This is a genomic window from Sphingopyxis sp. Root1497, assembly GCF_001427085.1.
Taxonomy (GTDB): Bacteria; Pseudomonadota; Alphaproteobacteria; order Sphingomonadales; family Sphingomonadaceae; genus Sphingopyxis.
In genome coordinates, this window is the sequence record NZ_LMGF01000003.1 from 1,647,461 (window position 1) to 1,736,652 (window position 89,192).

The 89,192-nt window shown below is 65.5% G+C and carries 84 protein-coding genes, 1 tRNA gene and 2 riboswitches (1 of these 87 cut by a window edge); of the genes, 60 read left to right on the plus strand and 25 right to left on the minus strand.

All coding sequences use genetic code 11. From position 1 onward, the window contains the following. Positions 1-509: the 3' portion of a GTP cyclohydrolase I FolE gene (gene folE / locus ASD67_RS11205; RefSeq protein WP_056346841.1), read on the plus strand. It extends 88 nt beyond the left edge of the window; 509 of the gene's 597 nt are visible here — the last part of the coding sequence; its start codon lies off the left edge, out of view; its stop codon occupies positions 507-509. Between the two features lie 294 nt (positions 510-803). After that, positions 804-1,427: a hypothetical protein gene (locus ASD67_RS23075; RefSeq protein WP_156377667.1), complete on the plus strand. Its 624-nt coding sequence runs from the start codon at positions 804-806 to the stop codon at positions 1,425-1,427. Between the two features lie 39 nt (positions 1,428-1,466). Here the strand turns inward: ASD67_RS23075 and ASD67_RS11210 are convergent, their stop codons facing one another. From ASD67_RS11210 to ASD67_RS11240, 7 genes are all read right to left on the minus strand, one after another. Continuing rightward, positions 1,467-2,195: a class I SAM-dependent methyltransferase gene (locus ASD67_RS11210; protein ID WP_162248567.1), complete on the minus strand. Its 729-nt coding sequence runs from the start codon at positions 2,193-2,195 to the stop codon at positions 1,467-1,469. A 5-nt stretch (positions 2,196-2,200) separates the two neighbouring features. Further along, positions 2,201-2,857: a Fe2+-dependent dioxygenase gene (locus ASD67_RS11215; protein ID WP_056346846.1), complete on the minus strand. Its 657-nt coding sequence runs from the start codon at positions 2,855-2,857 to the stop codon at positions 2,201-2,203. A gap of 8 nt (positions 2,858-2,865) precedes the next feature. Beyond that, positions 2,866-3,903: a hypothetical protein gene (locus ASD67_RS11220; RefSeq protein ID WP_056346848.1), complete on the minus strand. Its 1,038-nt coding sequence runs from the start codon at positions 3,901-3,903 to the stop codon at positions 2,866-2,868. Positions 3,904-4,165: 262 nt separating this feature from the next. After that, positions 4,166-4,789 carry a 50S ribosomal protein L9 gene (gene rplI / locus ASD67_RS11225; protein ID WP_056346850.1) on the minus strand — a complete coding sequence of 208 codons (624 nt, stop codon included), beginning with the start codon at positions 4,787-4,789 and terminating at the stop codon, positions 4,166-4,168. Between the two features lie 14 nt (positions 4,790-4,803). Next, the gene (gene rpsR, locus ASD67_RS11230) at positions 4,804-5,028 is read right to left on the minus strand and encodes a 30S ribosomal protein S18 (RefSeq protein ID WP_056346852.1); all 225 of its coding nucleotides are present in this window, start codon (positions 5,026-5,028) and stop codon (positions 4,804-4,806) included. 11 nt (positions 5,029-5,039) lie between these two features. Further along, a complete protein-coding gene (rpsF, locus tag ASD67_RS11235) occupies positions 5,040-5,408 on the minus strand; it encodes a 30S ribosomal protein S6 (protein WP_056346855.1) in 369 nt (122 codons plus the stop codon). A gap of 347 nt (positions 5,409-5,755) precedes the next feature. Continuing rightward, a complete protein-coding gene (locus tag ASD67_RS11240; RefSeq protein ID WP_056346858.1) occupies positions 5,756-7,135 on the minus strand; it encodes a Mur ligase family protein in 1,380 nt (459 codons plus the stop codon). Positions 7,136-7,190: 55 nt separating this feature from the next. On the opposite strand from ASD67_RS11240, the gene ASD67_RS11245 reads away from it, so the two are divergent. The 5 genes from ASD67_RS11245 to ASD67_RS11265 all read left to right on the plus strand — a co-directional run bounded on the left by ASD67_RS11245 (position 7,191) and on the right by ASD67_RS11265 (position 12,418). Next, positions 7,191-8,018: an LD-carboxypeptidase gene (locus tag ASD67_RS11245; RefSeq protein ID WP_056346860.1), complete on the plus strand. Its 828-nt coding sequence runs from the start codon at positions 7,191-7,193 to the stop codon at positions 8,016-8,018. A gap of 110 nt (positions 8,019-8,128) precedes the next feature. Beyond that, positions 8,129-9,067, plus strand: a complete 939-nt coding sequence (gene fabD, locus ASD67_RS11250) for an ACP S-malonyltransferase (RefSeq protein ID WP_056346862.1) — start codon at positions 8,129-8,131, stop codon at positions 9,065-9,067. A 72-nt stretch (positions 9,068-9,139) separates the two neighbouring features. Then, positions 9,140-11,071, plus strand: a complete 1,932-nt coding sequence (locus tag ASD67_RS11255; protein ID WP_056346864.1) for a beta-propeller domain-containing protein — start codon at positions 9,140-9,142, stop codon at positions 11,069-11,071. A gap of 19 nt (positions 11,072-11,090) precedes the next feature. Next, complete coding sequence (gene fabG / locus ASD67_RS11260; protein ID WP_056346866.1) at positions 11,091-11,834, plus strand: 3-oxoacyl-[acyl-carrier-protein] reductase; 744 nt, start codon at positions 11,091-11,093, stop codon at positions 11,832-11,834. A gap of 44 nt (positions 11,835-11,878) precedes the next feature. Beyond that, positions 11,879-12,418: a hypothetical protein gene (locus ASD67_RS11265; protein ID WP_056346868.1), complete on the plus strand. Its 540-nt coding sequence runs from the start codon at positions 11,879-11,881 to the stop codon at positions 12,416-12,418. Positions 12,419-12,479: 61 nt separating this feature from the next. Here ASD67_RS11265 and ASD67_RS11270 read toward each other — a convergent pair whose 3' ends face one another. After that, positions 12,480-14,519: a TonB-dependent receptor gene (locus ASD67_RS11270; protein ID WP_235535636.1), complete on the minus strand. Its 2,040-nt coding sequence runs from the start codon at positions 14,517-14,519 to the stop codon at positions 12,480-12,482. Between the two features lie 224 nt (positions 14,520-14,743). Between ASD67_RS11270 and ASD67_RS11275 the strand changes: the two genes are divergently transcribed. The 30 genes from ASD67_RS11275 (at position 14,744) to ASD67_RS11420 (ending at position 46,830) form a co-directional block, all read left to right on the plus strand. Further along, positions 14,744-15,715 (plus strand): cysteine synthase A, encoded by a 972-nt coding sequence (locus ASD67_RS11275; RefSeq protein ID WP_056346873.1) that lies wholly within the window; start codon positions 14,744-14,746, stop codon positions 15,713-15,715. 2 nt (positions 15,716-15,717) lie between these two features. Beyond that, positions 15,718-16,098: a hypothetical protein gene (locus ASD67_RS11280; RefSeq protein WP_056346875.1), complete on the plus strand. Its 381-nt coding sequence runs from the start codon at positions 15,718-15,720 to the stop codon at positions 16,096-16,098. After that, positions 16,095-17,258, plus strand: a complete 1,164-nt coding sequence (locus ASD67_RS11285) for a hypothetical protein (RefSeq protein ID WP_056346877.1) — start codon at positions 16,095-16,097, stop codon at positions 17,256-17,258. The genes ASD67_RS11280 and ASD67_RS11285 overlap by 4 nt, the downstream gene beginning before the upstream one ends. A 285-nt stretch (positions 17,259-17,543) precedes the next feature. Then, entirely contained in the window at positions 17,544-18,065 is a 522-nt protein-coding gene (locus ASD67_RS11290) for a division/cell wall cluster transcriptional repressor MraZ (protein ID WP_056346878.1), read from the plus strand. Beyond that, positions 18,062-19,054, plus strand: a complete 993-nt coding sequence (rsmH, locus tag ASD67_RS11295) for a 16S rRNA (cytosine(1402)-N(4))-methyltransferase RsmH (RefSeq protein ID WP_056346880.1) — start codon at positions 18,062-18,064, stop codon at positions 19,052-19,054. Before ASD67_RS11290 ends, rsmH begins: the two co-directional genes overlap by 4 nt. Next, on the plus strand, positions 19,048-19,650 hold the full coding sequence (locus tag ASD67_RS11300) for a hypothetical protein (protein WP_056346882.1): 603 nt from the start codon (positions 19,048-19,050) through the stop codon (positions 19,648-19,650). The genes rsmH and ASD67_RS11300 overlap by 7 nt, the downstream gene beginning before the upstream one ends. Further along, positions 19,647-21,338, plus strand: a complete 1,692-nt coding sequence (locus tag ASD67_RS11305) for a peptidoglycan D,D-transpeptidase FtsI family protein (RefSeq protein WP_056346884.1) — start codon at positions 19,647-19,649, stop codon at positions 21,336-21,338. Before ASD67_RS11300 ends, ASD67_RS11305 begins: the two co-directional genes overlap by 4 nt. Then, positions 21,338-22,777, plus strand: coding sequence for a UDP-N-acetylmuramoyl-L-alanyl-D-glutamate--2,6-diaminopimelate ligase (locus ASD67_RS11310; RefSeq protein WP_056346886.1), 1,440 nt, complete (start codon positions 21,338-21,340; stop codon positions 22,775-22,777). Before ASD67_RS11305 ends, ASD67_RS11310 begins: the two co-directional genes overlap by 1 nt. Next, a complete protein-coding gene (locus tag ASD67_RS11315; protein ID WP_056346887.1) occupies positions 22,774-24,153 on the plus strand; it encodes a UDP-N-acetylmuramoyl-tripeptide--D-alanyl-D-alanine ligase in 1,380 nt (459 codons plus the stop codon). Before ASD67_RS11310 ends, ASD67_RS11315 begins: the two co-directional genes overlap by 4 nt. Beyond that, positions 24,153-25,223 (plus strand): phospho-N-acetylmuramoyl-pentapeptide-transferase, encoded by a 1,071-nt coding sequence (mraY, locus tag ASD67_RS11320; RefSeq protein WP_056346889.1) that lies wholly within the window; start codon positions 24,153-24,155, stop codon positions 25,221-25,223. The genes ASD67_RS11315 and mraY overlap by 1 nt, the downstream gene beginning before the upstream one ends. Beyond that, positions 25,220-26,536: a UDP-N-acetylmuramoyl-L-alanine--D-glutamate ligase gene (gene murD, locus ASD67_RS11325; RefSeq protein ID WP_056346890.1), complete on the plus strand. Its 1,317-nt coding sequence runs from the start codon at positions 25,220-25,222 to the stop codon at positions 26,534-26,536. The genes mraY and murD overlap by 4 nt, the downstream gene beginning before the upstream one ends. Further along, positions 26,533-27,771 (plus strand): FtsW/RodA/SpoVE family cell cycle protein, encoded by a 1,239-nt coding sequence (locus ASD67_RS11330; protein ID WP_200938008.1) that lies wholly within the window; start codon positions 26,533-26,535, stop codon positions 27,769-27,771. Before murD ends, ASD67_RS11330 begins: the two co-directional genes overlap by 4 nt. 10 nt (positions 27,772-27,781) lie before the next feature. After that, a complete protein-coding gene (gene murG, locus ASD67_RS11335; RefSeq protein ID WP_056346892.1) occupies positions 27,782-28,966 on the plus strand; it encodes an undecaprenyldiphospho-muramoylpentapeptide beta-N-acetylglucosaminyltransferase in 1,185 nt (394 codons plus the stop codon). Continuing rightward, a complete protein-coding gene (murC, locus tag ASD67_RS11340) occupies positions 28,966-30,396 on the plus strand; it encodes a UDP-N-acetylmuramate--L-alanine ligase (RefSeq protein ID WP_056346894.1) in 1,431 nt (476 codons plus the stop codon). The genes murG and murC overlap by 1 nt, the downstream gene beginning before the upstream one ends. Next, positions 30,393-31,292, plus strand: a complete 900-nt coding sequence (murB, locus tag ASD67_RS11345) for a UDP-N-acetylmuramate dehydrogenase (RefSeq protein WP_056346896.1) — start codon at positions 30,393-30,395, stop codon at positions 31,290-31,292. Before murC ends, murB begins: the two co-directional genes overlap by 4 nt. Beyond that, on the plus strand, positions 31,289-31,777 hold the full coding sequence (locus ASD67_RS11350) for a DUF4262 domain-containing protein (protein ID WP_235535637.1): 489 nt from the start codon (positions 31,289-31,291) through the stop codon (positions 31,775-31,777). Before murB ends, ASD67_RS11350 begins: the two co-directional genes overlap by 4 nt. Next, the gene (locus ASD67_RS11355; protein WP_056346900.1) at positions 31,774-32,697 is read left to right on the plus strand and encodes a D-alanine--D-alanine ligase; all 924 of its coding nucleotides are present in this window, start codon (positions 31,774-31,776) and stop codon (positions 32,695-32,697) included. The genes ASD67_RS11350 and ASD67_RS11355 overlap by 4 nt, the downstream gene beginning before the upstream one ends. Then, positions 32,694-33,632: a cell division protein FtsQ/DivIB gene (locus ASD67_RS11360; RefSeq protein ID WP_056346902.1), complete on the plus strand. Its 939-nt coding sequence runs from the start codon at positions 32,694-32,696 to the stop codon at positions 33,630-33,632. The genes ASD67_RS11355 and ASD67_RS11360 overlap by 4 nt, the downstream gene beginning before the upstream one ends. A gap of 4 nt (positions 33,633-33,636) precedes the next feature. Continuing rightward, positions 33,637-34,893: a cell division protein FtsA gene (ftsA, locus tag ASD67_RS11365; RefSeq protein WP_056346903.1), complete on the plus strand. Its 1,257-nt coding sequence runs from the start codon at positions 33,637-33,639 to the stop codon at positions 34,891-34,893. A gap of 150 nt (positions 34,894-35,043) precedes the next feature. Beyond that, positions 35,044-36,492: a cell division protein FtsZ gene (gene ftsZ, locus ASD67_RS11370; protein WP_056346905.1), complete on the plus strand. Its 1,449-nt coding sequence runs from the start codon at positions 35,044-35,046 to the stop codon at positions 36,490-36,492. A 53-nt stretch (positions 36,493-36,545) separates the two neighbouring features. Continuing rightward, positions 36,546-38,480, plus strand: coding sequence for a tetratricopeptide repeat protein (locus tag ASD67_RS23445; RefSeq protein WP_235535638.1), 1,935 nt, complete (start codon positions 36,546-36,548; stop codon positions 38,478-38,480). Positions 38,481-38,639: 159 nt separating this feature from the next. Further along, a complete protein-coding gene (locus ASD67_RS11380; protein WP_056346907.1) occupies positions 38,640-39,815 on the plus strand; it encodes a deoxyguanosinetriphosphate triphosphohydrolase in 1,176 nt (391 codons plus the stop codon). Next, positions 39,808-40,455: an NAD-dependent dehydratase gene (locus ASD67_RS11385; RefSeq protein WP_056347329.1), complete on the plus strand. Its 648-nt coding sequence runs from the start codon at positions 39,808-39,810 to the stop codon at positions 40,453-40,455. Before ASD67_RS11380 ends, ASD67_RS11385 begins: the two co-directional genes overlap by 8 nt. Positions 40,456-40,512: 57 nt before the next feature. Next, a riboswitch (glycine riboswitch) is annotated at positions 40,513-40,614 on the plus strand. Continuing rightward, positions 40,615-40,721: riboswitch (glycine riboswitch) on the plus strand. 56 nt (positions 40,722-40,777) lie between these two features. Beyond that, the gene (gene gcvT / locus ASD67_RS11390; protein ID WP_056346909.1) at positions 40,778-41,923 is read left to right on the plus strand and encodes a glycine cleavage system aminomethyltransferase GcvT; all 1,146 of its coding nucleotides are present in this window, start codon (positions 40,778-40,780) and stop codon (positions 41,921-41,923) included. A gap of 3 nt (positions 41,924-41,926) precedes the next feature. Further along, a complete protein-coding gene (gcvH, locus tag ASD67_RS11395; protein WP_056346911.1) occupies positions 41,927-42,298 on the plus strand; it encodes a glycine cleavage system protein GcvH in 372 nt (123 codons plus the stop codon). 118 nt (positions 42,299-42,416) lie between these two features. After that, entirely contained in the window at positions 42,417-43,775 is a 1,359-nt protein-coding gene (gene gcvPA / locus ASD67_RS11400) for an aminomethyl-transferring glycine dehydrogenase subunit GcvPA (RefSeq protein ID WP_056346913.1), read from the plus strand. Beyond that, positions 43,772-45,364 (plus strand): aminomethyl-transferring glycine dehydrogenase subunit GcvPB, encoded by a 1,593-nt coding sequence (gcvPB, locus tag ASD67_RS11405; RefSeq protein WP_056346914.1) that lies wholly within the window; start codon positions 43,772-43,774, stop codon positions 45,362-45,364. Before gcvPA ends, gcvPB begins: the two co-directional genes overlap by 4 nt. Then, positions 45,361-45,699, plus strand: a complete 339-nt coding sequence (locus ASD67_RS11410; RefSeq protein ID WP_056346916.1) for a hypothetical protein — start codon at positions 45,361-45,363, stop codon at positions 45,697-45,699. The genes gcvPB and ASD67_RS11410 overlap by 4 nt, the downstream gene beginning before the upstream one ends. Before the next feature lie 43 nt (positions 45,700-45,742). Then, entirely contained in the window at positions 45,743-46,198 is a 456-nt protein-coding gene (locus tag ASD67_RS11415) for an ABA4-like family protein (RefSeq protein WP_056346918.1), read from the plus strand. 14 nt (positions 46,199-46,212) lie between these two features. Further along, positions 46,213-46,830 carry a DUF938 domain-containing protein gene (locus tag ASD67_RS11420; protein WP_056346920.1) on the plus strand — a complete coding sequence of 206 codons (618 nt, stop codon included), beginning with the start codon at positions 46,213-46,215 and terminating at the stop codon, positions 46,828-46,830. Here ASD67_RS11420 and ASD67_RS11425 read toward each other — a convergent pair. Continuing rightward, positions 46,827-48,098, minus strand: a complete 1,272-nt coding sequence (locus ASD67_RS11425; RefSeq protein ID WP_056346922.1) for a hypothetical protein — start codon at positions 48,096-48,098, stop codon at positions 46,827-46,829. The genes ASD67_RS11420 and ASD67_RS11425 overlap by 4 nt on opposite strands. Before the next feature lie 70 nt (positions 48,099-48,168). Continuing rightward, positions 48,169-49,389 (minus strand): hypothetical protein, encoded by a 1,221-nt coding sequence (locus ASD67_RS11430; RefSeq protein ID WP_056346924.1) that lies wholly within the window; start codon positions 49,387-49,389, stop codon positions 48,169-48,171. Positions 49,390-49,670: 281 nt separating this feature from the next. Here ASD67_RS11430 and ASD67_RS11435 point away from each other — a divergent pair, with 281 nt between their 5' ends. The 3 genes from ASD67_RS11435 (at position 49,671) to ASD67_RS11445 (ending at position 53,360) form a co-directional block, all read left to right on the plus strand. Further along, on the plus strand, positions 49,671-51,227 hold the full coding sequence (locus tag ASD67_RS11435) for a fatty acid--CoA ligase (protein ID WP_056346926.1): 1,557 nt from the start codon (positions 49,671-49,673) through the stop codon (positions 51,225-51,227). Beyond that, on the plus strand, positions 51,224-51,643 hold the full coding sequence (locus ASD67_RS11440) for a GFA family protein (protein ID WP_056346928.1): 420 nt from the start codon (positions 51,224-51,226) through the stop codon (positions 51,641-51,643). The genes ASD67_RS11435 and ASD67_RS11440 overlap by 4 nt, the downstream gene beginning before the upstream one ends. Before the next feature lie 94 nt (positions 51,644-51,737). Further along, positions 51,738-53,360 carry an energy transducer TonB gene (locus tag ASD67_RS11445; RefSeq protein ID WP_056346930.1) on the plus strand — a complete coding sequence of 541 codons (1,623 nt, stop codon included), beginning with the start codon at positions 51,738-51,740 and terminating at the stop codon, positions 53,358-53,360. On the opposite strand, the gene ASD67_RS11450 is transcribed toward ASD67_RS11445, so the two are convergent. From ASD67_RS11450 to ASD67_RS11460, 3 genes are read right to left on the minus strand one after another with little or no spacing between them, the layout of a single operon-like run. After that, positions 53,292-54,092, minus strand: coding sequence for an SDR family NAD(P)-dependent oxidoreductase (locus ASD67_RS11450; protein ID WP_056346932.1), 801 nt, complete (start codon positions 54,090-54,092; stop codon positions 53,292-53,294). The genes ASD67_RS11445 and ASD67_RS11450 overlap by 69 nt on opposite strands. A gap of 13 nt (positions 54,093-54,105) precedes the next feature. Then, positions 54,106-54,726, minus strand: a complete 621-nt coding sequence (locus tag ASD67_RS11455; RefSeq protein WP_056346934.1) for a glutathione S-transferase family protein — start codon at positions 54,724-54,726, stop codon at positions 54,106-54,108. After that, positions 54,723-55,655 carry a DMT family transporter gene (locus tag ASD67_RS11460; RefSeq protein ID WP_056347331.1) on the minus strand — a complete coding sequence of 311 codons (933 nt, stop codon included), beginning with the start codon at positions 55,653-55,655 and terminating at the stop codon, positions 54,723-54,725. The genes ASD67_RS11455 and ASD67_RS11460 overlap by 4 nt, the downstream gene beginning before the upstream one ends. Before the next feature lie 97 nt (positions 55,656-55,752). Here ASD67_RS11460 and ASD67_RS11465 point away from each other — a divergent pair. Next, positions 55,753-55,828, plus strand: a tRNA-Trp gene (locus ASD67_RS11465). Positions 55,829-56,277: 449 nt separating this feature from the next. Here ASD67_RS11465 and ASD67_RS11470 read toward each other — a convergent pair. From ASD67_RS11470 to ASD67_RS11480, 3 genes are all read right to left on the minus strand, one after another. Continuing rightward, the gene (locus ASD67_RS11470) at positions 56,278-56,487 is read right to left on the minus strand and encodes a hypothetical protein (RefSeq protein WP_056346936.1); all 210 of its coding nucleotides are present in this window, start codon (positions 56,485-56,487) and stop codon (positions 56,278-56,280) included. 70 nt (positions 56,488-56,557) lie between these two features. Further along, positions 56,558-57,766, minus strand: a complete 1,209-nt coding sequence (locus tag ASD67_RS11475; RefSeq protein WP_056346938.1) for an NAD(P)/FAD-dependent oxidoreductase — start codon at positions 57,764-57,766, stop codon at positions 56,558-56,560. A gap of 157 nt (positions 57,767-57,923) precedes the next feature. Continuing rightward, positions 57,924-58,466, minus strand: a complete 543-nt coding sequence (locus tag ASD67_RS11480) for an RrF2 family transcriptional regulator (RefSeq protein ID WP_056346939.1) — start codon at positions 58,464-58,466, stop codon at positions 57,924-57,926. A gap of 100 nt (positions 58,467-58,566) precedes the next feature. Between ASD67_RS11480 and ASD67_RS23085 the strand changes: the two genes are divergently transcribed. The 9 genes from ASD67_RS23085 (at position 58,567) to ASD67_RS11520 (ending at position 67,249) form a co-directional block, all read left to right on the plus strand. Beyond that, complete coding sequence (locus tag ASD67_RS23085; protein WP_162248568.1) at positions 58,567-58,746, plus strand: hypothetical protein; 180 nt, start codon at positions 58,567-58,569, stop codon at positions 58,744-58,746. A 30-nt stretch (positions 58,747-58,776) separates the two neighbouring features. After that, the gene (locus ASD67_RS11485; protein WP_056346941.1) at positions 58,777-59,448 is read left to right on the plus strand and encodes a TetR/AcrR family transcriptional regulator; all 672 of its coding nucleotides are present in this window, start codon (positions 58,777-58,779) and stop codon (positions 59,446-59,448) included. Between the two features lie 83 nt (positions 59,449-59,531). Next, a complete protein-coding gene (locus ASD67_RS11490; protein WP_056346943.1) occupies positions 59,532-61,853 on the plus strand; it encodes a TonB-dependent receptor in 2,322 nt (773 codons plus the stop codon). Next, the gene (locus tag ASD67_RS11495; RefSeq protein WP_235535639.1) at positions 61,850-62,836 is read left to right on the plus strand and encodes an alpha/beta fold hydrolase; all 987 of its coding nucleotides are present in this window, start codon (positions 61,850-61,852) and stop codon (positions 62,834-62,836) included. The genes ASD67_RS11490 and ASD67_RS11495 overlap by 4 nt, the downstream gene beginning before the upstream one ends. Further along, positions 62,833-63,624, plus strand: a complete 792-nt coding sequence (locus ASD67_RS11500; RefSeq protein WP_056346945.1) for an SDR family NAD(P)-dependent oxidoreductase — start codon at positions 62,833-62,835, stop codon at positions 63,622-63,624. The genes ASD67_RS11495 and ASD67_RS11500 overlap by 4 nt, the downstream gene beginning before the upstream one ends. A 13-nt stretch (positions 63,625-63,637) precedes the next feature. Continuing rightward, positions 63,638-64,156, plus strand: a complete 519-nt coding sequence (locus tag ASD67_RS11505) for a cupin domain-containing protein (protein ID WP_056346947.1) — start codon at positions 63,638-63,640, stop codon at positions 64,154-64,156. After that, entirely contained in the window at positions 64,153-65,244 is a 1,092-nt protein-coding gene (locus ASD67_RS11510) for a zinc-binding dehydrogenase (RefSeq protein WP_235535640.1), read from the plus strand. Before ASD67_RS11505 ends, ASD67_RS11510 begins: the two co-directional genes overlap by 4 nt. Then, positions 65,241-65,744, plus strand: a complete 504-nt coding sequence (locus tag ASD67_RS11515) for a hypothetical protein (protein ID WP_056346949.1) — start codon at positions 65,241-65,243, stop codon at positions 65,742-65,744. Before ASD67_RS11510 ends, ASD67_RS11515 begins: the two co-directional genes overlap by 4 nt. Further along, on the plus strand, positions 65,741-67,249 hold the full coding sequence (locus tag ASD67_RS11520; RefSeq protein ID WP_056346951.1) for an acyl-CoA synthetase: 1,509 nt from the start codon (positions 65,741-65,743) through the stop codon (positions 67,247-67,249). Before ASD67_RS11515 ends, ASD67_RS11520 begins: the two co-directional genes overlap by 4 nt. 143 nt (positions 67,250-67,392) lie before the next feature. On the opposite strand, the gene ASD67_RS11525 is transcribed toward ASD67_RS11520, so the two are convergent. Beyond that, on the minus strand, positions 67,393-68,304 hold the full coding sequence (locus ASD67_RS11525; protein WP_056346953.1) for a LysR family transcriptional regulator: 912 nt from the start codon (positions 68,302-68,304) through the stop codon (positions 67,393-67,395). A gap of 98 nt (positions 68,305-68,402) precedes the next feature. Here ASD67_RS11525 and ASD67_RS11530 point away from each other — a divergent pair, with 98 nt between their 5' ends. Both ASD67_RS11530 and ASD67_RS11535 read left to right on the plus strand, forming a co-directional pair. Continuing rightward, entirely contained in the window at positions 68,403-68,780 is a 378-nt protein-coding gene (locus ASD67_RS11530; RefSeq protein ID WP_056346955.1) for a nuclear transport factor 2 family protein, read from the plus strand. After that, positions 68,777-69,565, plus strand: a complete 789-nt coding sequence (locus tag ASD67_RS11535; RefSeq protein ID WP_056346957.1) for an SDR family oxidoreductase — start codon at positions 68,777-68,779, stop codon at positions 69,563-69,565. Before ASD67_RS11530 ends, ASD67_RS11535 begins: the two co-directional genes overlap by 4 nt. An 84-nt stretch (positions 69,566-69,649) precedes the next feature. Here the strand turns inward: ASD67_RS11535 and ASD67_RS11540 are convergent, their stop codons facing one another. From ASD67_RS11540 to ASD67_RS11555, 4 genes are read right to left on the minus strand one after another with little or no spacing between them, the layout of a single operon-like run. Next, positions 69,650-70,474, minus strand: coding sequence for an oxidoreductase (locus ASD67_RS11540; RefSeq protein WP_056346958.1), 825 nt, complete (start codon positions 70,472-70,474; stop codon positions 69,650-69,652). Positions 70,475-70,518: 44 nt separating this feature from the next. After that, positions 70,519-71,478 (minus strand): SDR family NAD(P)-dependent oxidoreductase, encoded by a 960-nt coding sequence (locus ASD67_RS11545; RefSeq protein ID WP_200938009.1) that lies wholly within the window; start codon positions 71,476-71,478, stop codon positions 70,519-70,521. Between the two features lie 27 nt (positions 71,479-71,505). Next, positions 71,506-72,024, minus strand: coding sequence for a nuclear transport factor 2 family protein (locus tag ASD67_RS11550; RefSeq protein WP_235535641.1), 519 nt, complete (start codon positions 72,022-72,024; stop codon positions 71,506-71,508). Between the two features lie 41 nt (positions 72,025-72,065). Then, on the minus strand, positions 72,066-72,527 hold the full coding sequence (locus ASD67_RS11555) for a VOC family protein (RefSeq protein WP_056346960.1): 462 nt from the start codon (positions 72,525-72,527) through the stop codon (positions 72,066-72,068). A gap of 116 nt (positions 72,528-72,643) precedes the next feature. Here ASD67_RS11555 and ASD67_RS11560 point away from each other — a divergent pair, with 116 nt between their 5' ends. Beyond that, positions 72,644-73,528 carry a LysR family transcriptional regulator gene (locus tag ASD67_RS11560; RefSeq protein ID WP_056346962.1) on the plus strand — a complete coding sequence of 295 codons (885 nt, stop codon included), beginning with the start codon at positions 72,644-72,646 and terminating at the stop codon, positions 73,526-73,528. Positions 73,529-73,653: 125 nt separating this feature from the next. On the opposite strand, the gene acuI is transcribed toward ASD67_RS11560, so the two are convergent. The 3 genes from acuI to ASD67_RS11575 form a co-directional block, all read right to left on the minus strand. After that, on the minus strand, positions 73,654-74,640 hold the full coding sequence (gene acuI, locus ASD67_RS11565; RefSeq protein ID WP_056346964.1) for an acrylyl-CoA reductase (NADPH): 987 nt from the start codon (positions 74,638-74,640) through the stop codon (positions 73,654-73,656). A 144-nt stretch (positions 74,641-74,784) separates the two neighbouring features. Then, the gene (locus tag ASD67_RS11570) at positions 74,785-75,558 is read right to left on the minus strand and encodes a glucose 1-dehydrogenase (protein ID WP_056346966.1); all 774 of its coding nucleotides are present in this window, start codon (positions 75,556-75,558) and stop codon (positions 74,785-74,787) included. Positions 75,559-75,621: 63 nt separating this feature from the next. Next, positions 75,622-76,230, minus strand: coding sequence for a glutathione S-transferase family protein (locus tag ASD67_RS11575; protein ID WP_056346967.1), 609 nt, complete (start codon positions 76,228-76,230; stop codon positions 75,622-75,624). A gap of 494 nt (positions 76,231-76,724) precedes the next feature. On the opposite strand from ASD67_RS11575, the gene ASD67_RS11580 reads away from it, so the two are divergent. From ASD67_RS11580 to ASD67_RS11595, 4 genes are all read left to right on the plus strand, one after another. After that, complete coding sequence (locus ASD67_RS11580; RefSeq protein ID WP_235535642.1) at positions 76,725-78,233, plus strand: flavin-containing monooxygenase; 1,509 nt, start codon at positions 76,725-76,727, stop codon at positions 78,231-78,233. Between the two features lie 169 nt (positions 78,234-78,402). Further along, positions 78,403-80,490, plus strand: a complete 2,088-nt coding sequence (locus ASD67_RS11585) for a PQQ-dependent dehydrogenase, methanol/ethanol family (RefSeq protein ID WP_082545020.1) — start codon at positions 78,403-78,405, stop codon at positions 80,488-80,490. After that, positions 80,487-81,443: an alpha/beta hydrolase gene (locus ASD67_RS11590; RefSeq protein WP_056346970.1), complete on the plus strand. Its 957-nt coding sequence runs from the start codon at positions 80,487-80,489 to the stop codon at positions 81,441-81,443. The genes ASD67_RS11585 and ASD67_RS11590 overlap by 4 nt, the downstream gene beginning before the upstream one ends. After that, positions 81,440-82,867 (plus strand): aldehyde dehydrogenase family protein, encoded by a 1,428-nt coding sequence (locus ASD67_RS11595; RefSeq protein ID WP_056346972.1) that lies wholly within the window; start codon positions 81,440-81,442, stop codon positions 82,865-82,867. Before ASD67_RS11590 ends, ASD67_RS11595 begins: the two co-directional genes overlap by 4 nt. Before the next feature lie 56 nt (positions 82,868-82,923). Here ASD67_RS11595 and ASD67_RS11600 read toward each other — a convergent pair whose 3' ends face one another. Beyond that, complete coding sequence (locus ASD67_RS11600) at positions 82,924-83,952, minus strand: helix-turn-helix domain-containing protein (RefSeq protein WP_056346974.1); 1,029 nt, start codon at positions 83,950-83,952, stop codon at positions 82,924-82,926. Positions 83,953-84,057: 105 nt separating this feature from the next. Here ASD67_RS11600 and ASD67_RS11605 point away from each other — a divergent pair, with 105 nt between their 5' ends. From ASD67_RS11605 to ASD67_RS11615, 3 genes are all read left to right on the plus strand, one after another. Beyond that, the gene (locus ASD67_RS11605; RefSeq protein ID WP_268798557.1) at positions 84,058-86,556 is read left to right on the plus strand and encodes a TonB-dependent receptor; all 2,499 of its coding nucleotides are present in this window, start codon (positions 84,058-84,060) and stop codon (positions 86,554-86,556) included. After that, positions 86,556-88,163, plus strand: coding sequence for a fatty acyl-CoA synthetase (locus tag ASD67_RS11610; protein WP_056346977.1), 1,608 nt, complete (start codon positions 86,556-86,558; stop codon positions 88,161-88,163). The genes ASD67_RS11605 and ASD67_RS11610 overlap by 1 nt, the downstream gene beginning before the upstream one ends. A gap of 72 nt (positions 88,164-88,235) precedes the next feature. Further along, a complete protein-coding gene (locus tag ASD67_RS11615) occupies positions 88,236-89,000 on the plus strand; it encodes an SDR family NAD(P)-dependent oxidoreductase (RefSeq protein ID WP_056346979.1) in 765 nt (254 codons plus the stop codon). The last annotated feature ends 192 nt before the right edge of the window (positions 89,001-89,192 follow it).

The following is an 89,192-nucleotide window of genomic DNA, read 5'->3' on the forward strand; positions in this document are numbered from 1 at the left end:
GCGACGACGTGTCGCGCGAGGGCCTGCTCGACACGCCGAAACGTGTCGCGCGCGCCTGGCTCGAATATTGCCAGGGCTATGCCGAGGACCCGGCGATCCACCTGTCGCGCACCTTCGAAGAGGTCGGCGGGTACGACGAGATCGTCCTGCTGCGCGACATCCCGTTCCAGTCGCACTGCGAACATCATATGGCGCCGATCACCGGCAAGGCGTCGATCGCCTATCTGCCCAAGGACCGCGTCGTCGGCATCTCGAAACTGGCGCGCGTGCTCAACGGTTACGCGCGCCGCCTGCAGGTGCAGGAGCGGCTGACCGCCGAGGTCGCGAAATGCATCTGGGACAATCTCCAGCCGCATGGCGTCGCGGTCGTCATCGACGCCCAGCATGGCTGCATGACCGGACGCGGCGTGCGCACCCCGGGCGTCGGCATGGTGACCAGCCGGCTGCTCGGCTGCTTCCTCGAGGATGAACGCAGCCGCAAGGAAGTGCTCAGCCTGATGGGCTATTAAGGACTCGCAAGTGTTGAACGTTGCCGTGCAGCGATGAGCGATCCTCGGCGGAAATCATGCATCTACTGCGGCCGACAAAATAATTTGTCGGGAGAGCATGTCATAGCTGAAACGCTCCTTAGGAGTATCAGCGAGTTGAATGTGAAATCAACTCAGCGGCAGTTAAATTTCCTTAACGTAGAAAAATTGATGTCGTCGGAGGAAATCGTCGATGACGACAGCACGCGCTATCCTCAGCAGGTAATAGGTCAAATTAAGATATCTGGAGTGTGTCGAGTTTGCAATTCCGGATGGATGAGCGGGATCGTCGAAAATGCGAAGGATGATATCCTAAATTTGTACTCAGGGGTGTGGAATATAAATGATCTTAATGCGTATAATTTGGCTAGATGGTCGCTTCTAACTTCGATGAATATTGACGAACTTTATGAAGATAATAAATCAATAGATGACGAAACTAGGAAAAAATTCGGACAGGATTTAGATATTCCGAGATTCTTCTATATTTTTCTTGGACGAAAAACGGGTGCCTTTGATCGAATATATGCGAAGAGAACTTTGAGGCGTTCTTTGAGTCCAAAGGACCGTGGTGATTTCTATAGCCGAGAGTCGGCTACGACTATCATTCTTGGGCAAGCCGTTTTTCACGTCTTGCAATCTGATGGCTCATTTGACGATGAGGTAATCAAAGAATATGCTCAGAGTTTGGGAGTTTTTCCAATATTTCCGTACAATAGTGATGATTTTAGTTGGAGATTCCTGCCTTATCTTAGGAAAGATGATCTAGAAAAACTGATAGACTACTATTTCATATTAAGTTCTGAAGCAGGAAGGGCGTCAGCGCGTTGGGCTATTGGTAAGATGATGATCAATCAACGTGAAGGGCTATATTTTAGAGGGGCACATCGTTGGTTGTGAACTCCTGCCGCAGAAACGCACATAATAGCCTCTAGGGTATCAATCCATGGCCCGCGGGGTGCAATAAAAACCGATGCTGGGCGATACCGCGCGGGGGACCCAGCCATAGGGCGAACGGTGCACCGCCTGGATGTCGAGATGCGCCGCGATCACCCGTTGCAGCGCGCGCCAGTCGAAGCCCTTGTGTCCGGTCCGGTGCGGCGCGACCTTGTCGAGGCGGTAGGTCGCCGAGTGGAAGGTGTCCTGCCAGCTATATTCGCGGTGCCGCCGATATCCGATCATCGCCGACCCCAGGTTCTTGACCGCGATGGCGGGGCCGATCTCGTTCGGCACGGTGCAATAGAATCCGTCGATCTCGGCGCGACCGATATGCTCGACCAGCACCGCGACCTGGTCTGCGGGAATATGTTCGAGGGTTTCGAGCGCGATGACCAGGTCGACCTGGTCGATCAGGTCGAGCCGGTTGCCGATGATGTTCCGCACGGCCCGAAAATTGGGGCGGTCGCCGAAACGGTCGCGGGCGACTGCGCATAGCTTCTGACGCATTTCGACACCGACATAGTCGATGGCGAACCGGGGATCGAGCAGGCCGAAGGCGCGCGCGCTGCCGCAGCCGATGTCGAGGATTCGGATCGGCTTGCCGCCGCGGAAACCCGATAGCGCTTCGACGACGCCGAGCAGGTTCTTGTAGCGGACCGAATGGAGGAAGCGGGTGACCGCGCTGTGGTTGAGCCGGGCTTCGTAGCGGGTTTCTTCGTGGCCACTCACCGGCCCTAGCGCCGCCACATCCGCAGGAGCTGATATTGCACCGCCTGCAGCCGCGTATAATTTTCGGGATCCATCTTGCCGCCCTCGAGCGCTGCGACCTCGTTGAGTTCGTACATCAGATTGCGGTGCGCGACGTCGGGGATCAGGCTCTGGATGAAGGTGATCGCGACCAGCCGTTCGCCGCGGGTCACCGGCTCGACCTCGTGCAGCGTGTGCGAGGGATAGACGATCGCGACCCCGGGTGCTTCCTTGAAGCGCAGGTCGGCATTGCCGAGCTGCACGTGCAGCGCGCCGCCGTCATAATCGGCGGGATCGCCCAGGAACACCGTGCAGCTGACGTCGGTGCGCAGCTGGCCATCGGGCAGCGGGATATAGGCGGCATCGGGGTGCAGCCCGTAATGCATGCCCGGGGTGTAGCGCGTCAGCAGCGGCGGCGCGATCCGCGCGGGAAAGCTGAACTCCATGAAATCGGGATTGCGCACCATCGCGTCGAGCAGGATCTTCGACGAGCGTTCATAGGCCTGCGCATCGTGGAGCTGGAGGTTGTTCTTGATCGTCGAATGCGGGTTGCTGATCTTGCCGTCGACGAACTGGCCGGCCGCGGCGATGTCGCGCAGCGCGCGCACTTCCGCATCGTCGAGCAACTGGACAAGCTTGAACATCGTCGTTCCTATCCGCCGTGGATCGGCAGGTCGCCGACTGTCTTATCGCGTGCGGCGAGCGCTTCAACCCAGGCGATGGCCTCGGCGATCGCCGGAGCGTGCTCGGCGGCGGCCTGCGCCTGCAATTGCCGCCGCAGGTCGGGGCTGTAGCCATGCTCGGGCGCCTTCGAATATTGGCGCATGATCGGCCCGGCGAGCGCGGTCTCGATCCGCGCCGCGTCGGGGGCGAGGCCGAAATGCCGCGCCTGTGCGGTCAGGCTGGCGGCGGGATCGGCGAGCATCGCCTCGAAATCGACCCACAGGTGGCGCGGATCGGCGGCGGGCAGGGTGCGGGCTGCGGTTGCCATTTCGCAAAGCCAGCTCATCGCGACGCGGGTGACCGGGGGCAGCTGCCAGAGCGCGAAGGGCAGGTCGGGCAACAGCGCCGCGAGCCGCGCCATGCGGGCGGGCGCTTGCGCCAGTGTTTCGGCAAGCGACGCCTCGCCCGCCAGAATGGTTTCGATGTAGCGCGCGACCGGGGCGTAGAGAAACAGCGCGCGGCCGTCGGCGCCGGTCAGGTCGTCGGCGATCGCGGTGATGACGCTCGACGCCTTGACCATCGCGACCTGTCCGGCGGCGAAACCGCGGCCGAACCAGCCCGACACCTGCGCAAGCCGCTGGCGATACAGATCGGGCGACCAGACCGACTCCGGCCGATCGATGCGCTCGGCGACCTGCGCCAGCGTGCGCAGCAGCATCGGCTCGCGCAGCGGCAGGACGTCGGCCGTCTCGGCGAGCAGCCGCGAGACCAGGGTCGAGCCGACATGGCCGATGTGGAAGATATGGTGCGGGCGCGGTGCCGCCGGGCCAAGGTCGGGCAGCGCATCCCACGCCATCCATTCGCGCCCGATCCGGTCGGTGAGCAGCCGCTGGTCGAGGAAGCTCGCGGCGCGATAATCGGCCTCGGTCAGCAGCGCGATCAGGACGCGATCGTTCGCAAGGTCCGCCATATGCGGCAACAGGCTCGCGTCACCGGCGAAGCGATGCTGGAAGGGATCGTCTGCCATCAGTTGCGGCCATAGGAAAGGCGAGGGGGATTGGCCAGCCCGGCGCTTCGGCTTTGGGGTGGGTTTCAGGCCATCCTCTCATTTCCGTTCGTGTCGAGCGAAGTCGAGACACCCCGAAGGCGCGCGCTACCAATGGGTGTCTCGACTTCGCTCGACACGAACGGGATTTGGGGGGCGGCTTTTCCGCTAACGTCCGAAACGAGAAAGGGCCGCGTTCCCTTTCGGAAACGCGGCCCTCTCAAATGGCTTAGGCTGAAAAAGCTCAGGCTTCTTCGGCGTCGTCCGCAACCGCTTCGACGGCGGTTTCCGAAGGCGGCGTGCCTTCTTCGAACTCGTCTTCGCTGTCGGGTTCCAGCGCCGTGGCAGCAGCCTCGGCCTGTTCTTCCTCGAACATCGCGGCGATGACGTCGATGCCCTGCTTCTGCATTTCGGCTTCGTCGGGCGAGCGCGCGACGTTTACGCCGACGGTCACGACGACCTCGGGGTGCAGCTTGACCTTGACGTCGACCAGGCCGAGCGCCTTGATCGGGCGTTCGAGTTCGACCATCGACTTGCCGATGCCGGTGATGCCGTCTTCGGCCAGCGCATCGACGATGTCGCGCACCGAAACCGAACCATAGAGCTGGCCGGTGTTCGACGCCTGGCGGATCAGGACGATCTGCTTGCCGTCGAAATCCTTGGCGCGGCCTTCGGCCTCGCCACGACGTTCGGCGTTGTCAGCCTCGATCTTGCCGCGGTTGGCTTCGAACAGCTTGCGGTTGGTGTCGTTCGCGCGCAGCGCCTTGTTGTTGGGCAACAGGTAATTGCGGGCAAAGCCGTTCTTGACGGTGACGACATCGCCGATACCGCCAAGCTTTTCGATACGTTCGAGCAGGATGATTTCCATCGGACCAGCCCTCCTTACTTAACGATATAGGGGAGCAGGCCGATGTGGCGCGAGCGCTTGATCGCCTTCGCCAGCTCACGCTGCTTCTTGGTGGACACCGCGGTGATGCGCGACGGGACGATCTTGCCACGCTCCGACAGGTAACCCTGGAGCAGGCGGACGTCCTTGTAATCGATGACCGGTGCGTCCTTCGCGGTGAAGGGGCAGGTCTTGCGGCGGCGGAAAAAGGGTCGTGCCATGTCTTTGTTCCTTATTCTTCGCCGTCGCGGTCACGGCCGCCACGGCCGCCCCGACGTTCCTGCTTGCGCATCATGACCGAGGGACCCTTTTCGAGTTCGTCGACCTTGATGGTCATCCAGCGAATGATATCTTCGTTGATCGCAGCCTGACGCTCGATCTCGGCAACGGCTTCGCCCGACACTTCGGCCGACAACATCACATAATGACCCTTGCGGTTCTTCTGGATCTTGTAGGCGAGCTGCTTCAGGCCCCAGGTTTCGGTCTTGTGGACCTCGCCCTTATATTCGCCGATGACGTTGGTGACGGTTTCCGCCAGCGCGTCGACCTGAGCCTGGCTCAGGTCCTGACGCGCGATAAAAACATGCTCGTAGAACGGCATGGTGCGCTTCCTTCGATTTGGCCGATCGCTGGTTCCGCGCCAATCGCGAACCCCCTCCGGCTGTCGTCTCGCTTTGCGAATCGGTGCAAAGCAAACGGGGCGATGGCTCAAAGCCTCGCCCCGATGGCCGCGCCTATACAGATTTGCGCGAGGGAATCAAGCATGCCGCCCCTCTCCCCTTGAGGGAGAGGGTTGCGAAGACTTACCGCCTTGGCGGTTAGTCGAAGCTGGGTGAGGGGTTGCGGTCCGCAGGGCCGCGCGCGCCTCTAGCGCGCAACCCTCATCCAACTGCGCCGAGCGCCTTCGGCGCAAGGCTTCGTATCCTTCTCCCTCAAGGGGAGAAGGAACTATGCGAGCTTCGCCAGCAATTCGCGCCCGAACTCGGTCAGCGTATCGTCGCGCGCGCCGAGGATGAGGATGCGGTCGCCCGCTTTCGCCTCATCGAGCATCGCCGCGCCGCAATTGGCGCGCGTCGTCAGGTGGACCGCATCGCCGCCGCCGGCGACGATGTCGGCGACCAGCGCCTCGCTGCCGATGCTGCGGTCGACGGTGCCGCCGAAATAGACGGGATCGCAGACGAACAATTTGTCGCCGTCGCGCATGCCGGCCGCGAAACTGGCGGCGAGTTCCTTGCCCATCTGGCGCAGCGGGCCATAGCCGTGCGGCTGGAAAAACAGCAGCGCGCGGCCCGGCAATTCGGCTACCGCCGCGAGGGTCGCGGCGACCTTGTCGGGATTATGCGCGAAATCGTCGATCATGGTGACGCCGCCGGCTTGTCCCAGCACCTCATAGCGCCGGGCAAGGCCGGTGAAATCGGCGAGCGCGGCTGCCGACTCCCGGATCGAAATGCCCAGCGCGCGCGCCGCCGCCATCGCTGCCAGCGCATTGGACGCATTGTGGCGCCCCGGCATCCGCAGCCGCACCTCGCATTGCGTCACGTTGAAGTGCGCGGTGAAGCGGCACCCGTCGGGCAGTGCCTCGAAATCGCTGCCGCGCATTCCGGCGAGCGGGCTGAAGCCGAAACGCATGACATTCTCGCCGCTCATCAGCGGGCGCGATTCGGGGTCGTCGACATTGACCACCGCGATCCGCGCCTTGGCGACGAAATCGCCGAACAGCATGTGCAACTCGTCGAGGCTCTTATGGTCGAGGCTGATGTTGGTGACCACCGCGACGTCGGGGCGGTAGAGGGCGATCGATCCGTCGCTCTCGTCGACCTCGCTCACATAAGTGGCCGCATCGCCGACCAGCGCGCTGGCGAAGGGTGTTTCGTCGCTGGCGAAATTGCGCATCACCGCGCCGTTCATCACGGTCGGCTTGTGTCCGACACGCGCGAGGATCCAGCCGATCATCCCGGTGACGGTCGACTTGCCGCTGGTCCCGCCGACGCCGACAGCTTGCGCCGCTTCGTTGAACAGCGCCGCGTTGAGATCGGCGCGCGTCATGCGGGGGAGGCCCAGCTTGTTGGCGGCTGCGATGTCGGGAACGCTGTCCTCGACCGCCGCCGAGGCGACGAGGGTCTGGCCGGCGGCGACGCCGCTGCCGTCCTGCGGGACCAGCGCGATGCCCTGGCCCTCGATCCACGCGAATTTATCGGGCGAACGCCCCTGGTCGCGGCTGCGATCCGAGCCCGAAACCTGCGCGCCGCGCGCCGCCACGATCATCGCCAGCGGCAACATGCCCGACCCGCCGATGCCGCAAAAGAAATAGGATTTGTTTTCGGTCATGGCGGGGCGTTATGGCGTTGGCGAGGGCTTGGCAAGGGAAGGGGAGGCGAACGCTATGCGCATCGGGATCGTCGCCCCCAGCACCCCCATATTGCCCGACGATGCCGAGGCGGTGCGCGCGCTGGCGAGCCTCGGCTACCCCGAGGTCGAGCTTATCTTCGACCCGCAATGTTTCGCGGTGCATGGCCATTTTGCGGGCGAGGAAGGGCATCGCTTCGCGGCGCTGGTCGAGATGGCGAACCGTCCCGACATCGACGCGATCTGGTTCGCGCGCGGCGGTTATGGTGCCTGCCGGATCGCCGAGGACGCGGTCGCGGCGATGACCGACGTCGCGCGCGGCAAGGCGTATCTCGGCTATTCGGACCAGGGCAATCTGCTCGGCGCGCTCTATCGCGACGGCTTCGACCATGTCGCGCATGGCCCGATGGTCGCCGATATCCGCCGCGCGGATGGCGATGCCGCGGTGCTGCGTGCGCTCGACTGGCTCGTCGCGCGCGATCCTGCGGTGTGCGAGCCGGGGCTTCAGCATGGCGCGCGCCACGCGGCGTTCAACCTGATGACGCTGTCGATGCTGCTCGGCACCCCGCTCGAACCCGACCTTGGTGGTCATATATTGCTGGTCGAGGAGGTGAGCGAATATCTCTACGCCTTCGATCGCGCCTTCTTCCATGTCGCCAGCTATCTCGGCCCGCGCGGGCTGGCCGGGCTGCGGCTCGGCCGCGTCAGCGACATCCCCGAAAACGACCGGCCCTTCGGCGCCGACGCCGAGGATATCGCGCGCCACTGGTGTGCGCGCTGCGACATTCCGTATCTTGGCCGCGCCGATATCGGCCATGATGCGGGCAACAAGGTCGTCCCCTTCGGCTTGCATCGCGCGGGGTGAGGGAATAGGCGCCTGACCCTATTGCGTCGCCCCCGCGAAGGCGGGGGCCGCTAGAGTTCAAACGCCAACGGTCCCCGCCTGCGCGGGGGCGACGATATAAGGACAGGGTCATGCGCGCATTCATCTTTCCGGGTCAGGGCAGCCAGGCGGTCGGCATGGGCAAGGCCTTGTCCGACGCGTCGCCGGTCGCGCGCGAGGTGTTTCAGGAGGTCGACGACGCGCTCGGTCAGAAACTGTTCCAGCTGATGACCGAAGGCCCCGAGGACCAGCTGGTCCTCACCGAAAATGCCCAGCCCGCGATCATGGCGAACGCCATCGCGACGCTGCGGGTGCTCGAAAAGGAAGGCGGCGTGACGCTGTCGGCCAAGGCCGATTATGTCGCGGGCCACAGCCTCGGCGAATATAGCGCGCTCTGCGCCGCCGGCGCTTTCGACCTCGCGACCACCGCGCGGCTGCTCAAGACGCGCGGGCAGGCGATGCAGGCGGCGGTGCCCGTCGGCATCGGCGCGATGGCGGCGCTGCTCGGCGCCGACATCGACACCGCGCAGAAGCTCGCCGACGCCGCCGCCGAGGGCGAAATCTGCACCGTCGCCAACGACAACGACCCGTCGCAGGTCGTGATTTCGGGCCACAGGGGCGCGGTCGAGCGCGCGGTCGCGCTGGTCAAGGATTATGGCATCAAGCGCGGCGTGCTGCTGCCCGTGTCGGCGCCCTTCCACTGCCCGCTGATGCAGCCCGCCGCCGACGCGATGGCCGAGGCGCTCGGCGCCAATCCGCCCGCCGCGCCGCTCGTTCCGGTGGTCGCCAACGTCACCGCCAGCCCGGTGGGTGACGCCGACACGATCCGCGACCTGCTCGTCCAGCAGGTCACCGGCCGCGTCCGCTGGCGCGAGAGCGTCGCCGCGATGGAGGCTATCGGCGTGGGCCATTTCGTCGAATTCGGCGGCAAGGTGCTCGGCCCGATGGTCAAGCGCAGCGCGTCGGGTGAAGTCGAGGTGACGAGCGTGATCTCGATGGACGATATCGAGGCGCTGCTCAAAACGCTGTGAGCGAATATCGCTTTTCTCAACTAAAGAGATAATGTATCATTGCTCCCATGGTTCAAGCCAAGGGAGAGGGTGATGAACGGTTTAATCCAACTGCGAATCCCGCGATCGCGCGCGCTGGTTGCGGCAATCGGTGCGGCGTTGCTGGCGTCCTGTGCGGCAAGCGAGGGCGATGGCAGCGCCATGCGAGCCTTTGCCAGCGAGGCCGAGTTGAAGGCGTTCCTCGCGAAACGAAACGCGGTCCAGCGGCTCGATGTTGCCGAACCGGCCGCCGCTGACGCCGCGGCGGCCCCCGTGCTCGAATCGGTTCCGCTGCCCTCGGTCGCCGTCGCCCCCGAAGAACCCGCGGCAAAAGCGGCGCCGGGCGAAGGCATCACCAATGTCCAGACCGCCGGGGTCGACGAGGGTGGCATCGTCAAGAAACAGGGCGATTTGCTGATCGTGCTGCGGCGCGGGCGGCTGTTCACGATCGACGCCTCGGGCGGCGGCATGCGACCGATCGCGGCGGTCGATGTCTTTCCGGGCAAGAGCGATGCCGACGGCGCCTGGTATGACGAGATGCTGGTTAGCGACGATACCGTCGTCGTGCTCGGCTATAGCTATGCGCGCAGCGGCACCGAGGTGAACCGCTTCCACCTCTCCGCCGACGGCAAGCTTAAATGGCGCGACACCCATTATCTGCGTTCGGGCGATTATTATTCGTCGCGCAACTATGCCTCGCGGCTGATCGGCGACAGGCTGATCTTCTATGCGCCGCTGCCGACCTATGAGGGGATCGTCGACAGCCTGCCCGCGCTTGCGACTTGGCAGAAGGGCAAGGTCGGCGCCTTCAAGCCGTTCACCGGCGCGCGCGACATTTATATGCCGCAGCCGGCATGGGCCGACGACAGGCTCGCCGGCGATGTGCTGCACAGCGTGATGATCTGTGACCTCGGCAGCGACGATATGGATTGCGATGCGACCAACGTGCTCGGCAGCTGGTCACGCAGCTTCTATGTCTCGCAGAACGCGGTCTATGTCTGGGCCGGCATGGGGTCCGAATGGAGCAGCGACCCGGCGGACAATCGCGCCATGCTCTATCGCATCCCGCTGGACGGCGGCGCACCGCAGGCAGTCGAGGTCGCCGGTATGCCGCTCGACCAGTTTTCCTTTCGCGAAGAGGGGGACGGATCGCTCAATGTGCTCACCATGGACGAGGGCGGCGGCGATGCGATGTGGCAGGCCGAGGCGAATGACAAGGGCGACATGGCGCTGCTCCACCTTGCGGCATCGCGCTTTGGCGACGGCGGGGCCAAGGTAAAGCCCGCCGACTTCCGCGCGCTGCCGGGCGTCGAGGGGTGGGAGCGGCAGAACCGCTTCGTCGGCGACTGGTTGCTCTATGCGGGCGGCCAGATACGTCGCGACCTGCGCAAGGAAGGCGGCGAGCAGGCCGCGCTCTACGCCGTCCCGGTGAAGGGCGGCGAGGTCGTCCCGCTCGATCCGGGTAATCAGGTCGGGCGGATCGACATCATGGGCCGCGACGCGATTATCGTCGGCTCGGGCGGCGACGGCGCGTTGACCTTCACGACGGTGGCGCTCGACGGCACGCCGAAGCTCGCGAGCCGCTATGCCTTCCCGGCCGCGGCGGAGGGCGAGAATCGCAGCCACGCCTTTTTCTATCGCCCCGACCCGGACGGCAACGGCGACGATGGGTTGCTCGGCCTGCCGGTGATGCGCGGCAGCGACGACGGGACGAAGTTCCTCGGCAGCGCGGCGTCGATCCTCTACCTCCGCCGCGCCGCGCGCGACCTGTCGCTCGCGGGCACGCTCGACGCCCGCCCGGGGCAGGGCGACGATCATTGTCTCGCCTCGTGCGTCGACTGGTACGGCAACGCGCGTCCGGTGTTTTTTGGCGGTCGCATCTTCGCGTTGATGGGCTATGAACTTGTCGAAGGCCGCTGGCAGGACGGGAAGATACGCGAAACGGCGCGCATCGACTTTACTCCGCGTCGCCAGCCGGGTCGCTGACAAGGAGATTAGGGGAAATATGTTCGATCTTTCAGGGATGACCGCGCTGGTGACGGGTGCCAGCGGGGGGATCGGTTCGGCCATTGCGCAGGCGCTCGCTGCCCAAGGCGCGCGGCTCGCGGTTTCGGGGTCCAATGCCGACAAGCTGAGCGCCTTTCGCGACACCCTCGGCGGCGACCATGTCGCGCTGCCGTGCAACCTTGGCGACAGCGCCGCGGTCGACGCGCTGGTACCCGCGGCGGTCGAGGCGCTCGGCGGCAAGCTCGACATTCTCGTCAACAACGCAGGGGTGACGCGCGACAATCTGATCATGCGGATGAAGGACGAGGAATGGATGGACGTCATCCGCATCAACCTCGAAGCCAATTTCCGCCTCGCGCGTGCGGCGGCCAAGCCGATGATGAAGGCGCGCTTCGGGCGCATCATCTCGATCACCAGCGTCGTCGGCGCCACCGGCAATCCGGGGCAGGCCAATTATGCGGCGTCGAAGGCCGGCGTCACCGGCATGACCAAGGCGCTGGCGCAGGAACTGGCGAGCCGCGGGGTCACAGCGAATTGCGTCGCGCCGGGCTTCATCGCCACCGCGATGACCGCCGAGCTGCCCGACGCGCAGAAGGACGCGCTCAACACCCGCATCCCGGCGGGGCGCATGGGCGAGGGCAGCGACATCGCCGCGGCGGTGGTCTATCTGGCGTCGAAAGAGGCGGGCTATGTCACCGGCCAGACGTTGCATGTTAACGGCGGCATGGCCATGCTGTCCTAGGGGACTGTGTTGCCGAGGGAAATTCGGGTGGAAGGGACGATCCTATGTTGAAGGGAATCATGGCGGGCGCCTTGCTGGCATGGACCGCCATGCCTGGCGCCGCAATGGCGCAGGAAGGCGCCAAGTTCGACTGTGTGACGAAGGACGCCAATGCGACGCTGAAGGCGTCGATCGGGGCGGCGATGACCGGCGTCGGCGACGATGTGTCGCGCGACGCGCTGTTCAAGCAATTGGCGACGATCACCGACACCTGCGTCGCGCGCCACGCAATCGACGAGGCGAACAAGGCCGACTATTTCGATTACGGCCTCGCGCGGATTTCGCGCGAATGGCTGATCGGCGACCTTGCGCGCAACAGCCTGTCGAACGCGCCGGTCGACAAGGCGCTCGATTTCGGTCCGAGCGGCACGAATCCGGACCTGTCGGCCGACATGACCGACGACCAGATCATGTCGATCGTCCAGGCCTATATCGACACCGGCGTTGACATCGAAAAGGTCGATTCGGGGGTGTGGGAAAAGGTCGGCGCATACGCCGCGGCGACCTCGATCTACTGGAACAAACGCAAGCTGCTGCCGTTCTGATGGCGGCGATCGAGCCTGGTCCAGCGGCGCTGGACCAGGCTTTGCCCCGCGAGCCCGGGATCTAGAAGCTCGCGCGGGCGGTAATCCGGATATCGCGGCCGGCGAGCGGCACATAATCCTTGGTGAAGCTGGCGTGACGCCGCGCATCGACGTCGAAGATATTGTTCGCCGCCAGCGTCAGCGACAGATTCTTCGTTTCGGGCAGCGGACGCCAGGTCAGCGACGCGTTGACCAGCGTAAAGCCCTTGGTCGGGGTTTCGAAGGTCGCGATGCGGTTCTGGTCGTCGGTCCATTCGACCTCGGCGCGCGCGTCGATCCGATCGCCCTGCGCTTCCAGCCCGCCGAGCACGCGCAGTGGCGGGATGCGCGGGACGTTTCCATCGACGCCGGCGCCCTTGATCTTGGCGCGCGTCATGTCGGCGGTGACGTCGCCGACGATGTTGAAACCGGCGATCTGTGCGATCGGCGCCGCCGCTTCGAACTCGAAGCCGTAGGTGCGCGCCTTGTCCTGCAGGAACTGGAACAGCGGCAGGTCGTCTTCGATCAGCCCGGTATCGCTTTCATAGATGAAGCCGTCGAACCAGCTCGCATAGCCGGTGAGCGCGACCGAATAGCCGTCGCGGTTGAACTTCAGCGAGGCTTCACCGCCCCAACTCGTTTCCTTGTCGAAATCGGGGTTGCCGCGCTCGAAGGTTTGGGTCGCGGCGTGCGGACCGTCGGACAGCAGCTCTTCGGCCGAGGGCGCGCGTTCGCTGTGCGAGACCGAGATGCTCGCCTTAATCCCGTCGGCGAGGGCATAGCTGAAACCGCCCGCACCCGAAAAAGCGTTGAACGACCGGTCGTAACCGATGCTGCTCGCCTTGATATTGCTCTTTTCGAACCGCAGCGCGCCCTCGAGCGTCAGCGGACCCATTTCCTTTTCCTGCAGCGTGAAGGCGGCAAGGCGGGTGGTTTCGTTGGGCGGCAAAAAGGCTTCGTCGCCGATCGCGGCGAAGTCGCGGAAGCTGTACTGCAACCCGCTCGCGCCGCGCCAGCCGCCGCGGTCGTTCTGCGCCAGCTCGGTGCGGAACTCGATGCCCTTGTTGAGGAAGGTCGTGCCGGGGACGCCGTCGTCGAATTCGGTGTGGGCGTAATCGCCATAGGCGCCGCGCACGCGCAGTTTCTCGAACAGGCCGTCGCCCAGTTCGACCTCGCCGCGCAGGTCGACGCGGTACTGGCGCGACGAGATCGTCGGTTCCTCGCCCAGGTCGGCGCGCGGCGGGATGCCATAGTCGGTTTCGAGATAGCCGAACGACAGGCCGAGCATGCCGCCGTCGTTGATATAGGCGGCGCCGACGCCGGCGCTGGTGCTGGTGCTTGCGCTGTTCGGGATGCGGCCGCGGCTGTTCGCGGCGCCGGTCAGCCGCGCGGCTTCATCGGCATCGCCGTCGGCGGTCGCATCGGCGGCGAGGCCGAGCAGGCGCTGGCGCAAAGGCTCGGCATAGATCAGCCCGCCGGCGCGGACATCGTTCGAATCGCGATAATTGCCATCGACGTGGAAGACGAGCTGTTTGGTCAGGGCGACGTCGACCGAGGCGCCGACGCTCTTGTCGTCGGCGGCGCTGCCATAGCTGGCGAGGGCGTCGACGTGGAAGGGCGCTTCGGGGATGCCGCGCGGGATACGGCGGTCGAAGACGTTGACCGCGCCGCCGATCGCCTGGCTCGAAAAGAGCAGCACCGACGGGCCGCGCAGGATCTCGATGCGTTCGGCGGTCAGCGGGTCGATGCTGACGCCATGGTCGGCCGAGGTCGATGACGCATCGATCGCGCCGAGGCCGTCGACGAGCACGCTGACGCGCTCACCCGAAAAACCGCGCAGCACGGGACGCGAGGCGCCGGGGGAGAAGCTGCTCGCCGACACGCCGGGCTGGCTGGTCAGGCTGTCGCCGATCTGGCCGCGAATATCCTGCGCCAGCTTTTCGCCCTCCATCACCGACACATTGCCCAATATGTCGAGGCTGCGCACATAAGGCGCGGTGACGATGATCGGCTGGTCGGTGTGATAATCGTCGTCGCCCGTCTGCGGTGCGGTGTCCTGCGCAAAGGCGGGCGCGGTCAGCATCAGGGCGAGGGTCGAAGCGGCGGAGCAAAGCAAGCGCATGGAGAGGAAATCCTGTTTTCGTTGGCGACTGTGGCGGCGTCAGTAATGATATATTGTTACAGAGGCAAGGGCCAGTTCCCGCCGTTCGTCGGGACCACGGCGCCGTCCGTCGATGAAGGCCGACCTTTGCCCGGACAAAAGAAGCTGTCTTGCGGGCCGCGGGGCGGCGCCCTAGATCAACGGCCATGACCATTGCGCACACCAGCCTCGAGCTGATCGGCAACACCCCGCTCGTCCTTCTGAAAGGCCCCAGCGCCGCCACTGGCTGCGAAATCTGGGGCAAATGCGAATATGCCAATCCCGGCGGATCGGTGAAGGATCGCGCCGCGCTGTATATAGTTCGCGATGCCGAGGCGAACGGCAGCCTGAAGCCCGGCGGCACGATCGTCGAGGGGACGGCGGGTAACACCGGGATCGGCCTCGCGCTCGTCGCCAATGCGCTCGGGTACCGGACGATCATCGTCATGCCCGACAATCAGAGCGCCGAGAAGATGGACACCATCCGCGCGCTCGGTGCCGAATTGGTGCTCGTGCCGCCGGCGCCCTTCGCCAATCCGGGCCATTTCGTCCACACCTCGCGCCGCATCGCCGAGGAAACCGACAATGCGATCTGGGCGAACCAGTTCGACAATATCGCCAATCGCAAATCGCACATCTTCGGCACGGCCGAGGAAATCTGGGCGCAGATGGACGGCCGGATCGACGGTTTCACTTGTGCCGCGGGGACGGGGGGCACGATCGCGGGAACGGGGCTCGGCCTGAAAGCCAAGGACGAGAAGATCACCATCGCGCTGACCGACCCGCACGGCGCGGGCCTCTATAATTATTACCAGTGCGGCGAACTCAAGCCCGAAGGATCGAGCGTCGCCGAGGGGATCGGCCAGAACCGGATCACCGCCAACCTCGACGGCGCGCCCATCGACACGCAATTTCGCATCTCGGATGCCGAGGGGCTCGCGGTGGTGCGCCAGTTGCTCGACGAGGAGGGGCTGTGCCTCGGCCTGTCGTCGGGGATCAACGTCGCGGGCGCGATGGCGCTGGCGCGCCAACTCGGCCCCAGCAAGCGCATTGCAACCATCCTGTGCGACAGCGGGTTTCGCTATCTCTCGACGCTCTACAACCCCGAGTGGCTGGTGAGCAAAGGATTGGCGGCGTGAACATGAAAAAGCCCAGGGCCTCGCCCGTATCGCCCGAACCGTTGGGTCCCAATGATTCGATGCGCCGGCTGCAGATCGGCATCGCCGGGGTGATGGCGGTGCTGCTGCTCGTCGGTCTCGCCGGGCTGATAGGGGATCGGGCGCGCGAACAGGTCGCGAACGATGCCGTGACCGCAAATCCCGCCGCGACCGGCACGCCCGAAAAGGGCAGCGGCGCCCCGCTCGAAGAACTGGGCGTCCAGCCGGTGACGCCGACGGCCGACGCCGCAAAGGCGGCCTCGTCTGCGGCCAAGGCCGCACCCTTGCCGCCTGCGACGGCAAAGGTTCCCGACCTCGAACCCGATCCCGAACTGCAGCGCGCACGGAACAAATCGGCGCAGTGACGCGCGCGCGTTTTGCCGGGCTGGCGCCGACGCTCCGACTGTCCGCCGCCTATGTCCTGCCGGCGCTGGCGCTGGCCTGGATCTGCGGTGGCCAGATGCTGCTCGCAAGGGTCGACGCGGCGCTGGCAATCCCTTTGCTCATGCCGGGCGCGCTGCTCCTTGCATGGCTCATCCGGGGCGAGAGCTTGCTGGCGCGCGCCCGGACCTTTGCGGCGGCGTTGCTGATTTTGGCCATGACGCAGTTGGCGCTGCACTATGGACTGGCCGAACGAATGGGTGGCCTCCAACTCGTCGCCACCTTGCTATGTGGTGGCGTAGGATGCGGCATTGCGGCAATCCTCATCGGGCGCACCGGTAATTGGCATGCGGCGCTGCGTTGGCCGGCAATGCTTCTCACGCTGATTTTGTGGTTTGTCGCCGGGCAGGCGTTGATCGGCCCAGCCTATGCAACATGGACCAAGCCGCTTTCGCAGCCCGTTGCCATGATAACGGGCCTGCCGCTGCGCTGGGCCGGGCAGGGCGGCGATTTTGCGGCGATGCTGGAGGCGGGGCCTTCCGAGGCGCAGGCGCTTTCAGAATTATACCGGAGGCTGGACGTTCGTGTCGTCGATAGTCTCGCGGATGTCCGCGATGAAGACGCCTTGCTCGTCGCTCATCCACGCGCGCTTGCGCCAGAGGAACTGGTGCGGCTTGATGCGCTGACGGCGCGCCCGCGCGACATCGTCATCCTTGCCGATGCGCTGTCGACCTGGCCGCCCGCCTATCCGCTCGGCGATCCGCGCAATCCGCCGGTGACCAGCCTGCTGACCCCGCTGCTCGACCATTGGGGGATCGCGCTCGCGGCGGTCGACCCTGAGCGGGCAGGCGATGTCGATGTCTTCCTCGACCCGGCGGGGCAGAAGCTCCGGCTCCATTCGGCGGGCCGCTTTACGCGCCTGCCAGCCGGCTGTGCGACCTGGGGCGACCGCCGCGTCGCGCGCTGTCCGATCGGTCGGGCGACCGTCTGGCTCGTCGGGGACGCCGACCTGCTCCACGAAAGCCTGTGGCAGTCGCCGATCCCCGATGCGCTATGGCTCCGCCGGTCCGACAATATGAAATGGCTGGTCTCCGCCTTGGGCGGCCCTTCCAGGACCTATTTCGAGCCGATCTGGATCCGCTGACCGCCGGAACCGGCGTTTTTCCGTCCCTTGATGCTTATCCACAGCGGCCTGCGGCGTGCGCGTCGCGGGCCATTGCCGCTCATTTGCGCTCCTTTCGCCCCGATCTGCCCTAGAAATGTGGTGAATTGACCCGGTCAGGCCCTAATTTACCCCTTTCCACCCCGACCGAGACTTGGTAGGCAGGAAGCGGAGAGGGGCAATCTCCACCTGAGTCACTGGATTCGGAATTTTTGGATTCCGGGATCGGGGAAGTTTTGCCCGGGGTGCTAGGCTGGGGGCAAATCGATGGCGGTTATCACGCCCGGCAGCTATTCCGGCACCGAATTCGCCGCGATCGATGGCAAGGGACGCATCGCCGTCCCCTCCGAATTCCGCAACAATGTGCCCCTCAATGCGGATGGCCAGCGCGTGCTCTGGGTCGGCTTTCACGAAAAGCTGCCCTGTCTGGTCGCTTATGGCCAGGACCAGTTCGATCGCCTCAACGACGAAATCGCCCGCGATCGCGACATCGCGCGCGACCGCGACCGCGATTATGACGAAGACGCCGAATATAAGAAGCGCTTCGACTTCACGAAGAACTACACGCTCGATGAAAGCGGTCGCTTCCTGCCGACCTTCTCGCACCGCGACAATCCTTACGATCCCGACGTGCTGGCGTTCGACGGCAGCGCCTGCGCCTTCGTCGGTGCGGGGCGCCGCTTCGAAATCTGGTGGCTGCCGCTGCTCGCCGCCTGTGAAGAGGCCGACCCGCGCCTGCGCCGCGTCGCCACCGCATGGGAAGCCAGCAAGGCGAGGGGGCGGAAATGACCGACCTTGCCCCCAATGTCTTCAGGGATCCGCGCCATGACCCCGTGCTCCGCGACGAGATTGTCGCCGCGCTCGCGATCGCGCCCGGCGAATGCCATGTCGATGCCACCTTCGGCGCCGGCGGCTATACCCGCGCGCTGCTCGCGGCGGGCGCTCAGGTCGTCGCCTGCGACCGCGATCCCGATGCGATCGCCGAGGGCCAGGCACTCGTCGCCGAAGCCGCCGGCCGGCTGACGCTGGTCCACGGTCGCTTCGGCGAAATCGACCGGCTGCTCGCCGAGCGCGGCATCGAGGCGGTTGACGGCATCGTCTTCGACATCGGCGTCTCATCGATGCAGCTCGACCGCGCCGAACGCGGCTTTTCGTTCCAGAACGATGGCCCGCTGAACATGACGATGGCGCAGGACGGCGAGACCGCGGCCGACTGGCTGAACAGCGCCGACGAAGGCGCGATCGCCGATGTCCTCTTTCACTATGGCGACGAACGCCAGTCGCGCCGCGTCGCGCGCGCGATCGTCGCGGCGCGCCCGCTCACCCGCACCGGCGAACTCGCGACGGTGATCCGCAAGGCGCTGCGCCATCCGCCCGGGGCCCCCAAGGACCCGGCGACGCGCAGTTTTCAGGCGATCCGCATCCACATCAACGGCGAACTCGACGAGCTCAAGGCCGGGCTCGACGCCGCCGAACGGCTGCTGCGTCCCGGCGGCCGGCTCGCAGTGGTGTCGTTCCACAGCACCGAGGATCGCATCGTGAAGAATTTCCTGCGCGAACGGAGCGGAGGCGATGCCGCCGGTTCGCGCCACCGGCCCGCGCTAGCCCCTCCGGCGCGGGCCGCAACTTTCCTGCCCCCGGCGCGCCGGGTGCGCCCGGGCAAGGATGAAGAAGCCCGCAACCCCCGCGCCCGTTCGGCGACGCTGCGCAGCGCGGTGCGCACCGATGCGGCGGCATGGTCCGCGGGTTCGACGACACAGGAGGCGATCTCATGCTGATGGCGGCGCGCAAATTGCAGGGTATCGGGCTGGTATTGCTCGTGCTGGTGTTCGCGATGATGCTCTATCCGGTGTCGCTGAAGGTAGCGGCGACACGCAGCGAACTCGCGCAGATCAACCAGCAGATCAATCGCACCCGCGACAATATCCGCTACCTCGAATCCGAACTCGCGGTGCGCGCGTCGATGCGCCAGCTCGAGCAATGGAACGCCGAAACCTTCGGCTATTCGGCGCCGTCGGCGAGCCAGTATCTCGCCAACGAGCGCCAGCTTGCCTCGGTCGGCCGCCTGCCGCGCGCGCGCGGCGCCAATGACGTCGCGCCGGTGCTGATGGCGATGGTGTCGCCGGTCGCGCTGCCCGAAAAGGCCAAGCCCGCCGCCGCCACGGCGCCGGACGCCCCCGCCGCCCCGGCCGCGGCGGTGAAGCCGGCGGCGATCAAGCTTGCCGCGGTCCAGTCGGACACGCCGCCGCGCATGGCGCCGACCCGCCGCCGCGAACAATTGAAGATGATCGAGGACCAGCTCCTCGCCGAATCGACGCTCGCCGATCTCAAGCGGGCGGCCGCCGCCGAAGCAGGGGAAGCCAGGGGCCGATGAACACGCTGGTCGTCCGTCCGACACGCGTCCGTACCGCCGGGGTGCGGCAGCAACTGCTGCTCACCGCACAGCAGCGGCTGATGATCCTGATGCTGCTGTTCACGGCGGCGATCTTTTTTGTGTCGCTGCGTCTGCTCTATTTCGCGGCGTTCGACACGACGCCGCAGCGCGGCGCCGCCGCGGCGTTCGTTCCGGCCCGCGCCGACATCGTCGACCGCAACGGCGTGCCGCTGGCGCGCACCATCGACGGCTATTCGATCCGCGTCGTGCCGTCGAAGCTGCTCAACAACCGTGCCTATCTCGCCGACGAACTGGTCAAGATCTTCCCCGACACCCCGCGCGAGGAATTTCTCGCCAAGCTGACCGGCCCGCGCGCCACCTACATTCGCCGCCGCGCGCTGCCCGACCAGGTCGCGGCGGTGAACGCGATCGGTGAAATCGGTTTCGACTTTCCGCGCGAAAAGGAACGCCTCTACCCGCAGCTCAGCCTCGCCGCGCACACGCTGGGTTTCATCAACGCCGAGGGGCAGGGCGTCACCGGGATCGAGGGCGCCTATGACAAGCGCCTGACCGACGCCGCGACGCGCGGCCAGCCGCTCGCGCTGTCGATCGACGCGCGGGTGCAGGGCGTGCTCGAAAGCGAACTCGGGAGCGCGGTGACGAACCTCGAGGCGATCGGCGGCGCGGGGATCATCCTCGACGTCCACACCGGCGAAGTTCTGGCGATGTCGTCGCTCCCGACCTTCAACCCGAACAAGCTGACCGGCAGCGACCCCGCGACGCGCCGCAACGCGGTGACCTATAATCTTTACGAACTCGGCTCGACCTTCAAGCCGCTGACCGTTGCGGCGGCGATCGATGCCGGCACGGTGACCAGCATGGCGCGGCGCTACGATGCGACCCAGCCGCTCGCCATCGCGGGTTTCCGGATCCGCGACAGCCATCCCGCCGGGCGCTGGTACAATGTGCCCGAAACGCTGATCCACAGCTCGAACATCGTCACCGCGCAGATCGCCGACGAACTGGGCCGCGAAAAGATGGAGGCGATGTTCCGCAGCGTCGATTTCGACAAACGGCCGGGCATCGAGCTGAAAGAGCGGGCGTTTCCGTTATGGCCCAAAAACTGGGGCCGTCTGACCACGATGACCACCGGCTATGGTCACGGGATCGCGGTCACCCCGCTGCACCTCGCCAGCGCCTATGCCGCGTTGGTCAACGGCGGCATCTACCGCCCGGCGACGATGCTCAAGCTGGGCGACAAGGCGCCGCCGCAGGGCCGCCGCGTCTTCAAGGCGTCGACCAGCGCGCGGATGCGCCAGTTGCTCCGTCTGATCGTGTCCGACGGCACCGGCAAGCAGGCCGAGGCGCCCGGCTTCCGCGTCGGCGGGAAAACCGGCAGTGCCGAAAAGCCCGGCATCGGCGGATACAACCGGACGTCGGTCGTCGCGACCTTTGCCGCGGCATTTCCGATGGATAACCCGCGTTACGTGGTTATCGCGATGATCGACCAGCCCAAGGGCAATGCCTATAGTTCGGGCCAGCGCACCGCGGGCTGGACCGCGGCGCCTGTGGTCAAAAAAGTCGTGATGCGCGCGGGTCCGATGCTCGGCGTCTTCCCCGACGAAAGCCGCGACGTCGACGTGTCCGAACTGACCCCGCTGCTCTGGAGAAACGGGGAAGCCGAGTAATGCGTCTCGCGGCGCTGATCGAAAATCAGGCTTTGTCGGGCGCCGACCCTGTCGTCACCGGGCTCGCGATCGACCATCGCAAGGTTGCGCCGGGGACGATCTTCGGCGCCTTCGTCGGCGAAAAGTTCAACGGCGAGGATTTTATCGCCGCCGCGATCGAGGCGGGCGCCATCGCCATCGTCGCGCGGCCCGAGGCGAGGGTCGACGGCGCGGTCCATATCGCCGACGCCAATCCGCGCCGCGCCTTCGCGCATATCGCCGCGCGCTTTTTCCACAAATTTCCCGCGACCTGCGTCGCGGTCACCGGCACCAACGGCAAGACCTCGACCGTCGAGATGACCCGCCAGCTGTGGCGCATGGCGGGGTTCCACGCCGCCTCGATCGGCACGCTCGGCGTTACCGCCGGCGACGACCGCGTCGTCACCGGGCTGACCACCCCCGATATCGTCACCTTCCTGTCGAACATGGCGGGCCTTGCTGCCGAGGGGGTGACCCACGCGGCGTTCGAGGCATCGAGCCACGGGCTCGACCAGTATCGGACCGAGGGCCTGCCGGTGAAGGCCGCCGCCTTCACCAACCTCAGCCACGATCATCTCGATTATCATGGCGACATGGAGACCTATATGGCCGCAAAGATGCGGCTGTTCCGCGAGGTCGTCGACCCGAACGGCACGGTGGTGATCTGGAACGACGACATGTGGTCGCCGGCCGCCGAATATGAAGCAAAACAGCGCGGCGTCCGCATCCTGACCGTCGGCCAGCATGGCGAAGACCTGCGTCTCGTCTCGCGCGAGCCGACCCAACTCGGGCAATCGCTGGTGATCGCGGCGGGTCCGGTGGTGCAGAAAGTCACGCTGCCGCTGATCGGCGCCTATCAGGTCGCCAATGCGCTGGTTTCGGCGGGCCTCGTTATCGCGACAGGCGGCGACGTGGCGCAGACGCTCGGCAATCTGGCGCGGCTCCAGCCGGTGCGCGGGCGCCTCGAACGCGCCGCGATTACCAAAACGGGCGCGCCGGTCTATGTCGATTATGCCCACACCCCTGACGCGATCGAGGCCGCGCTCGACGCGCTGCGCCCGCACGCGACCGGCCGCCTGATTCTCGTCTTCGGCGCCGGTGGCGACCGCGACAAGGACAAGCGCCCCGAAATGGGCCGGGTCGCCGCCGCGAAGGCCGACATCGCGATCATCACCGACGACAATCCGCGCGGCGAGGATGCCGCGACGATCCGCGCCGCCATCGCCGCCGGCGCGCCGGGGGCGCAGGTCATCGGCGACCGCCGCGCCGCCATCGCCGCCGCCATTGCCGAGGCGCGCGCCGACGACATCGTCTGCATCGCGGGCAAGGGGCATGAACAGGGCCAGATCGTCGGCCGGGGCGACGCGATGCGCGTCATTCCCTTCGACGATGTGACCGTCGCGCGCGAGGAGGCGGCATGAACCCGCTGTGGACCGCGCGCGCCATCGCCGCTGCGACCGGCGGCACCGCCAGCGCCGACTTCACCGTGCACGGCGTCGCCTTCGATTCGCGCGAGGTGGGGAAGGGCGACCTGTTCGTCGCGATGAAGGGCGAGGCGACCGACGGCCACAAGTTCATCGACAAGGCGATCGCCGCGGGCGCGGCAGGGATCGTCTGCGAAACCGCCATCGACCATCCGCATGTCCGCGTCGCCGACAGCGCCCTCGCGCTGAACGCGCTGGGTATCGCGTCGCGCGCGCGCTGCCATGGCCGGATCATCGGGGTCACCGGCTCGGCGGGCAAGACGGGGACGAAAGAGGCGCTGTTCGCGGCGCTCGACCGCTTCCGTCCTGGCAAGGCGCATCGCTCGGTCAAAAGCTACAACAACCATGTCGGCGTGCCCTTGAGCCTGTCGCGCATGCCCTCGACCGCCGATTATGGCGTGTTCGAAATGGGCATGAACCACGCCGGCGAACTCGCCGCGCTGACCCGGATGGTGCGCCCGCACGTCGCCATCGTCACCACCATCGCGCCGGCGCATATGGAATTTTTCGGCAGCGAAGCGGCGATCGCCGACGCCAAGGGCGAAATTTTCGAAGGCCTCGAACCCGGCGGTACCGCGATCGTGCCCTTCGACAGCCCGCATTATGCACGCCTCCGGACCAAGGCCGAACAGCATGCGGCCCATGTCGTCAGCTTCGGCCTCGGCGCCGGCGCCGATGTGCGCGCGGTCGACTGGCTGCCCGACGGGCAGGGCGGTTCGCTCGTCACCGCGCAGGTTCAGGAAGCCCTGCTCTGCTTCAACATCGCGCAGGCGGGCGCGCATTGGGTGTCGAACGCGCTCGCGGTGCTCGCCGCGGTGAAAGCCGTCGGCGGCGACCTGCCCGCCGCAGGCCTCGCCTTTGCCGAAATGGCCGGCCTCGCCGGACGCGGCGCGCGGCATCGCCTGCCGGTTGCGGGCGGCGGCCATATCCTGCTGATCGACGAAAGCTACAACGCCAACCCCGCCTCGATGGTCGCCACGATCGACCAGCTCGGCAGCGAATCCGCCGATCGCCGCGTCGCGATTCTCGGCGCGATGAAGGAACTCGGCCCGGGCGGTGAGGCGTATCACGCAGGTCTCGCGGCTCCGCTCGTCGCAGCGGGCGTGCAGTTCGCCTTGCTCGTCGGCGAAGAGATGGCGCCGCTCGCCAAAGCGCTTGAGGGGCGTATCGATTTCGCGCATGTGCCCGACCATCGGGCCGCCAAAGAGCGGCTGAAAGACTTGATCCGCGCCGGCGATGCCGTGCTGGTCAAGGGGTCGAACAGCGTTGGCCTGTCGCATCTGGTGACGGCGCTGACCAACGGGGAATATTGATGCTGTACTGGCTGGCGGAATGGCTTGGCTTTCCGGGGGTCCTCAACCTCATTCGTTATCTGAGCTTCCGCTCGGGCGCCGCGGTCGCGACCGCGCTGATCATCGGCCTGTGGATCGGCCCGCGCTTCATCCTGATGCTGCGCATGCGGCAGGGCAAGGGCCAGCCGATCCGCGACGATGGCCCGCAGACGCATCTCGCGAAAAAGGGCACGCCGACGATGGGCGGGCTGATGATCCTGATTTCGCTGATGATTTCGGCGCTGCTCTGGATGGATTTGTCGAACCGTTTTGTCTGGGCCTGCCTGTTCGTCACCGGCGGTTTCGCGGTCGTCGGCTTCCTCGACGATCTCGACAAGGTGACCAAGGCCAGCCACCGCGGCATCCCCGGCCGCGTGCGGTTGCTCATCGAGTTCATCATCGCGGGCGTCGCGGTGTTCCTGATCGTGTCGCGCACCGGTACCGACCTCTATCTGCCCTTTTTCAGCGGTATCGTGCTCGAACTCGGGCCCTTCTATTATCTCTTCGCGATGGTGATGATCGTCGGCTTCGGCAATGCGGTGAACCTGACCGACGGGCTCGACGGGCTCGCGACCTTCCCGGTGATCATCGCCAGCCTCGCCTTCCTCGTCATCGTCTATTTGTCGGGCAACGTGAAATTCGCCGAATATCTCGGCATCCCGCACGTCCCCGGCGCGGGCGAACTGGCGATCTTCGCCGCCGCGATCATCGGCGCGTGCCTCGCCTTCCTGTGGTTCAACGCGCCCCCTGCGGCGGTGTTCATGGGCGACACCGGCAGCCTTGCCTTGGGCGGCGCGCTCGCGACGATCGCGGTGACCGCCCAGCATGAACTGGTGCTCGTCATCATCGGCGGCTTGTTCGTCGTCGAGGCACTGTCGGTGATCATCCAGGTCGCCTGGTACAAACGCACCGGCAAGCGCGTCTTCCGCATGGCGCCGATCCACCATCATTTCGAACAGCTCGGCTGGCCCGAATCGACCGTCGTGATCCGTTTCTGGATCGTGTCGATCGTTCTCGCGCTGGCAGGGCTTGCGACGCTCAAGCTCCGGTGATCACCAGCCGCGCCTTTGCCGGTCGCCGCTACGCGGTGCTGGGGCTGGCGCGCTCGGGGCTCGCGACGGTCGAGGCGCTCGTCGCCAGCGGTGCCGGCGTCACCGCGTGGGACGACCGTGAGGAAGCGCGCGACGAGGCGATGGCGCTCGGCGCCGACATCGGCAATCCGCTGGAGATCGACCTGATCGGTTTCGCGGGCGTCGTCGTGTCGCCCGGCGTCCCGCTCAACCGCCACCCGATCGCCGCCCACGCGCGCGAGGCGCATGTCCCGGTGATCGGCGATGTCGAGCTGTTCGCCGAAGCGCGCGCGGAGCTGCCGCCGCACAAGGTCGTCGGCATCACCGGCACCAACGGCAAGTCGACGGTTACCGCGCTGGTCACCCATATGTTCGAAAGCGCGGGCATCCCGACGCTGATGGGCGGCAATATCGGCCTGCCGATCCTCAGCCGCGATCCGCTCGCCCCCAATGAAAACGGCGTCGGGGTCTATGTCCTCGAACTGTCGAGCTACCAGATCGACCTGTCGCACAGCCTCGCCTGCGATGTCGCGCTGCTCACCAACCTCACCCCCGACCATCTCGACCGCTACGACGGTTTCGCGGGCTATGCCGCGTCGAAGGCGCGGCTCTTCTCGCTCCAGCACCGGGATCAGGTCGCGATCGTCGCGGTCGACGACGACCCGTCGAAGATCATCGCGGGGCGGATCAATCACCGCCTGTTTCGCGTCTCGGGCAAGGATGTCGACCCCGTCGACCAGATGCGCTGGCCGGCGCTGCAGGGCCCGCACAATGCGCAGAACGCGGTCTGCGCGATCGCGGTGTGCCGGGTGCTCGGGTTGAACGACGAACAGATCGAAGCCGGCCTCGCCACCTACAAGGCGTTGCCGCATCGCATGGAACTGGTCGGCGAAGTCGCTGGCGTCCGCTGGTACAATGACAGCAAGGCGACCAACGCGGCTTCCGCTGCACCGGCGCTGGCGGCCTTTCCGCCGGCGCCGGACCAGCGTCTGCACTGGATCGCCGGCGGGCAGGCCAAGGGCGACGGGTTGTCGGCCTGCCGTCCCTGGTTCGGACACGTCAAGCGTGCCTATCTGATCGGCGAGGCGATGGACGGTTTCGCGGCCGAGATCGGCGATGCGATTCCCGTCGACCGCTCGGGCGACCTCGCGACCGCGGTCGCGCGTGCGGCGGCGGTCGCCGAGCCGGGCGACATCGTGTTGCTGTCGCCGGCCTGCGCGTCGTTCGACCAATTCAAGAGTTTTGAGGAGCGCGGCGACCGCTTTCGCGCCATCGTCAAGGCATTCGGGGCATGAGCGGGGGGTTCGACAATATGGACGCGACCAACGAACGGCCGATCATCGCCACGACGCGCAGCAGCAAGCGGCGCGGCCCGCGGCTCAGCCGCGCCGACCGCACCCCGCTCGGGCTGTGGTTCTGGGAAATCGACCGCGTGCTGCTGCTGCTCGTGTCGATGCTGATCGCGGTCGGCCTCGTCGCCGTCACCGCCGCCTCTCCGGTCGCGGCGCAGAAGCTCTCGACCTCGACCGCCAGCCTCGACCCGCTCTATTATTTCTATCGCCAGCTGATGTGGGTGCTCGTCGGCGTGCCCGTGATGCTCGCGGTGTCGATGCTGCCCAAACAGCAGGCACGGCGTTTTGCGATCTACGGCACCATCACCTTCATGGGGCTGCTCTTCCTCGTGCCGCTGATCGGCACCGAAGTGAACGGCGCGCAGCGCTGGCTCGGCAGCGGCATGTTCCGCCTCCAGCCGTCGGAGTTTCTCAAGCCCTTCTTCGCGGTCGCGCTCGCGTGGGTGCTGTCGCTGCGGTTGCAGGACCAGAGCCTGCCCGTCGTGCCGCTCAGCTTCGTGCTCACCGGCATCATCGCGATGCTGCTGATGGGCCAGCCCGACCTTGGTCAGACGATCATCTTCATCGCGACCTGGCTCGTCCTCGTCCTCGTCGCCGGCCTGTCGATGCGGATCATGGGCATGCTCGCGGGTGGCGGCCTTGCCGGTATCGTCCTCGCCTATTTCTTCTATCCGGTGGCGCAGCAGCGCATCAACATCTGGCTGTTCGCCGAGGGCGACAGCTTCCAGGTCGACAAGGCGCACGCGACGCTCACCGCCGGCGGGCTGATCGGCACCGGCCCCGGCGCGGGCCTCGCCAAATTCCAGCTGCCCGAGGCGCATACCGACTATATCTTCTCGGTGATCGGCGAGGAGTTCGGGATGATCGCGTGCATGGCGATCGCGATCCTCTATCTCGCGATCATCGTTCGCGTCCTCGTCCGCCTGCTCGACGAAGAGGACAGCTTCCTGATCCTCGCGGTCGCCGGCCTGATCGCGCAGTTCGGCGGACAGGCGATCATCAACATGGCGGTGAACACCCAGCTTTTCCCGTCGAAGGGGATGACCTTGCCCTTCATCAGCTACGGCGGCTCGTCGATGATCGCGCTGTCGATCGGCATGGGTTTGCTCTTGTCGCTGACCCGGCGGAACCCCTATGCCGCAAGGGTGTCGATGACCCGAAACTGGAACAAAAAATGACGGCCCGCAAATGACCGCAACGCGCCATTATCTTCTCGCCGCCGGGGGAACTGGCGGCCACATGCTTCCCGCTTATGCGCTGGCGGGCGAGCTGATTTCGCGCGGCCACCGCGTCGCGCTGGTCAGCGACGACCGCGGCCTCAAGATTCCCGGCGCCCCCGCCGAGCTCGAAACCCATGTGCTGCCCGCCGGGCGCGTCGCGGGCGGCCCGATCGGCTGGGTCAAGGCGGCGCTGGCGATCCGCAAGGGGCGGCGCCTCGGCATCGAGTTGATCAATGAATTCGACCCCGCGGTCGTCGTCGGCTTCGGCGGCTATCCCTCGCTTCCCAGCCTGCTCGCCGCCAAGGCGACCAGGCGTCCGAGCGTGATCCATGAGCAGAACGCCGTGCTCGGCCGCACCAACCGGTTGATGGCATCGCGCGTCGACGCGATCGCGGTCGCCTATCGCAACATCCATCGTTTCCCCGAAGCGCTGGCGCTCAAGCGCCACCTGACCGGCAACCCGGTGCGCGAGGAGGTCATCGCGATCCGCGAGGAAGGCTATCCGCCGCTTCCCGAAGACGGCATCCTGCGGCTGCTCGTCGTCGGCGGCAGCCTCGGCGCGACGGTGCTCAGCGAAGTCGTCCCCGCGGCGATCGCGATGCTGCCGCGCGCGCTGCTCGACCGGTTGCAGATCGTCCAGCAGGCGCGCGAGGCCGACATAGAGGGCGTGCGCGCCAAATATGCCGAGCTGGGCGTTGCCGCCGAATGCGCGCCCTATTTCGCCGATATCCCCGACCGCATGCGCTGGGCGCATCTGGTGATCGCGCGCGCGGGCGCCTCGACCGTGTCCGAACTCGCCTGCGCCGGTCGCCCCGCGGTGTTCGTGCCTTATCCGCACGCGATGGACGACCATCAAACCTACAACGTCGCCGATCTCGTCGAGGCGGGCGGCGCAGTGTCCTTCGCCCAGCCCGATTTCACCGCCGCGGCGCTTGCCAAGCAGATCCAGCGCATGGCGCTCGAACCCGGCGCGCTCGAAGAAGCGGCGGCACGCGCCGCGAGCTGCGGCCTGCCCGACGCGACGCGCGACCTCGCCGACCTCGTCGAATCGCTCGCCGCGCCGCCGATGATGGATGTCATCCGCGTCGGTGCGCCGTCGCGCTCGGCGGCGGTCGCGGGCGGCGTCGCCGCGACGCGTTCGGGGGACCGCTGATGCGCGGCGTCGCGACCGATATCGGCACCATCCACTTCATCGGCATCGGCGGCATCGGCATGTCGGGCATCGCCGAGGTGATGCACAACCTCGGCTATCAGGTGCAGGGCAGCGATATCGCCGACGGCTATGTGATCGAAGGCCTGCGCAAGCGTGGCATCAAGGTCGCGATCGGCCATGAGGCCTCGAATGTCGACGGCGTCGCGGTCGTCGTGACCTCGACCGCGGTCAAGCGCGGCAATCCTGAGGTCGAGGCGGCCCTGGCCGGCCGCATCCCGATCGTCCGCCGCGCCGAAATGCTCGCCGAGCTGATGCGGCTGAAATCGACCGTCGCCATCGCGGGGACGCACGGCAAGACGACGACGACCAGCCTCGTCGCGGCATTGCTCGACGCGGGCGGGATCGACCCGACCGTGATCAACGGCGGTATCATCAACAATTATGGCTCGAACGCGCGGCTTGGCGCGTCGGACTGGATGGTGGTGGAGGCCGACGAAAGCGACGGCAGCTTCCTGCGCCTCGACGGAACGATCGCGGTCGTCACCAACATCGACCCCGAACATCTCGACCATTATGGCAGCTTCGACGCGATCAAGGACGCCTTCGTCGAGTTTATCGAAAATGTGCCCTTCTATGGCGCCGCGATGCTCTGCCTCGACCATCCCGAGGTGCAGGCGATCATCCCGCGCATCCGCGACCGCCGCATTATCACCTATGGTTTCTCGGCGCAGGCCGATGTGCGCGGCACCAACGTGACGCCCGGCGCCGACGGCAATCGCTTCGACGTCGTCGTGCGCGACCGCGACGGCAACAGCCGGACGATCGAGGGCATCCATTTGCCGATGTCGGGGCGCCACAATGTCCAGAACGCGCTCGCCGCGATCGCGGTGGCGCTGCACATGGGGGTGTCGGACGAGAAGGTCGCCTCGGGCTTCAACGGTTTCGCCGGGGTCAAGCGCCGCTTCACCAAGGTTGGCGAGATCGCGGTGGGTGAAGGCGTGGTGACCGTCATCGACGATTACGCCCACCACCCCGTCGAAATCCGCGCCGTGCTCTCGGCCGCGCGCGAGGGTGTCGGGGCAGGGCGCGTCGTCGCGGTCGTCCAGCCGCACCGTTTCACCCGGCTTCGCGACCATATGGACGATTTCCAGCAGGCGTTTAACGACGCCGACATCGTGCTGGCTCTGCCCGTCTACACCGCCGGCGAAAGCCCGATCGAGGGTGTGTCGTCGGACACGCTCGTGGCGGGTCTGCGCGATCGCGGGCATCGCCAGGCGTCAACCGTCGCCGACGCCGATGCGCTGGCGGCCGCCATCGCCCGGTCGATCGTCGCGGGTGACCTCGGTGCAGGCGACAAGATCATCTGCCTCGGCGCGGGCGACATCACCAAGATGGCGGCGGGTTTGGCCGCGGCGGTGGAGCGCGCGTGACCGCGACCGCCACCCTCCCGGTCGTGCGCGGCAAGCTGACGGAAAAGGCGCCGCTCGCCCCGCTCGTATGGTTCAAATCGGGCGGCCCCGCCGACTGGCTGTTCGAGCCGAAAGACGCTGACGATCTTTCCGATTTCCTCCGCGACCTCGACCCCGCAACGCCCGTCATGGCGCTTGGCCTAGGCTCGAACCTCATCGTCCGCGACGGCGGCTTCCCCGGCGTCGTCGTCCGTCTCGGCAAGGCCTTCGCCAAGGTCGAAGCCATCGACGCAACCACGCTGCGCTGCGGCGGCGGCGCCTCGGGCATTCTCGTTTCCTCGACCGCGCGCGACGCGGGCATCGCCGGCATGGAATTCCTGCGCTCGATCCCCGGCACCGTTGGCGGCTTCGTGCGCATGAACGGCGGTGCCTATGGCGGCGAGGTCAAGGATATATTGATCGACGCTGACGTCGTGCTGCGCTCGGGCGAGCGTCGGACGCTGCCGCTCGCCGACCTCGGCTACACCTATCGCCACAGCGAACTCCCCGAGGGCGCGGTCGTCGTCGGCGCGACCTTCCGCGGCCACCCCGGCGAACCCGCCGCGATCCAGGCCGAAATGGACCGCATCTCGGCAAGCCGCGAGGCGTCACAGCCGCTGCGGTCGAAAACCGGCGGTTCGACCTTCAAAAATCCCGACGGCCACAAGGCCTGGCAACTCGTCGACGAAGCCGGTTGTCGCGGCTTCGCGGTCGGCGGCGCGCAGGTCAGCGAGAAGCACACCAATTTCCTCATCAACACCGGCGACGCGACGAGCGCCGATATCGAAGCACTCGGTGACGAAGTGCGCCGACGCGTGAAGGCGAAGAGCGGCGTCGAACTGCAATGGGAAATACAGCGCGTGGGAGTGAAGAAGTGACCAGCCATCTCGACGCGTCCGAACAAAAGGTCGTCGACGACATTCGTGATTACGGGTGCAGCGTCATGCATGTCTTTGACGCCGACGGCGACTTGCCAGAGTTCAGCTACTCGATCGGCTTCCCCGAAACGGTCGAGCAGCCCGAAGTCATCGTCTTTGGCGTCAAACGAGAAGTGCGTCACTTTATGATCAATGAAATTCAACGCCAATGCGTGGAGGGATTGAAGCTGCAGGACGGCTTGCGAATATCCGGCCTGATCGAGGGTTGGAACTGCGTGGCCAAATACGTCACCGACGCGGGGGCGATCCGCGAGCATTTCGGTTGGGCGCTCTGGTATCACGATGCGCAACGTGACGCGGCGATGCACGATGCTTTCCAGATTGTCTGGCCCGGCGCAGAACAGGGCTTGTTTCCGTGGGAGCCGGATTGCGATCCGATCGTGATGGAGAGACAGCCCGCGCTATATGAAGGGGCGGCGCAATGACCCGCGGCCCCTGGCATGTCGCCGTCCTGATGGGCGGCTGGTCCGCCGAGCGCGAAGTCTCGCTGATGAGCGGCAAGGGCATCGCCGACGCGCTGGAATCGCGCGGGCACCGGGTCACGCGTATCGACATGGATCGCGACGTCGCGCGGCGGCTCGCCGATGCCAATCCCGACGTCGTCTTCAACGCGCTCCACGGCGTCCCCGGTGAGGACGGCACGGTGCAGGGCATGCTCGACCTGATGGGCCTCAAATACACCCACAGCGGTCTCGTCACCTCGGTGATTGCGATCGACAAGGAACTGACCAAGCAGGCGCTCGTCCCCCACGGTATCCCGATGCCCGTGGGGACGATGGTCGACAGCGAAAGCCTGTTCGCCGTCGACCCGCTGCCGCGCCCCTATGTCCTGAAACCCGTCAACGAAGGCTCGTCGGTCGGGGTCGCGATCGTCAAGGACGACAGCAATTACGGCAACCCGATCGCGCGCGGCGCGGTCGGGCCCTGGCAGGAGTTCGACCGCCTGCTCGCCGAACCCTTCATCAAAGGCCGCGAGTTGACCGTCGCGGTGCTCGGCGATCAGGCGCTCGGGGTCACCGAATTGCGGGTGAAATCGGGCTTCTACGATTATGACGCCAAATATACCGACGGGCTGACCGAACATGTCTGCCCCGCCGAGGTCCCCGATGACGTGGCGCAACGCATGAAGGACCTCGCCGTACAGGCGCACCGCCTGCTCGGCTGCAAGGGCGCCTCGCGCTCCGATTTTCGCTGGGACGACGAACATGGCCTCGCGGGCATCTTCCTGCTCGAGGTCAACACCCAGCCGGGGATGACGCCGCTCAGCCTGGTGCCCGAACAGGCACGCGCGATCGGCATGGATTATGCGGAACTGGTCGAACGCATCGTGGGGGAAGCATTATGAGCCAGAAGATCAAGCGGCCGACATCGGCGCCGCGCCGCCCGGCGCGCGCGCCGAAAAAGCGCAAGACGATCAAGACGTCGCGCGTCGACGCGGTGATCAACGCGCTGCCGATCAGTCCGCAGCGGCTGCAGCAGGTCGCCAACTGGACGATCGGCCTCGGCCTCTTCGCCGTGGTCGGTCTTGCCGCCCATGCGACGGGCGTGACGGCAAAGGTCCAGGAGGAATATGCGCAGGCGGTCGGCCGCGCCGGCTTCCAGGTCAAGAAGGTCGAGGTCGTCGGCGCCGACCGCATCGACCGGCTCAAGGTCTATGACATCGCGCTGGCCCAGAAGGACCGCTCGATGGCGGCGCTCGACCTCGAAGGGGTACGCGGCGACCTGATGAAATATGGCTGGATCAAGGATGCGCGCGTCTCGCGCCGCCTGCCCGACACGCTCGTCGTCGACATCGTCGAGCGCACCCCGGCGGCGATCTGGCAGCACAACAACCGGCTGTCGCTGATCGACGAAAATGGCGTCGTGCTCGAACCCGTCACCATCGCGACGATGCCCGACCTGCCGCTCGTCATCGGGCCGAAAGCGAACCAGCGCTCGCAGGACCTCGACCGCCTGCTCGCCGAAGCGAGCAGCCTCAAGGAATTGCTCGCCGGCGCGACCTGGGTCGGCAACCGCCGCTGGGATCTGCGTTTCCGCAGCGGCGAGACGCTGTCGCTGCCCGAAGGCGAGACCGAGGCAAAAGCCGCCCTCGCCAAATTCGCGCATATGGACGGCGCCAACCGGTTGCTCGGACGCGGTATATTGCGCTTCGACATGCGCGACCCCAACCGTTTTGTGTTACGCTTGCCGCACGAAGGCCAGGTGGCGCCCGCGAAGCTCGAAGGCGCGCGCGCCGCCGCCGACGCGCTGGCCGCCGCGACCGCGGCCGAAGAAGGATAGGGCGATGGCGCCGCCGCGCATCGAGAAGATCATCACCGCGCTCGATGTCGGGTCGTGGAAGGTGTGCGCGCTGATCGCGGGCCAGACCGCCGACGGCGCGCTCCATGTCCTCGGCACCGGCCAGCGCGAGAGCCGCGGCGTCCAGCGCGGCTATGTCGCCGACATGGAACAGACCGAACATGTGGTGCGCGAGGCGATCGAACAGGCCGAACGCATCGCCGGGCTCAACATCGACGATGTCTGGGTCGCCTTCTCGGCGGGCAGCCTCTTGAGCGACGTCGCCCCGATCGAAAGCGAACTCGGCGGCCATCGCATCGAACAGGAGGATGTCGACGACCTGCTCGCCGCGGGCCGTGCCGGCATCGATCCCGAAGGCCGCATGATCCTCCACGCCCAGCCCGCGCTCTACACACTCGACGGCCTCACCGGGGTCAAGAACCCGATCGGTCTCCACGCCGACCGGCTCGGTGTCGACATCCATATCATCATGGCCGACGGCGCCCCGGTGCGGAACCTCGAGGCGGCGGTGCGCCAGGCGCATCTCGACGTCAACGCCGTGGTCGCCTCGCCGATCGCCGCCGGCCTGTCGTGTCTGTCCGACGAGGAACGCGACCTCGGCGTCGCGCTCGTCGAACTCGGCGCGTCGGTGACCACCGTTTCGCTCTATGCCGGCGGCATGCTCGTCGAAATGGCGTCGCTGCCCTTCGGCGCCAGCGACATCACCGACGATATCGCCTCGGCCTTCGGCATCCGCCGCAGCCAGGCGCAGCGCCTGCAGAGCTTCTACGGCTCGGCCTCGGCCAGCCCGCGCGACAACAACGAGATCATCGAACTCGAACCCGGCGCACCGAGCGGGTCGGAATCGCCGCGCATCACGCGCGCCCAGCTTGTCACGGTGATCCGCCAGCGCCTCGACGCGATGATGGGAGAGATCGGCAGGACGTTGAAAGACCTGCATTTCGTCGGCCCGATCGGCCGTCAGGTGGTGCTCGTCGGCGGCGGCGCCGACCTGAAAGGCATCGCCGACTACACCCAGAGCGCGCTCGGTCGCGCGGCGCGGGTCGGCCGCCCCAAGGGGCTGCTCGGGCTGCCCGACGCGCATTCTGGGCCGGCTTTCGCGACGCTCGCCGGGCTGGTGCTTTACGCCGCGTCGGACCCGGTGGACCTGCGCGACCTGCCGATGATGTCGCAGGACGTCTATCGTCCGCGCAGTACCGGAATTATCAATCGCCTGATGGCTGCACTTAAAAACAGTTTCTAGCGACGAGTTGCGCGAAAGGGTTAATTTTTTGAGTGATTCCGGCGTCACAATAGTGCAATGCGGTAACGGATATCGGGGCGGCGGGACCACCGCCCGTGGGTCGCACGATGAGGAAGCGGCAAGGGTTCGCCGCTGCAGGGAGATTATTTGATGAGCATCAATATTGGCCCGCCGCAGGTCGATGAGCTGAAGCCGCGGATCGCGGTGATCGGCGTCGGCGGTGCCGGCGGCAATGCCATCGCCAACATGATCGCGGCCAAGGTCGAGGGGGTCGATTTCATCGTCGCCAACACCGACGCGCAGGCGCTGAACGCGTCGCCGGCCGAACGCCGCATCCAGCTCGGCGCGCAGATCACCCAGGGCCTCGGCGCGGGTTCGCGGCCCGAGGTCGGGCGCGCGGCGGCCGAGGAAACGATCGCGCAGGTCGAGGACGCGCTCGACGGCGCGCATATGTGCTTCATCGCGGCCGGCATGGGCGGCGGCACCGGGACCGGTGCGGCGCCGGTGATCGCCAAGGCGGCCCGCGACCGCGGCATCCTGACCGTCGGCGTGGTGACCAAGCCCTTCATGTTCGAAGGCGCGCGGCGCATGCGCTCGGCCGATGCCGGCATCGCCGAGCTGCAGGACCATGTCGACACGCTGATCGTCATTCCGAACCAGAATCTGTTCCTGGTCGCCAACCCGAACACGACCTTCAAAGAAGCCTTCACCATGGCCGACGAAGTGTTGCAGCAGGGCGTGCGCGGGATCACCGACCTGATGGTCATGCCCGGCCTGATCAACCTTGACTTCGCCGACGTGCGCAGCGTGATGCGCGAAATGGGCAAGGCGATGATGGGCACCGGCGAAGCCGAAGGCGACGGCCGCGCGCTCGAAGCGGCGCAAAAGGCGATCGCCAACCCCTTGCTCGACGGCGTGTCGATGGCGGGCGCCAAGGGCGTCATCGTCTCGATCGTCGGCGGCGAGGACATGCGCCTGATGGAAGTCGACGAAGCCGCCAACCACATCCGCGAACTCGTCGATCCCGACGCCAACATCATCTGGGGCAGCGCCTTCAACGAAGCGCTGCAGGGCAAGATCCGCGTGTCGGTCGTCGCGACCGGCATCGACGGCACCGGCGAAGCCGCACCGGCTCCCGCCGCGACGCGCAGCTTCTCCTTCGCTCCGGCGCGCAGCGCGGCACCCGCCGCGGCGCCGGTCGTCGAAGAGCCGGTCGAGGAAGCGCCCTTCGAAGCGTCGGTCGAGGCTCCGCCCGTTGCCGCCGATCCGGCGCCGGGTTTCTCGCTCGGCGACAGCGCTCCGCCCGCGGCCGTGGTCGAGGAAGAGCCGATGGAACTGTCGAACATCGCCGCGACCTACGACGACACGGCGGATGAGCTGGTCCTCGGGCAGCCCGAAGCGTCGGCTCCGGCCTATCAGCCCGCTCCGGCGCCCGAACCCGCCGCCGACGAGGCGCCGTCGCGCGCAATCGGTGGCGGCACCCTGTTCGAACGCATGTCGCGCCTGTCGCGCGGCGCCGCGCCGGCCGAGGGTGAGGAAGAGGGCAAGGAAGACGGGGTCGATATCCCGCGCTTCCTTAACCGCCAGAACAACCAGTAACGGGGCGATCATACCGCCGCCGTCCTTCAGGGCAGGGCGGCGCGGAAATCGGGATGAATTGGCCCATGCGGCGAACGATGAAGTCGGGCAGGCCGGGACGCGCGGCGCGTCATGCGCTCGCGCTCTCCGCGCTGTGGCTTGGCGTGCTGCCGCTCGCGGGCGCACAGGCGCAGGTCACGCCGCCCGACGCGGCGACGCGCGCCGCGATGGAAAAGCGCACCGCGGCGCGAACCTTGCTGTCGTCGGCGCTGGCGCGGATCGCCGCGAACAGCACCGACGGCCCCGCGCTGCTCGATGCCGGACGCGCGTCGATCGAGCTTGAGGATTATCGCGCCGCGCTCGGTTTCCTGACCCGCGCCGAACAGGCGAACCCGCGCGACGGCGCGGTCAAGGCCGCGCTCGGATCGGCGATGGTCCATATGGAAAATCCGACCCGCGCCCTCGACTATTTCGGCGAGGCGCAATTGCTCGGCGCGCCCGAGCGGATTTTCCTCTCCGACCGGGGTCTTGCGCGCGACCTGCTCGGGCAGCAGGACGCGGCGCAGCGCGACTATCAACTCGCGCTGTCGCTGGCACCGAACGATGAAACGCTGCGCCGCTATGCGCTGTCGCTGGGGATCGCCGGCGAGGCCGACCGCGGCGTACAACTGCTGTCGGGCCAGCTCCGCACCCAGGATCGCGGCGCCTGGCGGATGCGCGCGATGATCCTCGCGATCAACGGCCGCAACGGCGAGGCGACCGAGATCGTCAACGCGACGATGCCGCCGCAGCTGGCGCAGAATATCCTGCCTTATCTGGTCCAGATGGACCGGCTCAACCCGGCGCAGCAGGCCGCCGCCGCGCATTTCGGCCGCTTCCCGTCGGGCAACCTCGGCCCGCCGCGCAAGCCCGTGCAGGTCGCCGCGGCCGTGCCGCCGCCCGCAGCGGCGCCGTCGACGTCCAAGCCTGCGGCGTCCAGGCCCGACCGCCGCCGCCCCAGCGAGCGCGAGCGGGCACGCCGTACGCTGACGCCCGTCAGCGCGACGCCGCCGCCGGTAACCGTCCGCCGCGCCCCCGATCCGGCGCCCGTCGCAACGCCGCCACGGCAGGCGCCGAGCGTCGCAGTTGCCAGCGCGACGCCGGCTCGAACCACGCCGGTGCCGGCCCGTCCGGCGCCCACGCCCACGCCCACGCCCACGCCCACGCCCACGCCCACACCGGCCCCGGCTCCCGCGACGGTCGCCCGCGTCGATGCCCCGGCTCAGGCGGTTCCGGTCGCGAGTCCGCCGCCCGCCGCGACGACGTCGGCACCGATCGGAGTCGCGATCCGCGATGGCGGTCCGGTCGGTCCCGGCTTCTCGATCTCGGACATCGGCCAGCCCGGCGCGGCGACGTCCGCGCCCGGCGCCGCGTCTCCCGCTCCGGCTTCCGTCGAGATGGCGCAGGCCGACGCGGTGCCGCCGCCGACCTCTGCCGTCGCGGCGTCGCCGACCTTCGCGCCGACACCCTCGGCGCCGCTCGCCTCGCTCGCCGATATCGTCGGTTCGCTCGAAATCCCCGCCGAGGAAATGGCGCCCGCCAGCGAAGCGGTCGACGCGGCCACCCTCGCCAAGCTGCGCGACGACAAGCGCAAGGCCGATGCCGCTGCCGAGGCGAAGCGCGTCAAGGACGACGCTGCGGCCAAGGTCAAGGCGGAAGCCGATGCGAAGGCCAAGGCCGAAGCGGCTGAAAAGAAAGCGAACCCGGCGCGCATCTGGGTGCAGGTCGCGACCGGCGCCAATGCGAAGGCGCTGGCGACCGACTTCGGCAAATTCGCCAAAAAGTCTCCGGCGCTGTTCAAGGGCAAGGCGGGCGGCACCACCGAATGGGGCAAGACCCGCCGCCTGCTCGTCGGGCCGTTCAAGGACAAGAAGAGCGCCGACACCTGGCTCGCCGATTACAAAAAGGCGGGCGGCGACGGCTTCCTCTTCAACAGCGACGCGGGCCAAGACGTCGATCCGGTCAGATGAGCACGGCAGCGGTCGAGATAGATCCTCCCCATCGCGAAGCGTTGGGGAGGGGGACCGCCGCGAAGCGGTGGTGGAGGGGTTTCGACGCCGGCGTCCTTACCCCTCCGTCAGCGCTTCGCGCTGCCACCTCCCCAACGCTACGCGATGGGGAGGACCTCGATGGCCTCCGTCTCTGATTGCGCCAGCGATCCGCTGCAAAGTCGCGGACGCCGCCATGAAGAGGTCGGCCGCGTCGTGCGCGGGCCGCGCGACGCGTTCCAGCGCGACCGCGACCGCATCATCCACTCGATCGCCTTCCGCCGCCTGCGCCACAAGACGCAGGTGTTCGTCGCCCCCGATCTCGATCATTATCGCGTCCGCCTGACCCACAGTATCGAGGTCGCGCAGATCGGCCGCGGCATCGCGCGCGCGCTGGGGCTCAACGAGGATCTGACCGAGGCGCTCTGCCTTGCGCACGATATCGGCCATCCGCCCTTCGGCCATGCCGGCGAGGATGCGCTCAAGGCCGCGATGACCGACCATGGCGGCTTCGACCACAACGGCCACACGCTGCGCACGCTTGCGTGCCTGGAATGCCCCTATCCGTTGTTCGACGGGCTCAACCTGACCTGGGAAACGCTCGAAGGCCTCGCCAAGCATAATGGCCCGGTCAAATATCCCGGCTGGGCGCTCGCCGCGATCGACGCCGAATTTCCGCTCGACCTCTCCAGCCATGCCAGTCTTGAGGCGCAGATCGCGGCGGTCGCCGACGACATCGCCTATGACAATCACGACATCGACGACGGGCTGCGCGCCGGGCTGCTCAGCCTCGACCAGCTGATGGCCCAGCCGTTCGTCGCCGCCAATTTCGCGGCGGTCGAGGATCGCTTTCCCGGCGCTCCGCGCGACCGCTTGCTGCGCGAACTGGTCCGCGACCAGATCGGCGTCATGGTCAACGATGTGATCGCTGCGACGCGCGCCAATGTCGCCGACGCGGGCGTGACGAGCGCCGCCGAAGTCCGCGCCGCCGGCCGCACCCTCGGCGGCTTTTCGGGTGAACTGGCGCGCAAGGAGCGCGATCTCAAGCGCTTCATGTACGCCAATCTCTATCATCACCCCGAACAGGTCGCGGCGGCCGAGGCGGCGAACCAGATCATCGCCCGGCTCTTCGCCGCCTATGCCGACAATCCGCGCCTGATGGGCGCCGACTGGTCGGCGCGGGTGCCGGGCGAAGAATGCGCGACAGTGCGCCATATCGGTGACTATATAGCCGGCATGACCGACCGCTTCGCCATTGACCGCTATGCCGAAATCTTCGGCCGCGATCAGGTGCCCGCCGCGCTGGCGCATGTCTGACGCACTACTCATCGGCGCGACCGGGATGGTCGGCGGCGCGGTGATCGCGAACGCGGGCGCGCTGTCGTTGACCGTTCTCGTTCGCCGCGAAATGGACGATCTGCCCGAAGCGCATGCGCTGCTCGTCGCGCCGCCCGAGCGCTGGGCCGACATCATCGCGGTCGAGCGCCCGCGCGTCCTCATCTCGTGCCTCGGCACGACGATCCGGCAGGCGGGGTCGGAGGCGGCGTTCCGCGCCGTCGATCACGACCTGATCCTCGCGGCGGCGCGCGGCGCGCGCATGGCGGGGGCGACGCAGATGATCGTCGTCAGCTCGGTCGGTGCCGCGGCGAAGAGCCGCAATTTCTATCTCAGGACCAAGGGCGAGACCGAGGACGGGCTGCGCGCGCTCGGTTTCGAGCGGCTCGACATCCTGCGCCCCGGCTTGTTGATGGGCGACCGCGCCGGGCCGAAACGGATGGGGGAGGGGATCGCGATCGCCGCGGCGCCCCTCGCCGATGCGCTGCTCCACGGCTCGCTGCGCCGCTATCGTTCGATTCCCGGCGAAACCGTCGCGCGGGCGATCGTCGCGCTGGCCGGAAATGCGCAGCCCGGCGTGCGCATCCATGAAAATGACGCGATGCGGCGGCTCGCCGATTGACTCTGCCTTGGGGCGCCGCCAAGGCTCGGGCGTCTGTCGAAGATCGCAAGAGATTCGACCGGCCGCGCGGGAGAGCGCGAGGGCGGGGTCACCCGTGCTTCGCCACCGAAGGAGCAACCGCCCCGGAAACTCTCAGGTCAAGCGGACCGCGCAGGCCGGAACGGACACTCTGGAAAGCGTTCCAGCCACAGGCTGGAGCCACCGAAGGGGTAACCCCATGATATCATGGGGGAAAACTCTCAGGTTCCCGTGACAGAGGGGGCATGGCGACAAGGCGGCACCCGCGCCGCTCCTTGCCGTGCTTGATACGGGAGTTCGCGATATGCGCGATGATCGAGAAGATAGTGAAGTCGTAGAGGTCGCCACCGAAACCCTGCCGCTCGACGCCTGGCACCGCGAAAAGGGCGGCCGCATGGTCGAGTTCGCCGGCTATTGGATGCCGATCCAGTATGACGGCATCATGGCCGAACATCTGTGGGTCCGCGAAAATGCTGGGCTGTTCGACGTCAGCCATATGGGCCAGCTCTACCTTTCGGGCGAAGGGCTCGACGAGGCGCTCGAGGCGCTGATTCCCGGCGATGTGAAGAGCCTCGCGGTCGGGCGGATGCGTTATTCGCTGCTGCTTGCCGAGGATGGCGGTATTCTCGACGATCTGATGCTCAGCCGCTGGCCCGAGGGCATCTATATGGTCGTCAACGGCGCGGTGAAGTGGGAGGATATCGGGCATCTGCGTGAAGCGCTTCCTGACGCGATCACGATCAACCATTTCGAAGAACGCGCGCTGCTCGCGCTGCAGGGTCCCAAGGCGTTCGACGCGCTGAAGCGCCACACCACCGGCAAATGGGGCCTCGACGCCCTCGTCTTCATGATGGGTGGTCCGTACCAGATCGGCGGCGTCGATGCCTGGATCAGCCGTTCGGGCTACACCGGCGAGGACGGGTTCGAGATTTCGGTCGACGCCGACAAGGTCCAGTACGTCGCCGACCTCTTGTGCGGCGAGCCCGAAGTGAAGCCGATCGGCCTCGGCGCGCGCGACAGCCTGCGCCTCGAGGCCGGCTTGCCGCTCTATGGCCACGACCTCGACCCGACCATCGATCCGATCGAGGGCGACCTTGGTTTCGCGATCCAGAAACGCCGCCGCGAGGAAGGCGGCTTTCCCGGCGCGGCACGCATCCTCGGCCATTATGCCGACGGAAGCCCGCGCAAACGCGTCGGGCTGCTCGTCGACGGCAAGCTGCCGGTGCGCGAGGGCGCCAAGCTGTTCGACGGCGAGGACGAGATCGGCGTCGTGACCTCGGGCGGTTTCGCGCCCAGTGTCGGCGCGCCCATCGCCATGGGTTATGTTCCGCGCGACCATGCCGTCCCCGGCACGTCGGTCGCCGCCGAAGTCCGCGGCAAGCGCGTGCCTTGCACCGTTGCCGCGACGCCATTCATTCCACACCGCTATGTGCGCAAACAGGGAGGCTGACCGATGCCGCGTTATTATACCGAAGAACATGAATGGATCGACGTCGATGGCGATGTCGCGACCGTCGGCATCACCGACTTCGCGCAGGGCCAGCTCGGCGACATCGTCTTCGTCGAGGTCCCCGACACCGGCGCCGAGCTTACCCAGGGCGGCGACGCCGCGGTGGTCGAATCGGTGAAGGCGGCGAGCGACGTCTACGCCCCCGTCGACGGCACCGTGACCGAAGGGAACGGCCAGCTCGAGGAAGACCCCGCGCTCGTGAATTCGGACCCCGAAGGCGAAGGCTGGTTCTTCCGCATGACGCTGAGCGACAAGAGCCAGCTCGAAGCGCTGATGAACGCGACCGCGTACAAGGCCTTCTGCGACGATCTTTGATCCCAGCCCCCCTCCCGCAAGCGGGAGGGGGTAGGGGAGGGCCTGTCAGGGGACGCGCCTTCCTTCGAACAGTCCCTCCCCCGACCCCTCCCGCAAGCGGGAGGGGGGAGAATCGACAATGCGTTACCTCCCGCTCACCTCCGACGACCGTTCGGCCATGCTCGCCGCCATCGGCGCTGCGACGATCGACGACCTGTTCGTTGACGTTCCCGCCGAGGCGCGGCTCGACGGCCCAATCGCCGATTTGCCCAACCACGCCAGCGAACTCGCGGTCGAGCGTCATATGGGCGCCTTGGCACGGCGCAACCGCGCGGCGGGTGACGGACCCTTCTTCCTTGGCGCGGGCGCGTACCGCCACCATGTCCCGGCGAGCGTCGATCATCTGATCCAGCGCGGCGAATTCCTGACCGCCTACACGCCGTACCAGCCCGAAATCGCGCAGGGCACGCTGCAGATGCTGTTCGAATTCCAGAGCCAGGTCGCGCGCCTGCTCGGCACCGACGTCGCCAATGCGTCGATGTACGACGGCTCGACCGCCTGCTGGGAAGCGGTCGTGATGGCGCGCCGCATCACCAAAAGGTCGAAAGCGCTCTTCTCGACCGGCGTCCACCCCCATTACCGCAGCGTCGCGCGGACGATGGCCAAATATACCGGCGACGCGCTGGTCGAGGGCGACCCCGAACTGGTTCCCGGCACCGACTGGGCCGCGCTCGCCGCCGCGGTCGACAAGGAGGTCAGCTGCGTCGTCGTGCAATATCCCGACATCCTCGGCCGCATCGACGACATGAGCGCGCTCGCGAGCGCGTGCCAGGCGTCGGGCGCGCTGCTGATTGCGGTGGTCACCGAACCCGTCGCACTCGGGCTGATCAAGTCGCCCGGCGAAATGGGCGCCGACATTGTGGTTGGCGAGGGTCAGTCGATCGGCGTCGGCCTACAATTCGGCGGGCCTTACGTGGGCCTGTTTGCCTGCAAGGCCAAATATGTCCGCCAGATGCCGGGACGGCTGTGCGGCGAGACGGTCGACGCCAATGGCAAGCGCGGTTTCGTGCTGACGCTGTCGACGCGCGAACAGCATATCCGCCGCGAAAAGGCGACGAGCAATATTTGCACGAACAGCGGGCTTTGTGCGCTGGCGTTCAGCATTCACATGACGCTGCTCGGCGAAGCGGGGCTGCGCCAGCTCGCGTCGATCAACCATGGCCGCGCCAAGGCCGCCGCCGCCGAACTGGCGAAGGTGCCGGGCGTGTCGGTGCTCAACACCGCTTTCTTCAACGAGTTTACCCTGCTGTTGCCGACCGCGGCGCGGCCGGTGGTTCACCAACTCGCTGAGCGCGACATCCTCGGCGGCGTATCGCTCGGCCGCCTCTATCCCGACAATGCGGGCCTCGAAAACGGGCTCGTCGTCGCGGTTACCGAAACCTGCACGGCGGAGGATATTGCTGCCTTTGCCGCGGCGCTGAAGGAGGTGCTGGCATGAGCACGCCCAACGCATCCGGCTGGCGCCCCGAAATGAACGCGGGCGGCGCCGACGACAGCACGACCTTCACCGGCAACCGCGCGTTGATGCTCGAAGAGCCGTTGATCTTCGAGATCGGTTCGACCGAAACCACCGGTGTCGATTTCGACGAGGCGCCCCCGGCGTTCGACCTCGGCGGCCTCGCACGCTCGGCGCCGATCGGCCTGCCGGGACTCAGCGAGGGCGAGACGGTCCGCCACTATACGCGCCTGTCGCGCCAGAATTACGCCATCGACCTCGGCCTCTTCCCGCTCGGAAGCTGCACGATGAAGCACAACCCGCGCCTCAACGAACGGGTCGCGCGGATGCCGGGCTTCGCCGACATTCACCCGCTCCAGCCGCAGGAAACGGTGCAGGGCGCGCTCGCGGTGATCAACGAACTGGCGATGTGGCTGATCAAGCTCACCGGCATGCACGGGGTCGCGATGACCCCCAAGGCCGGCGCGCATGGCGAACTCTGCGGCATCCTCTGCATCAAGGCCGCGCTCGAAGCGCGCGGCGAGGACCGGCGCGTGCTGCTCGTCCCCGAAAGCGCGCATGGCACCAACCCCGCGACCGCCGCCTTCGCGGGCTTCAGCGTCGAGGATATCCCCGCGACACCCGAAGGCCGCGTCGACCTCGAAGCGCTGAAAGCGCGCCTCGGTCCCGACGTCGCCGGCGTGATGATCACCAACCCCAACACCTGCGGCCTGTTCGAACGCGACATGAAGGCGATCTCGGACGCGGTGCATGTGGCGGGCGGCTACGTCTATTGCGACGGCGCCAATTTTAACGCGATCGTCGGCAAGGTGCGCCCGGGCGACCTCGGCGTCGATGCGATGCACATCAACCTGCACAAGACCTTCTCGACCCCGCACGGCGGCGGTGGTCCCGGCTCCGGCCCGGTCGTGCTGTCGGAGGCGCTCGCCCCCTACGGCCCGATCCCTTATGCCGCGCGTTACGCCGATGGCTCGTTCAAACTGGTCGAGGAGGAAAGCGCCGGGGCCGAGCATCCCGAGACCTTCGGCCGCATGACCGCCTTCCACGGCCAGATGGGCATGTTCACCCGCGCGCTGACCTATATGATCAGCCACGGCGCCGACGGCCTCAAGCAGGTCGCCGAAGATGCGGTGCTCAACGCGAACTATATCCTACGCAGCCTCGACGATGTGCTCGAAGCGCCGTTCGGTGGCTCGGGGCCGTGCATGCATGAGGCTTTGTTCACCGACAACGGCCTCGCCGAAGGCTTCTCGACGCTCGACATCGCCAAGGGGATCATCGACGAGGGCTTTCACCCGATGACGGTCTATTTCCCGCTCGTCGTCCATGGTGCGATGCTGATCGAGCCGACCGAGACCGAGTCGAAGGCGGTACTCGACCAGTTCATCGGGGCGCTGCGCAGCGTCGCGCTGCGTGCGAAGAATGGCGATCCGGCGCTCAAATCGGCGCCGCATTTCGCGCCGCGCGCGCGGCTCGACGAGACGGCGGCGGCGCGCAAGCCGATCCTGACCTGGAGCGAACCGGTCGTCGCCCCCGGCACCCCGTCGCTCAGCGAGATCGGCGGCAGTTGAACGAGGCGCTCGCCAGCGCGCGCCCGTCGGGTCCGGCCGGATGCCTGATCGGCGGCGCGCTGTTCGCGGTGGTCTTCGTCGCGGTCTGGCTTGTCGCGATCACCCTCTACGGGCTGGTGGTCGAGCAATGGGAACTCGTGCGCGTGCGACGCGAATTCAGCTATGACTGGGTGTTTCTCTATGCCCCCCTGATTGCCGCCGGCCTCGGATTCGTCGCGGCCTTCTTCGCGACCCGGCGCTTCTCGGCGGCGCGGCTGACCTTGTTGATCGTCGTGACCGGGCTGATCGCGCTGTTCGCGGGCATCCTGCTCTTCGGGCTTGGCGGACTGCTCTGACGCTGGCAAGGCACGGGTGCACCGCGAAACGAGGGGACGATCGATGAGTTGGGATACGTTGTTTCTGCTGGCCAATTACTGGGCGATTGCGGGCTGGATCGTCCTCGCTTTCGCGCCGCGCGGGCCGCGCCTCCTGTCGCTGGTGATGTATGCCGGCGTCTTTCTCCTGTGCATCACCTATGCGGTGCTGATCGTCGGTTTTCTCAGCGGGGCGATCGATCCCGGCGGGCCGGGCACCGACGGTAACCTGACCTCGCTCGCCGGGGTGATGAAGCTGTTCGATACCCCCGGCGGCACGACGATGGGCTGGATCCATTATCTCGCCTTCGATCTGTTCACCGGCATGTGGATCGCGCGCGATGCCGACCAAAAGGGCTTTGGCCGCGTTATGCAATTTCCCTTCCTGTTCCTGACGCTGATGGCGGGTCCCGTCGGCCTGTTCCTGTGGCTGATCGTTCGCGAGCGCCGCGCGCGGGCGCACGCCAAAGCCGCGAAGTGACACCGCGACCCTGGATGCCGGGCGACGGCGGCGAAGCGGCCAAGCTTCACGCCCCCGCAACGACCCGCAACCGCGACGCGATCGCCGCGGTGCTCGCCGACTGGCTGCCGCCCGCCGGAAAGGCGCTGGAGGTGGCGAGCGGTTCGGGCGAACATGCGGTGCATTTCGCGGCCGTCTTTCCCCGTCTGCACTGGCAACCGAGCGACCCCGACCCGGCCGGGCTGGTTTCGATCGCCGCCTGGAGCGCCGACGCGGGCCTCGTGAATATCGCGCCGCCGCTCGCGCTCGACGCGTCGGCGGCCGGCTGGCCGATTGCGAAGGCCGATGCGATCCTGTGCATCAACATGGTGCATATCAGCCCATGGGCGGCGACGCTTGGCCTGTTCGCGGGTGCCGGCCGGCTGCTGGCGCCCGGCGCGCCGCTGATCCTCTACGGACCTTATTTCGATCCCGCTGTGTCGACCGCCGAAAGCAATCTCGCCTTCGATGCCAGTTTGCGGGCGCGCAACCCGGCATGGGGGCTGCGCGACCTCGATGCGGTCCGGGCGGCGGCGGCGGATGCCGGGCTGGATTTCGCCGAGCGGCGGGCGATGCCCGCGAACAACCTGATGCTGCTCTTCCGTCGGGCCTAGGCGCCCTGCGGCGTTCCCTGCCCCTCGGGTGGCTGGCGCGCATAATCCTCGGGCGTGATGTCCAGCCGTTCGATGCGCGGCGTGAATTCGCGGCGCCGCATGTTGGTGCCGGTGGCATCGTCGGTCCAGCGCGCCGTCAGCGAATAGCGCTCGACCATGTAGAAACCCGGATTCACGCCGTCACTTCCCGGTTTGAGAGGAGCGTAGACGCGCCCTTCGAGGTGCGTCACCACGGGGGCCAGCCACTGGGTGCCGCCGCTCGAGCGCAACACCTCGATATCCGATACCTTCCCCGATGGCGTGACCCAGAATCCGATGTCGGCCCATTTGCCGATCGAATTGAGCGCGACCAGCCGACGCGACGTATCGCCAGCCGCAATGGCCAGGAAGCCGGCGCTCGTGACGTTGTCGGCCATGCTCTGGGTGGCGGGGTTGCGCATGGTGTCGATGCCCGGCGACTTGATCGGTGATGCCGCGATCAGGATCGGCCGCGCGGCGCCGCCCTCGACGGCGAATTGCCGCAGCAGGGCGCTGGTCGAATCCGACCGGCCCGCTTTCCGGTCCATCCGCGCCAGCGATACCTGCGCGACGAGCCGCAGGTCGTCGGTGCCCGGAAGCGGATCGGCGATGATATCGCCGAGCATCGCGCGGGCGCGCTTGCGGTCGGCGGATAGATTGCTGTCCTCTGCCGCGACCTGTGCGAGCACCGCCTGCCGCAGCCGCGCATATATGGCGATGCGGTTCAGCCCACGGCCCAGCGCCTGCGCTTCGACATCGGCATAGATACGCGCGGCCTCATCGGGGAAGCCGAGCTTGGCACGGCTGTCGCCCACCTCGATCTGCGCGCCGAGTACCCGCGGATCACCGCGGTCGAGCCCTTCGCGCAGGGTGTCGCGCATCGCGAGCACCGACGACTGAAAGCTGCGTGCTTCGCCGACATGTTCGGCGACGCGGCCGTTGGCGCGATAGAGGTCGGATACCGGCACCGGGAAGGCGCGGGCGTGCGCCTTGTTGCGGTCGATCGACTTCAACAGCGTCGAGCGTGCATCCTTGTACCGGCCGGCGAGGAACTGGTTCTCGGCATGTGTCAGCGTCGCCGCGACGTCCTGGTCGGGCGGACAGGCGCGGGCGAGGCACGCGGCAAGCGCCGCGGCGGTCTCGCCGAGCGGCTGGCCGGTGACGATGATGGGGCCGTCGGTTTCGGCGGCAAGCGCAGGCGCGACCGACAGGGTCGCGGCGAGCGGGGCGAGAAAAATCAGGCGACGCATCGACCTTCTCCCTTCACGCTGATGTGCGCGAAGGGTCTCATGAAAGGCGCTCTTCGTCAATCGGACCCGGTCAACCCGTCTTGTCGTCGTCGATGATCGGTCGCTGGTAATTTTCGGGGGTGATATCGAGCCGTTCGATGCGCGGGGTCGCTTCGCGGCGGCGCATGTTGGTGCCCGTCGCGTCGTCGGTCCAGCGCGCGGTCAGCGTATAGCGCTCGATCATGTAGAAGCCAGGGGTCGCATCATTGTCGGTGCGGCGCAGCGGCGCATAGACGCGGGTCTGGATCTGCTTGAGCACGGGTTTCAACCACTGTTTCGTGCCTTCGCCGCGCAGCACCTCGATATCGCCGACGCGGCCGTCGGCGTTGATCCAGAAACCGACATCGGCCCATTTGGCGATGCTGTTGAGCGCGGTCAGCCGCTGCAGCGTGTTCGCCTGCGGCTGGTCGTTGCCATAATCCTGGGTCAGGTCGATGCGCTTGATCGGTTCGCTGAACAGCAGCAGCGGGCGTGTCGCGCCGCCCTTGGCAGCGAAATCCTTCAGGATCGCCTCGGTCGAACTGGCGTCGCCCTTTTTGCGGTCCATGCGCGCGCGCATGACCGTCGCGACGAGCGCGAAATCCTCGCCCCCGGCGAGCGGTTGCGCCGTGATCTCGTCGAGCTTCGCGCGGGCCTTGGCATAATCGGCGTCGAGTCCCGAGGCTTCGGCTTCGGTCTGCAGCAACAACGCCTGGCGCACGCGCGAGAACATCGCGACGCGGTTCTGCCCACCCGCCAGCGCATCCTTTTCGACATCCTGATAGATGCGTTTCGCTTCGTCGGGGAAACCCAGCTTGGCGCGGCTGTCGCCGACCTCGATCTGCGCGACCATCACGCGCGGGTCCTTTTCGCCGAGTCCGGCCTTCAGCGTGTTGCGCATGTCGAGCACCGACAGCTGGAAATTCTTCGCCTCGCCGACATGTTCGGCGACGCGGCTGTTGGCGCGGAACAGGTCGGAGACCTCGACCGGATATTTGGTCCCGAACTTGCGGTTGCGGCCGATCGACTTGAGCAATGTCGTGCGCGAATCCTTGTATTCGCCCTGCAGCAACTGGTTTTCGGCATGGGCGAGCGAGGCTGCGACATCCTCGTCGGGCGGGCAATTGCGCGCGAGGCATGCCGCGAGCGCGTCGGCGGTGTCCTTGAGCGAACGGCCGGTGACGACGATTTCGGGGTCCCCGTTGGTCTGCGCCGCGGCGGGAAGGGCGAAGGCCGAGGCGAGCAGCAGGATCGACAGGCGGGTCTTGGTCACATGAGTCTCCGTGCGGGCGATGGCGCCGCTGTGTTATTTTGATAATCCACCATAGAGGGATTGCCCAAGTGTCGCAATAAGTTGGGAGCGCCGCGATGCAATGGTCGCCCGCCCAATGCACCGCGCGCTTCGACGAACGCCGGACGTCGTGCGGGATTGCATAGAGAGCGAACTATCCGCAAGATGGCGGACGACACGCAGCGCGCGGATGGCTTGTCAAACCGCCCGCGACGTTGTTATCAGACTTGAGAATTGCCGAGAACGGCATCCGGGAGAGATTTATGAAAGCGCTGGCCGACCTTCTGACTTTTGACGAGTTCCTCACCCATTGGGCGGCCGACCGTCCCGACCGGCTCGCGCTGCGCGAAGAGGATCGCGAGTTCAGCTATGGTGAACTGGACGATCTGACCGCGAAGGTCGCGAGCGCGCTGATCGGCGCGGGGCTAAAAAAAGGCGACCGCATCGCGTGGATCGGCAAGAACAGCGACCTCTATTTCCAGCTCTTTTTCGGCGCGGCGCGCGCGGGGATCGTCATGGCGCCGATCGGTTGGCGCCTGTCGCCCGCCGAATGGGCCTATGTCCTCAACGATACCGGGGCAAAGATCCTGTTCACCGGCCCGGGCTTCGAGGCGGTGGCGCAGCAACTCGCCGGCAAGCTCGATCATGATCCGCGCATCGTGGGTGACGGCGAAGCGCGCGCGCTGATCGCCACGACCCCGCGCGCGGCCTTCGAGGGCTCGGGTCCCGACGACGCGGTGCTCCAGCTTTATACCTCGGGCACCACCGGCAATCCCAAGGGCGCGGTGCTGTCGAACCGCAACCTGTTCGCGCTGCGCCGCAATTCCAGCGATCTCGACCTGCCCTATACCAAGTGGGAGGATGACGAGGCGGTGCTGGTCGCGATGCCCTGCGCGCATATCGGCGGCACGGGCCTCGGCATCATGGCGCTTGCGGCGGGACTGCCGGGCGTTGTCCTCGCCGAATTCAACCCCGACGGCGTGTTCGACGCGGTCGAGCATCATGGCGTGACGCGCTTCTTTATCGTGCCCGCGGCGCTGCAGATGCTGCTGCTCCACCCGCGCTGCGCCGAGACCGATTTCAGCCGCCTCAAATATATCCTCTATGGCGCCGCACCGATCCCGCTCGAACTGCTGCGCCAGTGCATCAAGATGTTCGGCGCCGACTTCATCCAGGCCTATGGCATGACCGAAACGACGGGCACCATCTGCATGCTGCCGCCCGAAGATCATGATCCCGAAGGCAATCAGCGCATGCGCTCGGCGGGCAAGGCGCTGCCCGGGGTCGAAATCCGCATCCTCGGCGACGACGGGCAGGCGGTGCCGGTGGGCGAAGTGGGCGAGGTCGTGACCCGCTCGTCCAACAATATGATCGGCTATTGGAACCTGCCCGAGGCGACGTCGAAAACGATGACCGCCGACGGATGGATCCACACCGGCGATGCGGGTTATCTCGACACGGACGGCTATCTTTATATCCACGACCGGATGAAGGACATGATCATCTCGGGCGGCGAGAATGTCTATCCGGCCGAGGTCGAGAGCGCGATCTTCGGCCATCCGGCGGTGCAGGAGGTCGCGGTGATCGGCATTCCCGATCAGAAATGGGGCGAGACGGTGAAGGCCGTCGTCGTGCCCAAGCCGGGCATGAGTATCGACGAGGCCGACATCATCGCCTGGGCGCGCGAACGCATCGCCGCGTTCAAGGCGCCGCGCAGCATCGACGTGATCGAGGCGCTGCCGCGCAACGCCAGCGGCAAGATCCTGCGCAAGGATCTGCGCGCGCCTTATTGGGAGGGGCGCGAACGGATGGTCAATTGACCAACGGCGAGGCCCTCCTCGAAGGCCGCTGCCTGTGCGGCGATGCCGGCTGGACGCTTACCGGCGATCCCGGTTCGATCACGGCCTGCAATTGCACCATGTGCCGCCGCTATGGCGCGCTGTGGGCCTATGACTATGAGAATGAGCGCATTCGGATGACAGGGCCGACGGCGACTTTTGCGCGCCGCGGCAAAGCCGATCCGGCGCTCGAAATCCATTTCTGCCCGAGTTGCGGCTGCTTGCTGAGTTGGCGCGGTTTGCGACCGGAGGAAGATGGACGGCGTCGCATGGCGGTCAACATCCGCCTCGCCGAACCCAAGGCAGTGGCCGACCTTCCGATCGACCATTTCGACGGCCTCGACAGCTTCGAGGACTTGCCGGGCGATGGCCGCTGCGTGCGCGATATGTGGTACTAGTGCGGCCGGGCCGCTGTCTTGCGACACAGGGGCGGCGCGCCTAGGATAGCCGAGACGCCCCAGCCATTCGAACAGGGGGCGGCGGGGAGGTCGGATGTCGATCGGCTTGGCGTATGCGCTCCTGACCGCACCGGTCGCGGCCTCCGCCGTTCCGGTGACGGTCATCACCGTCCACGACCTCACGCCCAAGGAAATTCGCGCGATGCAATGGCGCGACCGGCGGCTGGTTGCACTCTGCCGGAGCGCCGCGCATCATCGCAACACCCTCGACAAATTACTGGTTGCCAAGGGCGCCGATAGCGACACGCTGTCCGAAGTCGCATGGCAGCTCTGGGATGGCGAGGATGGTTGCCGCCGGGACCGGGCGCTGGCGATCAATGTGACGCGCCGTGTCATCGACGGCAAGGCGCTGACCGCCGCCGACGTCGACACGGTCGCGCAGCTCGCCATGTTCCTCCAGTCGCGCGGCGAACCCGCCGACCTGAACGAACTCGCCGAGCTTCGACGCATAATGTGGGTGCGCGGCGACTATTATGGCGTCGGCGATTCCCCGACCTGGTCGGCCGATGAAAAGCGCGATTTTGTCGCGCGCGACGATGTTTGGGCCTTCATCGACAGTCCCGAGCGGCGCGAAGGATGGAAGCATCGGGCGATGCTGCTGGAGGCGTTGCTCGACCCCTTGTCGCCGCGTCACGACGCTGCGCGCGCGGTGTCGATGATCGAGGAGGGGAATGACAGCCGCGACTGGACGTGTGCGGCGCGGCTGCTGCTCGAAGGCAAGCAGTTGCCCGCCGATCCCGTGCGTGCCGAAGGACTGCTTATCCGGGCCGCCGAATATGATGACGCGGCCCGCCTGTTGTTGCTGCCGATCCTGGCGCCGCGCCTCGACGGCTCCGATCCCGTCGCCGCTCAGGCCGCGCTCAGGGCGATGCAGGCCTGGGCGTCCAAGACCGAGGCAGGCGGTGCGGCCACCCGCGTGCTCCTGTGGCCGCGCCTGGTGCAGAAGCTCTCCGCCCCCGCGCCCGACGTGCAAATAGCCGCGGCCCGCGACCTGACCCAATATGCGATTCTGGGGGCCGAGGCCGACCGTGCGCCCTTGCTTCGCTGGCTCGACACGGCGTTGCGTGACGGTAGCGACGCGGAAAAGACCGCCAGCTGGGGAAATCTGGGCCGTTTGATGATGAAGCAGGAACCGGGCGCCGCCGCGGTGATGGCCGCGGCCTATGAACGGGTGGGCGGCCTGCTGGACGGCGGGGCACTCCAACCGGCAAATTTCCAGCCGTTCATCACCGCCGACGATTATCCGGCACGCGCCCTTCGCGACGAAAGCGAAGGTGTCGTCGAGGCCGAAGCCGTGATCGCGCCTAATGGTCGCGTCCTCCACGTCGTGGTGACGCGCTTGGCGTCGCCGATACTCGACGACATTGTCCAGCGGCTCGTCGTTCGCCGCTTCCGCCTCAAGGACAAGCCGGAATTTGCGGGGCACTATGTGCGCGCGAAGCTGCCGTCGATCCAGTTTCGCCTGCCGAATTGCGACACCGGCGCTGACCGCACGCCAGCTGTAGAGGCCGCGATCCTGGTCGACGGCGATTATTGCCCCCATCCAATCCAGGACGTGCCGCTGTCCGTGACGACGGCCGGCGGCGCCTCAGAAGAATTGCGTGCCGCCGTCCTGATTGATGATCGCGCCGGTCATATAGGCGGCGCGCCGCGATAGCAGGAAGGTGAAGAGGTCGGCGAGTTCGTGCGGGCGGCCGATGCGTCCCAGCGCGACCTTCATCCCCCATTGCTCGGTCATCCAGCGGTCGAGCGCCGCCTCGGGATCGCCGCCATAGGCCGCTACCGCCTGCTCGGTTGCCGACGCCAACGCCTCGGTCGCCACCGCGCCGGGCGCGACGCAGTTCACGCGCACGCCCTTGGGACCATAGGCCATGGCGAGATTCTTCGACAGCGCGGCGATCCCCGACTTCATCGCGACATAGGGATAAAGATGCGCCGCCGCCGCGCGCGTCGAATAGGAGGCGGTGAGTACGGCAGCGCCGCCGCCTGACGCTGCAATGATCGGCAGCGCCGCCTGGCAGGCGCGCACGCTGGTCATCAGTACCGCCTGGAAACTGGCGTTCCAGTCCGCTTCGCCGTCTTCCTCGAAACCGCCATGGCTCAGCACCGGTCCCGCGGTGACCGCAAGGCCATAGAGCCGCCCGAAATGGTCGGCGGCGGACCGGATCGCGGCTTCGACCTCGCCCGGCCGTGTCGCATCGGCGCCGCGCACGATCACCTCGGCGCCGAGCGCACGCAGCGCCGCAGCCTTCGCCTCGCCGCGTTCGACGTCACGCGCGACCAGCGCCAGCTTCGCGCCTTCCTCGGCCAGGTGCCGCGCGGTCGCATAGCCCATGCCCTGCGTCCCGCCGACGATGACGATCGGCTCGCCTGCCAGTCCGAGGTCCATCGCGGGGTTCCCTCTATGCCGTCTTTTGCCGTTCGCGCGCGCGGACGAACCCGTCGCGCGCCATGCAACGCGCCAGCCACGCCTTGGTCGCCTCGCCCAGCACATCGTCGGCCTTCAGCGTGGTGGCGAGAAAGGCGGCATAGCCGATGACGATATCGGCGATGGTGAAGCGTCCCGCGACGAGCCACTCGCGGCCATCGCCCAGCGCCGCCTCGATGCTCTTCGCACGGCCACCGAAGAAGGCCTTATAATCGTCGACCGCCTGCGCCAGCCGCCGCTCCGGGGCCTCGACGCGCGTGTAGCGCAGCATGATCGCGAGCGGGAAGGTCAGCGTCGCGTCGCTGCGGTGGAGCCAGTTGCGATAGTCCCAATAATCCGCTTCGTCGCGGCGTACCTCGAGCGGTGTTCCCTCCGCGATGCGTTCGCAGATGGCGGCCGACTCGGTCATCAGTCGCCCGTCCTCGACCCAGCCCGGCACCGTCATCAGCGGGTTTACAGGGCGGTAATCGGGGGCAAAGGCGCGCGGCGGAAAAGGCAGGACACGCAGGTCGACGTTGATCCCCGCCTCCTCGACCGCCCACAGACAGCGCAGCGAACGCGCGTCGGCGCAATGATAGAGGATGGGTAGGGTCATGCGGCGATATCCTTCATTCGCTCGATATGCAGGCGATGTTCGCGCCAGGCGATGAACAGCCCGCTGGCGACGATCAGCGGCGCGCCGATCCACGTCGTGTCGGCGGGCAGGGTGCCGAAGAACCACCAGCCGCAGGCGATCGACCACAACAGGCTCGAATAGTCCATCGGCGTCACCACCGACACCGGTGCGAGGCGCAGCGCACCGGTCAGTGACAATTGCACCACCGCGCCGAGCAATCCGAGTCCGAGGAGCAGGCCCCATTCGCCCGCGCTGTGCGGTGTGAAGACGAAGGGCAGGGCGATACCGAGCGGGATCATCGAGATCAGGCTGAACCAGAAGACGATCGTCATCGCGCTTTCGGTGCGGCCGAGGTCGCGGACCTGGATCGTGATCAGCGCGGTCATCACAGCGCCGCCGAGCGCGATCAGCGTGCCGAGGCCATGGTCGCCCTCGAAGCCCTGCATCAGCAGGGTCGTCGGGTTGAGTACGATGAGCACGCCGACGAAGCCGATGACGACCGCCCCCCAGCGTTGCCAGCCGACTCGCTCGCCGAGCAACGCGGCCGCAAGGAAGACACAAATAATCGGCACCGACAGGTTGATCGTCGTCGCCTCGGCCATCGGCAGGAAGATCATGCCGCCGAAATTGAGCGCCATGCCGGTCAGCCCCATCATCGCGCGGCGCGCATGGATGCCGATGCGCTGGGTCTTGAACAGGCCAAGGCCGCCGTGCGTTAACGCCCATATCGCAAGCAGCGGCAGCACCAGCGCCTGCCGCCAGAACAAGCTTTCGACCAGGTGGATGCCCGCCGCGTCGATATATTTGACCAGCACGAACATCACCGAAAGGCTGAGCATCGCGAGCAGCCGGAGCGCGATACCGCCGAGATAATGTTGTGGCGGATCGGATGCGGCGACGGCGGTCATGCAGGGGCGCATATCAGGGCGGCGATGCTTTGCAAGCTATCCATCGCCATAAGGCTTGCCCCGCCTGCCTTGTCCCGCTAATGGCGCACTCCGGCCTAGGGGTATAGCTCAGTTGGTAGAGCATCGGTCTCCAAAACCGAGGGTCGTAGGTTCGAGTCCTACTGCCCCTGCCAGGCCGGCCCAGAACGTCCCTTGACGTCCCACAGCATCCCACCTTCAGCGGCGAAAAATTGGCTGAAAAGCGTTGGATTAAACGATCCCAAATCGTCCCGGGGCGTCTCACGCGGATCTTTCAAATTGAACCCAGTTCGAGCAATTTGTCGGTACGATTGTTGGTATCCGGCCGAAGTCTGTCGGTGCTTACCAACAATTCCCAAAATGTCCTGAATTCGAATCGCCAAATGTTAGAATGACTTAGCAAGAGCGGTTGTCGGGCACCGTTCAAATCCGTGGCGCAGGTTCGAGTCCTAAGCGGTAATTTGAAGTCTCGAAAGGCAGCTTTGCGCCCGATCTCAGCCATTTGCGGTGTGGGCCGCCCATGCCCGAAAGCAGTCATACAAGGTGAGGCAAACGGATCGACAGCATCGACTTCAAACTAATCGCGATTGGCGCGCTCAGAAGGCTAATTGACGATCACTAGCTGCAACTGAGCGGGGGATATTTGCCGCTTGAGTTGGCTCAAGGCCAACCCCACGAGCGTCAGGATCATTCCAGTCGTACCGGCGATCACCACCGTCTGAACCAGAAGCTGCGATTGTTCGGAACCCAGGCGGCGAAGGGTCGATGCACTAGCGGAGATGATCTTGCGGAGCTGCGGATAGAGCAGGCCCATGGCGGCTCTCCTCACAAAGCGAGCGCAACCGGCGCTTTCGTCGTTTCGGAAGCGCCGGTCGGTCTTGCGATCAGGGGACGATCATGAAGTCGGGGTTGGCGACGGCGAAGACGGCATCGCGATCGGCGGCGGGGGGATAGATCCACACCGTGTTGATCTCCTGCTTGATCTTTTTGCCCTCGTCGCGAGTGAAACGGACCTGGCGGTCCCAGCCCTCGGTATAGAGCGCACCCCATTCGCCGAGATCGAGGCAGGTCACATATTTCGGCTGGCTGTAGGGATGCAGCGGCAGCCCCACGAGTTCGGCGGCGGCATTGTGCCCCGCGACGCGGCCGAGGCTCATAGCGTGCTGGCACGACATGGGGTTGTAGTTGCCCAGGTCGTCGGTCGGCACCTTCACCGTGTCGCCGGTGACGAAGACACCGTTGGCAGCGGGCGCACGCAGATACGCATCGCCGATCACGCGGCCGAGCGCGTCATGGTCGCCGGGTAATTGCACGGCGAGATCGCTCGCGCGCATCCCGGCGGTCCACACCACGGTGTTGGTGGCGATTTTCTCGCCCGACGAGAGGGTGACGCTGTCGGCGTCCATCGCGGTGACGCGGACGCCGGCACGGCTTTCGACACCTGTTTCGGCAAGCGCTTCGGTGATCTGAGCCAGCGCATCCAGCCCGAACTGAGCGCCGATTTCAGGCGCATTGTCGACGATGACGACGCGGAAACCGGCATCCTGGCCCAGCGCCGCACGAAGGCGGATCGGCATTTCGGTCGCGGCTTCAAGACCGGTCAGGCCGCCGCCCGCCACGACGACGGTGTTGCGCGCGTCGCTGTCAGGACGGCTCGCCAGTGCCTTCAGGTGCGCGTCGAGGGCATAGGCCGTCTCGAGCTGGTCGGCCTCGAATCCGTGCTCGGCCAGGCCGGGGATGTCGGGACGGAACAGCCGGCTTCCCGCCGCGAGGATGAAGCGGTCGTAATCGAGCGTCCGGTGCGAGCCGTCAGTCGCGGTGACGCTGATCGTGCGCGCACCATGATCGACGCTTTCAACCCAGCCCGCGACATGACGCACGCCAACGGCGGCCAGCAGGGCGGTCAGGTCGGGGTCCATATTCTCGAGTACCGCTTCATAGAGACGCGGGCGGATGGCGAGGGTCGGAACGGGCGATATGATGGTCACTTCGACCTCGCCTTCCTTGCCCGCCAGCGCGATGGCGCGGGCGGCCGAGATCGAGGCCCAAAGTCCGGCGAAGCCCGAACCGGCGATGATAATTTTCTGTGTCATGCTGTGTCTCCTTGGATGTGCCGGACGCCAGTCATCGGACCGCCGCGCCGATGAATAAGGCGCGCGTGGATGCTTTCCCGGGTGCGTCCGACAAGCGGCCGAGAAAGAAATTCACTGGAAGATGTGAAACCGCCCGCCTGGGGCAGCAGGACGTCGCTTAGCTTGGAATATCGCGCGCCGATTTGTCGCGCCGGCCGGTGCGTGCCGAAGAGCGATCGCTGAACCAGGCAGAGACGTCATCCGAAAAGGAGGAGGGCGCTTTGCGAACAAAGTTCGCCGACACCGACGCGAGCGTCTGCTTCGACAGGCTGTCGCGCATCGCCTTTTCGGCCTGGATCATCACCGCATGGATCGCGCAAACGCCCTTGCTTGCCCATTCGGGCGGGCTGCCGGCGAACAGCGCACAGCGCCCGCGCACTTCCTGGCAATCGAACAACGGCTTGTCGCCCTCGATCGCATCGACGACGTCGAGGAAGCTGATCTCGGCCGCGGGGCGACCAAGGCGATATCCTCCGCGAACGCCTTCGCTCGCGGCGACGATCCCGGCCTTTTCCAGCTTGGGAAAAATCTTGGCGAGGAAGCTCGGCGAAATGCCCTGAAGTTCGGCCAGCTCACGGCTGCTCATCGCGACATCGTCGGAACCGACGAGCCACATCAGGCAGTGGATGCCATATTCAACGGAGGTGGTCAGATGTGCCATAACGCGGACTATATCAGTCCTCGTTTTGATGTCAAACATAAACGCAGATAAAACTTGTCCGCGTTATGTGTGCCTGGGGATCGGCGCATCTTCTCGGAAAATGGTCGATTCAGGTCATTGCCGCAACAACGCGATCGATGTCGGCTATCTCAATTCTGGAACTCAAAACAGAAGGTCTCGAATCGGCCAGAATCTGAAAATTCGGGCCGCAACTGATGTCGGCGAGTGCAACGAGCGCAGCGGGGCGATCGGACTTGCTGAAAATCGCCTCGTCATTTGACCTTTTCGCGCACCGTCGCCAAATGGGCCGATGGCCGATGCCCCTTCTTTTTCCGTCGACAGCAGAGCGCGACGCCTCACGCAACGGGGTGTCGACGCGCGCGAGAAAATTCTCGATGCGACGATCAAATGCATCGTGCGCTCGGGGGTCACCGCGACGACGATCGAACATGTCATGGCGGAGGCACAGCTCAGCCGCGGATCGGTGCTTCATCAATTTCCCAATCGCGTCGCGCTGATGGTCGCGACCGCCGAGCGGGCGATGCGGCGCGTGATGGATTCGGCGGGGGTGATGGCCGCGGAGATTGAGGACCCGTTCGAGCGCCTGTCCGACTATGCACGGATTTCATGGGAAACCCATTCGGCGCCCGAGGGACTGGCGCTGACCGACATATTGCTCGCCGCGCGCTGGGATGCCGAACTGATCGCGGGGTTGCAGCCGGTCGCGAGCCAGGTCGAGCAGGAGATCCACGACGAGTTCATCAAGCTCGCCAGCGAGGCCGGATTCGACGATGCCGAGGTGCTCGTCCCGCATGGCTGGTTGCTGATCGCAAGTGTCCGCGGGCTGATTATCGAGCATAGCCTGGGTTATGAGCGCCCGATGATCATTGCGGCGATCGACCGGATGATGGAGCGACATCGGCGGTTTTGCATCAACCTTGCCGCACGAGATCGCGAGGAGAATAAAAATAGTCAAATATGATTAGTCGATCTTGACTAGTTTAGCGCAATCTGATTTTCTGGTGGAAAGTCGGCATCGATAAGCCGACCCAACAGGAGAGTGATATGCCTAAGGGATTTGCGGCGCGGCTGTGCGCAGGTGTTACCTATGTCGCGTTGATGGCCGCGGCGCCGGCGATGGCGCAGAGCGAAACCGCGCCGCAGGACAGGGTCGCCGACGCGGAGCCGGACAATGCGAACGAGATCATCGTGACCGCGCAGCGCCGCGAGCAGTCGCTGAATTCGGTGCCGATGTCGATCACCGCGATCGGCGGTGACCAACTCGTCTCGCAGGGCATCAGCACCACCGCCGACCTTGCCAAGATCGTCCCCGGCCTGACCTTTACCCAGAGCCAGATCGCGACACCGGTCTACACGATCCGCGGCGTCGGCTTTTACGAATCGACGCTCGCGGCCTCGCCTGCGGTCAGCGTCTATGTCGACGAAGTGCCGCTGCCCTTCGCGATCTTGACGCAGGGCGCCGCGCTCGACCTGTCGCGCGTCGAGGTGCTGAAAGGGCCGCAGGGCACGCTCTATGGCCAGAATGCCACCGGCGGCGCGATCAACTATATCTCGGCCAAGCCCGGCAAGGATTTCGAGGCGGGCGCCAACGCCAGCTTCGGCCGCTTCAACGCCTTCGAACTGTCGGGATTCGTCAGCGCGCCGGTGACCGACACGCTCGGCGTGCGCCTGAGCGCGCGCATCGACGAGGGCGGCGCCTGGCAGCAGAATTACACGCGGAACGACAAGCTGGGCAGCGCGCGGCGCATCGCCGGCCGCGCGCTCGTCGTCTGGAATCCGACCGACACGCTGGAATTCACGCTCAACCTCAACGGCTGGCGCGACAAGTCGGACGTGCAGGCGCCGCAGCTGACCGCGCACACGCCGTACAATCCCGCCGGTGCCTATCCCTATGTGCTCGCAACCCCGCTCGCGCCCGCCAACGCGCGCGCCGCCAACTGGTCTGTCCAGCCCCCGATGCGCCGCGACGATGATTTCTACCAGGCGTCGCTGCGCACCGACCTCGACGTGTCGGACGATATCCGCCTGACCTCGATCACCTCGTGGCTCGAATTCAACACCGACGCGACGCAGGACCTCGACGCGACGCAGTGGCGCCAGCTCGACAGCTACACGCCGGGCAGCGTCAAAAGCTTTTTCCAGGAGCTGCGGCTGACCGGCACCAGCGGCGACGCGCGCTGGATCCTCGGTGCCAATTATTCGCACGACAAGGCGAGCGAGCAGCAGATCCTCAACACCGACGATCTCAGCAGCAACGTCATCATTCCCGGCCTGCCGATCCTGACCGTGTCGGGGGTGTTCACCAACCAGAAGGTGACGACCTATGCGGGCTATGCGAATATCGAATATGACCTGACCCCGAACCTGACGGCGCAGGGCGGCATCCGCTACACGCGCAACGAGCGCAGCTTCAACGGGTGCGGCTATGACGCTGACGGGACCACCCATCTCAGCTTCGACGTCCTGACCCAGATCTTCACCGGCGCGCTGCCGGTCAATCCGATCGGTCCGGGAAGCTGCCTGACCTTCAGCCCGGCCTTCCAGCCGTCGCTGGTGGTCGACGAGCTTAATCAGGACAATATCTCGTGGCGCGGCGGGCTGACCTACACCTTCGACAATCGCGCGATCGTTTATGCGAACGTCTCGCGCGGCTGGAAGGCGGGCGGCTTCCCGACCGTTCCGGCGTCGTCCTTCACCGGCTTCCTGCCGGCGACGCAGGAATCGTTGCTCGCCTATGAAGCCGGCTTCAAGCTGCCGCTCGCCGACCGGACGCTCCAGTTCAACGCCGCGGGCTTCTACTACGATTATTCGAACAAACAGGTCCGCGGCCGCATCCTCGACCCGATCTTCGGGTTGCTCGAACGGCTGGTCAACATCCCGACCTCGCACATCTACGGTGCCGAGGCGGCGATCGACTGGCGCCCGGTCGAGGGGCTGACCGCGAACCTGTCGGGCACCTATGTGAAGAGCCGCATCGACGAGTTCACCGGCTACAACGGCACCGGCGTCTTCGCCGATTACGAAGGATCGGCCTTTCCCTTCACGCCGAAGTGGCAGGCAACCGCCGACGTCCAGTATAAATGGCCGGTGAGCGATCGCTGGAATGCGGTGATCGGCACCAACGTCAACTACAACAGCGCGACCAACTCGACCTTCGGCGACCCGGCGATCCTGCGGATCAATGCGCGCACGCTGGTCGATCTGCGCGCCGGGATCGAAACCGAGGATGGCAAGCTGCGCGTCCAGCTGTGGGGCCGCAACATCTTCAACGAATATTACTGGAACTCGACCTTCCAGGCCGACACCGCGTGGCGCATGGCCGGCCGCCCCGCGACCTATGGCATCTCGCTCGGCTGGCGCCTGTGATCCAACCCGCGTTCCGGACGATCGCCGCCAACGGGATCACCCTGCGTGCGGCGGTCGCCGGCGAAGGGCCGTTGGTGGTGCTCGTTCACGGCTTTCCCGAAAGCTGGGCGGCGTGGCGGCATCAGATTGGGCCGATCGCTGCGGCGGGTTATCGGGTTTGTGCGATCGACTGTCGCGGGTACGGCGGCAGCGACAAGCCCGATGCAGTCGAGGCCTATGATCTGGAAAGCATGACGGCCGATATCGCGGGAGTCGTCGATGCACTGGGCGGCGGCGAGCCAGGTATTTTGATCGGTCACGACTGGGGCGCCTATCTGGTGTGGCACACCGCCTTGCTGCATCCGGATCGGGTCCGCGCGGTCGCCGCGCTGTCGGTGCCCTTCATCGGCGTCGCTGAGGTGGCTTTGATCGACGCGCTGAAGCCCGTCTACGCCGATCGGGGCCGCTTTTTCTATCAGGACTATTTTCAGACTCCGGGTATCGCCGAAGTGGAGGCCGAGGCCGACCTCGACGCCTTTGTCCGCCGCTTCTATTTCTGGCTGGCGGGTGAGGCACCCGACGGTCTGGGCGACGACCGGGCGGCCGATTCCCGGCTGCTCGACGGATTGCCCGGTCCCGACCCCTTTCCCGCATGGCTGCCCGATGCGGACATCGCGTATCTGGTCGGTGAGTTCCGGCGCAGCGGCCTTTGGGGACCGCTCAACCGCTATCGCAACCAGCATCGCGATGTCGCCTATCTGGCGCCCTGGCGCGGACGGACGATCGACCAGCCGGCGCTCTATATCGGCGGTACTCGCGACATCGTGCTGTCGATGCTGCCAGGCTTCGACATGATAGCAGCGATGCGAGCCCAGGTGCCCAACCTGTCCGATGCGATCCTTCTCGATGGATGCGGGCATTGGACGCAGCAAGAGCGCCCCGATGCGGTGACCGCGGCGCTTTTGAGCTGGTTGAAAGAATTGAAAGAAGGACAGACGCAATGAGATTTGCAGGCAAGACCGCGATCGTCACCGGCGGCGCCTCGGGCATCGGAGCGGCGTTCGTGCGCCGCTTCGTCGCCGAGGGCGGATCGGTGATGATCGCCGAACTCGACGTCGAGCGTGCCGCGGCTTTGGCCGGCGGGCTTGGCGAGCGGGCGGCCTATGAACTGGTCGACGTCGCCGATGCCGGTGCCTTCGCGCCGCTCGCGGACAAGACGGTGGAACGGTTCGGCGCCATCGATATCCTCTTCAACAATGCGGGGATCGGCAATTTCGGCCTGACCCCCGACATGGATATCGAGCAGTGGCGCCGCTGCATCGCGGTCAATCTCGACGCGGTCTTCTATGCCTGCCGCGCGATCATCCCCCATTTGAAAGCGCGTGGGGGCGGGGCGATCGTCAACACCGCCTCGGCCTCGGGCATGGGCGCCGATTATGGCTTCACGGCGTATAACGCGGCCAAGGCGGGGGTGATCAACTACACCCGCTGCCTCGCGATCGATCATGCGCGCGACAATATCCGCGCCAATGCGATCTGCCCCGGCCCGGTCGACACCCCGCTGCTGACTAGCGGTGTCGACGCGATCGAGGGGCTGCGCGCCGAATGGGAACGGATCGTGCCGTCGGGCCGCTTCGCACGCCCCGAAGAGATCGCGTCGGTCGCGCTGTTCCTCGCTTCCGACGATGCGAGCGGCGTCACCGGTGCATCGATCCCGGTCGATGGCGGGCTGACCGCGCATACCGGGCAGCCCGACCTCCGCGACGTCATGGCCGCCGCCGCGCAAGCGTGAAAGGATAGAGACGATGACTGCCAGGAAACCGAGTTTTGAAGTCTATCGCGCCGCCGACGCGCCGCCGTACAGCGAGACGTCGTGCATGGAATATTCGGGCATCACCCCGGTGATCGAGGACGGTATCGTCCGCGCGACCGCCGAGGGCGCCGACGACGGCAACGAGGTGAAGCTGCTCTTCTCGATGCCGGGGATGAGCCTGACCTACGCCTGGTTCAAGAGCGGTTTTCCGCTGCCGCTGCACAGCCACAATGCCGATTGCCTCTATTATATCATCGCCGGCTCGCTGAAGCTCGGCACCGAGGAGCTTGGACCCGGCGACGGCTTCTACGTCGGTACCGACGTCCCCTATACCTACAAGCCCGGTCCCGAGGGGGTCGAGGTGCTGGAGTTTCGGACCGCTGACGCATTCGATATCCGCTTCCGGGGCAATACGGCTGCCTTCTGGGACAAGATCGTCGACGGGCTGCGTAAGGAAAAGCCCGGCTGGGAAGGCCAGCGCAAACCGACCGAACTCGCAGGCGCAAAATGAGCGGTGCGACGATGCGCGCGGCGGTCCGCCGAGGCGCCGCGCTGACCGTCACCGACGTTCCCGATGTCGTGCCGGAGGCGGGGCAGGTCGTTGCGAAAACGCTTGCGTGCGGCATTTGCGGGTCGGACCTGCACGCCGTCCATCATCTGGAACATGGCGTCGAGATCGGCCGCCGCTGCGGGGCGCCCGACACGATCGACCCGTCGCAGGATCTGGTGCTGGGGCATGAGTTCTGCGCCGAAATCCTCGACCATGGGCCGGGCACCGAAAAGCGGTTCGCGGCGGGGACACGCGTCGTCTCCACCCCCTTTGCCTTCGGGCCGCTCGGCGCCGAACTGATCGGCTTTTCGACGCGCTATCGCGGCGCGCTCGCCGAGCGCGTGCTACTCACCGAGGCGCTTTTGCTGCCGGTGCCGAACGGACTCCCCTCCGAGATTGCCGCGCTCACCGAGCCGCTGTCGGTGGGCACCCATGCGGTTGCCGTGGCTAATCCCGGTCCGGGCAGTGTCGCGATGGTCATCGGCTGCGGCCCGATCGGGCTCGCGGTGATCGTCGCGCTGAAACGTCGCGGCATCGGCCCGATCATCGCCGCCGATTTCTCCCCCGCGCGCCGCGCGCGCGCCGAGAAGCTGGGCGCCGACATCGTCGTCGACCCCGCCGCGACCTCGCCGCACGATCATTGGGAGGCGCTCGACGTGCCCGCCACGCTGGCGTCCTTCGGCATGGCGCAGCTGTCGGGCCGGTCGCTGCGCGACGCGATCCTGTTCGAATGCGTCGGGGTGCCGGGCATGCTCCAGTCGCTGCTCGAACAGGCGCCGCCGCTCGCGCATGTCGTCGTGGTCGGCGCGTGCATGGAGGACGACCGCATCCTGCCCGTGCTCGGCATCAACAAACAGATGCGCTTCAGCTTCGTCTGGGCCTATTCGCCCGACGAGTTCGCCGAGACGCTGCACGCGCTGGGCGAAGGCGCGATCGACGGATCAGCGTTCCTGACCGATCAGGTCGGGCTGGCCGATGCGCCTGCGGCGTTCGAGCGGCTCGCCTCGCCGGGCGATCAGGTCAAGATAGTCGTGGAGCCCTGGCGATGAGCGACGAAGCCGCCCCGGCGATGGCGGGCGGGAAGGCGGCGATCGTTGCCGGGGGCGTAGTGCTGCTGATCGCGGGCTTCATCGCGCTCGGCATCCTGCTCGGGCTGACGCCGCTCTATGCCGGTTTTCTGCTGCTCTGGTATTGGGGCAGCGTCGATATGGTCGAGGGGCGGGCGCTGGCGCCTCTGCTCGTGGGGGCGTGCGGCGGCACCGCGACGGCGTGGCTGCTGCAATATGGCGCGGTCGAGGGCGGGCTGGCTGGTATCGCGCCGGTACTCGGGTTGATCGTCGCGGCGATCTATTGCCAGCTTCGTGGCTGGCTGCCGTTGCTGATCAACCGGTCCTATATGCTTTATCTGACCGTGATGGCGGCGCCGCTCCTGCAGGCGGGCGAGAGCTTTGCCCATGTCATGGCGGCGATCATCGCGGCGACGCTCTATTTTGGCGGGATCGTGACTGGCGGGCGCATGGTGATGGCGCGGCGCGCGGCGGTGACATGACGGGCCTTGCGATTACTCAGCCGCTCCACCGCGCGGCGCGCGAGACACCCGATCGCATCGCGACCGTCGATGGCACGCGGCAGCGGACATGGCGCGAGATTGCGTCGCGCTGCCGCCGCGTCGCCGCGGTGCTCACGGATCTCGGTGTCGTTCCGGGCGACCGTGTCGCGCTGCTTGCGCCCAATGGCGACCTGTTCGTCGACTTCCTCTTCGGCAGCTTGTGGGCGGGGGCGGTCGCCTGTCCGGTCAACACGCGCTGGACCGCGGGCGAGATCGCTTATGCGCTCGCCGATTGCGGGGCGAATTTGCTGATCGTCGATCCGGGTTTCCGGTCGATGCTCGGCGACATCCGCCGCGAGGCGCCGGGGCTGCGCGAGGTCGTGATGGCCGGTCCGGTGTTCGAGCAGTTGATCGCGGCGGCGGACGAACCCGACGAGCATCTGCGCCACGGCGACGATCTGGCGATGATCCTTTTCACGGGCGGCACGACGGGAAGGTCGAAGGGGGTGATGCTGTCGCACCGGGCGCTGATGGCTTATGCGCTGTGCCTCGCGGGCGCGGGCGATGCGGCGCCCGGCGAATGCATGCTGCATACCGCGCCGCTGTTCCATGTCGGCGCGATATCGGGCTTTCTCGCCTGCCTGCTCGGCGGCGGGCGTCATGTCTTCGCCCCGGCTTTCGACGCCGAAGCTGTGATGGCGGTCATCGCGGGCCAACAGGTCACCGACCTTTTCCTCGTTCCTACGATGCTGCAGGCGGTACTCGATCACCCGCGCTTCGGCGAGCATGACCTGACCAGCGCCCGGCGCATCTATTATGGCGCAGCGCCGATGCCGCCCGCGCTGATGGACCGCGCGATCGCTGCGATGCCGCGCGTCGGTTTCGTCCAAGGCTATGGCATGACGGAAACCGCAGGTTCGATCTCGCTGCTCAAGCCCGCCGACCACCGCGATCCCGCCCGCCTGCGCTCGGCGGGCCGCGCGGTGATGGCGATCGAGGCGCGCATCGTCGACGCCGACGACCGCGAGGTGCCGGTGGGCGAAATCGGCGAGATCGTCGCGCGCGGCGAAGCCGTGATGACCGGCTACTGGAACCGGCCCGAGGAGACCGCCGAGGCGTTGCGCGGCGGCTGGATGCACACCGGCGATGTCGGACGGATGGATGCGGACGGCTATATCCATGTCGTCGACCGGCTGAAGGACATGATCATCACCGGCGGCGAGAATGTCTATTCAGTGGAGGTCGAGGCGGTGCTTGCGAACCACCCTGGGGTGTCGCAATGCGCGGTCGTAGGCCGCCCCGACTCGCGCTGGGGCGAGCGGGTTCACGCTGTCGTCGTGTTGAAACCCGGATTGGAAACGAGCGCCGATGATATCGTCGCCTATTCTCGCAGCGTGCTTGCTTCCTACAAATGTCCGCGATCGATCGAGTTCCGGACCGAAATGCCACTGTCCGCTGCCGGAAAGATCGTCAAAGCCGAACTGCGAGCTGATTTTCCCGCATGACGGCGCGCGATGTGAACTGCGCTCCGAGTGACGAGATAGGTCGAGGTCGTTGTCTCTCGCCAGCGGCGTAACGCCTAGGTCGGCTTTTCACCAGTTCGTCCGTAAATGCAGACAGTCATCTTTCGGCCCGTACCCGTCGAGATCTACGATTTTGCCCGGGTTGACGCCAGTTCGCGGGCGACCGACAGGAATGCGGCCAGCCCGGCGGAAGGATGCCTTCGGCCCGGATAATATAGACAGAGGCCGGGGAAGGGCGGTGTCCAGTCTTCAAGCAGGCGGACGAGCATTCCATCTTCGATATCGGCCATGACGTCCTGTTCGAAATAGAAGCCGATACCGAAGCCCGCAAACACGGCGGCGCGCGACAGGTTGAGCTCATCGAACGTCATCGGGCCGCTCACCTCGATCTGCGCCGTGTCGCCGCCCTTTTCGAAATGCCATCGGTAGAGCGCGCCATCGGGCAACCGGACGCGGACGCAGTCGTGGGAAGGCAGATCGGTCGGCACCAGCGGTCGTGATCGCTTGGCCAGATAGGCAGGCGAGGCGACCACAGCGAAGCGCTGCGTCTCGCCCAGCGACAGGGCAATCATGTCTGTCGGCACGAGCGAGGCGACGCGAACGCCAAGGTCGAAACCGTCTGCGACAATGTCGCGCAGCTGGCCCTCGGTCACGACGTCGACATGCATGTCCGGATAGCGGCGCGAATATTCCAAGAGCAAGTGGGTGAGGGCAGGCGAGCGCGCGGCGAAAGGCGGCGCGTTGATTCGCAGCGTTCCCGTCGGCGTCGCACGGCGTTCGCGGACGATCTCGATGGTTTCGCGAACGTCTTGAAGCGATGGGCCGAGGCGATCGACGAAGACCCGTCCCGCGTCGGTCAGCGCAACGCTCCGCGTCGTCCGGTTGAACAGGCGCACGCCAAGCTCGGCTTCGATCCGCGCAATCATATGACTTAGCGCGGTTGTCGACATTCCGAGATCGATGGCGGCCTGCCGGAAGGACCCGCGCCGCGCAACCGCCAACACAGCGTCGAAATCCCGAAGCGCCAGTCGTGACATTATCCCGAATCCTTCACTAGCTCATGTCAGATTGGCCCACTTATGCGGATAGTGTGCTGCTCCTACAATGGAGGCAAGTTAAACGAAGGAGACTTGTCATGCAGACCAAGAGTGATTTCGATACCAATCAGCGCGGCACAGAAGCGTTTGTCGCAGCCTTGCCCAAACCCATCGCCGACTTTGTCGAGGCCAATGCGCGCCTCGATGTGGACGGCATGCTGATGCCCTTCGCCGCCGATGCTGTCATAGTGGACAACGGTCACCGTCACGCGGGCCACCCTGAAATCAGGACCCTGTTCGAAGACGAGGTGGTCGCCGTCAAGGCGATCTTCACGCCGGACAGCGTGCGCAACGAAAAGGGCAAGATCGTCGTCGAAGGCCCGGCCTATGGCGACTTCAAGGGCAGTCCGATCCGGTTCACCTATGGATTCACGCTCGAGAACGACGCCATCAAGGCGCTGGAGATCACGCTATGAGCATTCAAGCTGATCCGACCGAGTTCGCAGGCAAGCGTGTCGTCGTCAGCGGCGGCACCAAGGGGTTGGGCCGCGCCACCGTCGAGCGTTTCCTTGCCGGCGGCGCCCGAGTGATGACCGCCGCTCGCGGAAACCCTGAACCCATTGCCAGCGTCGAGTTCGTCCGGGCCGACCTGACGACAGCGGCGGGCGGGGAAAGCCTCGCGGCAGCGGCGCTAGCGCATATGGGGGGCGTCGACATCTTGGCCCATGTGATCGGCGGTTCGTCCTCACCGGGTGGGGGCTTTGCCGCCCTGACCGACGATCACTGGCTTGCCGAACTGAACCTCAACCTTCTGGCTACGGTCCGGCTCGATCGCCTTCTGGTCCCGCAGATGATCGAGCGGGGTGCCGGCGCGGTGGTGCATGTCACCTCCATCCAGTCGGTGCTGCCGCTTCCCGAATCGACGACTGCCTACGCGGCCGCGAAGGCCGCGCTCAGGACTTACAGCAAGTCCGCCTCCAAGGAGCTCGGGCCGAAGGGTGTGCGGGTCAACATCGTCTCCCCCGGCTGGATCATGACCGAAGCATCCGAGGAACTACTGAAGCGGCTGCAGGCTGCCAATGGCGGTACGATCGAAGACGCGCGGCGGGTCGTGCTTGACGGCCTCGGCGGGATTCCGATCGGGCGTCCGGCCGATCCTCATGAGGTCGCCGACCTCATCGCCTACCTCGCTTCGGATCGCGCTGCCGCGATCCATGGCGCGGAGTTCGTCATCGACGGCGGCACCGTGCCGACCGTATGACGCTGACCCACCGGCGCTCGCACTTCGTGGCGGGCGTCGGTGGGGCGTCTTGGAGTATTATCGGAAGCGCTGGCTGGGCCTGCGTCAGAAGTCGGTCGATATCGACACGCGGCGCCAATTGGCGAGGATCTCGGCATCAGACGCATGTTTCGCCTCGATCGCCGCCACGGTATCGCTTCCGAGCGGCAGGCGAACCGGCGGGTTCGGCGCATCGGCGAAGTCGATCAGCACCTGTGCGAGCTTCGCAGGATCGCCGGGCTGGTTGTGGCTGAGGTCCGCCGCAACGGTTCTCACCTTGCCCGCCGTCGCGTCATAATCCTCAATCCGGGTCCTGCTGACAGACAGTGACGACGAGTCCAGAAAGTCGGTACGGAAGTAGCCGGGTTCGACCACCGTGACATGAATGCCGAGCGGTTCGAGTTCGGCATGGAGCGCCTCGCTCAGACCCTCGACCGCGAACTTCGTCGAGGAATAGACGCCGAAGCCTGCGGCGCCGCGGTAGCCACCGATCGAGGAAATGTTCAGGATCCGCCCCGCCCGAGCAGTGCGCATATGCGGCAGGACGGCGCGCGTGACGGTGAGCAGGCCGAACACATTGGTGCGATAGACGGCCTCGATTTCTGCGGCGCTGGCTTCCTCGACAGCACCCATCAGACCGAAACCGGCATTGTTGAGCAGCACATCGATACGCCCGAACCGGGCGATGGCAGCGTCGGCAGCGGCGATCGCCTGCGCCTCGTCCGAAACGTCGAGAGCGACAGCGAGAAGATTGGGGTGAGCGCCGAACCGGTCGGTAATGGCCTTGGGATTGCGGGCGGTGGCGACGACGGCGTCGCCGTTGGCCAGCGCGCGTTCGGTGACGAGAGCGCCGAAGCCGCGCGATGCGCCGGTGATGAACCAGGTCTTCACAATGATGTTCCTTTCGATTGGTTTGATTGAGATGGCACGGGACTTCAGCGAGGCAGCGACGCCTTGGAGGCAAATGTCAGTTCTATGTCGCGAGCCAGAAGCTCAGGAAACCGGTCCATCATCGCCTTGGTGTAAGGTTGCTCGAAATGGGCATCGAGGTCGGCGCGCGAGCGCCAGTTTTCATAGAGGATCCAGATGCTGGGATTGTCATTGTCGCGGTGGATCCTGTAAGCGATCGACCCGGCCTCGGCCAAAGTCGGAGCAACCAGCTTGCTTAGTTCCTCGCCGAGCAGATCGGCATATTCGGCCTTCGCGGTGAGCTTCGCGATCAATGTCAGCTCGCTCTGGGCTGGATTGGTGTCGGGATAGACGACCTCCCACGCGGGTGCCTCATTGGTCGCCAGATCCCAGAAGTGGTTCGCAACCTCTTCGGCCTCGATCGAGCGCGGTGCCACGAGCGTCGAGACCGTCACCATCGCGATGCGAATGCCCTTCGATGCCAAGGGATCGACGAGCGCTTGAACGCCGTTGCGCAGCGCGGCCTTGCCGATCCCGAGGCTGGCGTAGCTTTCGTGCGGCGCGATGGCGAGCCCGCCACCGGTGACCAGGATTGTGCCGCCGCGCGTTCCGAACTGGGCCGCAGCGGCGCGGATGCTGTGGAGGCCGGCCGCGACGTTGACGGCCAGATCGCTGATTACCTCGTCGTCGGACATGCTGAACAGATCCTGCTGACGTACGACTGCGGCGTTGAAGTGGACCGCCGAAAGGCCGCCGGTCATCTGATCGGCCTCGGCGATCGCGGCGCGCAGCGCCGCCGGATCCGCAGCGTCGACGACCAAGGCCTGGGCGGAGATATTCGAATCCGCCAGATCGGCGACAAGATCGTCCAGATTTGTCCGGCTTCGCGCGGCCAGGATGATTTGCCAGCCCTGCTTGCCGAACTTGCGCGCGACAGTCTGGCCGATGCCGGGACCTGCGCCGATGATGAGTATCGATTGGGTCATGATGAGTTCCTTTGATCGTTCGATGGGTCAGTCGGCCGCAGGGGCGACGCGCGACCAGAGATCGTTGAATGCCACGGCATCGAAAAAGGCGTTGGCCTCGACGACGCGGCCATCTTCCATCCGGAAGAACCAGGCGTAGCTGTTCGCGTAGGTTATGCCATCGCGCGCGGTACCGGCGGCGTCGAACAGGATGACGACCCGGTCCTCCTCGGCAGTCATGCTGCGCACCGCCGGTTTGATACCGACGGCCATCCGGGCGTTGAACGGACGAATGACGTCGCTCAGGAAGGCTTCCTTGCCCGGGTAGGTCGCCGATGCGGCCGACCGTCCTTCGATCGTCCAGATCGCATCGTTGGCGAGCAGGTCGAACGGACTGCCCGTGCCGGCTTTCCAGGCATCGAAGCTGGCAGTGACGATCGCCTTGTTTTCTTGCGGCGACTGGGCGCCGGCGTTTGACGTCGTACCGAGCAGGGCGAGGCCCGCCGTTATGACCCCGAGAGCGGCTTTGCCTGCGGACATACGCCCGTTGCTAATCTTGTTGAACATCGCTTGTTCCTTTGAGAAGGGGGGTGAGGAGCGGCCTTTGCTCAGGCGAGCACTTCGGCCAGTTCGATGAGATTGCCGAACGGATCGCTGAAGAAGGCGAGGCGGCGGCTAATCGCGGCGAGTTCGAACGGCTCGGCAACGATGGTGACGCCGCGTGCGCGCAGGGCATCGACGGTCTCGTCGACGCTCGTCACATTCAGACAGAAATGATGGTAGCCGCGATATTTGAGGCTATCGCCGAGATCGGTGTAGGGCCGGGTCTCTATCGGCGCCGGTTCGCCGCCGCCAAGGATCTCGATATAGAAATGATCGTCGGTGGGCGGCGCCATATAGGCGAGCTTCTCATCTGCATAATCCCATTCGGCGACGACGCGAAAGTCGAGCTTGTCGGCATACCAGCGTTTGGCGGTTTCGAGGTCGGGCGTGCGAACCGCGACATGATGTCCGCGCATATCCGCGAAGGGCGAAGCGTTGTTGGGGGCGGGAGGAATGAAATCGGCCATGATGCGTCTCCTTTGATGCGGTCGGCGCCTGCCGTCCGGTGAGGAGATATTTGCGCCTTTTCGTTTTCGGCGATTAGCGGCATAATATTCCGAACATAGATGAGTGAGGATCAGTAATGCGGAGCACGGATCTGTCCGAACTGGCTGCGTTCGACGCCGTCGCGCGGCATCGCAGCTTCCGCCGCGCCAGCGAAGAGCGCGGCGTTACCGCCTCGGCAGTCAGCCACGCCGTGAGCAATCTCGAAGCCCGGACCGGTATACGGCTTCTCAACCGAACCACGCGCAGCGTATCGCTGACCGATGCTGGCGCGATGCTGTTCGCGCGCCTGTCGCCAGCGTTCGGCGATATCGGTTCTGCGCTCGATGCGCTCAACCAGTTTCGCGACACGCCGTTCGGCAAGGTGCGGATCAATGCGCCGAACTCGATCGCCCCTTTCGTGTTCGGGCCGGTGATGGGTCCGCTCATCGCCGCCAATCCCAATCTCGAGCTTGAGATCGTCGCGACCGACCGCCTGGTCGATATCGTCGACGAGGGTTTCGATGCCGGCATTCGCCTCGGCGAGAGCCTGCGCGAAGGCATGACTGTGGTCCGGATCAAGCCCCGGCTGCGCTTCGCCGTCGTCGGGTCGCCCGACTATTTTGCTTCGCGTCCGGCCCCGAAGGCGCCGGCCGATTTGAAGGAGCATGTCTGTATCCGGAACATCTATCCGAGCGGGACGGCCTATCCATGGGAGTTCGCGCGTTACGGAAAGACGATCGAGTTCGAGCCGATCGGGCCGATATCGCTCGACGATCACGAACTGATGGTCGGAGCCGCACTGTCCGGTGTCGCGCTCGCTTATGTCTGGGAAGACAGGGTAAGACCGTATGTTGAAAACGGCCGGCTCGTCGAATGCCTTGCTTCCTGGTGTGCGCCCGAAGACTGGCTCTATCTCTACTATCCGGCCCGCAAGCATCTCTCGGCGGGGCTGCGTGCCGTCATCGAAGCGTTGCGAGTTTGAATTTCGCTCAATCGAGACTGGGCGAGCGGCTAACCTGTTAGCAGAGGTCTGCCATGGCCATCGCGCTCAACAAAGCGGACGGTCCGCAATCGGCCATCAGCCGTCCGACGGCAAAGTAAGATTAGCTAGTCACGATTGACGTCCACCACCGTCCGGCCGCGAATTTCTCCGGCCAAGATGCGTGGTGCGCGTGCGATTACATCGGACAGCCCGATTTCTTCGACCATCGTTTCCAGCTTCGCGACGTCCAGATCGGTTGCAAGGCGAGCCCAGGCCTCTTCGCGCACCGCCATCGGCTGCATGACGCTGTCGACGCCCGAAAGCGTGATGTCGCGCAGAATGAACGGAAACATCGTTGCGGGCAGATCTATGCCATGCGCCAGCCCCGTGGCGGCGACGACCCCGCCATATCGAATGCCGGCGATGACATTGACCAGCGTATGACTGCCCGCCGTATCGACTGCGGCGGCCCAGCGCTGGCGTTGCATCGGCTCACCGGGCGCTGCCAATTCGGCCCGGTCGATTATGTCCGCGGCGCCGAGCGACCTCAGATACTCCGCCTCGCTCATGCGGCCCGTTGCCGCGACCACCCGATAGCCGAGTTTGCTCAGCAACGCGACGGCGACGCCGCCTACACCCCCGCTCGCACCGGTGACGAGGATATCACCATCGCCCGGCCGAACCCCGAGCTTTTCGAGCCGCAGCACGCAGAGCATGGCCGTATAACCGGCCGTACCGATCGCGGCTGCCTGAAAGGTCGTGAAGCTGTCGGGCAGGCGAACCAGCCAATCGCCCTCGACACGCGCCCGCTGTGCGAGGCCGCCCAGATGGCGCTCGCCAAGCCCGAACCCGTTGGCGACAACCCGGTCGCCCGGCGACCAGCGTGGATCTTCGCTTTCCGCGACGACACCCGCGATGTCGATTCCGGGGATCATGGGAAACACGGAAATGAGCGACCGCTCGCCGGTTATCAGCAGGCCGTCCTTATAATTCATCGTCGAATATTCGACATCGACCGTGACATTGCCGACCGACAAAAGTCCCTCGTCGATATCACGCAAGGTGGCGACATGCTGGCCGTTCTCGCGGTCGATCAATATGGCTTTGGCCACACAAATTCCTTCTCAATGACAATGTCGGCAATCCGGCCTCGACCTCAGGAGGTCGAAGCCGGCAGAGCGGCTCGTCATCGCCGCGTCACGCAAGAAAGGTAATGGCCAGTCCGGCCAATTATATGTTCCTCTCGGCCATCCTGGCTATTGCGCGGTCATGCCGCCATCGACGACCATTTCCGAGCCGGTCATGAAGGCGGCGTCGTCGGATGCGAGAAAGGCGACGGCGGCCGCGACGTCGGCGTCGCGCCCGAAGCGGCCGAGTGGATGCAGTCCACCGACCGCGACGCGCGCATCGCTCTCGACAACGCCCAGCCGATCGGAGAAGCCCGCCACCAACTCGCTGCCCATCACGGTATCGATCACGCCGGGATGCACCGAGTTGACGCGGATGCGCTGGCTCGCCAGTTCGATCGCCACCCCCTTGGTGAACAGGCGGACGGCGCCCTTGGAGGCGTTGTAGCAACTGGTGTTCGGCGAACCGATCAGGCCGGCGACCGAGGACAGGTTGATGATCGAACCGCCGGCGGCCCACAGCTCCGCGCGGGCGGCGAGAAGCGGGGCGGCATAGCGGCAGCCGAGAAATACACCCTCGACGTTGACGGTGTGGATTCGCCGCCAATCCTCAAGGCTGGTGTCGGCGAGCGACTTCATCAGGAAGAGGCCGGCATTGTTGACCAAGATGTCCAGTCCGCCGAAATTATCCTGGGCGAACGACATGGCGTCCGCCCAATCCTGTTCGCGCGTGACATCGTGGACGATGGCGGCGCCGCCGATCTCGGCCGCCAGATCGTCGGATCGCGCGATGTCGGAAACGATGACCGTCGCCCCTAGCGCCGCCAGCGCCCGGGCGCTGGCGGCGCCAATGCCGCGCGATGCTCCGGTCACCAGGGCGATCCGGCCTTTCAACTTGGTCATGATTATAGCTCTCCCTTATTGGACGGCCGTCCATTCGGCCGGTCCTGAAACTGATATGTTCGACTAGCTCGCGTGACTTGGCCGCGCTTTCATCCGCTCCATCCATTCGCCGAGGCGGGTGAGCGACGGGTCGAGCGGCTGGCCCACGCTGGCGCCGAAATCGAGAATGGCGAACAGCAGGATGTCGGCGAGCGTGAAGCGATCGCCGCAAATCCACGGCCCCACGAAATTCGCTTCGAACCAGCGCGTGCCGTCCTGCGCGAGTTGCTTCAGCCCCGGAGCCGCCTCGGGACGGCAGGTGACCCGATCCTTGAAAAGATCGAATCCCTCGGCAAAGCGGAAGCCGTTGGCCAGATGTTCGGCGACCCGGTTGTCGATGCGGCGCGTCCACATGCGGGTCTGCGCGCGGGCTTCGGGAGTCTCGCCGATCAGCGCCGGTGTCGGATGCCGTTCCTCGATATATTCGCAGATCGCCGTGATTTCGGAGAGGAAACTCCCTTCGTCGAGTTCAAGAACCGGCGTTTGTCCGCCGGGATTGCGCGCGAGATGTGGCGCCTCGCGATTCTCTCCGGCCAGAAGGTCGATTTCCACCGTCGGGATTTCCAGCCCCTTCTCGGCCAGAAACATCCGGACGACATGGGGGTTCGGTCCGATCGAGTCATATAATTTCATTGTTCTTCTCCGGTGGATCATGCCGTCCGATCCAGTGTCGCCCGCCAAGCGCGCGCCGTCGAACCGGGCAGGTTGAAAGGAGTGGGCCGGACAGCGTCCGGCCCACCAAGATCAGAGCATCTGGAAGGCATGCCCAGAAGCTCTCGGGAGACTACTTGAGGAACGCGATGCTGCGGATGCCGTCGCAGGCGCCGAGCTGACTTACAGAATATCACGCTCGCACTCCCCCCGGCTCGCGCACGCCCTGTCGGCGCTGCTGTCCATGCCCGTCGGAAATCTCGCAGCACGCCGCCGGTCTGGGAATGACGGGAATGGCCATATTTCTGCCCCTTCATGCCATGTGCGTTCGCTGTCACCGCGCCCGCGAAGGCTTGGCGGGATTGGCCAGAATCTTGGCGCATGCGGCTGTGGAGGGTGGGGCGGTTCCGGGCGAGGTTCCGACAGGTTGGGCGGCCCCGGTCCGGGACAATGATCGCCATCGGAGAGGAAGCAAGGTGAGCAATATTTTCGAGAAGCAGGCGGATCACTCGGTGGAGGGGGTGGAGGAGTTCGATGTCGTGATCGTCGGAGCCGGGATCTCCGGCATCGGCGGTGCCTATCATCTCAAATCCCAGTGCCCATCCAAAAGCTTCGTGATGCTCGAGGCGCAGGAGAATTTCGGCGGAACTTGGCACACGCACAAATATCCCGGAACGCGGTCGGACTCGGACCTCTATACCTTCGGCTATCGTTTCAAGCCCTGGGTCGGCCCGCCGATCGCTTCGGCCGAAGAAATCCGGCGCTATCTGGGAGCGGTCATCGAAGAGAACGGCATCGACCGCCACATCCGGTACAACAGCCGCATTGTGCGGTGCGAATGGTCGAGCGCGGACAAAAGATGGACGGTGACGACGGCGGGCGCCGATGGATCGCCCGGCCGGACCTATCGCTGCAACTTCCTCTGGATGTGCCAGGGCTATTATGATCATCAGAAGCCGTTCCTTCCCGAATGGCCGGGGGTCGAGGATTTCAGGGGTGAGCTGATCCACGCGCAGAAGTGGCGGGACGATATCGATTATGCCGGCAAGAATGTGGTCGTCATCGGCTCCGGTGCCACCGCCGCCACGGTGATCCCGGCGATGGCCGACAAGGCCGCGCACGTCACGATGTTGCAGCGTTCGCCGACCTATTTCTTCTGCTACCCGAACCGCAGCGACCTCGCCGACCAGCTCCGATTGATCGGGGTCGACGAAGACACCATCCATCGCGTCGTGCGACTGGATTATCTCCATAATCTCAAGACGCTCGATCGCCGGTCGCGCGAGGAACCAGACGTCGTCGTCGAGGAACTGAAGGCGCTGATGAAGGAATATGCCGGCAACGATCTGGAATTCGCGCCGCACTTCACGCCCGCCTATCGTCCGTGGCAGCAACGGCTGGCCTTCATTCCGGACGGCGACCTCTTCGTAAAGCTGCGCGAGGGCAAAGTGTCGGTGGTCACCGACAAGATCAGCCGTTTCGTCGGTGACGGCATCGAAACCGAAGGCGGGACCAAGGTCGATGCCGACGTCGTGGTCGCGGCCACCGGCTTCAATCTTCTCGTCATGGGCGGCATCGAGTTCCTGGTCGATGGCAAAGCTGTCGACTGGTCGCAGACCGCAACATACCGCGGCATGATGATGACCGGCGTTCCCAACCTTGTGTGGGTATTCGGATATTTCCGCGCGGCATGGACGCTGCGCGTCGATCTGATCGGTGACTTCGTTTGCCGGCTGCTGCAGCGGATGGATGAGACGGGGAGCGGTCAGGTCGATGTCGTTGTACCGGCAGGCGCGGAGGACGAGCAACTGCTGCCCTGGATCGAGGACGACAATTTCAATCCCACCTATCTGGTGCGCGATCTCGACAAGCTTCCCAAACGGCTCGGCGAGCGACCGGAATGGCGACACACGCAGGATTATTGGCGCGAAGCGGAGGAAATCCCCGCCATCGATCTGGATGGAGCCGAGTTCGCATATCGTTGATCGAAAGCTGCGGCCGTCCGAACGATCGGACGGCCGCTCATATGTAACAGCCGGCGTCCGGGCGGATCGAACCAGAACCCCCGCGCGGCGACCGGCGGCAGAGGAGAGGGGCGTGAAATATTCACGGCGACTGGCGGCATTGGCGGCCTTGTTGGTGACAACTGCCATCATGGGGGGGTGTTCCAATTCTCCCACAGACGGCGAAGCGGACGGCAAGGCGTGGGCAACGCTGCTGACCGAGAGCAAGGATCCCAAGGACTGGGTCACCTATGGCGGCACCTTCGACGAACAGCGGTTCAGCCAGCTGACGCAGGTCAACGACAAGACGGTGCCCGAACTGGGCCTGCAATGGTCGTATGAATTCGACACGAACCGGGCGCAGGAAGCCACGCCGCTCGAGTATCAGGGGGTCCTGTATGTCACGACCGCCTGGTCAAAAGTCTATGCGATCGAGGTCAAGACCGGCAAGCTGCTCTGGCACTATGATCCGCAGGTTCCAGGTGAATTTGGAGCCAAGGGTTGCTGTGATGTCGGCAATCGCGGCGCTGCGCTCTACGACGGCAAGCTGTATTTCGGTGCGTTTGATGGCCGCCTGATCGCGCTGGATATCAAAACCGGCAAACCTGTCTGGTCAGTGGTCACTGTCGACCAGACCAAGACTTATACGATCACCGGCGCGCCGCGCATCGTCAAGGGCAGGGTGGTCATCGGCAATGGCGGCGCCGAACTCGGCGCGCGCGGCTATGTCACCGCCTATGACGCCCAGACGGGCAAGCAGGCCTGGCGTTTCTACACCGTGCCGGGCAATCCGGCGGATGGTCCGGATAACGCCGCGTCGGACGATGTTCTCGCGGCGAAGGCGGGCAAGACCTGGTCCGGCGAATATTGGAAGACCGGCGGCGGCGGAACCGTGTGGGACTCGATCGTCTATGACGAGGAACTCGACCAGCTCTATATCGGGGTCGGCAACGGCAGTCCCTGGAACCACAAGATCCGCAGCGAAGGCAAGGGCGACAACCTGTTCCTCGCCTCGATCGTGGCGCTCGATCCCGACACCGGGAAATATCGCTGGCATTATCAGGGCGTGCCGGGCGAGACATGGGACTACACCCACACCCAGCAGATGACGCTCGCGACGCTGGTGATGGACGGCCAGCCGCGCAAGGTGCTGATGCAGGCGCCGAAAAGCGGCTTCTTCTTCCTCATTGACCGCACCACCGGCAAGTTCATTTCGGCCAAGAATTTCGTCGATGTGAACTGGGCGACCGGATATGATCCCAAGACCGGACGCCCGATCGAGACCCCCGAAGCCCGCTATGTCGACAAGGACCGCAAGGATCGTGTCGTGATCCCCGGCGCGCTTGGTGCCCATAACTGGCAGCCGATGGCGTTCAGCCCAAAAACCGGATTTGCCTATATCCCGGCGAACCGTGCGCTGTTCGGCTACTCCGATCCGGCGTCATTCAAGGTCAGCCCCGGCCGCTGGAACCTAGGGCTCGGGAACCCCGGGGCGGCGCCGCCCGACGACCGCGCAGCGTTTGCGGCCGCGCGCAAGATGCTCGGCGGACGGCTGATCGCCTGGGATCCGATCCGCCAGAAGGAAGCTTGGGGCTTCGATTATCCCGAGCCGTGGAACGGCGGTGTTCTAACCACTGCCGGCAATCTGGTTTTCCAAGGCGACACCAAGGGCAATCTGCGCGCTTTCGCGGCCGACAGCGGCAAAGTGCTGTGGAAAAAAAACCTTGGCATCGCGATCATGGCGGCACCGGTTTCGTTCGAGCATGAAGGCGAACAATATGTCGCGGTCGTCGGCGGATATGGCGGTGCCTATGCGCTGACTTCGGCGTTCAACGACAATCCGGGACCGCGGCCGAACGGGCGGCTGTTCGTGTTCAAGATCGGCGGCAAGACCGAACTGCCCAAGATCGCCAAGCTCGCTCCCGCGCCAGCCAACCCGCCGAAGGAAAGCTTCACGGTCGAACAAATCGCACGGGGCGACCAGCTGTTCGCTCGCGAATGCTGGGTTTGTCATGGGCCGGGAGCGGTCTCGTCCGGGGTCGTCCCCGACCTGCGTCGCTCGGGAACGCTCGCCAGCGCGGAGGTATGGAATTCGGTCGTGATCGGCGGCATGCTGAAGGACCGCGGAATGATCAGTTTCAGCCCGTACCTGTCGAATACGGAGGCCGAGGATATCCGCGCCTATGTCGCGCATCGGGCCAAGCTGCTGCAACAGCAGGAAGGAGGCAGCAAGAAATGACGGGGCCGTTCGTTCTTCCCGAAACCGCCGTGGTGCTCGAACAACTTGCCGCGCAGGAAGGCCCGCATCTGGCCGACCTGTCGGCCGAGGATGCACGCGGAGTCTATCATCTGCTTGGCAGCCTGTTCGAGGACGATGTCGATCCGTCGGTGCGATGGGTCGATCTGGAAGGCCCGGGAAGCGTCTTGCGCGCCTATTTTCCGGGTGATCCCACCGCAGGCCCGGTCATCCTCTTCATGCATGGCGGCGGGTGGATGATCGGCGATCTCAACACGCATCACAGCCTTTGCGCCCGTATCGCCCAAATCACGGGCTTGCGGGTCGTGGCGGTCGATTATCGCTGTGCGCCCGAGCATCCGTTTCCCGCGGCACATGACGATTGTCTGGCGGCGGCCGAGTTCGTAGCGGCTGGACCGCCCGGCCTGGAGGCGCCCGTTACCGGGCTGGCGGTCGCGGGGGACAGCGCGGGAGGAAATCTCGCGTATTTCCTTGCGGCGAAACTTGGCGCCGAACGCGTGTTGGCGCAGCTTCTGATCTATCCGCTGGGCGATAGCACGAGCCCCACGACGGGTTCCTACGTGGATTTCGCCGAAGGCTTCCTGCTCGACCGCAAGCTGATGGACCGCTTCATAACCGCCTATCTGCCCGATCCGGCCGAGCGGGGTCATGCCTATGTCTCGCCGTTGCTGCATCCACCTGTCGCCGATTTGCCGCCGGCGGTCGTCCTGACTGCTGGTCTCGACCCGCTTCGCGATCAGGGCAGGGAACTGGCTTGTCGCCTCGCCGCACAGGGCGTCGAGGTTCATTTTCTCGAAGCGGCGGGGCTGATCCACGGCATGGCCACGATGCGCAAGGCGCTGCCTACCGGCGACCGGCATATCGCGCGGGCGGTCGAACGCTTCGCCGAGTTCATCCAAACGACCACCGCAAAGAATGAGGGAATCGAAGCATGAGAAACTACCTCGACTTCTATATCGACGGTGCTTGGGTGCCCCCGATCGAACCCCGCGCGCTGGACGTCATCGACCCGGCGACGGAACAGGCGGCGGGCCGCATCAGCCTGGGGAGCGCTGGCGATCTGGACCGGGCGGTTGCTGCCGCGCGCCGGGCGTTCGGAAGCTTTGCTTTCAGCTCGAAGGCCGAACGGCTCGACCTGCTGGACGCGATCGTCGACGCGCTGGGCGCGCGGTCGCAGGATTTCGCCGATGCCGTCCGGGAAGAAATGGGCGCGCCGGCGGCCTTGGCATCGGGCGCGCATGTTCCTTTCGCCTTCGCCCATTTCGAGATTGCCCGCCAGTTGCTGCGCGAGTTCGATCCGGAAACCCAGATGGGCGGCTCGCGCCTGATGAAGGAGCCGATCGGCGTCGTCGGCATGATCACGCCGTGGAACTGGCCGATCAACCAGATCGCCTGCAAGGTTGCGCCCGCGATCGCCGTTGGCTGCACGATGGTGCTGAAGCCGTCCGAAGTCGCACCTTTCAGCGCGCAGATCTTCGCCGAGGCGATGCATGCGGCGCAGGTGCCGGCGGGCGTCTTCAACATGGTGAACGGCGACGGCCCCACCGTCGGCGCCGCGATGTCGGCGCATGAGGATATCGACATGATCTCCTTCACCGGATCGACCCGGGCCGGCGTGGAGGTGGCGCGCGGCGCCGCGAACACGGTCAAGCGCGTGCATCAGGAGCTTGGCGGGAAATCGGCCAACATCATCCTCGAGGACGCCGATCTTGCCGTCGCAGTGGGACAGGGTGTCGAGGCGATGATGGTGAACGCGGGGCAAAGCTGCAACGCGCCGTCGCGGATGCTGGTCCCCGCGGCAAGAATGGCCGAAGCGGCGGATGTCGCCAAGGCCGTGATCGCGCGGCAAAAGGTCGGCGCGCCGACCGGGGATGTCAATCTGGGGCCGGTTGTGTCCGACGTCCAGTGGGGACGTATCCAGCAGCTGATCGCGGCGGGCATCGCCGAGGGTGCGACCTTGGTGGCGGGCGGCGAGGGGCGACCCGACGGGCTCAATCAGGGCTATTATGTGCGCCCCACGGTCTTCGCCGACGTCACCAATGACATGACGATCGCACAGGAAGAGATTTTCGGCCCGGTGCTGGTGATGATCGGTTACGAGAATGAGGAGCAGGCGATCGAGATCGCGAACGACTCCCCTTATGGGCTGGCCGGCTATGTGCAGTCGGGTGACATCGATCATGGTCGGCAGGTCGCGCGCCGCATTCGCGCGGGACAAGTCGCGCTCAACTATGCGCCGCTCGACCTCGCCATGCCGTTCGGCGGATACAAGCGGTCGGGCAACGGCCGCGAATGGGGCGAACACGCCTTCCATGAATTCATGGAGGTCAAGGCCGTGCTGGGTTACGTGCCCGCCTGATCGGCGTTCTTCTGTCGGGTCCGTCAGTTGCCGTCGGACCCGACAAACGTTTTCCGCTATTGAAGCAACTGGCGCCGATATTCGAGGGCGCTGACCCCCGACCAGCGCCGGAAGGCGCGGGAAAAACTCGATGGTTCGGCAAAGCCAACCGCCGTTGCGATCGCCTCGATGCTCATCCGGCGATCTTCGAGCAGCATCCGTGCACGACCATAGCAGGCCTCGTCGACGATCGTCGAAAAGCGCGCGCCCTCCTCCGCCAGTCGGCGATGAAGCGTGCGCTCGGACAAGGCGAGCTGTCTTGCGACCTCGCCCGCGCTCAACATTTCGTCGCGCCGCGTTCCCAGCAATGTGGCGACCCGCTGTTTCAAAGGGGTCTCGGCGACTGCCTTTTTCAGCATCTGGCCGCACCGCGACGTGTAGAGATCCTGCAGCTCGCTATCGCCCAGCGGCAGCAAGCGACTTCCCGAGCCCGGCAGAAAAATCCACTGGGTGCGCTCGGCATCGAACTCCACCCGAAACGGGAACTGCGACTTGATTTCATTCCAGTTGCTCGGAGGAGGCGCCGCGACCGTCACCTTTTCGATGACCTGCTCGTCAGGGACAAGGTCACCGATCAGCGTCTTGATCGCGCCAAGATCGCGATGATAGGTGAAATCGTGGAGATGGGCCGGTAGCCCGCTGTCGTCGGCGATCAGCGCGCCGGCGCCATTCCGCGCTGACACATAACGATAGTTGACGATCGAATAAGTCAAACTCTGGAGTTCGCTCACCGTTTCGAGCGCCTCGGCCAAGGTGCGCGACGTCATCATCGCCAGACCGAGCGGGCCATATTTGATCGACCGGTAACGCATCCCGACCTTGCACCAGAGATCGGGGTGATTCGCGGTGAGCGACGCGAAGCCCTGCTGGAGCAGGAACTCGTCCTGGGCGAGCAATTCCCTGGCTTCGAGGTCGAGCTTTAACGGCTTCAAATGATTGTCGCGGCAGAAATTATCCCAGTTGATATTCAACTCGTTAGACAGCGTCTGCTGCATGATGCGTGCGCTCAGATCTGGCAGCGCCGCATAAAGAACATTGGGGTTCATCGCTGCAACCCTCCCTCTTCCAAATTCGGTCGGACTTTTCGCCCTTGTTGGGAGTCAGGATAGGCATCGCTGGCGAGTTTCGTCAAGAAGATGGCGGCTGCTGCTATGGAATTTTGCGGCCGTCAGGTTCAGTGTGATCATAACAAAATTACAAAGCTAAATATAACGCCGGGTAAATTTCGGCGAGATAGCTATTGTCTAAATGGGGAGGTTATATTGTTCGAGAAAAGTAAAAAGAAATTCTTCGCTTCGGCGGCGATTGGTTCCGTTGTTGTTGTTTTTCCTGGTACGGCGCTAGCGCAAAGTGAAGCGCCGATCGATGAAATTATCGTCACTGCTAACAAGCGGGACGAAAACCTCAGCCGGGTCGGCGCCAGCATCGCCGCGTTTGACAACACCATGCTTGAAAACCGGAACATCGGCTCCGCAGAGGAACTCGCGCAGACCGTTCCGAGCATGACGCTGGTCGCCTCGACGCACGGTACGCCGGTCTTCACGCTGCGCGGTATCGGCTTCAACGCGGACTCGCTCGGCGTCTACCCGGCGGTCAGCGTCTCGATCGATCAGGCGCCGATGCCCTTTCCTGTCCTCGCTGCCCGCTCGATGTACGATCTGGAACGTGTCGAGGTGTTGAAGGGGCCCCAAGGCACATTGTTCGGCCAGAACTCGACCGGCGGCGCGATCAACTATGTTGCCGCCAAGCCCACCTCGGAACTCGATGCAGGCTTCAACCTCAGCTATGGCCGCTTCAACGAAGTGCGGGGCACCGCCTATCTCAGCGGCCCGATCGACGACCGCCTGGGTATGCGCCTGGCGATCGACGCCGGGCACCGGGACGACTGGCAGTATAATTACACCCGCAAGGACTCGATCGGCGAGCAGAATTATATTGCCGCGCGATTGGTGACGGTGTGGGAGCCGACCGACAGTCTGAAGTTCGAACTGAACGTCAACGGATCGGTCGACCGTTCGGAACCCTCCGCTTTGCAGATGATCGCTTCCTTGCCGTCCAATCCGGCCGCGCCGACATTCGCCGAACTGAATGCGCCGCTCGCGCCGCGCAACCTGCGTGCGGCCAATTGGTCGAATGCGGGACGTGCGGGCAATGCCTTCCAGTCGGCGACGGACCCGTCGCGGCCCGAAGGCAATCGCAAGCAGTTCCAGACCTTCCTGCGCGCCGACCTCGACGTCACGGACGACATCTCGCTGACTTCGATCACCACCTATAACCGGTTGAAGCAGGATATGGTGTTCGACCTCGACGGGTCGGAATATGAGATGATCAACAACCCACGCGACACGGGGACGATCAGCGATTTCAGCCAGGAACTGCGCGTGTCGAACGCGGCGTCGGGGTCGCCGTTCCGATGGACGCTCGGGGTGAATTACAATCACAGCCGTGTCTATCAGTTCCAGGCCATCGCCTATGGCGACAATTCGCTCAGCAACGCGGGAACGAATTTCATCCACATCACCGACGTCGAGAATACCGGCGTCATGAACAATTATGCGGCGTTCGCCAGCGGCGAGTATGATGTGGGCGACCAGTTTACGCTGAAGGCGGCGGTCCGCTATTCGAAGTCGATCAACCGGAACACCGCCTGCGATCAGGACAACGCCGGCGACCAGAATCTGAACGAGCTTTTCACGCTTCTCGGTCAGCTTCTGGGCGGACAGACGGTGCCGTTGGCGCCCGGGCAATGTTATCCGCTGAACGCGAACAATCTTCCGGGCGATCCGTATCTCGGACGGCTTTCCGAAGACAATGTGTCGTGGAAGGTCGGCGTCGATTTCAAACCTTCGTCGGTGACCTTACTCTATGCCAATGTGTCGCGCGGATACAAGGCGGGCAGCTTCCCCGTAATCACGGCATCGCTTCAAGAGCAGCTCTTTCCCGCTCAGCAGGAATCGGTGACCTCCTATGAGGCGGGTCTGAAAACGAGGTTGCTCGACAACAAGGTGCAGTTCAGCAGCGCCATCTTTTACCAGGATTATCGCAACAAGCAGATTCAGGGCACGGTGAACACGCTGCTGTTCGGCCTTCTGCAGCGGCTCGACAATGTGCCCAAGTCCCGTATCTTCGGCGTCGAGGCCGAAACCGTGATCCGTCCGATCGATGGCCTGACCCTGACCGGTTCGGCGAGCTATCTGGATAGCAAGGTCAACCGCTACACCGGCGTCAGCGTGTTCGGCGATGTCACCGACTTTTCGGGAAATCCCCTTCCGTTCGCGCCCAAATGGACCCTCGTCGGCGACATCGATTACCGTACTCAACTCGCCAATGGTGGCACGGTCTTCCTGGGCGGAGGGGTGAATTATCGAACCAGCGCCGACACCTATATCGGCGGTAGCGTGCTGCAAATCCCGGACAATGGCGTCAACCGCTGGGTTTCGCGTATTCCGTTCAAGATCGACGGTTACGCACTGGTCGATACCCGTATTGGCTATGAATTCCCCGGCGAGAAGATCACACTCTCTTTGTGGGGCAAGAATATCTTCAACCAGTTTCACGTCGAAAATGTGATCTCCTACAACGACGTGATCGCGCGCGCCGTCGGTCAGCCGGCCTCCTATGGCGTGACCCTCAAGGTGCGCTGGAAATAATGGCAGCGACCGTGACGGACTCGCGCGACAGCGATCCGACGTCGATCGCGCGGCTCCAGTCGATGTCGGCCATGCTGCGGCGCTCCGGCGTCCGGCATGGCGATCGACCCGCGATCGTCTGCGGAGACACTGTCTGGAGCTATTCCGAGTTCGACGCCCTTGTCGATCGCGCCGCCGCCGGTCTGAAGGCGGCGGGAATAGGGGCGGGGGACCGCATCGCGATCCTGGCGCGAAACAGCCATGCCTTCATCGCGATGCGGTTTGCCGTTGCGCGCGCCGACGCGGTGCTCGTTCCCATCAATTTCATGCTGAACGTCGAGGATGTGCGGTACATCCTCGAACATTCGGGCGCGCGGCTGCTCTTCGTCGACACGACGACGCAGCAGGTGGCGATGGCGGCGGCGCCGTCGACGGTCGAGCGCGTTTTCGGTCTGCCGGGTGAACTCGACGATGCGCCGGCGGGGTTGCCCGATTGGCGCGATTTGCTGACAGATGCGGGGCCGCAGGTTGAAACGCGGGGCGGCGAGGACCTGCTCCAGATCATCTACACCAGCGGAACCGAGTCCCGTCCGAAGGGGGCGATGCTGTCGCACGCCAGCGTCCTTTGGAATTATCATAGCTGTATCGTCGATTGCGAATGGACGCGCGATACCATCGCCTTGCACGCGATGCCCCTGTTCCATTGCGCGCAACTGGATTGCATGATCGGGCCGGGGCTGCAGGTTGGGGCGCTGAACGTCATCACGGCGCGGCCAACAGCGGATGTGATTGTCTCTTTGCTTGCGCAGCATCGGGCGACCTCTTTCTTCGCCGCCCCGACGGTCTGGATTGCGCTTTTGCGAAGCGGCGAACTCGACCGGTACGATGTCCAGGCGTTGGTAAAGGGCTATTATGGTGCCTCGATTATGCCCACCGAGGTGCTGCGCGAATTGAACGAGCGGCTGCCGTCATTGCGGCTCTGGAACCTCTATGGTCAAACCGAAATCGGCCCGATTGCATCGATCCTGTTTCCCGAAGAGCATGCGACGCGTCTGGGGTCCGCCGGAAAACCGGCACTGAATGTCGAAACGCGGATCGTCGCCGATGACATGACCGATGTCGCGCGCGGCGACATCGGGGAAATCGTGCATCGCTCGCCGCAGCTTCTGAACGGCTATTGGAACGATCCCGAACGAACCGCCGAGGCCTTTGCGGGCGGGTGGTTCCACAGCGGCGATCTGGGCGTGGTCGATCCCGACGGCTATCTGACGATCGTCGATCGCAAGAAGGATATGATCAAGTCGGGCGGCGAGAATGTCGCATCGCGCGAGGTGGAGGAGGCCGTCTATCTCCATCCCTCGGTCAGCGAGGTGGCGGTGATCGGCATGCCGGACCCCAAATGGATCGAGGCGGTCGTGGCCATAGTCGTACTACGAACTGGGGCAACCGCGGATGAGCAGGACATTCTGCTGCATTGCGCAGCCCATCTCTCGACCTTCAAAATACCCAAGCGCGTCGTTTTCGTCGACGATCTTCCGCGTAACACCAGTGGAAAGATTTTGAAGCGCGAGCTGCGGAACGATCTGGCGGCGCGCCTCGGCGGCGGCGTTGTCGAAGCCACGCCATAGGCCACCGACCGACAGGTCGCGCGATGCCGGTGCCGTCTGCGGCGTGAAGCATGAAGATGAGGAGAGTGCGGAGTGAGATTGCAAGGACAGGTCGCGCTGATTAGCGGCGGATCGCGCGGACTGGGTGCGGCGATCGCCGAACGGTTCGGCGAAGAGGGCGCACGCGTCGTCATCGGCGATATTCGCGACGAAGAAGCGCGCGAGACCGCGCAGCGCCTCGGCGCGCGGGGAATCGGCGTCTGGGCGACGCATCTCGACGTCACCGATCCGGGTAGCTGGGACGCGGCCATTGCCTTCACCCGCTCGACCTGCGGCCCGCTCGATATTCTGGTCAACAATGCCGGCGTTGGCGCGCTGGCCTCGATCGAGGATACGTCGCTCGACCTGTGGCGGTCGACGATGGCGGTCAACCTCGACGGGGTCTTTCTGGGAACGAAGGCGGGCATAGAGGAAATGCGGACCCGCGGCGGCGCGATCGTCAACGTCTCCTCGATCCGCGCGTTCTGCGCTGACCCGGCGTCCGCCGCCTATGACGCGTCGAAGGGCGGCATGCTGTCGCTGACCCGGTCGGCGGCGGTGCATTGCGCGCAAAATGGCTTGGGCATCCGGATCAACGCGCTTCATCCCGGCTATGTCATGACCGATCTGGTCGAGGACGCCGCCGCCACGCTCGACAACGCCGAGGAGGTGCTCGAACAGATTCGCGCGGCACATCCGATCGGCCGGACCGGGACGGCGCGTGAGATCGCCGAGGCGGCGCTGTTCCTGGCCAGCAAGGAATCGAGTTTCATGGTCGGCAGTTCGCTGGTCGTGGACGGAGGATATTCAGCGGTGTGAGGGCTGCCGCCGGCGATGGCCGACATTGTGCGGCTGATTTCCGGCGGACGTCGTCTTGGCCACCCGCTGGCGGGCAGGGGTTCCGCTGCGCCCCGACAACCATCCGATCATGGAGCCGATATATGGTAAACCTACCCCCCTCCGAACCCCTGGTCCCCGTCCCCGCCGACGCCGCCGCGAACACCCATTGCA

Coding starts and splice junctions, on each gene's coding strand:
- ASD67_RS23075 (WP_156377667.1), top strand. CDS start 804: ATGAGCGGGATCGTCGAAAATGCGAAGGATGATATCCTAAATTTGTAC.
- ASD67_RS11215 (WP_056346846.1), bottom strand. CDS start 2,857: ATGTTCAAGCTTGTCCAGTTGCTCGACGATGCGGAAGTGCGCGCGCTG.
- ASD67_RS11220 (WP_056346848.1), bottom strand. CDS start 3,903: ATGGCAGACGATCCCTTCCAGCATCGCTTCGCCGGTGACGCGAGCCTG.
- rplI (WP_056346850.1), bottom strand. CDS start 4,789: ATGGAAATCATCCTGCTCGAACGTATCGAAAAGCTTGGCGGTATCGGC.
- rpsR (WP_056346852.1), bottom strand. CDS start 5,028: ATGGCACGACCCTTTTTCCGCCGCCGCAAGACCTGCCCCTTCACCGCG.
- rpsF (WP_056346855.1), bottom strand. CDS start 5,408: ATGCCGTTCTACGAGCATGTTTTTATCGCGCGTCAGGACCTGAGCCAG.
- ASD67_RS11240 (WP_056346858.1), bottom strand. CDS start 7,135: ATGACCGAAAACAAATCCTATTTCTTTTGCGGCATCGGCGGGTCGGGC.
- ASD67_RS11245 (WP_056346860.1), top strand. CDS start 7,191: ATGCGCATCGGGATCGTCGCCCCCAGCACCCCCATATTGCCCGACGAT.
- fabD (WP_056346862.1), top strand. CDS start 8,129: ATGCGCGCATTCATCTTTCCGGGTCAGGGCAGCCAGGCGGTCGGCATG.
- ASD67_RS11255 (WP_056346864.1), top strand. CDS start 9,140: ATGAACGGTTTAATCCAACTGCGAATCCCGCGATCGCGCGCGCTGGTT.
- fabG (WP_056346866.1), top strand. CDS start 11,091: ATGTTCGATCTTTCAGGGATGACCGCGCTGGTGACGGGTGCCAGCGGG.
- ASD67_RS11265 (WP_056346868.1), top strand. CDS start 11,879: ATGTTGAAGGGAATCATGGCGGGCGCCTTGCTGGCATGGACCGCCATG.
- ASD67_RS11270 (WP_235535636.1), bottom strand. CDS start 14,519: ATGCTGACCGCGCCCGCCTTTGCGCAGGACACCGCACCGCAGACGGGC.
- ASD67_RS11275 (WP_056346873.1), top strand. CDS start 14,744: ATGACCATTGCGCACACCAGCCTCGAGCTGATCGGCAACACCCCGCTC.
- ASD67_RS11280 (WP_056346875.1), top strand. CDS start 15,718: ATGAAAAAGCCCAGGGCCTCGCCCGTATCGCCCGAACCGTTGGGTCCC.
- ASD67_RS11290 (WP_056346878.1), top strand. CDS start 17,544: ATGGCGGTTATCACGCCCGGCAGCTATTCCGGCACCGAATTCGCCGCG.
- rsmH (WP_056346880.1), top strand. CDS start 18,062: ATGACCGACCTTGCCCCCAATGTCTTCAGGGATCCGCGCCATGACCCC.
- ASD67_RS11300 (WP_056346882.1), top strand. CDS start 19,048: ATGCTGATGGCGGCGCGCAAATTGCAGGGTATCGGGCTGGTATTGCTC.
- ASD67_RS11305 (WP_056346884.1), top strand. CDS start 19,647: ATGAACACGCTGGTCGTCCGTCCGACACGCGTCCGTACCGCCGGGGTG.
- ASD67_RS11310 (WP_056346886.1), top strand. CDS start 21,338: ATGCGTCTCGCGGCGCTGATCGAAAATCAGGCTTTGTCGGGCGCCGAC.
- ASD67_RS11315 (WP_056346887.1), top strand. CDS start 22,774: ATGAACCCGCTGTGGACCGCGCGCGCCATCGCCGCTGCGACCGGCGGC.
- mraY (WP_056346889.1), top strand. CDS start 24,153: ATGCTGTACTGGCTGGCGGAATGGCTTGGCTTTCCGGGGGTCCTCAAC.
- ASD67_RS11330 (WP_200938008.1), top strand. CDS start 26,533: ATGAGCGGGGGGTTCGACAATATGGACGCGACCAACGAACGGCCGATC.
- murG (WP_056346892.1), top strand. CDS start 27,782: ATGACCGCAACGCGCCATTATCTTCTCGCCGCCGGGGGAACTGGCGGC.
- murC (WP_056346894.1), top strand. CDS start 28,966: ATGCGCGGCGTCGCGACCGATATCGGCACCATCCACTTCATCGGCATC.
- ASD67_RS11355 (WP_056346900.1), top strand. CDS start 31,774: ATGACCCGCGGCCCCTGGCATGTCGCCGTCCTGATGGGCGGCTGGTCC.
- ASD67_RS11360 (WP_056346902.1), top strand. CDS start 32,694: ATGAGCCAGAAGATCAAGCGGCCGACATCGGCGCCGCGCCGCCCGGCG.
- ftsA (WP_056346903.1), top strand. CDS start 33,637: ATGGCGCCGCCGCGCATCGAGAAGATCATCACCGCGCTCGATGTCGGG.
- ftsZ (WP_056346905.1), top strand. CDS start 35,044: ATGAGCATCAATATTGGCCCGCCGCAGGTCGATGAGCTGAAGCCGCGG.
- ASD67_RS23445 (WP_235535638.1), top strand. CDS start 36,546: ATGAATTGGCCCATGCGGCGAACGATGAAGTCGGGCAGGCCGGGACGC.
- ASD67_RS11380 (WP_056346907.1), top strand. CDS start 38,640: ATGGCCTCCGTCTCTGATTGCGCCAGCGATCCGCTGCAAAGTCGCGGA.
- ASD67_RS11385 (WP_056347329.1), top strand. CDS start 39,808: ATGTCTGACGCACTACTCATCGGCGCGACCGGGATGGTCGGCGGCGCG.
- gcvT (WP_056346909.1), top strand. CDS start 40,778: ATGCGCGATGATCGAGAAGATAGTGAAGTCGTAGAGGTCGCCACCGAA.
- gcvH (WP_056346911.1), top strand. CDS start 41,927: ATGCCGCGTTATTATACCGAAGAACATGAATGGATCGACGTCGATGGC.
- gcvPA (WP_056346913.1), top strand. CDS start 42,417: ATGCGTTACCTCCCGCTCACCTCCGACGACCGTTCGGCCATGCTCGCC.
- gcvPB (WP_056346914.1), top strand. CDS start 43,772: ATGAGCACGCCCAACGCATCCGGCTGGCGCCCCGAAATGAACGCGGGC.
- ASD67_RS11415 (WP_056346918.1), top strand. CDS start 45,743: ATGAGTTGGGATACGTTGTTTCTGCTGGCCAATTACTGGGCGATTGCG.
- ASD67_RS11420 (WP_056346920.1), top strand. CDS start 46,213: ATGCCGGGCGACGGCGGCGAAGCGGCCAAGCTTCACGCCCCCGCAACG.
- ASD67_RS11425 (WP_056346922.1), bottom strand. CDS start 48,098: ATGCGTCGCCTGATTTTTCTCGCCCCGCTCGCCGCGACCCTGTCGGTC.
- ASD67_RS11435 (WP_056346926.1), top strand. CDS start 49,671: ATGAAAGCGCTGGCCGACCTTCTGACTTTTGACGAGTTCCTCACCCAT.
- ASD67_RS11445 (WP_056346930.1), top strand. CDS start 51,738: ATGTCGATCGGCTTGGCGTATGCGCTCCTGACCGCACCGGTCGCGGCC.
- ASD67_RS11450 (WP_056346932.1), bottom strand. CDS start 54,092: ATGGACCTCGGACTGGCAGGCGAGCCGATCGTCATCGTCGGCGGGACG.
- ASD67_RS11455 (WP_056346934.1), bottom strand. CDS start 54,726: ATGACCCTACCCATCCTCTATCATTGCGCCGACGCGCGTTCGCTGCGC.
- ASD67_RS11460 (WP_056347331.1), bottom strand. CDS start 55,655: ATGACCGCCGTCGCCGCATCCGATCCGCCACAACATTATCTCGGCGGT.
- ASD67_RS11470 (WP_056346936.1), bottom strand. CDS start 56,487: ATGGGCCTGCTCTATCCGCAGCTCCGCAAGATCATCTCCGCTAGTGCA.
- ASD67_RS11475 (WP_056346938.1), bottom strand. CDS start 57,766: ATGACACAGAAAATTATCATCGCCGGTTCGGGCTTCGCCGGACTTTGG.
- ASD67_RS11480 (WP_056346939.1), bottom strand. CDS start 58,466: ATGGCACATCTGACCACCTCCGTTGAATATGGCATCCACTGCCTGATG.
- ASD67_RS23085 (WP_162248568.1), top strand. CDS start 58,567: ATGGTCGATTCAGGTCATTGCCGCAACAACGCGATCGATGTCGGCTAT.
- ASD67_RS11485 (WP_056346941.1), top strand. CDS start 58,777: ATGGCCGATGCCCCTTCTTTTTCCGTCGACAGCAGAGCGCGACGCCTC.
- ASD67_RS11490 (WP_056346943.1), top strand. CDS start 59,532: ATGCCTAAGGGATTTGCGGCGCGGCTGTGCGCAGGTGTTACCTATGTC.
- ASD67_RS11500 (WP_056346945.1), top strand. CDS start 62,833: ATGAGATTTGCAGGCAAGACCGCGATCGTCACCGGCGGCGCCTCGGGC.
- ASD67_RS11505 (WP_056346947.1), top strand. CDS start 63,638: ATGACTGCCAGGAAACCGAGTTTTGAAGTCTATCGCGCCGCCGACGCG.
- ASD67_RS11510 (WP_235535640.1), top strand. CDS start 64,153: ATGAGCGGTGCGACGATGCGCGCGGCGGTCCGCCGAGGCGCCGCGCTG.
- ASD67_RS11515 (WP_056346949.1), top strand. CDS start 65,241: ATGAGCGACGAAGCCGCCCCGGCGATGGCGGGCGGGAAGGCGGCGATC.
- ASD67_RS11520 (WP_056346951.1), top strand. CDS start 65,741: ATGACGGGCCTTGCGATTACTCAGCCGCTCCACCGCGCGGCGCGCGAG.
- ASD67_RS11525 (WP_056346953.1), bottom strand. CDS start 68,304: ATGTCACGACTGGCGCTTCGGGATTTCGACGCTGTGTTGGCGGTTGCG.
- ASD67_RS11530 (WP_056346955.1), top strand. CDS start 68,403: ATGCAGACCAAGAGTGATTTCGATACCAATCAGCGCGGCACAGAAGCG.
- ASD67_RS11535 (WP_056346957.1), top strand. CDS start 68,777: ATGAGCATTCAAGCTGATCCGACCGAGTTCGCAGGCAAGCGTGTCGTC.
- ASD67_RS11545 (WP_200938009.1), bottom strand. CDS start 71,478: ATGACCCAATCGATACTCATCATCGGCGCAGGTCCCGGCATCGGCCAG.
- ASD67_RS11550 (WP_235535641.1), bottom strand. CDS start 72,024: ATGTTCAACAAGATTAGCAACGGGCGTATGTCCGCAGGCAAAGCCGCT.
- ASD67_RS11555 (WP_056346960.1), bottom strand. CDS start 72,527: ATGGCCGATTTCATTCCTCCCGCCCCCAACAACGCTTCGCCCTTCGCG.
- ASD67_RS11560 (WP_056346962.1), top strand. CDS start 72,644: ATGCGGAGCACGGATCTGTCCGAACTGGCTGCGTTCGACGCCGTCGCG.
- ASD67_RS11570 (WP_056346966.1), bottom strand. CDS start 75,558: ATGACCAAGTTGAAAGGCCGGATCGCCCTGGTGACCGGAGCATCGCGC.
- ASD67_RS11575 (WP_056346967.1), bottom strand. CDS start 76,230: ATGAAATTATATGACTCGATCGGACCGAACCCCCATGTCGTCCGGATG.
- ASD67_RS11585 (WP_082545020.1), top strand. CDS start 78,403: ATGGGGGGGTGTTCCAATTCTCCCACAGACGGCGAAGCGGACGGCAAG.
- ASD67_RS11590 (WP_056346970.1), top strand. CDS start 80,487: ATGACGGGGCCGTTCGTTCTTCCCGAAACCGCCGTGGTGCTCGAACAA.
- ASD67_RS11595 (WP_056346972.1), top strand. CDS start 81,440: ATGAGAAACTACCTCGACTTCTATATCGACGGTGCTTGGGTGCCCCCG.
- ASD67_RS11600 (WP_056346974.1), bottom strand. CDS start 83,952: ATGAACCCCAATGTTCTTTATGCGGCGCTGCCAGATCTGAGCGCACGC.
- ASD67_RS11605 (WP_268798557.1), top strand. CDS start 84,058: ATGGAATTTTGCGGCCGTCAGGTTCAGTGTGATCATAACAAAATTACA.
- ASD67_RS11610 (WP_056346977.1), top strand. CDS start 86,556: ATGGCAGCGACCGTGACGGACTCGCGCGACAGCGATCCGACGTCGATC.